The following is a 115,343-nucleotide window of genomic DNA, read 5'->3' as shown; positions in this document are numbered from 1 at the left end:
GGGAAGGCGTACGCCCGTCTCACCGCTCAGCCTGTTACGCAGCTCCAGCGCCGTCAGCGAATCGAATCCGAGCTCGCTGAACGCGCGCCCCAGGTCCACCGAAGCGGCGGACGCGTAACCCAGCGCGGCGGCGACCTGCCCCCGCACCAGATCCGTCAGCGCGCGCTCCCGCTCGCCCTCGGCGAGGCCGGCGAACCGCCCCTTCCACGAAGCGGCACCGGACGCCGTGCCCGTCCTGGCCACGCGGCGCTGCGGGCTCCGCACGAGGCGGCGCAGGAGCGCCGGCACCTGTCCGGTCCCGCCTCCCAGAGCGGCGAGGTTCAGGTGCACGGGCGCGAGCAGCGCGTCGTCCGAGGCGTGGGAGAGGGCGGTGGCGGCGTCGAAGAGGCGCAGCCCCTCCTCGGTCGTCAGCCCCCGCGAACCGGTCCGCTCAAGGCGCTCCCGCTCCACCGCGCCCAGCTCGCCGGCCATGCCGTCGGCGGAGGCCCACAGGCCCCAGGCCAGCGACGTCGCGGGCAGACCCGCCGCCCGGCGGTACTGGGCCAGAGCGTCCAGGTAGGCGTTGGCGGCGGCGTAGTTGCCCTGTCCCGCGTTGCCGACCAGGCCGGACGCGGAGGAGAAGAGCACGAACGCGGAGAGGTCGAGGCCCTCGGTCAGCTCGTGGAGGTTCCACGCGGCGACGGCCTTCGGGCGGAGGACGGTGTCGAGGCGCTCGGGGGTGAGGGCTTCGACGACGCCGTCGTCCAGGACACCGGCGGCGTGGACGACGGACGTGACCGGGTGCTCGGCCAGCAGGCCCGCCAGGGCCTCACGGTCCGCGACGTCGCAGGCGACGACCGCGACCTCGGCACCCAGACCGGCGAGCTCGTCACGCAGCTCGGCCGCACCCGGGGCCTCCAGGCCCCGACGGCTCGTCAGCACCAGGCCGCGAACGCCGTGTTCCGTCACGAGGTGACGGGCGAAGAGGCCACCGAGGCTGCCGGTCGCACCCGTGATCAGGACCGGACCGTCGCCCCAGGCCGGGGCCGCGTCGGTCACGGAAGCGGCCCGCGTCAGGCGTGGCGCGTGTGCCGTGCCCTCCCGCAGGGCGAGCTCCGGCTCATCGAGGTCGAGGACGGCGGACAGCGCCTCGTACGAGGCGTCCGTGCCGTCGACGTCGACGAGGACGAAACGGCCAGGGTTCTCGGACTGCGCCGAGCGCACCAGACCCCACACAGCGGCCTGAGCCGGATCGGAGACCACACCGCCATCACCGGCGGCAACAGCCCCGTGCGTCACCACGACCAGACGCGAGGAAGCGAAACGCTCCTCCTCCAGCCACGACCGCACCAGCGCCAGCGCACCCCGCGCGGCCTCGCCGACGCCCACCTGACCAGGCAGGAAGGCCAGCAGCGCATCCGCCGAGCCGACGGATTCCACGGCCTCCACATCGGCCCAGGCCGTCACACGGTCCGCCAGCACGGAGGGAACCACACCCACCGCTGCCGCCGGCATACGGTCGTTGCCCGCACCGGCGCCGGAAACCACCGGCCACTCCACCCGGTACAGCGACTCCACGGCCGCCGGACCCGCCGGCTCCGCCGTGGACACGGGACGCGACACCAGAGAGCCCACCGAGGCCACCGGCGCACCGGTGGTGTCGGCGAGGAGGAGCGACGCGGCACCGGACTCCGTGGTCGTCATCCGCACCCGGAGGCCGGACGCTCCCACGGCGTGGAGCACGACGTCGTTGAACGCGAACGGAAGCTCGGGACCCGACTCCGCCGCCTCTCCCCTGCCCAGCCCGATGAGGTGCAGGGCGGCGTCGAACAGCGCCGGGTGCAGACCGAACGCGTCGGCGCCGGACCCGTCGGGGAGCGTCACCTCCGCGTAGAGGTCGTCGCCCGCGCGCCAGGCGCTCCGCAGGCCCTGGAACACCGGGCCGTAGTGCAGCCCGCCGGCTGCGAGTCCCTCGTACAGGTCCTCCGTGTCGACCGGCTCGGCGCCGGCGGGCGGCCAGGCCGCCAGGGCGGCGAAGGCGTCGGCAGCGGCGGAGTCCGGGCCGTCGCCGGGGGCGAGCACACCGGACGCGTGACGCGTCCACGGCTCGTCCGGCAGGGCGTCCTCGGCGCGGGAGAAGACGCTCAGCGAGCGGCGACCCGAGTCGTCGGCCTCGTCCACGGAGACGCGCAGCTGAACGCCACCGCGCTCGGGAAGGACCAGCGGGACCTCGAGCGTCAGCTCGTCCAGCACACCAGAACCGACCTGGTCACCGGCGCGGACCGCCAGCTCGACGAAGGCCGTGCCCGGCAGCAGCACCACACCACCGACGGCGTGGTCCGCGAGCCACGGGTGCGTGCTCAGCGACAGCCGACCGGAGAACAAGTGACCGTCCGAGTCGGGCAGGGCCACCGCCGCACCCAGCAGCGGGTGATCGGTCGCGCCCAGACCGGCCGAGGCCATGTCCCCACTACGGGACCCGGTCGGCTGAAGCCAGTAGCGCTGACGCTGGAACGCGTACGTGGGCAGGTCGACGCGGCGGGCACCCAGCGGCGCGAAGAAGGCTTGCCAGTCGAGGGTTACGCCCCGCGTGTGCAGACGCCCCAGGGCGTCGACGACCATGCGCTCCTCGTCGCGGTCCTTGCGCAGGACCGGGACGAAGACACCGCTGTCGCCGTCGGCGAGACAGTCCGGACCCATCGCGGAGAGGACGGCGTCCGGACCGAGCTCCAGGAACGTACGAACACCCTGCGTCTCCAGAGAACCGACGATGTCGGCGAAGCGCACGGCATCGCGAACGTGGTCCACCCAGTAGGAGGGAGAGGTGACGTCGCCGGAGGCGACGACGACCGGAACAGCCGGCGAGGAGAAGGTCAGGCCTTCGACGACCTGACGGAAGTCCTCCAGCATCGGGTCCATCAGCGGCGAATGGAACGCGTGCGAGACACGAAGACGCTTCGTCTTCACACCATCGGCAGCCAGGGCCTCGGCGATCTCGACAACGGCAGCCTCGGCACCGGAGACGACGACCGAGAGCGGACCGTTGACGGCGGCGATGCCGACCTCGTCCTCACGGCCGGCGAGAAGCGGCAGCACCGTTTCTTCCGACGCCTGGACCGACACCATCGCGCCGCCCGCCGGCAGCGCCTGCATCAGACGACCCCGAGCCGCCACCAGCCGAGCAGCGTCGGCCAGCGACAGCACACCCGCCACATGAGCCGCAGCAATCTCGCCAACGGAGTGACCGGCGAGGAAGTCCGGACGCACACCCCACGACTCGACGAGACGGAACAGCGCCACCTCGACCGCGAACAACGCGGCCTGCGTGTACTCCGTCCGATCCAGCGCCTCGCCGTCCTCGTCGATCACCTCGACAAGCGGACGCTCCAGATGACCATCCAGCTCAGCGCACACAGCACCGAAGGCATCAGCAAAGGCCGGGAACGCATCCCGCAGTTCACGTCCCATCCCGATCCGCTGCGAGCCCTGACCCGTGAACAACACCGCCAGCTTCCCGCCGACAGCCTCGTCCCCACCGGCCAGCGCCTCCAGCCCCGCCAGCAGCTCCTCGCGGCTCGCGCCGCTCACCACCGCACGGTGCTCCATCCGTACACGCGAGGTCGCCAGCGTGAACGCCACGTCGCCCGTGGTCAGCTCGGGCCTCTCGGCGACGAACTCGCGCAGCCGCTCGGCCTGGTCCCGCAGCGCGTCGGCCGACTTCGCCGACAGCACCCACGGCACCACACCACCGTCGACCGACGGCGATACGGGCTCGGCAGCCTCAGCGCCCTCGAGCGCGGGCGCCTGCTCCAGGATCACGTGCGCGTTCGTGCCACTGAACCCGAACGACGACACACCCGCACGACGCGGCCTGTCGGCCTCCGGCCATGCCACGGCCTCGGTCAGCAGCTCGACCGCGCCCGCCGACCAGTCCACGTGCGGCGACGGCTCGTCCACGTGCAGCGTCTGCGGAAGCAGACCCTCCCGCATCGCCATGACCATCTTGATGATGCCCGCGACGCCCGAAGCGGCCTGCGTGTGACCGATGTTGGACTTCAGCGAGCCCAGCCACAGCGGCTGACCGTCGGCCGTCCGCTCCTGGCCGTACGTCGCCAGCAGCGCCTGCGCCTCGATCGGGTCGCCCAGTCGCGTACCCGTGCCGTGCGCCTCCACCGCGTCCACGTCCGCCGCCGACAGACCCGCCGAGGCGAGCGCGGCGCGGATGACGCGCTGCTGCGAGGGACCGTTCGGGGCGGTCAGGCCGTTGCTCGCACCGTCCTGGTTGACGGCGGAGCCCCGTACGACCGCCAGCACCTGGTGGCCGTTCTTCCGCGCGTCCGACAGGCGCTCGACGAGCAGGAGGCTGACGCCTTCGGCCCAGGCCGTGCCGTCCGCCGCGCCGGCGAAGGCCTTGCAGCGGCCGTCGGGGGCGAGGCCGCGCTGGCGGGCGAAGTCGATGAAGGTGTCGGGCTTCGCCATGACGGTGACACCGCCGGCGAGCGCCATCTCGCACTCGCCGTTACGCAGGGCCTGGATGGCGAGGTGGAGGGCGACCAGCGACGACGAGCAGGCCGTGTCGACCGTCACCGCCGGGCCTTCCAGCCCGAAGGTGTAGGCGATGCGGCCGGAGGCGATGCTGTTGGAGTTGCCGGTGACGAGGTAGCCCTCGACCTCGCCGGGCATGGCGGACGTGTTGGAGCCGTAGTCGTGGTAGCTGACGCCGGCGAAGACGCCGGACTTGCTGCCGCGCAGGGTGGCGGGGTCGATGCCGGCGCGTTCGAAGACCTCCCAGGCGGCTTCGAGGAGGAGCCGCTGCTGGGGGTCGGTGGCGAGGGCCTCGCGCGGGGAGATACCGAAGAAGGGGGCGTCGAAGTCGGCGACGTCGCGGAGGAAGCCGCCTTCCTTGGTGTAGCTGGTGCCCGGCCGGTTGGGGTCCGGGTCGTAGAGGGCGTCGAGGTCCCAGCCTCGGTCCGTCGGGAAGCCGGAGATGGCGTCGCCGCCCTCGGCGAGGAGCCGCCACAGTTCCTCGGGCGAGCTGATGCCGCCGGGGAAGCGGCAGGCCATGCCGACGATGGCGATGGGCTCGTCGGCGGCGGGGGCCGTGCCGTCCGCCGTGGCCCGGCCCGGGATCATGTGCTGGAGCCGGTCACCGAGCAGCTCGTCGCGGAGGAACTCCACGAGCGCGGTCGGGTTGGGGTAGTCGAAGACGAGGGTGGCGTGGAGGCGCAGCCCGGTGGCGCCGTTGAGGCGGTTGCGGAGTTCGACGGCGGTCAGCGAGTCGAAGCCGAGTTCCTTGAAGGCGCGGTCGCCGTCGATGGAGTCCGCGCCGGTGTGGCCGAGGACGGCCGCGACGTGGGTGCGGACGAGGTCGAGGAGGGTCTGTTCCTGTTCTGCGGGGGTGAGCCCGGCGAGGCGCTGGGCGAGGCCGGCGGCGGAGCCGGCGCCCTGCTGGACGACGCGGCGGCCGGTGCCCTGGACGAGGCCGCGCAGGAGCGCGGGGACGCCGTCGGCGTCGGCCCTGAGCCCGGCGATGTCCAGGTGCATGGAGACGAGCGCGGGGCGGGCGAGGGCGACGGCGGTGTCGAGGAGGCCCAGGCCCTCGGCGGTGGACATGCCGGTGACGCCGGAGCGGGTCATGCGCTCGCGGTCGACCTCGGCGAGGTCGCCGGTCATGCCGCTGGCCTCGGCCCACAGGCCCCAGGCCACCGAGGTGGCGGGGAGGCCGGCGCGGCGGCGGTGCTGGGCGAGGGCGTCGAGGTAGGCGTTGGCGGCCGCGTAGTTGGCCTGTCCGGCGGCGCCGAAGACGCCGGCGACGGACGAGAAGAGGACGAAGACGGCCAGGTCGAGGTCGCGGGTGAGGTCGTGGAGGTGCCAGGCGGCGTCGACCTTCGGGCGGAGCACGGCGTCGAGGCGCTCGTCGGTGAGGGCGCCGACGACGCCGTCGTCGAGGACGCCGGCGGTGTGCACGACGCCGGTGAGCGGGTGCTCGTCCGGTACGGAGGCCAGCAGCGCGGCCAGCGCCTCACGATCCGCCGCGTCGCAGGCGGCGACGGTGACGGTCGCGCCGAGGGCGGTGAGTTCGTCGCGGAGTTCGGCCGCTCCCGGGGCCTCGGGGCCGCGCCGGCTGGTGAGCAGCAGGTGGCGTACGCCGTGCTCGGTGACGAGGTGGCGGGCGAGGTGTCCGCCGAGGGTGCCGGTGGCGCCGGTGACGAGGACGGTGCCGTCCGGGTCGAGGGCGGTGGGGAGGGTGAGGGCGACCTTGCCGACGTTGCGGGCCTGGCTGAGGTAGCGGAAGGCGTCGGGGGCGCTGTGCACGTCCCAGGTGGTGACGGGCAGCGGGTGGAGCGCGCCGGACTCGAAGAGGCCGAGGAGGTCGGCGAGGATCTCCCGGATGCGGTCGGGGCCGGCTTCGATGATGTCGAAGTTCCGGTACTGGACGCCGGGGTGGGCGGCGGCGACCTCGTCGGGGTCGCGGACGTCGGTCTTGCCCATCTCGGCGAAGCGGCCGCCGTTGGGCATCAGGCGCAGGGAGGCGTCGACGAACTCGCGGGCGAGCGAGTCGAGGACGACGTCCACGCCGTGGCCGTCGGTGGTGTCGAGGAACTTCCGCTCGAAGTCGAGGGTGCGGGACGAGGCGATGTGGGCTTCGTCGAGTCCGGCGGCGCGGAGGGAGTCCCACTTGCCCTCGCTGGCGGTGCCGAACACCTCGGCGCCGGCGTGGCGGGCGAGCTGGACGGCGGCGGAGCCGACGCCGCCGGCGGCCGCGTGGACGAGGACGCGTTCCCCGGCGCGGAGCCGGCCGAGGTCGAAGAGGCCGAAGTAGGCGGTGAGGAAGGCGATGGAGACCGAGGCGGCCTCGGCGTAGGACCAGCCCCGCGGCATCCTGACGATGAGGCGCCGGTCGGCGACGGACAGGGGGCTGAAGGCGCCGGAGAGGAGGCCCATGACGCGGTCGCCGACGGCCAGGTCGGTGACGTCGGGGGCGGTCTCGACGACGACGCCGGAGCCTTCGAGGCCGAGGAAGCCGGACTTGCCGGGGTACATGCCCAGGGTGTTGAGGACGTCGCGGAAGTTGAGGCCGGCGGCGCGGACGGCGATGCGGACCTGGCCGGCCTCCAGCGGTGCGGCGGCCTCGGGGTGGGTGGTGAGGTGGAGGTTCTCCAGGGTGCCGCGGTCGACGATCTCCAGGCGCCAGGGGTCGGTGCCGGGCGGCGGGACGAGTCCGCCGTCGGCGGCCACGCGGCCGAGGCGGGGCACGAGGGCGGTGCCGGCGCGGAGGGCCAGCTGCGGCTCGTCGGCGGCGAGGGCCGTGGCGAGGGCGGCGGGCAGGGCGTCGTGGGAGGCCGTGTCGTCGTCGAGGTCGACGAGGAGGAAGCGGCCGGGGTTCTCGGTCTGCGCGGAGCGGACGAGGCCCCAGACGGCGGCGAGGCCGGGGTCGGCGAGGTCCTCGCCGTCGCGGGCGACGACCGCGCCGTGCGAGACGAGGACGAGGCGGGAGGCCTCGAAGCGCTCGTCGGCCAGCCAGTCCTGGACGACGGCCAGGACGCGGCGGGCCTCGGCGCGCGCCTGCTCGGGGTCGGTTCCGCCGGTGGCGCAGGGCAGCAGGACCGCGTCCGGCAGGGGCCGGCCGGTGTCGAGTGCGGCGGTGAGCGCGGCGAGGTCGGGGTGGGTGGCGGGGCCGTCCTGTCCGGTGCCGGCGAGGGCGGCGGCGAGGCGGGCGGTGCGGCCCGTCTCCGTATCGGCCTCTGCGTCGGTGGGCGCGTCCGTGAGCAGGGCGCAGGTGGGGATCGCGGGGTCCGTGACGGTGGGGGCCGGGGCCCAGTCGACGCGGAAGAGCGCGTCGAGGTAGGCACCGGTGCCGGAGGCGTTCAGCTGCTCGGGCGAGACCGGGCGCATGGCCAGGGAGGTGACGGTGGCGACGGGCGCGCCGGTGGCGTCGGCGATCTCCAGGGACATGGCGTCGGAGCCGGCGGGGGTGGCCTTGACGCGGAGGGTGGCGGCGCCGGTGGCGTGGAGGGAGATGCCGCTCCACACGAACGGCAGCCAGGGCCGGCCGGTGTCCTCGACGAAGCCGCCGAGGCCCACGGAGTGGAGGGCCGCGTCCAGCAGGGCCGGGTGGACGCCGAAGCGGGCGGCCTCGTCGGCGCCGTCCTCGGGGAGCGCGACCTCGGCGAACACGTCGTCGCCGCGCCGCCAGGCCGCCCGCAGGCCGCGGAAGAGGGGGCCGTAGGAGACGCCGTTGGCGGTGAAGCCGTCGTACAGGCCGGAGATGTCGACGGGTTCGGCACCGGCCGGGGGCCAGGCCTCGAGGTCGGCGGAGGCGGTGCTCGTGGAGGCGGTGCGGCCGGTGGTGGTGAGCACACCGGTGGCGTGCCGGGTCCACGGCTCGTCCTCGGGGGCGTCCTCGGGGCGGGAGTACAGGCCGAGGGCGCGGCGGCCCGTCTCGTCGGGGCCGGTCACGGAGACGCGCAGCTGGACGCCGTCGCGGCCGGGCATGACGAGGGGCGTCTCGAGGGTGAGTTCCTCGACGGTGTCGCAGCCGGCCTCGTCGCCGGCGCGGATGGCGAGCTCGAGCAGGGCGGTGCCGGGGACGACGACCGAGCCGAGCACGACGTGGTCGGCCAGCCAGGGGTGGGTCTGCACGGACAGGCGGGCCGTGAGGAGGTGCCCGTCGGGCAGCGCCACGACGGCGCCGAGGAGCGGGTGGTGGGCGGGGCCGAGGCCGAGCGCGCCCGCGTCGCCGGCGGAGCCGGTGGCCTGGAGCCAGAAGCCGTCGCGCTGGAAGGCGTAGGTGGGCAGGTCGACGCGGCGGCCGGGGCCACCGGCGACGTACGTGCTCCAGTCGGGGCCGTGGCCGCGGGTGTGGAGCTCGGCGAGGGCGGCGAGGAGGCCCTGGTCCTCGGGGCGGTCCTTGCGCAGGGCGGGCACGAGGACGGCGGTGTCGTCGTCCAGGCAGGCCTGGCCCATGGCGGAGAGGGTGCCGTCGGGGCCGAGCTCCAGGTAGGTGCGGACGCCCTCGTCGTGGAGGGTGCGCATGCCGTCGGCGAAGCGGACGGCCTCGCGGACGTGCCGCACCCAGTAGTCGGGGGAGGTCAGTTCCTCGGTGGTGGCGAGGGCGCCGGTGACGTTGGAGACGAGGGAGACGGCCGGGGCGTTGAAGGTGAGACCGGCGACGACCTTCCGGAAGTCCTCCAGCATCGGGTCCATCAGCGGCGAGTGGAAGGCGTGGGAGACCTGAAGGCGCTTGGTCTTCACACCGTCGGCGGCCAGCGTCTCGGCGATCTCCAGGACGGCGGTCTCGGCTCCGGAGACCACCACCGCCCGGGGGCCGTTGACGGCGGCGATGCCCACCTCGTGCTCGCGGCCCGCGAGGAGCGGCAGCACGGTCTCCTCGGTGGCCTGGACGGACACCATGGCACCACCGCTCGGGAGCGCCTGCATGAGGCGGCCGCGGGCGGCGACGAGGCGGGCGGCGTCGTCGAGCGACAGGACGCCCGCCACATGGGCGGCGGCGATCTCGCCGACGGAGTGGCCGGCGAGGAAGTCCGGGGTGACGCCCCACGACTCGACGAGGCGGTGGAGGGCGACCTCGAGCGCGAAGAGGGCGGCCTGGGTGTACGCGGTGCGGTGGACGAGCTCGCCGTCCAGCGCCTCGGCCAGCGGCCGCTCGAGGTGCGGGTCGAGGGCGGCGGCGACCGCGTCGAAGGCCTCGGCGAAGGCCGGGTGGGCGGCGTGGAGTTCGCGGCCCATGCCGGGGCGCTGCGCGCCCTGGCCGGTGAAGAGGAAGGCGAGGGGGCCCTCGGTGACGCGGCCGCGCACGGTTCCGGCGGCGGGCTCGCCCGCGGCGACGGCGGCGAGGCCGGCGAGGAGCCGGTCGCGGTCGGTGCCGGTGACCACGGCGCGGTGGTCGAGGGCGGCGCGCGTGGTGGCGAGGGCGTGGGCGACGTCCCGGGGGGCGAGGCCGGGCCGCTCGGCGAGGTGGGCGTGGAGGCGTTCGGCCTGGGCGCGCAGGGCGGTCTCGCTCTTCGCGGAGACGACCCAGGGCAGGAGGGCGTCCCCGGCCGGCTCGCCGGCGCCCTCGTCGGCGCTGTTGGCGTCGTCCTCGGGGGCCTGCTCGATGATGGTGTGGGCGTTGGTGCCGCTCACGCCGAAGGACGAGACGCCGGCGCGGCGCGGCTCGCCGGTCTCGGGCCAGGGCGTGGCCTCCGCCAGGAGTTCGACGGCGCCGGAGGTCCAGTCGACGTGCGGGGTGGGCTCGTCGATGTGGAGGGAGCGCGGGAGGACGCCCTCGCGCATCGCCATGACCATCTTGATGATGCCGGCGACGCCGGCGGCGGCCTGCGAGTGGCCGATGTTGGACTTGATGGAGCCGAGACGCAGCGGCCGGTCGGCCGGCCGGTTCTGACCGTACGTGGCGAGCAGCGCCTGCGCCTCGATCGGGTCGCCCAGCGTCGTACCCGTACCGTGCGCCTCGACGGCGTCGACCTGGCCGGCGGCGAGGCCGGCGGAGGCCAGGGCGGCGCGGATGACGCGCTGCTGGGACGGGCCGTTGGGGGCGGTGAGGCCGTTCGACGCACCGTCCTGGTTGACGGCGGAGCCGCGGACGACGGCCAGCACCTGGTGGCCGTTCTTGCGCGCGTCCGACAGCCGCTCGACGAGCAGCATGCCGACGCCCTCGGCCCAGCCGGTGCCGTCGGCCGCGGCGGCGAACGGCTTGCAGCGGCCGTCGGCCGACAGGCCGCGCTGGCGGCTGAACTCGACGAAGACGAGCGGGGACGCCATGACGGAGACGCCACCGGCGATGGCCATCGTGCAGTCGCCGTTGCGCAGCGCCTGGACGGCGAGGTGGAGGGCGACGAGCGAGGAGGAGCAGGCGGTGTCGACGGTGACGGCCGGGCCCTCGAGGCCGAGGGTGTAGGCGATGCGGCCGGAGAGGACCGCTCCGGAGCCGCCGGTGAGGAGGAGGCCCTCGAGCTCGTCGGGGGTCTCGACGACGTCGGAACCGTAGCCGGAGGTGGAGGCGCCCACGAAGACGCCGGCCCGGCTGCCCTTGAGGGAGGCCGGGTCGATGCCGGAGCGTTCGAGGAGCTCCCACGCGGCCTCCAGCAGCAGGCGCTGCTGGGGGTCGGTGGCGAGGGCCTCGCGGGGCGAGATGCCGAAGAAGCCGGCGTCGAAGCGGTCGGCGTCGTGGAGGAAGCCGCCGGACCGGGTGTAGGTGGTGCCGGCGTGCTCCGGGTCGGGGTCGTACAGGCCGTCCAGGTCCCAGCCGCGCTCCTCCGGGAAGCCGGAGATGGCGTCGGTGCCGTCGGCGACGAGCCGCCACAGCTCCTCGGGGGAGGTGACCCCGCCCGGGTAGCGGCAGCTCATGCCGACGATGGCGATCGGTTCCTGGTCCCCCGCCTCAAGTTCGCGAAGGCGCTGCCGGGTCTCGTGCAGGTCCGCCGTTACCCACTTGAGGTAATCCCGGAGCTTGTCTTCATTCATGATGCGACCTTGCCTGTGCGAATGGATTCACGACGTCTTGGCGCCGGGGCTCCGCCCCGTGCTCCGGCCCTGGTCCCCGGGCGCGCCGAAATATGCCTGGCCCGGCGGAATGTACGGCCGGGCCAGGCAGGGGATCAAGACATTCGGGCTGAATTGAGGGGTCGTAGGGGCTCGCCCTCTTCCCGCCCCGAGGGGGGAATAGGGGAGCCCCGTACGCGGACCTCGGCAGGGGCTAGGACCTGCCCAGTTCCTCGTTGATGAAGGCGAACAGCTCGTCGTCGGAGGCGCTTTGCAGCTGTTCACGCCGCGAGTCGGCGGCGGCATCGTCGTCCGCGCGGTTCACCCGGGCGAGGATCGTCTGGAGACGCGACGACACCATCGCCAGCGCGTCGTCGTCCTCGGAGAGGGAGAGCACGGCGAATTCCAGGGCGTCGAGCTGGGCGGTCACACCGCCCCGGCCGGCACCGGCTGTACCCCCGGCGAATTCCACGGCGAATTCCGTGTCGAGGAAAGCCGCGAGGTCCCTGGGCGTGGGGTGGTCGAAGACCAGGGTGGCGGGCAGCTGGAGCCCGGTGACCTCGCCGATGCGGTTGCGCAGGGCCACGGCCGTCAGCGAGTCGAAGCCGAGGTCCTTGAACGCCTCGCCGGCGCCCACCGCTTCGGCTCCCGCGTGCCCGAGCACGGCGGCGGTGTGCCCGCGCACGAGGTCGAGCAGGGCCCGGGTGCGCTCGGCGCCGGTCAGCCCGGCCAGCCGGTCGGCGATGCCGGAGGCCCCGTCGCCGGACGTCTCGTCGGTACCGGGGACGACGAGCAGCCGGCCGCCGCGCGTGCCGTCGTCCTCGACCGGCTCCGGCCAGATGCGGTGCCGGCGGAAGGCGTACGTGGGCAGGTCGACGCGCTGATGGGTGCCGCCGCCGAACACCGCGTTCCAGTCCGGCGTGACGCCGCGCACCTGGATCTCGGCGAGCGAGGTGAGGAAGCGGGCGAGGCCGCCGTCGTCCCGGCGGAGCGTTCCGGCGACCGCGACCGGGTCGTCGCCCTCGGCGCCGGCGGCGTCGGCGGTCTCGCGCAGCGGGACGGTGAGCACGGGGTGCGGGCTGACCTCGACGAACGTCCGGAAGCCCTGGCCGATCAGGGAGCGGGTCGCGGCCTCCAGCTCGACGGTCCGCCGCAGATTGCGGTACCAGTACGCGGCGTCCGTGACCGCACCGGACAGCCACTCCCCCGTCACGGTCGAGAAGAACGGGGTCCGGGGGGCCAGCGGGGTGACGGGGGCGAGCTCGGACAGCAGCCGCTCCTCGATCTCCTCGACGGCCGCCGAGTGCGACGCGTAGTCGACGGGGATACGACGAGCCCGGATGTCCTCGCCCTCGCAGTGCGCCATCAGCTCGTCGAGAGCCGACACCTCACCCGAAACGACCACCGACGACGGACCGTTGACCGCCGCGACGGACACACGACCGTCCCAGCGCGAGATCAGCTCCCGCACCTCGGCCACCGGCAGCGGCACCGACACCATGCCACCGCGACCCGCGATCTCCAGCAGCGCACGCGACCGCAGCGCCACCACGCGCGCACCGTCCTCCAGGGACAACGCACCGGACACCACGGCAGCCGCGATCTCACCCTGCGAATGACCCACCACGGCCGACGGCACGACACCGTACGAACGCCACAGGTCGGCCAGCGACACCATGACGGCGAACAGGACGGGCTGGACGACGTCCACGCGGTCGAGGCCGGGCGCGCCGTCGGCGCCCCGGAGCACGTCGGTGAGCGACCAGTCGGTGAAGGCCGCGAGGGCCTTCTCGCACTCGGCCATGCGGTCGGCGAAGGCCGGTGCGGTGTCGAGGAGTTCGAGGGCCATGCCGGCCCACTGGGAACCCTGGCCGGGGAAGACGAAGGCGGTCTTGCCCAGGCCGTGGGAGACGCCCTCGACGACGTTCGCCGCGGGCTCGCCCTCGGCGAGGGCCGCCAGGCCGGCCAGTAGTCCGTCGCGGTCGCCGCCGAGGACGACGGCCCGGTGGTCGAAGGCGGTACGGGTGGTGACCAGCGCGTGCGCGATGTCGACGGGAGCGACGTCGGGCCGGTCCTCGGCGTGTGCCTTGAGGCGGGCGGCCTGTTCGCGCAGGGCGCCGGCGTTCTTGGCGGAGAGCACCCACGGCACGACGGCGGGCGGCGCGCCGGACTCTGCCGGGGCCCCCTCGGGCTCTTCCGGCTCGGGCGCCTGCTCCACGATCACATGGGAGTTGGTGCCGCTGACGCCGAAAGAGGAGACGGCGGCGCGGCGCGGGCGCCCGGTCTCCGGCCACGCGCGGCGCGCGGTCAGCAGCTCGACGGCCCCGGCGGACCAGTCGACGTGCGGGGACGGCTCGTCGACGTGGAGGGTCTGCGGAAGGACGCCCTCGCGCATCGCCATGACCATCTTGATGACGCCCGCGACGCCGGCGGCGGCCTGGGTATGGCCGATGTTGGACTTCACGGAACCGAGGTAGAGCGGCCGGTCGTCGGCACGCTCCTGGCCGTACGTGGCGAGCAGCGCCTGCGCCTCGATCGGGTCGCCGAGCGTGGTGCCGGTGCCGTGCGCCTCGACGACGTCGACCTCGTCGGCCGTGACGCGGGCGTTGGCGAGCGCGGCACGGATGACGCGCTGCTGGGAGGGGCCGTTGGGGGCGGTGAGGCCGTTCGACGCGCCGTCCTGGTTGACGGCCGAGCCGCGGACGACCGCCAGCACCTGGTGACCGTTCTTCCGCGCGTCCGACAGCCGCTCCACGAGCAGCATGCCGACGCCCTCGCCCCAGCCCGTGCCGTCGGCCGCGGCGGCGAACGCCTTGCAGCGGCCGTCCGGGGACAGGCCGCGCTGGCGGGCGAAGTCGATGAACGCGTTCGGCGTCGCCATGATGGTGACGCCACCGGCGAGGGCGAGCGAGCATTCGCGGTTGCGCAGGGCCTGGACGGCCAGGTGGAGGGCGACCAGCGACGACGAGCAGGCCGTGTCGACCGTCACCGCCGGGCCCTCCAGCCCGAACGTGTACGACAGGCGGCCCGAGGCGACGCTGGCCGCGCTGCCCGTGCCGAGGTGGCCCTCCAGCTCCTCGGCGCCGGTCAGCAGCAGCGAGCCGTAGTCCTGGCCGTTGGAGCCGACGAACACGCCGGCCTGCTCGCCGTGGAGCGCCGACGGGTCGATGCCGGCGCGCTCGAACACCTCCCACGTCGTCTCCAGCAGCAGCCGCTGCTGGGGGTCCATGGCGAGGGCCTCGCGCGGCGAGATCCCGAAGAACGCCGGGTCGAACTCGGCCGCCCCGGCGAGGAACCCGCCGTCACGCGCGTAGCTTGTACCGGGCCGGTCGGGGTCCGGGTCGTACAGCCCCTCCAGGTCCCAGCCGCGGTCGTCGGGGAACGCGGAGATCGCGTCACCGCCGTCCGCGACCAGGCGCCAGAGGTCCTCCGGGGAGCGGACGCCGCCGGGGAAGCGGCAGGCCATGCCGACGATGGCGACCGGCTCCTGTCGCTCCTCCTCCAGGTCGAGCACCTGGCGGCGGGCCTGGCGCAGCTCGTTCGTGACCCACTTCAGGTGTTCGAGCAGCTTCTCTTCATTCGCCATGGGAAATCAGCCCTTTGGGACCGTGGGGAACAGTCGTCACATGTGCGGTCGGCAATTCAGGACTTTCCGAACTCGTTGTGGATGATGTCGAAGATGTCGTCGGCCGTGGCCGCCGCGAGGTCGTCGCCGTCCTCGCCGCCCTCCTCCGCCTTCTGCAGGTCGTTCCAGCGCGTCAGCAGGGACTGCAGGCGGGCGGTGACCTTCGCGCCGTCCGGGTCGCCGGGGCCCATGGTGGTGAGCAGCGTCTCCACCTTGTCGAGCTCGACGAGCAGCGGTGCGGCGTCCGCCCCGTCGGCCGGGACGTCCTCGTCGCCGAGGAGTTCGCGGCGCAGCAGGCCCGCGAGGGCGGCGGGGGTCGGATAGTCGAAGATCAGCGTCGCCGGCAGTCGGAGGCCCGTGGCGGTGCCGAGGCCGTTGCGGAGTTCGACCGCGGAGAGGGAGCTGAAGCCGAGGTCCTTGAACGCCCGGCCGTCCTCGACGGACGCCGTCGAGGCGTGTCCGAGCACCGCGGCCACCTGTCCGTGCACCAGGTCGAGCAGCGCCTGGTCGCGCTCCTCCCCCTGGAGCCCCGCCAGCCTCTCGCGCAGCGCCTGCGCCGGGTCGCCCTCCACCGCGGCCGAGGCGGCGACGGGAGCGGCGGCGGCCAGCGCCCGCACCTCGGCGAGGTCGCCGAGCAGGGGGCTGGGACGGGCGGCGGTGAACGGCGGGACGAAGCGGTCCCACCGCAGGTCGGCCACGGTCAGCCCGCTCTCGTCCGCGGCCACCGCGTACGCCAGCGCCGACATCGCGTGCTCCGGGTCCATCGCCGGCAGCCCGCCCTCGCGGAGCCGCTCGGCCAGCCCGTCGCTGTCGCTCATGCCGTCACCGGTCCACGGACCCCAGGCGATGGACGTCGCGGCCAGGCCGTCGGCGCGCCGCTGCTGGGCGAGCGCGTCCAGGTAGGCGTTGGCGGCGGCGTAGTTGGCCTGGCCGGCGTTGCCGACGGTGCCCGCGATGGACGAGAAGAGGACGAACAGCGACAGGTCCCGGTCCCGGGTGAGCTCGTGCAGATGGGCGGCGGCCTCCGCCTTGGGGCGCAGGACGGCCTCGTAGCGCTCGGGCGTCAGGGTCTCCAGGATGCCGTCGTCCAGCACACCGGCCGCGTGCACCACACCCGTCACCGGGTGGGTGTCCAGGAGCGCCGCGAGGGCGTCCCGGTCGGAGACGTCGCAGGCCGCGAGGGTGACGTCCGCGCCGAGCGCGGTCAGCTCGTCGCGCAGCCCGGCCGCGCCGGGCGCCTCGGCGCCCCGGCGGGACACGAGCACCAGCCCGCGCGTACCGCGCTCGACCAGCCAGCGGGAGATCCGGGCGCCCAGGGCGCCGGTGCCGCCGGTGACGAGCACCGTGCCGGGAGCCGACCAGTCCGCGGGCGCCTCCGCGCCCTCCGGGGCCCGTACGAGACGCCGCGCGAGCACCCCGGACGAACGCACCGCGAGCTGGTCCTCGCCGCCGGCGTCGGCCAGCAGACCGACCAGGCGCTCCAGGGCCCGCGCGTCCACGACCTCGGGCAGGTCGACCAGACCGCCCCACAGCCGCGGGTGCTCCAGGGCCACGACCCGGCCCGCGCCCCAGACCTGCGCCTGGGCGGGAACGGCCGGACGCTCGGCGGCGGACGCGGCGACGGCACCCGAGGTGACGGCCCACACCGGCGCCTCCAGATCCGCCGAGTCGCCCAGCGCCTGGACGAGCGCCGAGGTCAGGAGCGTGCCGTGCGCCTCGTCGAACGCGAGCAGGGACACGACACCCGCCGGCGGGGCGGACAGCCCCGCCGCGGACACCGACTCCCGCAGCCGCGCCGCCATCGCACCGCGCTCCCGGCAGCCCGCGTCGGCCTCGACCGGCACGACCCGCACGCCGGCATCGACCAGCGCGTCCCGTACGGACTCCGCCGGCGCGCCGTTCGCGGCGCCGGCCGCCGTCACCAGGAGCCAGTCCCCGGCCGGCAGGGCGGCCGTGGGCTCGGCGACGGGCTGCCAGCTCACCCGGTACCGCCAGCCGTCGACCGTCGCCCGCTCGCGCCGGCGGACCCGCCACGCGGAGAGCGCCGGCAGGACCTCGCTCAACGGCGCGTCGCCGTCGAGCCGCAGCGTCTCCAGCAGCTCGGGCAGGTCCTCCTGCTCGACGGCGTCCCAGAACCGGGCCTCCACCGCGTCGGCCACGGCGGCCGTACCGCCGGGCACCTCGGGAGAGGCGTCGTCGAGCCAGTAGTGACCGTGCTGGAACGCGTACGTCGGCAGCTCGACCCGGCGCGCGCCGAGCGGCGCGAAGTACGCCGCCCAGTCCGGAGTGACACCCCGGACGTGCAGCTGAGCGAGCGCCGCGAGCAGGGCACCGGGCTCGTCACGGTCCTTGCGGAGGGCCGGGACGAAGGCGGCGCTGTCTCCATCGGTGAGGCAGTCCGGGCCCATGGCGGACAGGACGGCGTCGGGACCGAGCTCCAGGAACGTACGGACGCCCTGGCTCTTCAGAGAACCGACGATGTCGGCGAAGCGGACGGCGTCGCGGACGTGGTCGACCCAGTAGGAGGGAGAGGTGACGTCGCCGGAGGCGACGACGACGGGGATGGACGGGGCGGAGAAGGTCAGGCCTTCGACGACCTGCCGGAAGTCCTCCAGCATCGGGTCCATCAGAGGCGAGTGGAAAGCGTGCGAGACACGAAGACGCTTCGTCTTGACGCCGTCGGCGGCCAGGACCTCGGCGATCTCCACGACAGCGGCTTCGGCACCGGAGACGACGACCGAGAGCGGACCGTTGACGGCGGCGATGCCGACCTCGTCCTCACGACCGGCCAGCAGCGGCAGGACCGTTTCCTCAGCGGCCTGGACGGACACCATCGCGCCACCAGCGGGGAGCGCCTGCATCAGACGACCCCGAGCCGTGACGAGACGCGCCGCATCAGCCAGCGACAGCACACCCGCCACATGAGCAGCGGCAATCTCGCCAACGGAGTGACCGGCGAGGAAGTCCGGACGCACACCCCACGACTCGACGAGACGGAACAGCGCCACCTCGACCGCAAAGAGAGCGGCCTGCGTGTACTCCGTCCGATCCAGCGCCTCGCCGTCCTCGTCGATCACCTCGACGAGCGGACGCTCCAGGTGGGCGTCCAGCTCGGCGCACACAGCACCGAAGGCATCGGCGAACACCGGGAACGCATCCCGCAGCTCACGGCCCATCCCGATCCGCTGCGAACCCTGACCCGTGAAGAGCACCGCCAGCGGTCCGTCCTCGACCCGGCCCTGGTGGACACCGGTCGCGGAGTCGCCCGCGGCGAGGGCCGTGAGGCCCGAGACGAGTTCGTCGCGGCCGCTACCGGTGACGACGGCACGTACGTCGAGGGCCGAACGCGAGGTGGCCAGCGAGAAGGCCACGTCCGCGACCGACTGGTCCTCGTGGGCCCGCAGGTGCGCCAGGAGACGCCCCGCCTGGGCACGGAGTGCGTCGGTGCCCTGGGCGGACACCGTCCAGGCAAGCGGCATGTCACTGTTCTCCGCGTCCACGGACACCTCGGTCTCGGCAGCCTCGGCCGGAGGCTCCTCGACCGGAGCCTGCTCGACGATCACGTGCGCGTTCGTGCCACTGAAGCCGAACGACGACACACCAGCGCGGCGAGGCCTGTCGGCCTCGGGCCACTCCACGGCCTCCGTCAGCAGCTCCACGGCACCCGCCGACCAGTCGACGTGCGGCGTGGGCTCGTCCACGTGCAGGGTCTGCGGAAGCACACCCTCACGCATCGCCATCACCATCTTGATGACGCCCGCGACGCCCGCCGCGGCCTGCGTGTGGCCGATGTTGGACTTGATCGAACCGAGGAGCAGCGGCCGGTCTGCCGGCCGGTCCTGGCCGTACGTGGCCAGCAGCGCCTGGGCCTCGATCGGGTCACCCAGCGTCGTACCCGTACCGTGCGCCTCCACCACGTCGACCTCGGAGGAGGTCAGGCGGGCGCTCTCCAGCGCCGCGCGGATGACGCGCTGCTGGGACGGGCCGTTGGGGGCGGTCAGACCGTTCGACGCACCGTCCTGGTTGGTGGCCGTGCCGCGCACGACGGCCAGGACGGGGTGCCCGGCCCGGCGGGCGTCCGAAAGGCGCTCGACGAGCAGGACGCCCGCGCCCTCGCCCCAGCCGGTGCCGTCGGCCGCGCCGGCGAACGGCTTGCAACGGCCGTCCGCCGACAGGCCGCGCTGGCGGCTGAAGTCGATGAAGGTGCCCGGCGTGGCCATGACGGTCACACCACCGGCCAGGGCCATCTCGCACTCACCGCTGCGCAGGGCCTGCACGGCCAGGTGCAGGGCGACCAGCGACGACGAGCACGCCGTGTCCACCGTCACCGCCGGGCCCTCCAGCCCGAAGGTGTAGGCGACGCGGCCCGAGACGACGCTGCTGGAGCTGCCGGTGCCGATGTAGCCCTCCAGCTCGTCGGGCACGGCACGCAGCCGGGACCCGTAGTCGTGGTAGGCGACGCCGGCGAAGACGCCGGTCCGGCTGCCCCGGAGGGTGGCCGGGTCGATGCCCGCCCGCTCGAAGACCTCCCACGAGGTCTCCAGCAGGAGCCGCTGCTGCGGGTCCATGGCCAGGGCCTCGCGCGGCGAGATCCCGAAGAACGCCGGGTCGAACCGGGCCGCGTCGTGCAGGAACCCGCCGCGGTTGGTGTACGAGGTCGCGGGGTGCTCGGGGTCCGGGTGGTAGACGGCGTCCAGGTCCCAGCCGCGGTCGGTCGGGAACTCGGAGATCGCGTCCCCGCCCGAGACGACGAGCTGCCACAGCTCCTCGGGGGTACGGGCACCACCGGGGTAGCGGCACGCCATCCCGACGATCGCGATGGGCTCGTCGTCGAGCACGGCCACGGCCCGGGCGTCCGCCGCCCGCCGCTCCGCGCCGAGGAGTTCGGTGCGGAGGTGGTCGACCAGCGCGGTGGCGGTCGGCCAGTCGTAGACGAGGGTGGCGGGCAGCCGCAGGCCGGTGGCCTTGCCCAGCCGGTTGCGGAGCTCGACGGCGGTCAGCGAGTCGAAGCCGAGGTCCTTGAAGGCCCGGCCCGTCGACACGGCCTCCGGCCCGGCGTAGCCGAGTACGGCGGCGATCTGCGTCCGGATCGCGTCCAGCAGGACGCGGTTCTGCTCGTTCTCCGGCAGCCCGGCCAGGCGCTCGCGCAGGGCGCCGGCGGTGGCGCTCTCCAGGGCCTCCGCGAGGTCACGCGCCTCGGGAAGCTCGGCGAAGAGCGCGCTGGGGCGCGCGGCGGTCACGATCGGCAGGAAGGTCTCCCACCGGATGTCCGCGACGGTCAGCACGGGATCGGCCGTGCCGTCCAGCGCGTGGTCCAGGGCCGCGTCGACCGTCTCGGGTGCGAGGGCGGGGATGCCCACGCGCCGGAGCCGCTCGTCGAGGCCGTCCGCCGTCCAAGGGCCCCAGGCGATGGCCGTGCCGGGCAGCCCGTCGGCGCGTCGCCGGCGGGCGAGCGCCTCCAGGTGTGCCGTGGCCGCGGCGTGCGTGGCCTGGCCCGCGGTGCCGATGGCACCGGCGAGAGCGGAGAAGAGGACGAAGGAACGGAGTTCCAGGTCGAGTTCGCGCGACACCTCGTCGAGGCGGCGGGCGACGTCCGCGGTCCCCGCGAGGACGGCGGCGTAGCGCGCCGGGGTCAGCGAATCGACGACGCCGTCGTCCGGCGTGCCGGTCGCGTGGACGACGTCCGTGACCCGGTGCTGCGTGAGCAGGGCGACGACGGCGGCGCGGTCGGACGTGTCGCAGTGGACGACGTCGACCTCGGTGCCGAGTTCCGCCAGTTCCGCGCGGAGCGCGGCCTCGGCGGCCATGGTGGCCTCGTCGGTGCCGTGCCGGCCCGCGAGGACGACGTGCGGGGCGCCCTTGGCGGCCAGGCGTCGGACGACGTGGACGGCAGGGCCGCCGGGGACGCCGAGTTCGCCGGTGACCAGCACAGTGCCGGCCGGGCTCCAGGACAGGCCGTCGGTCGAGGTCCCGGTCGTCGTCGCGCGGACGAGTCGGCGGGCGTGGACACCGGACGCGCGCAGCGCCACCTGATCCTCACCACCGGCCCCGGACAACACACCCAACAACCGCGCCGCGACACGCTCATCAGCCACCTCGGGCAGGTCGACCAGACCGCCCCACAGCTGCGGATACTCCAGCGCCGCCACACGACCCAGACCCCACACACCAGCCTGCGCCACATCAACCACACGCTCAGCGGCACCCACCGAAACAGCACCACAGGTCGCCGCCCACAACGGGACAGCAATCCCTACATCACCCAGCCCCTGGACAACAGCCGCTGACAAGAGCACGCCCGACGACGAGTCCAGACCGACGAACGACAACACACCACCGTCGACCGCACCCGCCTCGACACCAGCCTCCGCCAGAGCACCACCCACACGCCCCGCCAGAGCCTCACGCCCCACACACCCCTCATCAACCACCACGCACACCACACGCACACCAACACCCTCAAGCGCCGCCACCGCAGCACCCACCCACACATGCCCCGCAACCTCCGGAGACACCACCACCAACCACGTCCCCGAAGGAACCGCGGACGTCGTACCGGTGAGCGGCTTCCACATCTCCCGGTAGGTCACGTCGTCCAGTGCCGAAGCGGCACGGCGACGGGCCCGCCAGGCGGCGAGAGCAGGCAGTACGGCGCTCAGCGGCGCGTCGCCGTCGAGTCGCAGCGTGTCGGACAGAGCGGGCAGGTCCTCGCCGTCCACGGCCTCCCAGAACGCGGACTCGGCGGGGTCGGCCTGGGCAACGCCCGCCGACGACCGGTCCGTGGAGTCCTCCAGCCAGAAGCGCTGGTGCTGGAAGGCGTAGGTGGGCAGGTCGACCCGGCCCGCGTTGTGCGGCGCGAGGAAAGCCTGCCAGTCGACGGTCACACCACGGGTGTGGAGACGCCCCAGGGCGTCGACGACCGTGCGCTCCTCGTCACGGTCCTTACGGAGGACCGGGACGAAGACACCACTGTCGCCGTCAGCAAGGCAGTCCGGGCCCATGGCGGACAGAACGGCGTCCGGACCGAGCTCCAGGAACGTACGGACGCCCTTGCTCTCCAGAGAACCGACCGTGTCGGCGAAGCGCACGGCACCGCGGACGTGGTCCACCCAGTAGGAGGGAGAGGTCACGTCACCGGAGGCGACAACGACCGGGACGGCCGGCGAGGAGAAGGTCAGGCCTTCGACGACCTGGCGGAAGTCCTCCAGCATCGGGTCCATCAGCGGCGAGTGGAAAGCGTGCGAGACACGAAGACGCTTCGTCTTCACACCATCGGCGGCCAGCGCCTCAGCGATCTCGAGAACCGCTGCCTCGGCACCCGAGATGACCACGGACAGCGGCCCGTTGACCGCCGCGACACCGACCACGTCCTCACGACCGGCCAGCAGCGGCAGGACCGTTTCCTCGGCGGCCTGGACGGACACCATCGCGCCACCAGCGGGGAGCGCCTGCATCAGACGACCCCGAGCCGTGACGAGAAGCGCCGCATCAGCCAGAGACAGCACACCCGCCACATGAGCCGCAGCAATCTCACCCACAGAGTGACCGGCCAGGAAGTCCGGACGCACACCCCACGACTCGACGAGACGGAACAGCGCCACCTCGACCGCAAAGAGAGCGGCCTGCGTGTAAGCCGTCTGGCTCAGCGCCTCGCCGTCCTCGTCGATCACCTCGACAAGCGGACGCTCCAGATGACCATCCAGCTCAGCGCACACAGCACCGAGGACATCGGCGAACACCGGGAACGCGGCACGCAGCTCACGCCCCATCCCGATCCGCTGCGAACCCTGACCCGTGAACAACACCGCCAGCTTCCCGCCGACGACCTCGTCCCCACCGGCCAGCGCCGCCAGACCCGCCAGCAGTTCGTCGCGGCTCGCGCCGCTCACCACCGCACGGTGCTCCCACGTCGCCCGCGACACCACCAGCGACGACGCGACATCCGCCACCCGCAGCCCAGGCCGCGCGGCCACATACGAGCGCAGCCGCTCCGCCTGATCCCGCAGCGCGTCGGGCGTACGACCCGACAGCACCCACGGCACCACACCACCATCGACCGACGGCGACACGGGCTCGGCAGCCTCAGCGCCCTCGAGCGCGGGCGCCTGCTCCAGGATCACGTGAGCGTTCGTGCCACTGAAGCCGAACGACGACACACCCGCCCGGCGCGGACCGCCGGACTCGGGCCACTCCGTGTTCTCCGTGAGCAGCTCGACCGCGCCCGCGGCCCAGTCGACGTGCGGCGTGGGCTCGTCCACGTGCAGCGTCTGCGGGAGGACACCCTCCCGCATCGCCATGACCATCTTGATGATGCCGGCGACACCGGCGGCGGCCTGCGTGTGACCGATGTTCGACTTCACCGAGCCGAGGAGCAGCGGCCGGTCGGCCGGCCGGTCCTGGCCGTACGTGGCCAGCAGAGCCTGCGCCTCGATCGGGTCGCCCAGCGTCGTACCCGTACCGTGCGCCTCCACCACGTCCACGTCCGCCGCCGACACACCGGCGCTGGCGAGCGCCTGACGGATGACGCGCTGCTGCGCGGGGCCGTTCGGTGCCGTCAGGCCGTTGCTCGCGCCGTCCTGGTTGATGGCGGAGCCACGGACGACGGCCAGCACCTGGTGGCCGTTCCGCCGCGCGTCCGAGAGCCGCTCGACGAGGAGCATGCCGACGCCCTCGGCCCAGGCGGTGCCGTCCGCCGCGCCGGCGAAGGCCTTGCAGCGGCCGTCGGCCGACAGGCCGCGCTGGCGGCTGAAGTCCACGAAGGTGCCGGGCGTGGCCATGACGGTCACACCACCGGCGAGCGCCATCTCGCACTCACCGTTGCGCAGGGCCTGCACCGCCAGGTGGAGGGCGACCAGCGACGACGAGCACGCCGTGTCGACGGTCACCGCCGGGCCCTCCAGCCCGAAGGTGTAGGAGAGGCGGCCGGAGACGACTCCGCCGGAGGTGCCGGTGCCCAGGTAGCCGTCGACGTCCTCGGGGACGTCCACGACGCGCAGACCGTAGTCGTGGTAGATCACGCCGGCGTACACGCCTGTGCGGCTGCCGCGCAGGGACGTGGGGTCGATGCCGGCCCGCTCGATGGTCTCCCAGGAGGCTTCGAGCAGCAGGCGCTGCTGTGGGTCCATGGCGAGGGCCTCGCGCGGCGAGATCCCGAAGAAGGCCGGGTCGAACTCGGCCGCCTCGTGCAGGAACCCGCCCTGCCGGGTGTAGCTCGTTCCGGGGCGGCTCGCCTCCGGGTCGTAGAGGTCCTCCACGTCCCAGCCGCGGTCCACGGGGAACTCCGAGATGGCGTCCCCGCCGGCCGACAGGAGCTGCCACAGCTCCTCGGGCGAGGTGATCCCGCCCGGGAAGCGGCAGGCCATGCCGACGATGGCGATCGGCTCGTCGGCCCCGGCGGCGGCCGTGACCGGCAGCGGCGTGCCGTCGGCGGTCACGACGCCCGCACCGGTGTCCTCGTCGCCGACGAGTTCCGTCCGCAGGTGTTCGGCGAGCGCGACGGGGGTGGGGTAGTCGAAGACGAGCGTGGCGGGCAGGCGCAGGCCGGTGGCCGTGCCGAGCCGGTTGCGGAGCTCGACGGCCGTCAGGGAGTCGAAGCCCAGCTCCTTGAACGACTTGTCGCCGTCCATGGTGTCCGCGTCGGCGTGGCCGAGCACCGCGGCGACGTGCGTGCGCACGACGTCGAGGAGGACGGCGGCGCGGTCGGCGGCGGGCAGGGCGGCCAGGCGCTGCTGGAGCGTGGCGGCCGGGGCCGCGCCCGCGGCCTCGGCGGAGCGCCGGGCGGGGGCGCGGACGAGGCCGCGCAGCAGTGCGGGCACGCCGTCGGCCGCCGCGTCCGCCGCGAGGGCGGCGGTGTCCAGGTGCATGGGCACGTGGAGCGGCTCGGGGTGGCCGAGGGCGGTGTCGAGGAGGGACAGGCCCTCCGGGGCGGTGAGCGCGGCGGCGCCGGAGCGTGCCATGCGCAGCAGATCGGTCTCGTCCAGTTCGCCGGTCATGCCGCTGGCGTCGGCCCACAGGCCCCAGGCGAGGGAGGTCGCCGGGAGGCCGTGCGCGTGCCGGTGACGTGCCAGCGCGTCCAGGAAGCCGTTCGCCGCCGCGTAGTTCGCCTGGCCCGCGTTGCCGAAGACACCGGCGGCGGAGGAGAACAGCACGAACGCCGACAGGTCCAGGTGCCGGGTCAGCTCGTGGAGATTCCACGCCGCGTCGGCCTTCGGCCGCAGCACGGTGTCGACGCGCTCGGGCGTCATGGATTCGATGACGCCGTCGTCGAGGACACCGGCGACGTGGAAGACGCCGGTGAGCGGGTGCTCGTCCGGTACGGAGGCCAGCAGCTCGGCCACCGCCTCACGGTCCGCGGTGTCACAGGCGGCGAGGACGACGTCCGCGCCGAGCGCGGTCAGCTCCTCGCGCAGCTCGGCCGCGCCGGGCGCGTCGGCGCCCCGGCGGCTGGTGAGCAGCAGACGACGTACGCCGTGCTCGGTGACCAGGTGACGGGCGACGAGGGCGCCCAGCGTTCCCGTGGCACCGGTGACCAGCGCCGTCCCCTCGGGGGCGAGGCGGGCGGGAACGGTCAGGACGACCTTGCCGACGTTCTGGGCCTGGCCGAGGAAGCGGAACGCCTCGGGGGCGTTGCGCACGTCCCAGGCGGTGACGGGCAGCGGCTGGAGCGCGCCGGACTCGAAGAGGGCGAGGAGCTCGCCGTACATCTCCTGGATGCGGTCCGGGCCGGCGTCGACGACGTCGAACGCCCGGTAGGTGACGCCCGGGTGGGCGGCGGCGACCTCGTCCGCGTCACGGATGTCGGTCTTGCCCATCTCGACGTAGCGACCGCCCTGCGGCAGGAGGCGCAGGGAGGCGTCGACGAACTCGCGGGCGAGCGAGTCGAGGACGACGTCCATGCCGCGGCCGTCGGTGGCGGCCAGGAACTCCCGCTCGAAGTCGAGCGTGCGGGAGGAGGCGATGTGGGCGTCGTCGAGCCCCGCGGCCCGCAGCGCGTCCCACTTGGGCGTGCTGGCGGTGCCGTACACCTCGGCACCCAGGTGCTGGGCCAGCTGCACGGCGGCCATGCCGACACCACCGGCCGCCGCGTGGATGAGGATCCGCTCCCCGGCCCGCAGGCCGGCCAGGTCGGTCAGCGCGTAGTACGCCGTCAGGAAGACGATGGGCGCGGCCGCGGCCTGCGCGAACGTCCAGCCGTACGGCATCCGGGAGACGAGCCGCTCCTCGGCGACGACGAGCGGTCCGAAGCCGCCCGAGAGCATGCCCATGACCCGGTCGCCCACGGCGAGCCCGGTCACGCCGGGGCCGGTCTCGACGACGACACCCGCGCCTTCGAGGCCCAGCAGGCCCGCGTCGCCGGGGTACATGCCGAGGACGTTCAGCACGTCGCGGAAGTTGAGCCCGGTCGCGCGCACGGAGATGCGGACCTGGCCCGGCCCCAGCGGCTGCTCGGCCTCCGGGTGCGGGATGAAGTGCAGGTTCTCCAGCGTGCCCTTCTCGGTGAAGTCGAGACGCCAGATGTCGGTGCCCTCCACGACGGCCAGTTCACCGCCGGCGCCGGAGCGCGCGAGGCGAGGCGCGTGGAGGTTCCCGGCGCGCAGGGCGAGCTGCGGTTCGTCGGTGGCGAGCGCGGCGGCGAGGACGTCGTACGACGCCTGCTCGTCGTCCAGGTCGATCAGGACGAACCTGCCGGGGTTCTCCGTCTGCGCCGACCGGACCAGGCCCCAGACGGCGGCCTGTGCCGGGTCCACGGCACCCTCGCCGCCATGGACGGCGACGGCGTGACGCGTGAGGAGAACGAGGCGGGAGGCGGCGAAGCGCTCGTCGGCCAGCCAGGACTGGACGAGGTCCAGGGTCCGCAGCGCGGCCTGGCGGGCCTCGTCGGCCATGGCGTCGGAGACGGTCGCGGGTGCGAGCGACGCGAGGACCACGGACGGGACGTCACCCGACGCGGAGGACTCGGCGATCCCGGCGATCCCGGCGAGGTCCGCCGCGGTCACGAGGGAGTCGGACACGGCGGCCAGGCGGCCGGCCGGTACGGACTCCAGCGCGGCGATCGGACCCGTGACGGGTGCCGCGGCGGGCACGGTGGGCCACTCGACGTGGAACAGCGAGTCCACGTGCGAGGGCGTGGCGGCGCCCGCCAGGTCGCCGGCCGACACGGCGCGCAGGACGAGCGAGCCCACCGTGGCCACGGGCGCGCCCGTGGCGTCGGCCACGAACAGGGAGACCCCGTCCGCACCGGCGGGTGACAGCTTCACCCGCAGCATCGACGCGCCGACGGCGTGCAGGGACACGTCGTTCCACGCGAAGGGGAGCTCGGGGCCGGTCGGCTGCCCACCCTCGTCCGCCCCGTCGGCGCCTTCGAGGGCGACCGCGTGCAGGGCGGAGTCGAGCAGGGCCGGGTGGAGGCCGTACGCGTCGGCGTCCGCGTCCTCGGGGAGCGACACCTCGGCGTACACGTCGTCACCGAGGCGCCAGACCTTGCCGAGGCCCTGGAACACCGGACCGTACTGGAGCCCGCCGGTCGCGAGCCGCTCGTACAGGCCGTCCGTCGGGACCGGTTCGGCACCGGCCGGCGGCCACACGGAGAGATCGGCACCGGCGGCCGACGGGACGGAACCGGCCGGGGCGAGCATGCCCATGGCGTGCCGCGTCCACAGCTCGTCGGCACCCGCGGACTCCGCCCGCGAGTACACGTCGACGGAACGGCGGCCCGACTCGTCGGCCCCGCCCACCATGACGCGCAGGTGCACTCCCCCGCGCTCGGGCAGGACCAGCGGTGCGGCGAGCGTCAGCTCCTCCAGCGCACCGCAGCCCGCCTCGTCGCCGGCGCGGACCGCCAGCTCGACGAACGCCGTGCCCGGCAGCAGCACCACACCGGCGACCGCGTGGTCCGCGAGCCAGGGGTGGGTCTCCAGGGACAGCCGGGCCGTGCACAGCACGCCGTCCGGCAGCTGCACGGCGGCACCGAGCAGCGGGTGATCGGCGGCGCCCATGCCCAGCTCAGCGGCGTTGCCGCTCATGCGCGCGGCCTGCGGCCAGTAGTGCTGGTGCTGGAAGGCGTAGGTGGGCAGGTCGACGCGGCGGGGTGCGTAGGGGGCGAAGAAGGCCGCCCAGTCGACGGTCGCACCACGGGTGTGGAGCCGGGCCAGGGACGCCACGGCGGCCTGCTCCTCGTCGCGGTCCTTGCGCAGGACCGGGACGAAGACACCGCTGTCGCCGTCGGCGAGGCAGTCCGGGCCCATGGCGGACAGGACGGCGTCGGGGCCGAGCTCCAGGTAGGTGCGGACGCCCTTGCCCTCCAGAGAACCGACGATGTCGGCGAAGCGCACGGCGTCGCGGACGTGGTCGACCCAGTAGGAGGGAGAGGTGACGTCGCCGGAGGCGACGACGACCGGGAGGGCCGGGGCGGAGAAGGTCAGGCCTTCGACGACCTGCCGGAAGTCCTCCAGCATCGGGTCCATCAGCGGCGAGTGGAAAGCGTGCGAGACACGAAGACGCTTGGTCTTCACACCGTCGGCGGCCAGCGCCTCGGCGATCTCGACAACGGCAGCCTCGGCACCGGAGATGACAACGGACAGCGGCCCGTTGACAGCAGCGATACCGACCTCGGCCTCACGACCGGCCAGCAGCGGCAGGACCGTTTCCTCGGCGGCCTGGACGGACACCATCGCGCCGCCCGCCGGGAGCGCCTGCATCAGGCGGCCGCGAGCCGTGACGAGAAGCGCAGCATCGGCGAGCGAGAGAACACCCGCCACGTGGGCGGCCGCGATCTCACCGACCGAGTGACCGGCGAGGAAGTCCGGACGGACGCCCCAGGACTCGACGAGACGGAACAGCGCCACCTCGACCGCGAACAGCGCGGCCTGCGTGAACTCGGTCCGGTCCAGCGCCTCGCCGTCCTCGTCGATCACCTCGACGAGTGGACGGTCCAGGTGGACGTCGAGCTCGGCACAGACAGCAGCGAAGGCGTCAGCGAACGCCGGGAAAGCGGCCCGCAGTTCACGCCCCATCCCGATCCGCTGCGACCCCTGGCCCGTGAAGAGCACTGCGGTCTGGCCGTCGAGCACACGGCCCTTCGCGCCGGCCTGAGCGGACTCGCCCTGGGCAAGCCGCGCCAGCCCCGTCAGGAGTTCGTCGCGTCCGGCGCCCAGGACCACGGCGCGGTGGGACATCGCCGACCGCGATGCGGCCAGGGAGAACGCCACGTCGGAGAGCGGAAGTTCGGCACGGTCCGCCACGAGGGCGTGGAGCCGCTCGGCCTGCTCGCGGAGTGCGTCCTCGCTCTTCGCCGAGAGCACCCAGGGCAGGACGGCGCCGCCGGCGTCGACGGCCGGCGCGGGCCGGTCGTCCTCGATCGCGGGGGCCTGCTCCAGGATCACGTGCGCGTTCGTGCCGCTGATACCGAACGACGAGATACCCGCTCGGCGAGGCCTGTCGGCCTCGGGCCACTCGATGGCCTCGGTCAGGAGCTCGACGGCGCCCGCCGACCAGTCCACGTGCGGCGACGGGGCGTCGACGTGGAGGGTCTGCGGAAGCACGCCCTCGCGCATCGCCATGACCATCTTGATGATGCCGGCGACACCGGCCGCGGCCTGCGTGTGACCGATGTTGGACTTGATCGAACCGAGGTACAGCGGGCGGTCCTCGGAGTGCTCCTGGCCGTACGTGGCCAGCAGCGCCTGGGCCTCGATCGGGTCACCGAGCCGCGTACCCGTGCCGTGCGCCTCGACGACGTCGACGGCATCGGCGGAGAGCTGGGCACTGGCGAGCGCGGCACGGATGACGCGCTGCTGGGACGGACCATTGGGAGCGGTCAGGCCGTTCGACGCGCCGTCCTGGTTGATGGCCGAGCCACGGACGATCGCGAGGACCTGGTGGCCCTTGCGCCGTGCGTCCGAGAGCCGCTCGACGAGCAGCATGCCGACGCCCTCGGACCAGCCGGTGCCGTCGGCGGCAGCGGCGAACGGCTTGCAGCGGCCGTCCTCGGACAGGCCGCGCTGGCGGCTGAAGTCGATGAAGGTGCCCGGCGTGGCCATGACGGTCACACCACCGGCGAGCGCCATCTCGCACTCGCCACTGCGCAGGGCCTGCGCGGCCATGTGCAGGGCGACGAGGGACGACGAGCACGCCGTGTCGACGGTCACCGCGGGGCCTTCGAGCCCGAAGGTGTAGGCGACGCGGCCGGAGGCGATGCTGCCGCCCGTGCCCATGAAGCCCTCGACCGGGTCGGCGGCCCGGCCGACGACCTCCGCGTAGTCGTGATACATCACGCCGGCGAAAACACCCGTCCGGCTTCCACGAACGGATACCGGATCGATGCCGGCCCGCTCGAAGGCCTCCCACGACGTCTCCAGCAGCAGACGGTGCTGCGGGTCCATCGCGACGGCCTCACGCGGCGAAATACCGAAGAACGACGGATCGAACTCGCCGGCGCTGTGCAGGAAGCCACCACCGCGGGCGTAGAACGTCCCCACGCGATCCGGGTCCGGGTCGTACAGACCCGCGACGTCCCAGCCACGGTCCGACGGGAACACGGACACGCCGTCCCCCGCCTCCGCGACCAGACGCCACAGGTCCTCAGGAGAGGAGACCCCACCGGGGTACCGGCAGGCCATGCCCACGATCGCGATCGGCTCGTCGTCCACCACGGCGACCGCGGCGGAAACGGAGGACGTCGCCTCGTCGGCGTCGCCGAGCAGCTCGCCGCGCAGATAGCCCGCGAGAGCCACCGGGCTCGGGTAATCGAAGATCAACGTCGCGGGCAGCCGGAGCCCGGAAACCCCACCGAGCCGGTTCCGCAGCTCCAACGCCGTCAGCGAATCGAAGCCCAGCTCGCTGAAGGCGCGCCCGGCCTCAACACCGTCGACCGACCCATAACCCAGCACACCCGCCACATGCGACCGCACAAGGTCGAGGAGTGCCGTGTTCTGCTCGTCGGGGGTCAGGGCCGCGAGACGCTGCTGAAGGGTCTCGGCGGCGTTACCGGTCCCGGTGGACGCGGTACGACGGGCCGGGGTGCGGACGAGGCCGCGCAGCAGCGCCGGGACGCCCTCGGACCCGGCCTCGGAACGGAGACCGGCGGTGTCCAGGTGAATGGGCACCAGCAGCGCGTGAGCGCCGGACGAGACGGCGAGGGCCCTGTCGAAGAGGGTGAGTCCTTCCGTCGCCGTCAGGCCACGCGTGCCCGACCGGGACATACGGGCCAGGTCCTGACCGGCCAGCTCACCGGCCATGCCGTCGGCGTCGGCCCACAGACCCCACGCGAGGGAGGTCGCGGGCAGATCGGCCGCACGGCGGTACTGGGCGAGCGCGTCCAGGTAGGAGTTGGCGGCGGCGTAGTTGGCCTGGCCCGCGTTGCCGAAGACACCGGCGGCGGAGGAGAACAGCACGAACGCCGACAGGTCCAGGGACGCGGTCAGCTCGTGGAGGTTCCAGGCCGCCACGGCCTTCGGGCCCAGGACGGTGTCGAGACGCTCGGGGGTGAGGGATTCGACGACACAGTCGTCCAGAACACCGGCCGCGTGAACGACCGCGGTGACCGGGTACTCGGCCAGAAGCGCGGCAAGGGCGTCGCGATCGGCGACATCACACGCCGCGAACTCCACCTCGGCACCCAGACCGGCCAGCTCGTCACGCAGCTCAACCGCACCCGGAGCCTCAAGACCACGACGGCTCGTCAGCACCAGGCTACGAACGCCGTGCTCCGTCACGAGGTGGCGGGCTACGAGGCCGCCGAGGCTGCCCGTCGCACCCGTGATCAGAACCGGACCGTCACCCCAGACCGGGGCCGCGTCGGTCGTGGAAGCGGCCCGGGCCAGACGCGGCGCGTGTGCCGCACCCTCGCGGAGCGCAAGCTGCGGCTCATCAAGCTCCAGGACGGCAGACAGCGCCTGGTACGAAGCCTCGGTGCCGTCGACATCGACGAGGACGAAACGGCCCGGGTTCTCGGACTGCGCCGAGCGCACCAGACCCCACACAGCAGCCTGAGCCACATCGGAGACCACATCACCGGTACCGGTGGTGACAGCGCCCCGCGTCACCACGACCAGACGCGAGGAAGCGAAACGCTCCTCCTCCAACCACGACCGCACCAGACCCAGGGCCTGACCGGCGACGTCCCCGACACTCAACTGACCGGGCACGAAGGCGAACACCACATCCGCCGACTCCACCGACTCCACACCAGCGAACGACGCGAAACGATCCGCCAACCCAGCAGGCACCACACCCACAGCAGCAACCGCAGACCCGTCGTCGGCCTCGGCGGGAATCGCCACCGCCGGCCACTCGACCTGGAACAGCGACTCCGGACCTGCCGGACCCGCCGGCTCGCCCTTCGACAGGGCGCGCAGCACCAGCGAACCCACCGACGCCACCGGCGCACCCGCGCCATCGGCGACAGCCAGGGCCACAGCACCCGAACCGGCCGGGGAGACCCGTACCCGCAGCGTGGAGGCACCCACCGCGAACAGTGCGACGTCACCGAAGGCGAACGGAAGCTCGGGGCCGGACGCCTCGGCTCCGCTCTCGCGGAGACCGATGGCGTGCAGGGCGGAGTCCAGCAGCGCCGGGTGGAGACCGAACGCGGAGGCGTCCGCGTCCTCGGGGAGCGACACCTCGGCGAACACGTCCTCGCCGACACGCCAGGCCTTGCCCAGCCCCTGGAAGACCGGGCCATAGACCAGCCCGTCCTCGGCCAGCGACTCGTACAGGGCATCGGTCACCACGGACTCGGCGCCGGCAGGCGGCCATGCGGTGAAGTCGAAGTCGGCGACGAAAACGTCAGTGGTCAGCACACCGGTGGCGTGCCGCACCCACGGGGTCTCGTCGGAGGCGTGCTCGGGGCGCGAGTACACCGTGACCGAGCGGTCGCCGCTCTCCTCGGAGCCGCCGATCCACACCTGGACCTGCACTCCGCCGCGCTCCGGGAGCACCAGGGGAACGGCCAGCGTCAGATCCTTGAGCAGACCACAGCCGACCTGGTCGCCGGCGCGAACCGCCAGTTCCACGAAGGCTGTTCCCGGCAGCAGCACCGCGCCGGCGACCGCGTGGTCGGCCAGCCACGGGTGGGTCTCCACGGACAGGCGGCCCGTGAACAGGAAGCCACCCGAGTCCGGCAGCGGCACGGCCGCACCCAGCAGCGGGTGCTCGGCCAGCGCCAGACCGGCGGCGGCGACATCAGCGACGGCGAGGGCGGGCTTCGGCCAGTAGTGCTCGTGCTGGAAGGCGTACGTCGGCAGGTCGACGCGGCGAGCACCGAGCGGCGCGAAGAACGCCGACCAGTCGACGGTCACACCACGGGCGTGGAGACGACCCAGAGCATCGACAGCGGCACGCTCCTCGTCGCGGTCCTTGCGCAGGACCGGGAGGAAGGCGGCGTCAGCGGAGTCGGTGAGGCAGTCCGGGCCCATGGCGGACAGGACGGCGTCCGGACCGAGCTCCAGGAACGTACGAGCGCCCTGCGTCTCCAGAGAACGAACGATGTCGGCGAAGCGGACGGCATCGCGAACGTGGTCCACCCAGTAGGAGGGAGAGGTCACGTCGCCGGAGGCGACGACAACCGGAACAGCCGGCGAGGAGAAGGTCAGGCCTTCGACGACCTGCCGGAAGTCCTCCAGCATCGGGTCCATCAGAGGCGAGTGGAAGGCGTGCGAGACACGCAGCCGCTTCGTCTTCACCCCATCGGCGGCCAGCGCCTCGGCAATCTCGACAACGGCAGCCTCGGCACCGGAGATGACAACGGACACAGGACCGTTGACAGCAGCGATACCGACCTCGTCCTCACGACCGGCGAGAAGCGGCAGGACCGTTTCCTCAGCGGCCTGGACCGACACCATCGCGCCACCGGCCGGCAGCGCCTGCATCAGACGACCCCGAGCCGTGACGAGAGTCACCGCATCAGCCAGAGACAGCACACCCGCCACATGAGCAGCGGCGATCTCGCCCACCGAGTGACCGGCCAGGAAGTCCGGACGCACACCCCACGACTCGACAAGACGGAACAGCGCCACCTCGACCGCGAAGAGAGCAGCCTGCGTGTAAGCCGTCTGGCTCAGCGCCTCGCCGTCCTCGTCGATCACCTCGACAAGCGGACGCTCCAGGTGGGCGTCCAGCTCGGCGCACACAGCACCGAAGGCATCGGCGAACGCCGGGAACGCGGCACGCAGTTCACGCCCCATCCCGATCCGCTGCGAGCCCTGACCCGTGAAGAGCACCGCCAGCTTGCCCTTCACCGGGACACCCGACGCCGCCTCCTCCAGCGAGCCCAGAGCCGCCAGCAGCTCCTCACGGTCCCGGCCCGCGACCACCGCACGGTGCTCCAGCACCGCACGCGACGACGCCAGCGAGAACGCCACATCCGCCACCGCCAGCTCAGCACGGCCGGCCACGAACTCCCGCAGCCGCTCCGCCTGACCCCGCAACGCATCGGCCGACTTCGCCGACAGCACCCACGGCACCACACCACCATCGACCGACGGCGACACGGCCTCAGCAGCCTCAGCGCCCTCAAGCGCGGGCGCCTGCTCCACGATCACGTGCGCGTTCGTGCCACTGATACCGAACGACGACACACCTGCTCGACGCAGTTCGCCGTCCGCCGGCTCCGGCCACTCCACGGCCTCGGTCAGCAGCTCGACAGCGCCCGCCGACCAGTCCACGTGCGGCGAAGGGGCGTCGACGTGCAGGGTCTGCGGAAGGACGCCCTCGCGCATCGCCATGACCATCTTGATGACACCCGCGACACCCGCCGCAGCCTGCGTGTGGCCGATGTTCGACTTGATCGAGCCGAGCCACAGCGGGCGGCCCTCCGGCCGCTCCTGGCCGTACGTCGCCAGCAGCGCCTGCGCCTCGATCGGGTCGCCCAGTCGCGTACCCGTGCCGTGCGCCTCGACGACGTCGACCTGGGAGGGGGACAGACCGGCCCCGGCCAGGGCCTGGCGGATGACGCGCTGCTGCGACGGGCCGTTCGGCGCCGTCAAACCGTTCGACGCACCGTCCTGGTTGATCGCCGAACCACGCACGACCGCCAGCACCTGGTGGCCCTTGCGCCGCGCGTCGGACAGCCGCTCGACGAGCAGCATGCCGACACCCTCGGACCAGCCCGTACCGTCCGCCGCCGCCGCGAACGGCTTGCAGCGGCCGTCCTCCGACAGACCCCGCTGACGGCTGAAATCGATGAACGTACTGGGGGTGGCCATCACGGTCACACCACCGGCGAGCGCCATCTCGCACTCACCGCTGCGCAGCGCCTGCGCCGCCATGTGGAGGGCGACCAGCGACGACGAGCACGCCGTGTCCACCGTCACCGCGGGGCCTTCGAGCCCGAAGTGGTACGACACACGGCCGGAGGCGATGCTGCCGCCCGTGCCCATGAAGCCCTCGACCGGGTCGGCGGCCCGACCCACGACCTCCGCGTAGTCGTGATACATCACGCCCGCGAAAACACCGGTCCGGCTTCCACGAACCGAAATCGGATCAATACCGGCCCGCTCGAAAGCCTCCCACGAGGTCTCCAGCAGCAGACGGTGCTGCGGGTCCATCGCGACGGCCTCACGCGGCGAAATACCGAAGAACGACGGATCGAACTCGCCGGCATCGTGGAGGAAACCGCCTCCACGGGCGTAGAACGTTCCCGCACGATCCGGGTCCGGGTCGTACAGACCCGCGACATCCCAGCCACGATCCGACGGGAAGACGGAAACACCGTCTCCCGCCCCGGCGACCAGTCGCCACAAATCCTCGGGGGACGAAACCCCACCCGGATAACGGCACGCCATTCCGACAATCGCGATCGGCTCGTCATCCACGACCGCCATCACAGCGGATGCGGAGGACGTCACGTCATCGGCCTCACCCAGCAGCTCGCCGCGCAGATAACCCGCGAGAGCCACCGGGCTCGGGTAATCGAAGATCAACGTCGCGGGCAGCCGGAGCCCGGAAACCCCACCGAGCCGGTTCCGCAGCTCCAGCGCCGTCAGCGAATCGAAGCCCAGCTCGCTGAAGGCGCGGCCGGCCTCCACACCGTCGACCGACCCGTAACCCAGCACACCCGCCACATGCGAGCGCACAAGGTCGGTCAGGAAGGCGTCGCGTTCCTCGGCGGGAAGGTCTCGGAGGCGTGCCTCCAGGGAGCCGTCGGCCATCGTGGCGGGCGTGACGGCGGATACGGCGCGCCGGGACGGCGTGCGTACGAGGCCCCGCAGCAGGGCGGGCACGGCGTCACCGGCGAGGTTGCGTACGTTCAGGCCGATCGGTACGAGCACGGCGCTGTCGGTGCGGCCGGCCGCGTCGAACAGGGCGAGGCCCTCGGCGGCGGTCAGCGGCACATGGCCTTCCCGCTCCATACGGCGCAGGTCGGCGGCTCCGAGGGAGCCCGCCATGCCGTCCTCGTCGGCCCAGAAGCCCCAGGCCAGCGACAGCGCCGGCAGGCCGGCGGCACGGCGGTACTGGGCGAGCGCGTCCAGGTAGGCGTTCGCGGCCGCGTAGTTGGCCTGGCCTCCGCTGGCGAACGTACCGGCGGCGGAGGAGAAGAGCACGAACGCCGACAGGTCGAGGCCCTCGGTCAGCTCGTGGAGGTTCCAGGCGGCGTCGGCCTTCGGGCGCAGGACGGTGTCGAGACGCTCGGGCGTGAGGGATTCCACCACACCGTCGTCCAGAACACCGGCGGCGTGGATGACGGACGTCACCGGGTGCTCGGCCAGCAGGGCCGCCAGCGCCTCGCGGTCCGCGACGTCGCACGCCGCGACCGCGACCTCGGCGCCCAGGCCGGTCAGCTCGTCACGCAGCTCGGCCGCGCCCGGAGCCTCAAGGCCCCGACGGCTCGTCAGCACCAGGCTGCGGACGCCGTGTTCGGTCACCAGGTGACGAGCGACAAGGCCGCCCAGGCTGCCCATCGCGCCCGTGATCAGAACCGGGCCGTCGCCCCAGACCGCGCCATCGCCATTGCCATTGCCATTGCCGTCGCCGTCGGAGGCGGAAACGCTCGCCTTCGCCAGGCGCGGGGCGTGCGCGACGCCGTCCCGCAGGGCCAGCTCCGGCTCGTCCAGGTCCAGGACGGCGGCCAGCGCCTCGTACGAAGCGTCGGTCCCGTCGACGTCCACGAGCACGAAACGCCCGGGGTTCTCCGCCTGCGCCGAGCGCACCAGACCCCACACGGCGGCCTGCGCCACATCGGAGATCGCATCGCCGTCACCGGCGGCGACAGCCCCCCGCGTCACCACGACCAGCGGCGAGGAACCGAACCGCTCCTCCCCCAGCCACGACTGCACCAGCTCAAGAGCGTGGTGCGCCGCCTCCCGGGCGCCGGTCCCGCCCGGCAGGAACGCCAGCACGGAATCCGCCGACTCGACGGACTCCACACCGTCGCACGCCGTCACACGGTCCGCCAGCACGGGGGGAATCACGCCCACGGCCGCCGGCGAACGGTCGGTCGCGGCACCGGCTCCGGCGCCGGACACCACCGGCCACTCCACCCGGTACAGCGACTCCACGGCCGCCGGGCCCGCCAGCTCGCCCGGCGACACCGCGCGCAGCGCCAGCGAGTCCACCGAAGCCACCGGCGCACCCGCGCCGTCGGCGACAGCCAGGGCCACGGCACCACCGGCACCACCCGTACCGGCCGGGGACACCCGCACCCGCAGGGCCGAGGCGCCCGTCGCATGGACCGTCACCCCGCCCCAGGCGAAGGGCAGTTCGGCACTGTCGCTCGCGGGAGCGTCGATGCCGATGGCGTGCAGCGCGGCGTCGAGCAGCGCCGGGTGCAGCACGAAGCCCGTGACGTCGGCGGTCTCCGGCAGGGCCACCTCGGCGTACACGTCGTCGCCGAGGCGCCAGGCCTTGCCCAGGCCCCGGAACACGGTGCCGTACTCCAGCCCGCCGGCGGCGAGCCGCTCGTACAGGCCGTCGGTGTCGATCGCCCGGGCGCCGGCCGGCGGCCAGTCCGACAGGTCGGCGTCGGCGGCCGGGGCGGCGGAGCCCGCCGGGGCGAGCAGGCCCATGGCGTGGCGCGTCCACAGCTCGTCGGCCTCCACGGACTCCGTCCGCGAGTACAGGTCGACCGAACGGCGGCCGGTCCCGTCCGCCTCGCCCACCATCACGCGCAGCTGTACGGCTCCGCGCCGGGGCAGCACGAGCGGGGCGGCGAGGGTGAGCTCCTCGAGCGCGCCGGAGCCGACCTCGTCGCCGGCGCGGACCGCCAGCTCGACGAAGGCCGTGCCCGGCAGCAGCACCGCACCACCGACGGCGTGGTCCGCGAGCCACGGGTGGGTGCTCAGCGACAGCCGGCCCGTGAAGAGGTGCGCGTCCGATCCGGGCAGGCCCACGGCCGCGCCCAGCAGCGGGTGGCCGGTGGCGCCCAGACCGGCGGAGGCGACGTCGCCGACCAGGGACGTGTCGTCGTCCAGCCAGTAGCGCTCGTGTTGGAAGGCGTACGTGGGCAGGTCGACCCGGCGGGCACCGTACGGCGCGAAGAAGGCCGCCCAGTCGACGGTCACACCACGGGCGTGGAGACGACCCAGAGCATCGACAGCGGCGCGCTCGTCGTCACGGTCCTTCCTGAGGACCGGAACGAAGACACCGCTCCGCTCGCCGCTCAGGCAGTCCGGGCCCATGGCGGACAGAACGGCGTCCGGCCCGAGCTCCAGGAACGTACGGACGCCCTGGTTCTCCAGAGAACCGACGATGTCGGCGAAGCGGACGGCGTCACGAACGTGGTCCACCCAGTACGAGGGGGACGTCACATCGCCCGTGGCGACGACGACCGGGATGGACGGAGCCGAGAAGGTGAGCCCCTCGACGACCTGCCGGAAGTCCTCCAGCATCGGGTCCATCAGCGGCGAGTGGAACGCGTGCGAGACCCGCAGCCGCTTCGTCTTCACACCATCGGCGGCCAGCGCCTCGGCGATCTCGACAACGGCGGCTTCGGCACCGGAGATCACCACGGACAGCGGCCCATTGACCGCCGCGACACCGACCACGTCCTCACGACCGGCCAGCAGCGGCAGAACCGTTTCCTCGGCGGCCTGAACGGACACCATCGCGCCGCCCGCCGGCAGCGCCTGCATCAGACGACCGCGAGCCGCGACGAGACGCGCCGCATCAGCCAGAGACAGCACACCCGCCACATGAGCAGCAGCGATCTCACCGACCGAGTGACCCGCCAGGAAGTCCGGACGGATGCCCCACGACTCCACCAGACGGAACAGCGCCACCTCGACCGCGAACAACGCGGCCTGCGTGTACACCGTCTGGCCGAGCGCCTCGCCGTCCTCGTCGATCACCTCGACGAGCGGACGCCCCACACCCAGGTGACCGTCCAGCTCGGCGCACACCGCACCGAACGACTCGGCGAACACCGGGAACGCGCCCCGCAGTTCACGGCCCATCCCGATCCGCTGCGAGCCCTGACCCGTGAAGAGGACCGCCAGGCGTCCTTCGATCGCCGTGGTGCCGTTCTCGCCGCCGGCGACGGCCGTCAGGCCGCGCAGCAGTTCCTCATGGTCCGCCCCGGCCACCACCGCGCGGTGCTCCAGCGCCGCACGCGAGGTCGCCAGCGAGAACGCCACGTCCACCGGCGAGAGCTCGGACCGCTCGGCGACCACGGCGCGCAGCCGCTCCGCCTGGTCCCGCAGCGCACCGGCGGTACGGCCCGACAGCACCCACGGCACCACGCCGCCGCCGACGGACGGCGACACCGGCTCGTCCTCGACGGCGACAGGCGCCTGTTCCAGGATCACGTGCGCGTTCGTACCGCTGATGCCGAACGACGACACACCCGCTCGACGCGGCGTGCCCTCCGCCCGCTCCGGCCATGCCACGGCCTCGGTCAGCAGCTCGACCGCGCCCGCCGACCAGTCCACGTGCGGCGACGGCTCGTCCACGTGCAGGGTCTGCGGGAGCAGACCCTCCCGCATCGCCATGACCATCTTGATGATGCCGGCGACGCCGGCGGCGGCCTGCGTGTGCCCGAAGTTCGACTTGATCGAGCCGAGACGCAGCGGTCGGCCGTCCTCCGGCCGCTCCTGGCCGTACGTGGCGAGCAGCGCCTGGGCCTCGATCGGGTCGCCCAGTCGCGTACCCGTGCCGTGCGCCTCCACCGCGTCCACGTCCGCCGCCGAAAGGCCCGCCGAGGCGAGGGCCGCGCGGATGACGCGCTGCTGCGAGGGGCCGTTGGGGGCGGTCAGGCCGCTGCTGGCGCCGTCCTGGTTGATGGCGGAGCCGCGGACGACGGCCAGCACCTGGTGGCCGTTCTTGCGCGCGTCCGACAGCCGCTCGACGAGCAGCATGCCGACGCCCTCGGACCAGCCCGTACCGTCCGCCGCCGCCGCGAACGGCTTGCAGCGGCCGTCCTCCGACAGACCCCGCTGACGGCTGAACTCGATGAAGGTGTCCGGGGAGGACATGACGGTGACGCCGCCCGCGAGGGCCATCTCGCACTCGCCGTTGCGGAGCGCCTGGATGGCCATGTGGAGGGCGACCAGCGACGACGAGCACGCCGTGTCGACGGTCACCGCGGGGCCCTCGAGGCCGAAGGTGTAGGCGACGCGACCGGAGGCGATGCTGCCGGAGCTGCCGTTGCCCAGGTAGCCGTCGAGGCCGTCGGGCATGATGTGGAGGCGCGAGGCGTAGTCGTGGTACATGACGCCGGCGAAGACGCCGGTGCGGCTGCCCCGGGCTGCCGCGGGGTCGATGCCCGCGCGTTCGAAGGCCTCCCAGGTGGCCTCCAGCAGCAGGCGCTGCTGGGGGTCCATGGCGAGGGCCTCGCGGGGGGAGATGCCGAAGAAGGCCGGGTCGAAGTCGGCGGCTTCGTGCAGGAACCCGCCGTGGCGGGTGTAGCTCTTGCCCGGCTGGTCGGGGTCCGGGTCGTAGAGGTTCTCGATGTCCCAGCCGCGGTCGGTGGGGAAGCCGGAGACGGTCTCGCCGCCGGCGGAGATGAGCCGCCAGAGGTCCTCGGGGGAGCGCACTCCCCCCGGGTACCGGCAGGCCATGCCCACGATCGCGACCGGCTCGGCCTGCTCCTGCTCGATCTCCTTCAGACGCCTGCGGGCGTCGCGGAGATCCGCGGTAGCACGCTTGAGGTAATCGAGAAGCTTGCCTTCGTTCCCGTCCCCCACAATGTCACCTCATTAGAACCGGTCTGGGGCATGAATCGGGCCGAGGAATTCCGGGAGCAGTGCGGGGACCGCCGAAAACCCAGGCCGCTTGGCGGCCGGCCGCTTTTCCTTCACGGGCGCCGGTGCGTGGGTACGCGCGGGGGCCGTGAAATACCGAGTCGGCAGGTTGCCGTCAGGTTATGGAGGCGGCCATGGGGCGAACACCCCTAGCGGGCCCCTATCCGTGCCCGGCGGGCGGAAGCGGGGGCGGCCGGGGCTCCCCGGTGGGGTGGGGCGGTGGGTGCGGGGTCGGGTACCGTCGGGTCGAAGCTCGCCGACGGGGAAGACATGATCAAGGTATTGCTCGCCGATGACCAGCGGCTCGTCCGAGGGGCGCTGTCGGCCATGCTCGATCTGGAGACGGACATCGAGGTCGTCGCCGAGGTCGGGTCGGGCGAGGAGGCGGTGGCGGCCGCGCTGCGGGCCCGGCCGGACGTGGCGCTGCTCGATGTGCAGATGCCGGGCATGGACGGGCTGACGGCGGCGGCGGAGCTGCGGTCGGTGCTGCCGTCGTGCCGGGTCGTCATCTGTACGACGTTCGGGCGGCCGGGATATCTGACCCGGGCGCTGGCGGCCGGGGCCGCCGGGTTCATCGTGAAGGACGCGCCGCCGGAGCATCTGGTGGACGCGGTGCGCCGGGTGCACGCGGGGTTGCGGGTGGTCGATCCGGGGCTGGCGGCGGAGTCGCTCGCGAGCGGGACGAGTCCGCTGACCGACCGGGAGCGCGATGTGCTGCGGGCGGCGAGCGACGGGCGGACGGTGGCGGAGGTGGCGCGCCGGCTGCGGTTGTCCGAGGGGACGGTCCGCAACCACCTGTCGTCGGCGATGCGCAAGACGGGGGCGGGTACGCGGGCCGAGGCCGTGCTGGTCGCGGAGAACCAAGGCTGGCTCTGAACACAGGAGTCGCCTCGCTCCCGCACAAGAACCCACACTTGACGCGTACCTGACGCCCTGTCCGGACGTCCACCACGCTAACGATCCGTCAACTCTCGGGAAACATCCGGAACCAGACCATCCGAATCATTGATCGCCACGTACAGTGACGACCTCGGGAGTCTCTCGGCCACCGGCACCCCAACAGGACCGTCACCTTCCGCGCGGCGTGCGATGCGATACATTGCGCGGGGAACGGGTTTGGGAGTGCCAACCGCCACGCCAGGTAAAGAAACAGTCAACAAAACCCCAAGGGATATACCGGCGTTGGGCGAGCGCTCCCCAAGAACGTACGGGGGTGTCAGCGCATGATATTTGCAGAGCGCAACAGTGAGATGTCTCTACTGAGAGACCTCTTCGCGCAGTCCGAAAAGCGACGGGCACAGATTGTGCTCGTCGAGGGGGCGGTCGCGAGCGGAAAAACAGTCCTTCTCCACACCTTCGGCGAGGAGGCGGCCGAGTCCGGAGCGCTGGTGCTGACGGCCACGGGATCGCGGGCCGAGCGCACCCATCCCTTCGGCGTACTGGGCCAGTTGTTCCACGAGTTCCACGACCAGGAGCTCCAGAACTGGGCCGACGACCAGGTCACCGCCTTCCTCAGCCGGCCGGCCGGGGAGGACGCGCCGGACCCGGACCCGGTGGCGATGGAACGGACCACCGCGCAGCTCGCCCGCACGCTGTGCACGGCGCTGCTGAAGTCCGCCGCCGGCCGGCCCGTCGTCATCGGCATCGACGACGTGCAGTACGCCGACGCCCCCTCGCTCCAGGTCCTGCTCTACCTGCTGCGCCGGCTGAAGACCGACAAGCTCCTGGTGGTCCTCAACGAGTGGACCGTCTCACCGCTCGCCCACCCCACGTTCCGGGCGGAGCTGCTGCGCCAGCCCAATTGCCATCGCATACAGCTCCAGTCCCTCTCCGTTCCCGAGGTGGCCGAGGTCCTCACCGAGTACCTCACCCGTACCGCCGCCGATCTGCTGGCCCCCGCCTACCACGACGTGTGCGGCGGGAACCCCCTCCTGCTCCGCGGGCTCATCGAGGACGGCGTGCTGCGGCCCATGGGCGACCAGCAGGCCCTGCCCGCCCTCCCCAGCACCGATGAATCGTTCCGGCAGGCCGTCTTCGCCTGTCTCTACCGCTGGGACCAGAGCGCCATCGACGTCGCGCGCGGTCTGGCGGTGCTCGGCGGCTCGGCCGAGCCCCACCTCATCGGGCAGCTCATCGGCATGGAGTGCCCGCGCGTCCTGAAGATCGTCCACTCCCTCACCCGCTCCCAGCTCGTCCGCGACGGGCAGCTGCGCCACCCGGCCATCCGGGCCGCCGTCCTGGACACCCTGCCGCTCGACGACCAGGTGCCGATGCACCTGCGGGCCGCCCAGCTGCTGCACGACAGCGGCGCCGACGCCACCGACGTCGCCCGGCACCTCCTGGCCGCGGGCAGCGTTCCCGCCCCGTGGGCGGTGCACGTGCTGCAGGACGCGAGCACCCAGGCGCTGGCCGAGGCCGACGTCCAGCTCGCCCTCGGCTGCCTCGAGCTCGCGCAGCGCGGCTGCGCGGACCCGGCCCTGCGCGCCTCGCTCACCATGTCCCTGACCGAGCTGCTCTGGAGCCGCGACCCCTCGGCCGCCGCCCGCTACCTCACCCCCCTCAAGGAGGCCCTGCTCCAGGGCCTGCTGGAACGGAGCAACGCGCTCCCGGTGGCGCTCCACCTCTTCTGGCACAGCCGGTCGGACGAGGCGCACGACCTCATCGCCTGGTTCAAGGCCTCCCGCGACCCCGCGGACACGGACGAGCTGCCCGGGCTCTGCCCGCTGGAGAACATCCAGCACTGGCTCCACCTGGGCTCCTGCCCGTCGCGCGACGGGATCGTGGCCGTCGGCACCCTGGTGGGCGCGGGCGCCGGCCGGGGCCCGGTCGGCGGTCCGGCCGACCCCGACACCCCGGCGCCGCTCACCGCGCAGGGGGCCCTGGACTCCGCGGTCCACGAGGGCCTCCACGCCCGGGCCGTGGAGTGGGCGGAGAGCGCCCTGACCACGCTGCGGCTGTCCGGCGCCACCATCGGCGAGGTCCAGTTCGCGCTGTCCACGCTGCTTCACACCGGCCGGTCCGGCAAGGCCGCTGCGTACTGCGAGAAGTTCCTCACCGAGGCCCGCGCCCGGCAGGCCGCCACCTGGGAGGCGCTGCTCACGGCCTTCATGGCGGAGATCTCGCTGCGTCAGGGGGCGCTGCTGCGGGCGGTCGAGCAGGCCCAGGAGGCCCTGCGGCTGATCTCGGCGCGCGGCTGGGGGGCGGCCATCGGTCACCCGCTGTCCGTGCAGCTGCTGGCGCTGACCGCGCTGAGCCGGCACGACGAGGCGGCGCGGCTGCTGCGGCAGGCGGTGCCGGAGGGCATGTTCCACTGCCCGCCGGGGGTGCGCTACATGCGGGCCCGCGGTCACCACTACCTGGCGACGCAGCGGCCGGGCGACGCGTACGCGGACTTCCAGCGGTGCGGCGAGCTGATGCGGTCCTGGTCGCTGGACCTGCCGGAGATGGTGCCGTGGCGCAGCGACCTGGCCCAGGCGCAGCTGGGGCTGGGCCGTACGAAGGCGGCGCGGGAGCTGATCGTCGAGCAGCTGGCCATGCCGGGGGCGCACAACGCGCGGACGCGCGGGATCTCGCTGCGGGTGCTGGCGGCGGCCGGGGACGGCAAGCGCCGGACGGCGTTGCTGCGGGAGTCCGTGGACCTGCTCGGCGCGTCCGGCGATCAGGCCGAGCTGGCCCGGGCGCTGGCGGAGCTGAGCCGGGCCCACCACGACCTGGGCGAGTTCAGCCGGGCGCGGATGCTGGGCCACCAGGCGCTCCAGCTGGCGCAGGACTGCGGGTCGCAGCTGGCGTGCCGGGCGCTGCTGTCCACGGGGGACGCGGCGAAGAGCCTCCAGGACAGCGGTGCGGACGGGGTCGAGTCGCTCAGCGACGCGGAGCGGCGCGTGGCGGCGCTGGCCGCGGTCGGGCACACCAACCGGGAGATCGCCCGGGAGCTGTACATCACGGTGAGCACGGTCGAGCAGCACCTGACGCGGGTCTACCGGAAGCTCAATGTGAAGCAGCGGGCGGATCTGCCGCTGCGGCTCAAGGAGAGCGGGGACCGGGGCGCCCAGGAGCTGGCGGTGGCCGGCCGGGCGTGAGCGTCACGCCGGTCGCTCGGACAGGGGGCGGTAGGGGTTGCCGGGGCCTGGTGGCGGTGCGAGATTCGCAGCTCCAGGCCCCCCGCCATGGCAGGGGCCCCTCTTACGTCTCTACGGCAGGAAAAGAACCGTGACGACAACGACGACGAACGAGCGTCAGTGGCTGCGCAGTTTCCATCCGGCTCCCGGGGCCCCGGTGCGGCTGGTGTGCTTCCCGCACGCGGGCGGATCGGCCAGCTACTACTTCCCGGTGTCGGCGTCGCTGGCTCCGGAGGTGGAGGTCGTCGCGGTGCAGTACCCGGGCCGGCAGGACCGCAGGAACGAGCCCTGTGTCGACGACATCGGGCTGCTGGCCGACCGGATCGACGAGGCCCTGACGGCCGGCGGGTTCGGTACCGGCACGCCGTACGCCTTCTTCGGGCACAGCATGGGCGCGGTCCTGGCGTTCGAGGTGGCGCTGCGCCGGGAGCGGCGGGGCGAGCCCGGTCCGTTCCGGGTCTTCGCCTCGGGCCGCCGGGCGCCCGGCCGGTTCCGGGACGAGAAGGTCCACCAGGGTTCGGACGCGGCGGTCGTCGAGGAGATGCGGCTGCTGGGCGGTACGGATGCGCGGTGGCTGGAGGACGCGGAGCTGATGGCCATGGTGCTGCCGGCGCTGCGCGCCGACTACCGGGCGGTGGAGCGGTACCGCGCGGGCGCCGGGGAGCGGATCGGCGCCCCCGTCACCGTACTGACCGGCGACGCCGACCCGCGGACCAGCGCGGAGGAGGCGGCGGCCTGGAGCGAGCACACGCGGGCCGACTGCGCGGTGTCGACGTTCGCCGGCGGGCACTTCTTCCTGGAGCAGCACCAGCGAGCGGTGATCGACCTGGTCCGCCAGGGCCTCGCGACCCCCTAGCGGACCCCCCTAACCCGCGGTACGCCCCGGCTCGGGCACGAGCCGGCGGCCGTCACCGTCCGTGACGACGAATCCGCCGGTCGGGGGCGGGAAGTGACTGCCCAGCAGCAAGGCGTCCGTACCGGCGAGCGCGGCAAGGAGGTCGCGGCGGGTGCGGGCGGCGAGGGCGGGGTCGGTGTCCACGCAGCTGGTGATGCCCGGGTGGGCGAGCTGCACGGGATGGTGGACGCAGGCACCCGTGATCACGGCCGCGCGGCCGGCGCTGCGGAGTTCGACGGAGACCTGTCCGGGGGTGTGCCCCGGCGTGGGGAGCAGCCGGACGCCTGGGGCGACGGCGGTGGGTCCGTCGCCCACGTCGATGAGGTCGAGGAGTCCGGCGTCGCGGACGGAGTGGACTGAGTCGAGGAACATCTGCCGGCGGCTGTCGTCCATGTGGCCGGCGGCGGCCTCTCAGTGGTCCCATTCCGTGCGGGAGACGAGGTACCGGGCGTTACGGAACGTGGGCACCCAAGGGCCGTCGGCGGCGGCACGAGTGGTGTTCCAGCCGACGTGGTCGGTGTGCAGGTGCGTCAGCACGACCACGTCGACCGAATCGGGCTGAAAGCCGGCGTCGGTGAGCCGCTGAGGATAGTCGGTGTCGAGCTGGTTCCAGGCGGGGTTGGCGCGGGTCTTGCCGTTGCCGATGCCGGTGTCGACGACGACGCGCAGGCCGTCCGTCTCGAAGGCGAAGCTGTGGCTCGTCAGCCGGAGGGAACCGTCGGAGGCGGCGAAGTCCGGCCGGAGCCAGGGCCGCGCGGAGACGAGGTCGGAGTGGCGTCGGGCAGCAGCCAGGCGCCGGTCCCCGGCGGGAGCGCGATCTCGTCGACGCGGTGCACGACGAGATCGCCCACTGTCCAGGTCGGGTTCATCCGGGGTCCCCTCCACAGAGCTCGCACAATCGTTAACGCAAAAGATTAGCGTTAGTGTGGCGCCATGAGTCCCAGACCAGCGGCCCGCCCCGGAGGGCGCAGCGCCCGCGTCCAGGAGGCGGTACACCAGGCCGTCCGCGCGCTGTGGGCCGAGCAGGCCGCTCTCACCGTGCCGCTCGTCGCCGCGCGCGGGCGTCACGCCGTTCACCATCTACCGCCGCTGGGGCGACCTCCAGGAACTGCTCTCGAAGGTGGCCGTGGAACGACTACGCCCCGAGGGCGCCCCGGCGGACCACGGAAGCCTGCGCGCGGACCTGGACCACTGGGCCGCCGCCTTCCTGGAGGAGATGTCGTCCCCGCCCGGCCGCTCCTACGTCCGCGACGCCCTCGCGGGCGACCCGGACGGCTCCCCGCGCGGGGCAGTGCTCGGCGTACGCGCGCGAACAGGTGGAGGAGATCCTCGCCCGAGCGGCCCACCGAGGCGAACATGCACCGGACACCGAGACGGTCATGGACTACGTCGTGGCCCCGATGATGTACCGCGTCCTCTTCCGCCCGGGCCCACTCGACGCGGCGTACGCCCACGACCTGATCGCCACGGTCTTCCACCGGCTGATGCCCTTGCCGTGACGGCGGGCGGATCAGCGGGGACGCAGCTCGACCACTCGTGCGCCAGTCCTGGCGGACCGACCCGTTGAGGGGCGACGTGGATCGCCGCAAGCCTCGATCCTGCCGTGAAGGGGATGCAATCATGGAGAATCAGGTATCCCGCTGCGTCTGAACCGGCAAAGACATGCCGTCGGGAGTGAGCGGGAAGCCTGCCCATCCCACCCCGGGTCGCGTTCCCGAAGAGCACGAACGGTGATCATGGAAGAGTCCCGCCTCGAACGCCTCAGCTTCCTTGCCGTGTGTGCCGGAGCAGGCGGCCTCGCACTCGGCCTTGAGCAAGCCGGTTTCGACCCCGTGCTGCTTCTGGACAACCGCGCCGTGGCCTGCGAGACGCTGCGGTGGAACCGTCCCGGATGGAACGTCCTCGAAGCCGATCTTCTGGACTTCGACCCGGTGGAACACCAGGCGACGTATGACGTGGATCTCCTCGCTGCCGGCCTGCCCCGAGTGAAGGCGAGCGCCGCAGCGGCACGCGAGAACAGCATCGAGGAGATCCGAATACTCGAAGCGACGATCATGCTCATGCACGGCGTGCAGCCACGTGCCCTACTCATCGAGAATGTCCCCGATCTGGTCTCCAAACCCGCGTACGAGCCGATCCGCGCGTACGTCGCCGCCGAGCTCGATCACCTCGGGTACCGGCACCGTTGGTTCGTGCTCAACGCGATGGACCACGGCGTACCCCAGGACCGCAAGCAGGGGATCCTGATGGCGTTCAAGGAGGACTCCGTCGAGCGCTTCGTCACTCCGATGCCCGACACGAAGCCACCGATCACTGTAGGCGAGGCACTGGGTGCTTCCATGGCCGCACGTGGCTGGCCCTACGCGGCAGCATGGGCCGAACAGGCCGACCAGGTCGCTCCGACCCTGGTCGGCGGTTCCTGGAACCGCGGCGGGGCCGACCTGGGCCCGACCGGGTCGAAGCGTTCCTGGGCCCGTATGCGCGTTAACGGCGGCACCGTCGCCGACGAGCCTCCTGGGCCGGACTTTCCTTGGGACCCATCGCTCGGCGTCAGGGGCATGGTGCCGCTGACCGTCGATCAGGCGGCTCGGCTGCAAGGCTTTCCCGACGACTGGTACTTCGCCGGCCGTAAGACGGCCCGCTATCGCCAGATAGGGCATGCCTCGCCGCCTCCGGTGGGCCGAGCCCTCGGGCTCGCGGTCCAGGCCGCACTGGAGCGTCGGGCATAGTCGCCTGCAAGTCGGGGCAGCACTCGACCTCCCATTTCGGGGGTGACGCGCTCGCCCCGAGGTACTGTCGGGGTGGGGAGGACACTGTATGTCTCCTCTCCCCGCCCCGGCGTCACTCCCCGGTGCTCACGGAGTGAGCAAGTTGGAGAAGAAACCGATCGACGGGTCCTCCGGAGTACCGGCGAGGAGGGCCCGGTCGAGCAGGCCGTTGTTGTGCTCGCAGCTGGTCTCCGGGAGCATGACGCAAGCGTGACAGGCGGCCATGTTGGTGCCACCTGTACCGGAGATCTCGGTCTCGATGCAGAGCGGGTCGGCCGAGCACCATTCGGCACGGTGGACGGCCGAGCGCACCGCCTGGGCGAGGCGGTCGGTCTCGCCCTGGGCGACCAGGCCGCCGAGGCTACCGGCGGAATCACTGGTGGCCGTGTAGATCAGTACGCCGGCCATCTCGTCACCCGAGTAGATCCGCTCGCGGAGCGAGGCGGCCGGGTAGCCGGAGTCCAGGCTCCACTCATTGATCATCACGTGCGCGAGGGTGTGCAGCAGGACCATGCGCGGAGTGGCAGGAGAGGACGGGACTCGGCCCGGATCGGAAGCCCGCTCGGCGAGAACCCGCTGGTGCCGACGGCGCATGTGTTCCACGCGGGCGGCAACGGCGGGCAGTTCGGCCCAGGCGTCGACCCTCTCCTCGTCGAGTCGGAAGAAGACCCCTTCGCCGTGGACCTCCATGGCGGGCAGCCAGTCGGTGGGGGCGAGGGAGAGGGCCGCCTCGTGGCCCTCGGAAGAGGTCTCGGGGTCGATGACGCGCGTGAATGCCTTGAGGGCTCGGACCTCGCGAAGCTTCTTCACCAGCATCGGGGTGACCAGGCCCGGACCGGTCAGCGGCGCTGCGTCGCCGGTCGGGGGCTCGCAGACGAACTGCTCGGTGTGGTGGCCGGAGTCCTCGGGGTTGCCCACGCACAGACGCTCGTACTCCAGGTCGCGCAGGGCCCTGTAACGCTGCTCCTGGCCGGCGTCGGGACCGTCCTCTCCGGTGAGGTCCTCGGCCTCCATGGCGGTGAGCAGTTCCATGACCTTCTCGGGGCTCACAGGAGAAGGGGCCCCGTCGAGGATGTACTTCAGATGGATCTCGATCTCGGCGGGGGTGGTGCAGGAGCGGAGCGTGTCCCAATGCCCGGCCAGGGCCTGCACCCGGGTGTCGCTCCAGGGCGGGATGGAGAGGGCCGAGCGGAGCACCGGCTGCCACACCGAGGAGGAACCACGCTGGAGGGTTCGGGGCGGCTGGGAGCAGAAGAGGTCGGGGGCGCCCTTCAGCCAGGGGCGCTTGCCCTCGCAGCGAATGTTCAGGTCCCTGAGGGCGCCGCGCCGGAAGGAACCCTCCATGGACACCTCCGGCACTCCGCAGGAGCAGGAGAGCACAACCGAACGGAGCGAGGAAGTGCGGCCCGAGGAGCGCAGGCTCATCCGGCCGTTGCAGAATCCGGCCTCGCCCTCGCCTCGTCGGCCCCGGTGCAACCACTTCCAGTACGGGAAGTCGGCGATGTGCCCGTCCTCGCAGGCCACCACGAAACGGGAGGGCACCAGGGGCTCGGAGCACTCGGCACACTCGTTGCGTCCGGGCGGTGAGTTGAACTTCCGTACGTGGTCCAGTGCATGGCACTCGGGGCAGTGGTGCCACAACGGGAAGCGGCGCACCCGGATGCCGTCGCGGCTGTCGTCGCCGGAGGCGGGCGGCAGGCGGAACCGGCTCACGCCCAGTACTCGGGCGAGACGCGGCTCGTGGATCACCGGGGCCTCGTCGCGGCGCCACTGCTCCTCGGCCTCGTCGATGCCGGAGACGATGAACGACTCCTGCTCCACGGCGATCAGCGACCCCACGCCGTAGGTGGTGATGGCCTGGGCACGGCGGACCGCGCCACGGCGGGGCAGGGTGCGGGCCGGTCCGGCGTTGCCGTCGGCGCCACGCCGGCGGCGGGGAGGGGGCGGGGTCATCGGGATGCCTCCATGAACAGGGCGGATTCGGCGTCGACGTCGCGGAGGGACCACAGGGTCTCCCACGCCTCGACGTCCTCCGGAGCGTCGTTGTAGGGCTTGAGCAGCGAGGGGACACGGCGTCCGCGCTTCGGTTCGTAGTACAGGCCGCCGTGCGCCTCGGCCTCCCCGTACCACCAGTCGACGAACTCGTCGAAGGCGGCGGCCACGTGGGAGACCTCCTTGGCGACGCTCTCCTTCGGGGAGACCTTCTCGACCCGTTCGAGGATCTTCGGGCGGATCCTTTCCCTCAGCTCGTCCAGGAAGAGGTCGATGTTCCCGGCAGCCTCGTCGTCACGGGCGGCGGGGATCAGGATGCGGGCGAGGGCGACGATCACTGCATGCAGGCCGCGGTCACGGGCGCGGGCCGAGAAGGGGGTCACCGAGGTGGACTCGACCTCGCGGTAGAGGGCGGAGTGGAAGTGCTGGAAGTTCTCGTAATGCGAACGGTCACGGGATCGGCCGGCGTTGAGCATCACCGCCACCAGGCCGGGGTGGGCACGGCCCACGCGGCTGGTGGCCTGGATGTACTCGGCGGTGGTCTGCGGCTGGCCCATGACAGCCATCAGGCCGAGCCGGTCCACGTCCACTCCGACGGCGATCATGTTCGTGGCAAGGAGCACGTCCACCACATCGCGGCCGGGCAGCCGTCGCTCGATCTGCTTCAGGCGGGCCGGGATGTCACTGGCGTCGACCCGGCTGGTCAGCTCGGAGTGATTGCCTACGGAGCGGGGCTCGCAGGCGTCGCGGTCGGCCAGATGTTCCAGGTGGGCCACGACGTCGTCGTGGACCTGGAGTTCGGCGGCGGACAGCAGGCGCAGGCTGTTGAAGTAACCGACCAGCGTCCAGTACGCGTCGCGCACCTCCTGAGTGGTGTCGGCCCGCATCGCCTGGTGGAGCAGGGTGGCGTAGGTGCGGATCAGCAGGGTGGACTGGCTGGTGCCAGGGGCGAGCAGGCCCACATAGCGGCGGGACGCCTTGTCACCGGCGGGGGTCTCCACGGCGAACCAGGAGTCGCGGGCGTCCAGGCCCGCGGGCGGAAACTGACGCACCTCGCGGGAGAACAGGGCCCTGCCCTGGTCGGCGGCACGGCGGATGGTCGCGGTCGAGGCGATCACCTTGGGACGGTCGGCCAGCACATCGACGGCCGTCTCGTACAGGCCGGTCAGGGTGCCCAGCGGTCCGGAGATCAGGTGCAGCTCGTCCTGCACGATCAGCTCCGGGGGCGGGGTGGAGTCCTGGCGGTCCCGATTGAAGAGTGCGGCTGTCTGCGCGCGCCACGGCATCGAGGCGAACTTGTCCACGGTGGCGATCACCAGGGTGGGCCGGGCCCGGTACACGGTCTCGTCGACCAGGTGCACCGGCAGCCCGCCGGAGAACGCACAGGCCGGGTCGGGACAACGCACGTCCATCCGGACCGCTTCCTCGTCGACCGAGTAGTGGTGGGCGTCGAGGGCGGTCCCGCACCACGGGCAGGCGTGCAGCTGGACCGGGTTTTCGGTCTGGAGCACCTTCCCGGAGCGGGCGGCACCGAGCTGCCGAGAGGCGACCTCCAGGGTGTTCGGGGTGGCGGACCGCCCCACCCACATGCCGAGGGAGATCTCCTCGTGGCCCAGCTCGGCAGGGTTGCGGCGCCGCATCTGTTCCATTGCGCAGAGCAGAATCGCGGCACGTTCGAACTGCTGGAGGGTGAGCAGACGCAGTGTGTAGCGCATAAGGACGGTGACACCGCCGCCTGCCCCGCCGAGCCGCTTTCGGCGCAGGAAGGTGGTCAGCGCGATCAGCCCCAGGTACGCCTCGGTCTTGCCGCCACCGGTAGGGAACCACAACAGGTCCGACACGCCTCGGTCGGGGTGCTGCGGATCGTCCACCCCGGCCAGACACAACAGCACGAAGGCGATCTGGAACGGGCGCCAGCGCGCGGAGGCCGGGTCGGGCTCACCGCTCCGGCCGCACTTGACCCAGGCGCTCCGGGCCCGCTGGGTCGCCATCGCCCGGTTGGCCAGGCGGAACGCCCACATCAGGTCGGGCTTGTCACGCAGTAGCGCGATGCCCTCCCGGATCCGCGCCAGGGCCTCCTCGCAGGACTTGACCTGGGTCGATGCAGGCTCCTCGTAGGAGGTGCCGGCGAGCCCGGCGGCTTCGGCCCGCTTCCGGGCGATCCACCGCTCGTAGCCCGCGGCCAGCCCTTCCAGTGCGGCGATCACTTCGGTGTCGGGGGCCTCGGCGAGGCCCAGCATGGTGAGTGCACAGTCGTCGATCTCAGGGTTGGAGTCGGTGAGCAGCACCTCGTACGTGGGCACGAACTCGGTGCGTACCTCTGCCACACCCGCGCGCTCCACGTCGGTGAGGCCGACCGGGGGCGGGGCCCAGTCCCACACGGCCGCGGAGCCGTGGCCGGCGGCGAAGGTGGGGACATGCCGGTGCAGCAGTCGGCCGGTCTGCAGCTCCGGGTCCACGGCGGACAAAGCGGCGGGGCGCTCCACGAATGCGCTCGCCCCGTTGGCGGCACGGACTGTCAGCCCTGCCTGGAACAGGGCGAAGGCGTCCTGGAGCTCCCGCTCACCCACCTTTTGGATGTTGACCAGGGTCACCGTGACGGTGACCGTACCGGTCTCCGCCGACGGACGACGTACGTGCACCTCCAGTCGGGCCGTGCCGTCCACCAGGTCGCGTGAAGCACCGCGCCCCGGGTACGTCACATCGATCCTGGTGTCGGGCAGGTCCAGCTCCACACGACGCCAGCGTTCCCGTTGGTCGGAGGTGGTGCGGGCCTCGCTGCGACGGGCCGAGACCTTGCGGCCCTCGGCGTCCTCCGCCTCGTACACGGCAGCGCGCGCCGAAACGACGATCTCCCGGCACGCGGCGAGGTCGACGGCGAAGGTCAGGCCGACGGTGGACGGGCGCCGGGCGCCGGCGTTGGGGCGCTCCGCTGCCTGCCCGGACTCCTCAAGGTTGTCTGCTCCGGTCACGGGCTCCTCGTCCAGGCCCTCGTCCTCGGCGGCGTCCTCCTGGACGCGAAGGCGGGCCTCGGCGTCCGCCGGTCGCGGGAAGAGCACGCCCACGGGGTAGCGGGTGATCGGGGCATCCTGGTCGAGCACCTCGGCGCGATCCTCGGCGGATGCGTCGATGTCGGGCCCCAACAGCTCCCGACGGAGCCGGGCCACCAGGTCCTCACGGACCTCGTAGTGCGCGGCGTGCCGCCCTGCGTGGATGGTCATTCCTGCTCCTCCTCGATCCCGGCAGTACGCCGGAACCGCCCGATTCCGCTGATTCGCGGGGCGATCCACACCCCGCGCTCACCCAGGCCCGCGTTGACCCCGGCGGCAGTGCTGCCCGCGACGGACTCCAGGCAGTCGACCCGCAGGCCGGTGATTTCCCCGGGCCACTGGACCTTCCAGTTCGTACCGACCTTCAGGAGGGCGTACAAGTCGCTCCTGAAGACCTCGGATGCATCGCCGATCTCCCGCCCCTCGTGCAGCACCGCGTACCGTGGGCTCTGTTCGGGACCCATGGGGAGGGTGTCACGCAGCCGGAACGTCACCGCGTCCCCCGACCGCACCCGCTCCAGCAGGTACGACTGGGCGCCGCATGCGTCGTTCAGGGCGTCGGCCGGTTCCTGGGCGCAGACGTCGCCGGCTCGTACCTCGACGCCGTCGCGCCGCCACTTGTGGCGGGGGTTCGGGACACCCCGGTACCAGCGCCCGGTCGGTTTGTGCTTGAGGACCGTCACCGTGTCCGGTGCGGCGACGCGGTACAGATCCTCCTGGGCCCTGGTCATCGCCACGTAGAGGGCACGTGCCTCGGCGGGCACGTCGAGTTCGTCGTTGCAACGACGCAGCTCGGCCAGGCCCGGCGGGGTGAGAAGCACCACACGGTCGAACTCCAGCCCCTTGGAGCGGTGCACGGTGGACACGACGAGCGGTGCCGGTTCCGGGTCGGCCAGCTCGTCCGGGAAGCGGCGCTCCGCCACCAGTCCGCGCAGCCGCCCCACGTCGAGCGTGCCCCGACCGGTGCCGCGCGCCGCCGCTCGCAGGGCCCGCCACACCCGGTCCGGATCGGTGACCTCGAAGTGCCGCATCCCGCCGAGCAGTTCGCGCAGCCGCTGCTCGGTGAGCGTGGCGGCTTCGGTGCGACGCAGCAGCTCGGCGACCCAGGACGGCACCGGCCGGTCCTGGAGAGAGCGCCGCAGGGCGTGCGGTATGCCCTGGGTGTGCAGCAACTCCGAGACGAGCAGGGCTTGCCGGTTGTCACGGGTCAGGATCGCGCAGGTGCCGGGGTAGGACCGCAGCGAGTCCAGGGTGAACGAGTCGCTGAGCGAACCCATGTCGGGCACGCCGAGCAGTAGCTCGAGCAGCTCCCCGTGAAGCCGTTCGGCCACCGCGTCCGCTCCCTCGGCGGCGCTGCCGATGCCCTGCAGAGCCTGACCGAGGGGGAGCGCGATGCGCGCCTCGGGGGTGACGGCACGGAAGTTCCGCGTCAGTCGCAGCTCCACCAGGTCGTCGGAGTAGGAGGCGCGCACCCAGCGGAGGAAGAGGTCGGTTCGGTCGGCGTACTCCTCCGGGTCCTTGATCTGGAAGTCGTAGATCGCCTGGGCAGAGTCACCGACCAGGGTGAATCCGCAGGAGTCCTGCAGCTGGTCGAGCAGCGACTCCACCATCTCCCGGCGCACGCCCACCAGGTCCTGTACCTCGTCGACGATCACGTGTGCGGGCGGGCCGGACTCCAGGGACTCCAGCGCGCCCTTCTCGATCGCTTCGGTGGCCGCACGGATGCGCTCGTCGAAGGTGAGCGCCGACCACTCCCCCTCCGGACAGACCTGCACCAGCACGGAGTAGGCCCAGGAATCGAAGGTCTGCACCCGCACCCGCCGGGCGTGCCCGCCGTGCCGGGCGATCCGGTCCCGCAGCTCGCGGACGGCGGCCCGGGAGAAGCTGAGGACCAGCAGCTCGGAGGCTTCCACAGCCTCGTCCGGGTCGACGTGGCCGACGAGCGCGTCCATGCGGCGCACCAGCGTGTGGGTCTTGCCCGTGCCCGCTCCGGCGGTGACCAGCAGGCGGGCGTCCCAAGGATGGTCCACGACGGCCTGCTGCTCCGGCGTGAGGGCGCGTTCACCCTCGGAGGAGAAGGTCACTTCTTGCTCCACAGGTGCTCGAACTTCGTGAAGACGAGGGCGGTCTCGAAGTTCCGGATGGTGTCGCGGACGTTGAGGATCAGGCAGGTCTCCTTGCCGCCGTTGCGGGGGCCGCGAAGACCACGTCCGATCATCTGCTGGTACACGTTCGGACTGTAGACGGGCCGGGCGACGACCACCGCGCGGGTGGCCGGGGCATCGAAGCCCTGCGTGAGGACGCCGTAGTTGGTGAGCACCCGCACCCTTCCGTCCCGGAACTCCTGGACCCGGGCCCGGCGGTCACTGTCGGAGGTGGTGGAGTCCACCGAGGACGCGGAGATGCCCTGGTCCTTCAATTTGGCCGCCAGATACTTGGCGTGTTCCACCGAGGTGGCGAAGACCAGAACCGGCCAGTCCTCGGGCATCGCCGCGATCTCCTCGACGATGCGACGGCTGCGGTCGTGGTCGTCGGCGAGCCGCTGTTCAGCGGCCTTGGACAGCAGGCTGAGCTGCTCGGTGCTCTCCCGCTCCTGGCGGGACAGCTCGATGGTGCCGCCGGTCAGCTCCCGATGCTCGACCTGCGCCAGCACCCCCACCTCCTGGAGGTACCCGTAGGCGTCGTCGGAGGGGAAGACGCCCTCGTCCAGGCGACGCGCGCCGAACCGGTTGATCAGACGGCGGGTCTCCTCCTCGTTGTGGCCGCGGAACGGGGTGGCGGTGAGGCCGAGCAGGTGCCGTGCAGTCCGGTGCTGGGTCAGACCGAGCAGGCCGAGGATCTCGGTGTAGCGCGGGCCGGTCGCCATGTGTGCCTCGTCCACCACGACCAGCGCGGCCTCCCGCAGCCAGGCGTACCGGCCGGTGTCCAGGCACACCTGAAGCTTGGCATCGGTGGCCACGACGAGCTGCGGCCCGTTGGTGATCGGGGCCGCCTCGTTCGAGGCCCACAGTCGGTTGATCGTCAGTCGGGTTTGAGCGCCGGCCTTGCTCCAGACGAACTGCCAGCTCTGGACCGCCTGTTCGCACAGTTCCTCGGTCTGCGCGATCCAAAGGATCGGACCCTTGAGGTCACCGGCCTGCTTGACCCACCGGATGACGGCCTCGGCGGTGACGCGCGTCTTGCCGGCGCCTGTGGGCAGCGACAGCATCGCACGCTGCGGGGTCAGCCGTTCCAACATCTCGAAGATGTTCAGAGCGAGTCGTTCCTGGTAGTCGTGCAGGCGTGGGAAGTCGCGGGGGCCGTCCACCGTCAGGCTCTGATCGAGGCTCGGGGCCCGGTAGCCGGCGAAGGGCGCGGGCAGACCCAGATCGGCGACGAAGGAGACCGCCGCCGAACCACCGGTGTAGGACGACGGGGCGCTCGGGAAGCGCTCCTGGATGTCGCGGGCATGGGTCTTGAGCACGGTGTCGCCGTGCGCGTTGAACGCCATCTGCGCGATCCGACGCCCGGCGGGCTCCTGCCCACCCAGCTCCTGCCGCTCGGCCTCCATCAGTCCGGCGGGCAGCCGTTCGCGCAGGGCATCCGCGCCGATCAGCAGCTCCAGTTTGGCCGTCACGTCCTCCGCCTCGCGAATCGCCTTCAGCGCGGACCGCACCTTCTCGTCCTGCTCCTGGCGGTCCTGGGCGTCCAGGACCGCGCGACAACCGGCCTCGCCCATCCGCAGACCCAGTTCACGGTCCACGGCCCGGAGCACGCCGAGCCGGTCCGACAGGTCCACAACCTTGATCACGCTGCCCTGTCGGGCGCTCTCCAGGGACTTCGCCCGAGCGCCGTGCGGGGTGCGGATGACCTCCTCGAGCATGGAGCAGCGCAGCAGGGAGTACGTGTTGACGGACGACCCCATCTTCTGACGCAGCGTAGGGAACTCCTCGGACAGCGGGACCGCCTCCACGGTCGACTCGTGCCGGGTCTCACGGCTGACGACGTCGTCGTGACGCAGCATGCCCCACTGTTCGACCATGAGGTCGGCGGACTCCCGGCCCGGCATCAGCAGTGCCGGCACCCGCTCGGCCCGCAACGAGCGGTACTCGTCCGGGTTCGCGGCGACGGCGATCTCACTGTCCTCCCGGGTCGCCCAGGCGTCGCCGATCCGGCAGCGGGTCAGGGAGTCCTCGGGAAAGTCGATCCCCAGTCGGGTCAGCAGGGCGTAGGTGGAACCGACGAAGGCGTCGTCCTCGCTGCCCTGGAGCTTCTCCAGGAGCTGCTCCCACTGTTCGGGCCGGACCTTCTCCACACTGTCCGCGAGCTTCAGCTTGCGGGCCTTCTCGGCGCTGACGTCCTCGGCTACCGGGAGCACGTCGCGATAGGCCGCGAGCTGCGGACCCACGGCCTCCTTGAGCATCTTGACGCCCTGAGAGGTCCTGACCCGGCCGTGCCGGGAGAGCATCCAGCGGATCGGGGACGTCGCAGATCGACGGGTGGAGACCTGCGCCCCGATCTGGAGCGTCCAGTTCTCGATCAGGCCTTCCTCGGGGAGCACCTGCAGGAACGCGGCGCGAGCTTCTTCGGAGAGCCGGGGAAGGAGGTGCAGGGGTCCGCCGACAGCCGCCCCTTCGATCCTGGTACGGGCCAGGGTCGGTCGGCTCGCCCGATCGTCGAGCGTGCGACAGTAGACCGCGTGAATGGCCTGGCGGTACTCCTCGAACCAGGGCTCGTCCTCGGGCCGGCGCCCGGCAGTCGGACGGTCCCGCAGGCCGAGTTCGCGGAAGAAGCCCGCGTCGTCGGCGTGGAACCGCATGTCCACCGCGACCCCGGCATCGCTCTGTGCAGTGACGACAGCGCCGGGCAGCATGCAGTCCCGCAAGGCTCGGAACTGCTCGTCCGCCGTCCGCACCCTGAGCGTTTCCATCGGCGCGGGCACACGCTTGACCAACTCATGGCCCACCACGGAGGCCCCCGCCTGGTGGAACAGCTCCCAGAATCGGGTCCACTCGCGCGGGCCGTAGGAGTCGAAGCCCTCGTCGAGCACGCTCACGAAGCGCCCCCGGACGTCGGCCTCCCGAATGCCGAGCACCGTCAGGGCGGAGGACAGCGACGGATCGTCGGACAGGGCCCGGTCCACGTAGACCAAAGACTCCCGCAGGCCGTCCTCGTCAGTGCGTCGGAAGACCTTGCCCGGCACCGGGGCGACCATGCCGTGGTCCTCGGTGAGCACGATCCTGGCCCTACGGGCCTCTCCGGCACAGCCGGCATCCGACTCGATCATGTCGGCGACGATTCGGATCGCGGTCTCCGAAGCCTCCGCCGTGCCGTCGGACACGAGCGCCTCCAGCCACTCGCGGACATCTGCCCGCTGCTGCTTGGTTCGATCCAGAATGTGCCCGACCTTGCCGGAGCGCAGGGTCGTGGCCTCCACCGACGGGTGCAGCCACTCCTTGGGGCGGCCGGGGTACGCGTGCCACTGACGCAGCCAACGGTAGGTAGCGACCAGGTCCTTGGACAGGACCGGATGGATGCGCAACTCGCGAGGGTTCCGCAGCACGCCGTCCTGGTCGGGCAGCGACGGCCGCTGGGCCGCCGTGTTCCAGATCTGCTCCAGCAGATACCGGTCCGCCCAACTGATGGCCTCCCTGGAACGGCCGGGCAGGAGCGGCAGATACGCGGCGGGGTCCTCCGCAGGAGCCAGCTCGGGCAGGGACTCCACCACCAGACGGGACGCGACCTGGATCATCTCCACGTTGAAGGGTGAGGCGTCGAGCAGGTTCTGCCGGTCCTCGTTGGTCTTCCAGGCACCGTTGAGAATCCCGGTGAGCGACATCTCGTACTTGCTGGGGAAGTACGCCCAGAACTGGCCGCGCCGACGCTGGCCCGCAGGCGTGAGCAGGCCGTTCTCGTCGTGCTTGTAGGCAGGAACGGCCCAGGCGAGGTCTACGGTCAAGCGGTCGTGCAGCTCGCCCGCGTCGCGACGCGCGACATCGGTGGGCTCGTGAGTGAGGGTGAAGACCTGCCATCGCAAGCCGGTCGGCGGCTTGCCGGTGCGCTCCTCGTGGATCGTGCACGAGGTTCCGTCCCGCTCGGCGCGAAGCGTCCGACGCACGATCGGGCGGGGGCGACGGTCCTCCAGGACCACCCGGCCCACGTGCGGGGAGAACAGGTGGAAGCCGGACGGGAACTCGTCGCGGGTCTCGTGGCCGGCCGCACCCTGGTGGCCGTGCATGTCCTTGCCCAGCCGGTCGGCCGCACCGGGCAGCAGCGGCAGACGGACCACCGTGCTGGCCCAGCTCAACAGCTCGTCCAGCACCTGGTCCCGAAGGCGCTCGGCCGCCGCGTCCAACTCGCGGGCCATGCGCAGCACCGGTGCCTCGAAGTCGTCGCCCAGCTGCTCGCGTACGCCGTCCACGTTGCGGATCCGTTCGTACGACCAAGCCCGGTCGAATCCGAAGCTGCCGCTGCTGCTGAAGAATTCGGGAGTGTCGGTCACTACCAGGACCGACTTGACGCCCACGCCGAACCGACCGATCTGCCCGCCCCGCTTACGGGACATGCTCATGCGCAGGATGGTCTCCGCGCCCTCGGGGCTCACGGGATTTCCCTGGTTGGCGCAGTACAAGTGGGTGTCGGTGAGCACCACGTGAATCCGCCCGTCGGGCTCGTCGCGGATCTCGTCGGCGGCGTTCTGGACCAGCTCGAAGAGCTGACGGTCGCCGTAGCCGCCCTGGGTGATGCGGCGCTCAGCGTTGGCGTGCTCAGGGATCAGGCCCGGGTCGACACGGTAGGTCTCCAGGACACGAAGGGACTGGTCGACGACAGTGCGGATCACAGGGGGCTGCGGATCGGCCACTAATGGTTCCACTTCAAGGCAAAGGGACGGGTTGGACGAGGCTGCGGTCGGTGCTGTCAACAGGGGACCTGCACGGTGAACGTGACCGTGGCGACGCACTGACGGCCGATCGTGGGCCGGGCCTGGCGACGGGACTGCTTCTGGGCGTCGTCGGTGCCGACGATGACGTCCCGGTAGGAAGCGACCATGCCGTGGTCTATGCCGCCCATGAGACGAAGGAAGACCTCCTGCGCCTGAGGGTCGTCGGCAAGCCGGTCGTACAGCGCGACGACGGTGCGCATGCGGTCGAGCGGGGACTTCTTCGAGGACACCGAGGTACCTGCGCTTTCACTTTCGTGGAACGTTCACGAGGGAATGGTGCGAGGTGGTGCGGGGAGGAAACCGGGCCCATGGAGCTCCGGGGAAGATTCGACGCGCAGGCGAAGAAGGGGCTTCCTCCGATGTGCAAGGCGGTGCGGTGATACAGATTGCAGATTCCCGAGTCGCGCAGCGGGACCGCTGCCCCTTGCCCCCTGATCCGTCGCGGCGCACCGCAAGCAGAAAAGAAGATGCAACTATCCCCAAGGAAATGGGAGTTGCTCATGATGCGCCTGCAGCTTCCGCAGTCAAACTCAAGCACGATCATGCACCCGCACGCAAGCGGTTCACGGAACCCGCATCACCGCCAACACGCAGGAACTTCTGAATGGATTCTGGGGCAAATGGGACGGAATCCTAGGGTTCCTTTTCGAATCGCCGGACGACCAATCCAAGACAGGAGCCCGTCTTGTCAAAGAACTTTTGACAAGTGATCACCATGTCAACAGCAGTCGGGTACCGTGGCTCTCACCAGTGGACCGAGTGGAGGCAGGTGGGAAGTGAAGGCTGCTGAGGACTTCGGCCCCTGGCTGGCACGCCAGCTCAGGTACGCCGGGAAGAGCCAGACCGATCTGGCGGAGGAGCTGGGCCTGACCCGAGCCGCCGTCTCGGCCTGGATCGTGGGCCGCTCGGTCCCCCGGGACGAAACCATCCGACGCATCGCCGAGGTGCTCAAGACCGATCTGGAGACCATCCACACCCGCAGCGTCGATACCCAGGCGGGACTGCCTGTCTCCTGGTACCACCGACCGGCCCATGTCGACGGCGGCCGGGAATACGGCAACGCCGCAGCATTCGCGTTCGAGGCCGACGTCTCGGTGCTCGCCCGCGAGGCCACCCAGAACAGTCTCGACGCACGACTTGACTCCACCAGGCCCATCCGGGTCCGTTACACCCTGCACGAACTCACCGGCGAGGCCCTCGCCGGCTTCCGCGAGGCCATCGAATGGGATCGGCTGCTCCCGCACTACGAGGCGCTCACAGCCGACAGCGGCAAGCAGAGCAAAGTCTCTCGCACGATCGCGGCCGGACTGCGCGACATGTACCAGCGCGACCGCCTGCTGTTGCTCCGCGTGGACGACTACCACACCACGGGCCTGACCGGCGGGGACTACGACGACGGGCTCTTCGCCGCCGTCGTACGCCGACAGCTCGACAGCCACAAGAAGGACCCCGGCGCAGGCGGCTCCTACGGCCTCGGGAAGGCCACGCTCTGGGCCACCAGCCGACTCGGCCTCGTACTGATCAACTCCACCCTCTCCGAACCCCACGAGGGTCGCACCGAGCGCCGCCTGATCGGTCGGCTCGACCTTCCCTGGCGAGAGGTCGGCGGCAGGCAATTCGCGGGCCCGGCCTGGTTCGGACGTCCTGACCCCGACGCCGGGTCCACCGACGTGGCCCGCTCGTGGTGGGCCGACAAGGAGACAGTCGAGAAGCTCTACCTCGCCCGCGAGAATACTGCCCCTGGCACCTCCTTCCTCATCGTCGGTGCCCACGACGTCGCCAGCCTGGCGCCCGTCAGCGGCACCCTCGGCGAGGAGGAGGGCACCGAGGACGACGACTCCGTCCACCGCATGCACGCTCGACTCGTCGACGCCCTCGGCCGTAACTTCTGGGCTGCGATGACCGGCGGCGGCGATCATCAGCCACACCTGGAGGCATACGTCTGCGCCTATCGCAACGGCGAGAGGCTCATCGCCGACGAGCGCGTGGATCCGGCCGTCACCCAGCCCTCCCGCACCCGAGCCCTGCGCACCTTCCTGGAGGGCAACGCTGTCGACCGTCTCACCGCGCCAGGTCAGGTCGCCCGCGCCGTCGTGCAGTTGAGCGTGCCTCTGCACGGCGGTCAGGTGCGCGGCGGCGTGCCTCACGAGGCGATACTGCTGGTCACTCACGCCGAGGACGCCGATGGCCGCCCCAACCGGTTGGTCTCCATGCGGGGCAACCGCATGACCGTCAAGGACAGCACCGTCACCAATGTCCCGATAGGCACCAACCCTTTCCAGGCCATCCTCCTTGCCGGCAGAGCGGCGGGGCAGGACGCCCCCGGCGCCGAGGCCGCCGAGGAGTTCCTCCGTGCCTCGGAACCGCCCGAGCACAACAAGTGGGGCCAGACCGAGGAACTCCGCCTCACCTACTCGCCCTCCGCCCACCGACGCATCGCCGCCCTGACCACCGCTGCCAACAATTCGGTGCGCGACCTGGTCGCCGTACCCCGGGGCAAACGCCGCAGCGGCGGAGAAGCCAAGATCGCCGGCCGGCTCAAGGTGGGCGGGAGCGCGAAGAAGCCGCGCCCCACCAGGGCCGCGGCAGTGCCCGAGCTGGACAACGTGGATGCGCTGATCGACGCGACCGGAGCCTGGTCGGTCACCGTCGACCTGCGGGTGTCGGCGGGTGTCGACACGGACCGTCCGGTCACGCCGATCGCCAAGTTCGACGTACGCTCGGGACCCCGTCCCGCCGCGCCGTGGAAGGAACTCGTCGCCATCAGCGGCTGCGCGGTCGTCGACGGGGCCCTGCATCTGACCCCGGGCAACCGCAAGGTCGTCTTCCGGGGCATCACCGACGTGTCCCGCCATCCGGTCCGGGCTCAACTCTCCGGTCTCGTGGTCGAACTCCGCATCGGAAAGGGGGAGCAGGCGTGAAGGTCTACCCCTACCGACGGCTCACCGGCAACGTGTCCTGGCGCGTCGAGAGCGCCCAGCTCAAGGCCGAGGGCGAGCCCTGGGAGGACGTGGAGACCAAGTACGTCTCCTCCGTCGAGCGCGTCGTGGCCCTCGGCCCCGACGAGGACCGCCCCGACTGGGCTCAGGCCCGACTCCGCCTCTCCGCCGGCCTCCCGGCCAAGGCGGTGGCCCCGGCAGAGCCTTGGCAGGACGTCAAGGTCGTCGCCGTGCTCACCGAGCGCGCCACCAACTCCCGCACGGCCGTGGAATTGTCCCCGATCTCCGACGACGGCCGCGAACGAACCGGCGAGCTGTACATCCACCGCTGCGACCTCCTCGACCGCGCCTCGCTCGCCGTCCATGTCGTCGCCACGGTGGACGGCGTCCCGGGCCGGGTGATCGCCACCTCCGACGTGGAGTGGTTCGTCGACGTCATCGAGGCCGCGCCCTCGCTCGCCCGCGAACTCGGCGTCAAGATGACCGGCTTCACATCGGGAACGAACCGGCTCCAGCGCTTCAAGGACTCCCCCTGGCTGGTCGACACCACCGGACGGATCCCTGCCGTACGCGTCAACACCGACTTCGACGGACTCGGCGACCTGATCGGCTCGGAGGGCGGCAACGGAGCGGAGAAGGCTGTCCGGGAACTTCTCCTCGCCCAGATGTGCTCGGAGGTATGGACCGCCGTCTTCCACTCTGCCGTCGGCGACCTGGAGATCGAGGAGGACGGCACCCCGCTGTTCCCGCACGGCTGGCAGGGCGAGGTGCTCCGGGAGATGCTCCCCGACGTGTACCCGGACCGCGAGCCGGAGAGCGCCCTGCGCGAAATCCATGCGGCCCGCACCAGAGCCTCCGCCGCCGGCTGGGGAGAGCTCCAGCCGCGCATCCACTTCGCCGCCTCCCGGCGCGCAGGCGTCCCCCGGACGCTCTCTGCCACCATCCGCGACCTGGAACGCCTCACACAGGGGAACGACGCATGACCGAGCGGCCCAGCCACCTCCCGGAGCACCTCGCCCTGCTCCCGAACGCCGAGGTGGCAGAATTCCTCACCGAAGGACTGCTCACCGGCCGCGAGGACGTGCCGAGCATCAAACTCAACCAGGTCACCGAGCCGCTGCCGCACACCGACCGGCGTGGTGATCTCCGCCCCGTCCGGGAGCTGGCCGAGGATGCCATGGCCTACTGCTCGAGCAACGGGCTCAAGGCCACCCAGGCCGACGCCTGGCTTGCTCCCCGCCTGCATGCGGCTCTCCGTCTCACCCGCCGCGAAGCGGCCGACGCCGGCATCTGGAACTACCTCGCCCTCGGGGTCGCCCCGGACTACGTGGTCTGGCGGCACCTGCCGGAATCGAAGAACGGCAAGGTCGCCAAGGTGGCCGCCGAGCGATTCCGGGGCCAGTACCACAAGCAAGCCTTCGCGCGCCTCTGGTGGGCCGCCGAGCTCTTCCGTGACGGCCCGGACTACGAGCCCGTCGTCACCGCATGCGGCAACCAGGACATTCTCAACACCGCCCTGCGCATGTCCGTGATCAACCACCGGCCCACCGCACAGGCGATCGTCCGACTGGTCGAGAAGGGCGTGGTCACCAGTGGTCGTGAAGTGAACGCCCTGGCCGGAGCCGTCAATGCCTCCGCCGCGACGCTGATGTACGACGTGATCGCTCCCGACGCCGAGCGTGAGTCCCGTCCGCTGCTCGACTGGATCGACGAGGCCGAGACCGCCCGCCAGGTTTCACGGCAGAACCTCCCGACCGGTCCCGACGAGGAACCGGCGCCGGAACTCTCCGTGAGCACGCTGGTGGACTACTTCACCGACCTCTTCGCGGGCGCGCCGGTCCGGGGGCGGGGCGACTTGGAGGCGGTCGAGAGGGAGGACTGATCCTCGGGCTTCGGGCAGTCGGGACCGCAACCGTCCGGAGCCCCGCACCCTATCTTGCGGAGTGTGGCGTAATCCTCGCTCTTGGGGTCGAGCGTGGACCACTTCTCCCGCAGCCCTTCTTCCTGGGGAGACGGCAGAGCAAGTGCAGCCGCAAGCACGTGCATCCCGAACAGCGGGGGCACGGCATTGCCCACCTGCTGCGACCGATCACCTCCCGACCAGGGGTAGTTGGGGGGGAAGGTCTGAAGGATGCCGGCCTCGGGGATGGTCAGGCGGTCCGGGTCGTGCGGGGCGCCGTTCAGGTGCTGAACCGCATTGCGAGAAACTTTCCCGGTGACGGTGAACGAGGGCTGTCGGTCCGTGCGGATACCACGGTTCTCCGGCTTACCACCACTGCCGTAGTTCGACCTGATCTGGAAGCGAGACTTCCTGCTGAGCACTTTCCCCATGTGGACCCAGGGGTCGGGCACCTTCCGCGTCGTCCCGATGGGCAGCTCGGTTTGGCCGGCGGCATCCCGTGCCACTGCCTTCTTGTCCTCGGGGCCACCCTGCTTCGGGTTGTGCGGGTTGAAGGTGTAATGCGTGGCCGGGGGAAGGGGAGGAACACCGTGCTTGGCCAGGCGCGCGATCAGGATCGTACGGCGACGCGTCTGGGGGACGCCGTACGCCTCGGTGCGCAGGGTCTCAACCTCGGCGACCTCGTATTTCACGCGCGCCCCACCTTTGCGGGGCAGACCTTCCCTCAAGGCATTCCGGTAGACCTCCCAGAGGCCCTTGACCTGGGGCACCTGTTCCAGAACGATCACGTCGAACGGTCGTTCCTCCCGGCTCGGGCAGCCAAGAGCCTTGATCGCGTAACGGAGCGGTTCCAGGACGAGAGCTGTTCTGGAGTCGCCGCCCAACTCCTCCAACCGCTCGTCGAACTTCTTGTCGCTCTCACCCTCCATCAGTGCATGGACGAGCTCCTCGACCTTGCTCAGGGCCTCTCGCCCCGCGCCGTTGCCGGCCACCGAATAGGTCTGGCACGGTGGCCCACCGGCCAGCACATTCAGGTCCGAAGGCAGTTCCTCGAACTTCTCCCGACGCACAGCACTGACATCCGCATGCCACGTCGGGAGCCCTGCCCTGTACCGTGTCTCACAGGCGTTCTTGTCCCACTCGATCCCGAGCGAGGGAATACCGAGCATGTGTGCGGCTACGTCAAGACCGCCCGGACCGGCAAAGAGGTCCAAAACGTAAGGCTTCTCGAGGAAGCTGGAGTCTGCGTCCGAGCTGGTCATGTGGCGAAAGTTTAGCCTGCGGCGATCGGTGCGACGCACAGAGTCGCCCCGGCCCCTGCACCGCCTCACCACCATGAGGGATTCCGCAGGGCCAGCACTGATCGACTGCGACGTGGTCGCATTGGCAGGCCACTGCAACGGTGCCGCAAGCGGAGCCGATGACAGTCGGACACTCATTGCTCACATGCCGCAATCAGGCGTGGCCCGACCCGGAAGCACCTGGCCCCTCTCCATGCTCCCCACAACCGCGACGGCCACGCCCGCCTGCCCGCGGGTCGCCCGCGATGCGTCGATACCGTCCGCATCGCCTTCGCCACGGCCGAGAAAACAACGATGCACTGCCGGACCGACCGCCCCGGGAGCGCCATATCCGGCTCGAGTACCGACTGCGACAGCTACGGTCCCTCACCCTGGCAGCTGCTTCACCCACCGCGTCGACCCGCAGGCATAGCTGCGGCCATCTTACGGCCGCCCTTAAAGGAATACGAAGAAAGCCCGCCTTCGCATCACTGCGAAAACGGGCTCCCACCTGCAATTATGCAAGTCGGGACGGCGGGATTTGAACCCACGACCCCTTGACCCCCAGTCAAGTGCGCTACCAAACTGCGCCACGTCCCGGTGCTTGTCCGGCCCGGGCTTCCGCCCTTGCCGACCGCGCATGAGAACAATACCGCACCGCGGACGGTGGTCGCGCACACCTTTCGCGTCGTCGGGGCGGGCGGCGGTCCACCCCCTCGGCCTCGCGGTTCCGGCCTCCTCCCGCCCCTCGGCCCCGCGTCGGCCCGTGGGGCGGTGTTGACCCGGGGGCCGTGGGGCGTGCGACCATCGGCCCCGGCCGTAGCCGGAGCCCCTCGCGGCTCCCACAACTCCCCTGACGCAGGAGGACAGTTGGATACGAACGCGCGGAGAGTCTCGCGGCGCGGATTCCTGCAGACGGCGGCCGGGACCGCCGTCGTGGTCGGGGCGGGGGTCGCGCTGCCCCTCGATGCCGCGGTGGCGGCCGGGCGGCGGGGAGTGCTGTCGTTCACCGGGGCCACCAACGGCGCCGGGTCGCTCTCGCCCGCCGGGGACCGGCTGGTCGCCGAGGTGCAGAACGTGCTGTGGTCCGTCCCCCGCGAGGGCGGCGAGGCGGTCGCGATCACGCCCGTGGACCTGGAGCCGACCCGGCCCGTCCACTCCCCCGACGGCCGGCGGCTCGCCGTCTGCGCGTACCGGGGCGGTGGCTTCCATCTGTGGACCCTGCGGACGGACGGGTCGGGGCTGCGGCAGCTGACCGACGGTCCCTGGGACGACCGGGGGCCGGCATGGTCGCCGGACGGCGGCCGGATCGCCTTCGCCTCCGAGCGGGACGGCGACCCGGTGGCGGGGAGTCCGTACCGCGTGTGGGTGATCGACGTCCGGAGCGGCGCACTCACACGGGTGACGGGGCTCCCGGGCCAGCAGGGGCCCGGGCAGGACGGGGCGTGGGAGGACTTCGACCCGGTCTGGTCGCCCGACGGCAAGCGGCTGCTGTTCGTACGGGGCCGGGTCGTGGCGGGGGCGCTCCAGGCCCGCGCGATCGTGTCCGTGCCGGCCGACGGGCGGGGGCCGGTGCGCGCCGAGCACACGGAGGCGGCCGCCGCGCAGGTGATGACCCCGGCGGTGTCGCCCGGCGGGCGGCTGGCGTATCTGCGGGTCACGCCCGCGCCGGCCGCCTCCTCCACCCTCGTCGTGGACGGGGTGGCCGTGCCGGTCGACGGGGACGTGGCGCCCGTGCCGCCCCGGTGGGTCTCGCACGACGAGCTGTTGCTGACCGTGAGCGGGCAGTTCCGCATCGTGCGGCCCGGGCCGGCGGCCAAGGGGGCGCGGCCGGCCCCGGAGGCGCCCGCCGACTCGCTGCCGCACCCGTCGGCGGCGCCCGCGCCCACGCCGCCGGCGGCGGCCGTTCACGTCACCACCATCCCCTTCACCGCGAAGCTGCCCGTCGACCGGCCGCGCTACGACGTGAAGCGCTACGACTTCGGGGGCGGCGGTGTGCGGCCGGTGCGCGCGCTGCATCTGCCGGCGCTCTCCCCCGACGCGCGCCGGGTGGCGTTCGCCGCGCTCAACTCGCTGTGGGTCGCGGACGTGGCCGGTGGCCGGGCGCCCCTCCAGGTGGTCAAGGGCGGTCCCACCCGGTACGTGCTCGCCCCGTCCTGGTCTCCCGACGGGCGGGCCCTTCTCTACGCGGACGACCGCGACGGGCTGCTGGCCGTACGCCGGCACGACCTGACCTCGGGCGAGGAGAGCGTGCTGGCCGACGGCGGGCGCGTCTTCCCCGCCCTGTCGCCGGACGGGGGCCGCCTCGCCTGCCTGGACCTGTCCGGGAACCTCGTGGTCCGGGATCTGGCGGCCGGTGCGGAGAAGATCCTGGCGGCGCCGCTCGGCGCGGGCGGGCTGCCGGGGCGGCCGAGCTGGTCGCCGGACGGCCGGTTCGTGGCCCTGTGCGACCGCAACCGGCTGAACCAGCGGTTCCGGGAGGGGTACAACCTCATCCGCGTCGTCGACGCGGCCACCGGTGCCGCCCGGCTCCACGCGATCGCCCCGCACGTCTCGCTCTCCGACCGCTACGACTCCGGGCCCGTCTGGTCCCCCGACGGCCGCTCGATGGCGGTGATCAGCGAATCCGCGCTGTGGCTGCTGCCCGTGCGGGCCGACGGGACGCCCGACGGCGCGCCGCGCCGGCTGACGGACGAGGCGGCCGACCACCCCTCCTGGTCCGCCGACGGGCGCCACCTGCTCTACCTCTCCGCGGGGCGGCTGCGGCTGCTCGACGTGCCGGGCGGCTCGGCACGCACGGTCCCCGTCGCCCTCGACCACCGGCGGCCCACCCCCGCCGACGCCGTCGTGCACGCGGGCCGGCTCTGGGACGGCACCGGCACGACGGTGCGCGAGGACGTCGACCTGGTCGTGCGCGAGGGCCGGATCGCCGCCGTGGAGCCGCACCGGGCCCGGCGGGCGGCGCGGCGACGGATCGACGCCTCGGGGCAGACCGTGGTGCCCGGCCTGTGGGACGCCCACACCCACCCCTGGCAGAGCACGTACGGCGGCCGGCAGACGGCGCTGCAGCTGGCGTACGGGATCACCACGGCCGTGTCGCTCGGCGGCTTCGCCTACGAGCAGGCCCGCCTCCGGGAGGCCGTGAACGCCGGTGCCCTGGCGGGGCCGCGGCTGCTCACGACCGGCGAGCTGCTCGACGGTTCGCGCGTGGCCTACAGCATGGGCCGGGCGCACGGCAGCCGCGAGGCGCTGCGCCGGTCGCTGACCCGTGCCGCGGCGCTGGACTGGGACTTCGTCAAGACGTATGTGCGCGCGCCGGGTTGGGTGATGGAGGAGGCGGCCCGCTTCGCGCACGAACGCCTCGGGGTGCGCGCCGGCAGCCACCTGTGCTCGCCCGGCGTGCAGCTGGGCCAGGACCTGACGACCCATCTCCAGGCCACGCAGCGACTGGAGTTCGGGCACGCCGTGTCGGCCACGGGTCGTTCCGCCCAGGACCTGGTGGAGATCTACACCGGCACCGACTTCCGTCTGGTGGCCACGATCTTCACCTCGACGCCGCTGCTGGGCGCCGACCCCGCCCTGGCCGAGGACCCCCGGGTCACCCGGATGATGCCCCCGTGGGACGTGACGGTGGTCCGGCAGACCGCCGCCGCGGCGCCGACCGACGACCAACTCACCGCGCTGAGCCGGGAGATCGACGTCTACCGGCGGGTGCTGGCCGGCGGCGGGATCGTCGCCCTGGGCACGGACGCCCCGCTGGTGCCGGTCGGCCTCTCGCTGCACCTGGGGCTGCGGGCGCTGCACCGGTACGGGCTGTCGCCGGCCCAGGCGCTGAGCACGGCGACCGTGCTGGCCGCGCGGGCGTACGGCGCGGACCGCGACCTGGGCACGCTGGAGGCGGGCAAGCTGGCCGACGCCACGGTGATCGACGGCGATCCGTTCAGCGACTTCGACACGCTGGTGCGGACGACGTCGGTGCTGCGCGGCGGCGTCCCGTACGAGCAGCGCGACCTCGTGGGCGCGTACGAAGGGGCCGTCGTGCCCGCTCCGCGCCGGGGCGCGCGGAACGAGGACTGGCTGGAGGTGGGGCGGCAACTACGCCGGGACTCCTGCTGCGACATCGACCACCTGCTGGACCACCTGGGCCGGCCGTAGGGGCGGGGGCCCGCGTCCCCGGTGCGCGGGCCCCGCCGTCGCCGCTCCCGTCCGCCAGCCCCCCGACTGGCGACCGGCGACTACTTGGTGATCTCGTACGGGTCGCCGTAGACCTTCCACTTCAGCGGCGGCTGGAGGTCGAAGTTGCCGTTGTTCAGGAAGACGCGCTGCGCGGTGTCGACGCGGCTGGTGTCGCTGTGCGCCTCCTCGCCCCGCATCGCCTTCTTGCGGGCGTCGAGGAAGGCGTTGAGGTAGGTCTTCTCGTCACCGCCCTGGGCCGGGGGCTTGGCCTTGGCCAGGGCGGCCTTGCGGATGCCGCCGAAGCTGTTCTTCCCGCTGCCGGGGCCGTGCATGACGATGGCGTCGTAGTAGGCGAACTGGCCGAGCGCGCGCAGGCCGTCGGCCTTGGCCTGCTTGACGGCGGGGTCGAAGTAGACCCGGTCCCGCTCGCTCTCCTGGGCGTCCTGGAAGGCCTTGTCCCGCGCCGCCTGCCGCCAGGCGTCCTCGAACGGCTTGCCGAGACCGGCGTGCGAGTCGGTGCCGTTGACCTTGCGCAGCGCGGGGAGGAACGTCGCCAGCGGGTTGCCGGGCACGCGCTGGGTGTAGTGCTCGACGAGCTCCAGCATGTCGCCGGTGCCGGAGCAGAAGCCGATGATGCCGGCGGTGTAGCCGCGGCCGTCCTTGATGTCCTCGATGTACTGGAACTGGGCGCGCCAGTCGAGCGAGGAGTTCTCCGCGCTCGACACCAGCCGCATGGCGATGTCCTTCTTGTAGGGGTCGTCCAGGCCGGGCGCGGCCGCGGCGGCGTGCGGGGCCGCTATCGCCGGGGCGGCCGGGGCCGCGGGGGCCGCCTGGCCGGTTCCGGCGAGGGCGAGGGAGGCGGGGAGGGTGACGGCGAGGGCCGCCAGGGCGAGGCGCGCGGACTTCTTCGAGGGGCGTGCGGACATGCGTGACTCCGTTCGTTCCCGAGCGTCGGCTGGTTGTTAGGAAACTTTCCTAACCGCCAAAGGGAATTGAAGCGGCACGTCCGCTTCCTGACAAGGAGTCATCGCACACACGTACACCGAACAGGTCAATGTCCGGCCAGGGCCGAACGGGCCGGAGCACCACCGGCCCGCCGCATGGGACGCCCCCGGACGCGCCCGGACGCGCCGTCGGACGCGCCCCCGAGCGCGCCCTACGCCTGGAGGATGACCTCGGCCTCCTCGCTGCCCTCGGCCGGCGGCCGGGGCTCGCCCTGCCCGGGGTCCGCCGGGGTGGCGGAGGACGCCGCCGCGATCGCCCGCCACCACGGGTCGAACGGCAGACCCGTGACAGGCTCGAACGGCTGGCCGGGCCGGGGCGTGACGGCCCGCGCGCCCAGCCGCTCGGCGGCGGCGACCGTCCCCTCGGCCGGCTCCTCCCACGGGTGCGGGGCGAGGTTGAACGTGCCCCAGTGGATGGGCAGCAGGGCCCCCCGCGCGGCGTCGCCGCCCTGCAGGTCGGCATGGGCCCGCAGGCCCTCCTCGGGCGTCATGTGGATGTCGGGCCACATCTCGGAGTACGCCCCGATCTGGATCATCGTGGCGTCGAAGGGGCCGTGCCGCTCGCCGATGTCCGCGAAGCCGGGGAAATAGCCGGTGTCGCCGCTGTGGAAGATCCGGTGCCGCTCCCCCGCGACCACCCAGGACGCCCACAGGGTGTGCTGGGTGTTGCGCAGCGCCCGGCCGCAGAAGTGCCGGGCGGGGGTGGCGGTGAGGGTGAGGCCGGCCACCTCGGCCGACTCGTGCCAGTCGAGCTCGGTGATACGTTCCGCCGGGACGCCCCAGTGCTCCAGGTGGGCGCCCACGCCCAGCGGGACGACGAAGGCCGCGCCGGTGCGGGCCAGCGCCCGGATCGTCGGCATGTCGAGGTGGTCGTAGTGGTCGTGGGAGATGATCACGGCGTCCAGCGGGCCCGTCTCGGCCAGCGGCACCGGCACCGGGTGGAGCCGGCGGGGGCCCAGGTGGGCGAAGGGCGAGCAGCGCTCGGCCCAGACCGGGTCGAAGAGCACCCGCGCGCCGTCGATCTCGGCGAGCACGGTGGAGTGGCCCATCCACGTCAGCCGCAGCCCGGACGCCGGGGGCGCGGCGAGGTCGGCGACGGTGGTGGGGTGCACGGGCACGGCGTGGGCCGGGGCCCGGCGCAGCCGCTCCTCCTTGCGGAAGTACGTGGGGAGGAATGTCAGCATCGAGGCGGAGGGCGTCCGCCGGGCGCCCTCCGGGTTCACGAAGGCGCCGTTCGCGAAGTGCGGCGACCGCCTGATGCGCGCCATCCGCTCGCCGGCCGGGTCCGCACCGAACGCGGCGGGGCGCAGCGAGTCGAGGGGGGAGCGGGTCGGGCGGGTGCCGGTCACGGCGCCTCCAGGGGTAAGTCGGCAGGTCACCCCATTATCTGTCCGTGAGGATCAGCATGATCAGGGGCCTCCGCCAGGCGGCCCGCGCCCCGTCACTCCTGAGCGGGACGCGTACGGCCGGCCGGGCCCACCCCCGTACTCCAAGGGCCCGGACGGCCGTGCGCACGACCGGGGGTCACCTTCGCAGGCTCACCGGCTCCGGCGCATCCGAATTTCCCCGGCGCGGCGCGGGGCGCGGACGTCAGTGGGCGTCGGTGGACGTCACATGCCGCTCACGCGCAGCGTCACGTTCAGCCGCCCCTTCAGACCCAGGCCGAGCGGCGCGGTGTCCGGATGGACGCGGGGCACCCCGTGGTAGGCGAGGCGGGCGGGGCCGCCGAAGACGAGGAGGTCGCCGCTGCGCAGCTCGACGTCGGTCCAGGGGCGGGTGCGCCCGCCGGTGTGGCCCAGCCGGAAGACGCAGGCGTCGCCGAGGCTGAGGGAGACGACGGGCGCGGGCGACTTCTCGTCGCCGTCGCGGTGGAGGCCCATCCGCGCGGTGGCGTCGTAGAAGTTCACGAGCGCGATGTCGTACGCCTCCGGGCCGGCCGGGTGCCCGTAGGCGGTGCGCACGGCGTCCTTGGCGAGCACGTCGAGCCAGCCCGGGAAGGGCTTGACGGGGGCGCCGTCGCCGTCGACGACCGTGCGGGCGTAGCCATAGGGGTACCAGTGCCAGCCCAGACAAACGGTACGCACCGACATCTGCCCTCCGCTGGGCATCCGCACGGTACGCAGGCCCGCGGGCGGCCGGGCCCAGGCGCGGCAGGCCCGCAGCAGGCGGTGCTGGGCGGCCTCGTCCAGCCAGCCGGGTATGTGCACCGCGCCGGGGGCGATCTCCACCGGGGGCCGGGGGAAGAGCTCGTCCATGGGCCCAGCCTAGGTCGTGGCCGGTGGGGCCGGCCGGTCAGCCCTTGCGGCCGACGCCGCCGTAGAAGACGGTGTTGCTGAGCTCCTCGGGGCCGGGCACCGGGCCGTCCGGACGCCACAGCGGTACGCGGACCAGGCCGGGTTCCAGGAGCCGGAAGTCGCCGAAGAGCGGTTCGACGTCGGCCCGGCCGCGCAGGTTGAGGCTGGCGGTCGCCTTCCGGTAGACGTCGAGCACCCCGTCCCGGGCCGCGGTGTCGGTGCGGCCCTCGGCGTACCCCTCGTACGGTTCCCCGGTGGCGTGGGAGAGGACGAGCATGCTGCCCGCCGGCAGCGCGTCGCCCAGGGTGGCGACGATGCCCGCCGGGTCCTCGTCGTCCGTGACGAAGTGGAGGACGGCGACGAGCAGCAGGGCCACGGGCTCGCCGAAGTCGATGAGTTCGCGGACGACCGGATCGCCGAGGATGGTCTCGGGCCGCCGGACGTCGGCGAGCGCGAAGCCCGCGCCGCCCGCGTTCGTCAGCTTCGCTCCCGCGTGGGTGGCGACGATGGGGTCGTTGTCGACGTAGGCGACGCGGACGGCGGGGTCGATCTCCCGTGCCACCTCATGGGTGTTGGGCGAGGTGGGGATGCCGGTGCCGATGTCGATGATCTGGCGGATGCCGCCGCGCACCGCCTCCCGCACGGCCCGCCGGAGGAAGGCGCGGTTGGCGCGCGCGGACAGGCGCACCTGCGGGTGGACCTCGATGACGCGCTCGGCGGCGATCCGGTCGACCTCGTAGTTGTCCCAGCCGTCGAGGTAGTAGTCGTACATACGGGCCGGGTGCGGCCTGCTGGTGTCGATCTCCCCGGCCGGGAAGCCCTGCTCGCCGGTGCTGATGCCGGGCATGCCCTGCTCGATCACGCCGTGTTCCCTTCGGTACGCATGCGGGTGCCCCCCGGCCGCGCGGCGGCGGCCGGGCGGATGGAGCTAGTCGGCGGTCGCGCGCGGTCCCGCCAGCAGGAAGTCCGCCTCACCGGCCTTGGCGCCGCGGATGAAGGTCTCCATCTCGTGACGCGTGTAGATCAGCGCGGGGCCCTCGGGGTCGGTCGACTGTCTGAGGGCCACGCGGCCGTCGCGCAGCCGCATGACCTCGACGCAACTGCCCCCGTTGCCGCCGCTCCACGGCTTGCTCCAGCCCTCGGTACCGAGGTCGGTCGCGGGCATGCCGTTGTATATGTGATCCAGATCCATGGTTCAGATCTCCTTACGAATGCCACCCAGGATTGCCTTGGTGGTGTGTGCCGGCGCGGCCTGCGCGCACATCCGGTCCAGCGCTTCCAGGAAGGACGAGACGTCGTCGCGCTGGTCGAAGTACGAGGCTCCGACGAGGTTCTCGGCGTACGCGATGTCCGGCAGCTCCTGGATGGGGAACCGGAAGATATGGAAGGGTCCGTACATCGCCGGGTGCGGCCCGGCGGCGAACGGCATGAACTGCAGTCGGACGTTCGGCATGTCGGTGGCGTCGATGAGCCGGTCGATCTGGGCGCGCATCACGTCCGGGCCGCCGATGGGCCGGCGCAGCACGGTCTCGTCCATGACGACCCACAGCAGGGGCGCCTTGCGGCGGGTGAGCAGCTGCTGCCGCTCCCTGCGGACGGTGACGGCGCGCTCGACGTCGGCCTCGCGGGCGTGCGGCATCCCGGCGCGGAGGACCGCCCGGGCGTAGTCCTCGGTCTGCAACAGGCCGGGGATGTAGTGCGGTTCGTAGGCGCGGATGAGGTTGGCCTCCTGCTCCAGGCTCACGAACGCGCTGAACCACTCGGGCAGGACGTCGCGGAAGCGGTGCCACCAGCCGGGGCGGTTGGCCTCGCGGGTCAGGGCGAGGAAGCCCTCGACCTCCTCGGCGTCGAGCACCCCGTAGACGCGGAGCAGCTTCTCCACATACGGGATCTTCAGCCCGACCTCGGCCTTCTCCATCCTGCGGACGGTGGCGTGGGTGACGTCCAGGGCGCGGCCGGCCTCCTCGTAGGAGAGCCCGGCCTTCTCCCTCAGGTCGTGCAACCGCTTGCCGAGCACGACCCTCAGGACCGTCGGGGCTCCCGCCGGCCGCGAGTCCGCCACTGTCCACCCCCTCCAACTGCCGTCATATGCCAGCAGTGTGCCACGCGGTCTGTTGGCCCAACAGACTGTCCTTGCGATTCTGCAATTTACAGATTGAACCTTGCCACAGACGATCGACATCGCACATAGTTGCGGAGTGCTCCCCTCCCACGACGCACCTTCGACAGCGTTCCGCGGCGGCTGTCTCACGACCCGGCTGCAGGACGCCTTTCACTTCCCGGCCCTCAACACCTCCGTGGCGGTGGCGCGACAACGAGTGCTCGCGCGGCTGCGGGAATGGGGAATCGATGAAGTCGCCTGCGACGACGCGCAATTGGTGGTGTCTGAGCTGGTCACCAACGCGGTGCGGCACACGGACAGCGACAAGGTGAGCTGCCGGCTGCGGATCGCCGCCACGGCGCTGCGCATCGAGGTCGCCGACCAGGGGTGCGCGCCCACGGAGCCGGTCGCGCGGTGCAGCACGGCGGACGAGGAGAGCGGGCGCGGCCTGCTGCTGGTCGGGGCGCTGTCCCAGGCCTGGGGAGTACGCCCGGCCGTGGGCGGGCGGGGCCGCGTGGTCTGGGCGGACGTGCCGCACCGGCAGCACACGCACTGAGGGGGCACGCGGGCCGGCGGCGGGAGGCGCCGCCGGCCGGGGCCTCAGCGGCCCCCGGAGGTCACAGCGGCAGCAGGTCGGGGCGCTTGGGCTCGACGTTGTCGCCCGAGGACTCGCCGCGCAGACGGCGGCCGATCCACGGCACGAGGTGCTCACGGGCCCAGTGGATGTTGTCCCGGCGCACCTCGGCGGCCGAGCGGTGGTCCTCCTCGGGCCATTCCTGGTCCGGGTCGGCCGGCACCTCGAGGCCGAGGACCTGGGCGGCGCGCAGGGCGACGCGGGTGTGGCCGTCGGCGGAGAGGTGGAGACGGTCCTCGCTCCAGGCCCGGCGGTCCTGCACCGAGCGCAGCGACCACAGGTCGAGGACGGGGCAGTCGTGGCGGTCGGCGATGGCCCGTACGTGGGCGGTGTACGTCGCGATCTTGCCGCGCAGGTGGCGCAGGACCGGCATGCCGCGGGTGTCGAAGCCGGTGCACAGCAGGACCGTGCCGACGGAGGCCCGCAGTTCGGCGACGGCCGCCTCGTAGCGCTGGGCCACGTCGTCGGGGTCGCTGCCGGGGCGCAGGATGTCGTTGCCGCCGGCGCAGAAGGTGACGAGGTCGGGGCCGAGCTCCTTGGCCCTGGGGACCTGCTCCTCGACGATCTGGTCCAGGAGACGGCCGCGGACGGCGAGGTTGGCGTACCGGAAGGAGTGCTCGGCCCGCTGGTCGGAGAGGAGTACGGCGAGTCGGTCGGCCCAGCCGACGAAGGTGCCGTCGGGACCCGGGTCCCCGACGCCCTCGGTGAAGCTGTCCCCGACCGCCGCGTACGACCCGACCGCGCCGATCGCGCGCTTGCTGAGGGAATTCGAATCGTCTGCCACGTCAGTACATCTTTCACCTCGACAAGTGACCTACGCCACCGTAACCAGGGGTTGACGTGCCGTGATGTATCCCACCCGAAAAAATCACGGCAGCCGGAATACGATGTGGCGTCACCCGTCCAGACCCGTCGAGACGTATCGACACCGGACTTCCAGGAGCGCTTGTGACGCAGACGCCGCACGTCCCGTCCACCGAACCCGAGCTCGCGGGAGTGCGCAACTTCCGTGATCTGGGCGGCCTGCCGGCCGCCGACGGACGGCGTGTGCGGCCCGGTGTCCTCTTCCGCAGCGGCCACCTCGCCCACGCCACCGAGACCGACGCCGCCTTCCTCGGTTCCCTGGGCCTCCACACGATCTTCGACTTCCGCAACGCGGCCGACATCCGGCTGGAGGGCCCGGACGTGGCGCTCACCGGGGTGCGCAACCTCAACATCCCGCTGTCCGACCCCGCCGACGGCAGCGAGTTCTGGCGGATGGTCCGCGACGGCGACCTCGCCACCCTGCGGTCGGTGCTGGGCGACGGCCGCGCGGCGGGCCGCATGGCCGCCTCGTACCGCACGATGATCACCACCCGCACCGCGGAGCACGGCCGGGTCCTCCACACCCTGGCCGACGACAGCGTGCCGGCCCTGATGCACTGCGCGGCGGGCAAGGACCGGGCCGGGCTGTCGATCGCGGTGACCCTGCTGGCGCTCGGCACCGGCCGGGACGCCATCGAGGCCGACTACCTGGAGTCCAACGCGCCGCACCGGCGCTACGTCGTCCGGCGCGGCGAGGGCGCCGACACCGACGGGGCCGCCGCGCCGGAGGTCCGGGAGCTGCTGTCGCCGCTGTTCGAGGCGCGGAGCACGTACCTCGCGGCGGCGTTCGCGGCGATCGACGAGACGTGGGGCGGCACGGAGGCCTACCTCTCCGAGGGGCTCGGGCTGACGGCCGCCACCCGGGACCGGCTGCGGCGGCGGTTCCTCACCGACTGAGCCCCGGTCCACGGGGCCGCCCCGGCGGGCGGCCCCTCCCCCGGCTCCCGCCCGGCTCCCGCCCGGTTCACCTCAGCGGTTGCCCACCGCCTGCTTCACCAGCGTCCGGCCGAAGTCCCACAGCAGGCCGCCGCCGTCGTGGGCGTCGTCCATGACGGCGGTGAAGGCCGTGACGAAGCGGTCCACCTCGGGCTCCCCGATGATCAGCGGCGGGATCAGCTTGATGACCTCCAGGTGGTCGCCCGAGACCTGGGTGAGGATGCGGTGCCGGTGCAGCAGCGGCACCACGACCATCTGGGCGAACAGGCCCTTGCGGGCCGCCTGGAGCATCGTCCAGCGGCTCCGCAGGCCCAGCGACCTGGGCCGGCCGAACTCGATGCCGATCATCAGCCCCCGGCCGCGCACCTCGTGCAGCAGCTCGTACTTCCCCACCAGCGCCGCGAGGCGCGAGCGCAGCAGGTCGCCGGTGGCGCGCGCCCGGGCGACGATCCCCTCGTCCTCCATGACGGCGAGCACCGCCAGTCCGGCCGCCATGGCCTGGGCGTTGGAGCCGAAGCTGGCGGAGTGAACGAGGACCCGGTCCATGGAGGAGTAGACCTTCTTGAAGATCCAGTCCTTGCCGAGGGTGGCGCCCACCGGGACATAGCCGCCGGACAGCGCCTTGGCCACGCAGACCAGGTCCGGCTCCACGCCCGCCTCGTGCTGGTAGGCGAAGAACTCGCCCGTCCGCCCGATGCCGGTCTGCACCTCGTCCACGATCAGCAGGGCCTTGTACCGGTGGAGCAACTCCCGCGCCGCGCGCAGGAAGCCGGGCGGGGCCTCGTGCACGCCCTTGCCCTGGACGGGCTCCACGATGAAGCCCGCCACGTCCCCGCGCGCCAGCTCCCGCTCCAGCCGGTCGAGGTCGCCGAGCGGGACGGCGGTGTCCGGCAGCAGGGGCGCGAAGCCGTCGCGGAAGCCGTCCTCGCCGTTGACCGACAGCGAGCCGGTGGTCAGCCCGTGGAAGGCGTGCTCGCAGTACAGGATCCTGGGCTTGCCGGTGGCGTACCGGGCGAACTTCAGCGCCGTCTCCACGGCCTCGGTGCCGCTGTTGCCGAAGAACACCCGGTCCAGGTGCGGGGCGTGGGCCAGCAGCCGCTCGGCCAGCAGCCCGGGCAGCGGGGGGCAGTCGAAGCGGGTGAGGTCGGCGAGGGAGGCGTCGAGGACGTCGTGGAGCGCCTTGCGGACGACCGGGTGGTGCCGGCCCAGGGCCATCACCCCGAAGCCCGCGAGCATGTCGAGGTAGTCCTGCCCTTCGGAGTCCCAGAAGTAGGCGCCCTCGGCCCGCTCGTAGACCCGGTCGAAGCCGATGGTGCGCAGCATGCGCGGCAGCTGGTGGTTGAGGTGCCGGGTGTGGAGGTCGTACCGCTCGCCGCCGCGCTCGGCCAGCAGCCGGGCCAGGTCGAAGCCCTCGGTGTCGTCGGCGGTCATGCGGTGCTCTCCTCCTTGACGGCATCGGCCGTCCCGTCGGCCCCGGACGGGGTGCGGGTACGGGTACGGGTCAGCGCCGCGCTGATCCGCCCGGCGATCTCGGCGGGCGTCAGCCCGAGGTCGGCGAGCACCTCGGACCGCTTGGCGTGCGGCAGGAACTGCTCGGGGATGCCGAAGGTCCGTACGGGAAGGTCGGCGCCCGCGTCGCGCAGCGCCTGGGCGACGGCCCAGCCGACGCCGCCGGTACGGCTGTTGTCCTCGACGACCGCGACCATGCGGTGCCGCTCGGCGAGGCCGGGCAGGGCCTCGTCGACGGGCTTGACCCAGCGCGGGTCGACGACCGTGCAGGTGGTGCCGCGGGCCCGCAGCAGCTCGGCGGCGTCCAGCGCCACCGGTGCCATGGCCCCGACGGCGACGAGCAGCACGTCGGCGCCGGCGCCGTCCGTCCCGGCCTCGTCCGCTCCGGTGTCGTTCCGGGCCAGGACGTCCATGCCGCCGATCCGGCCGACGGCCGGGATGTCCTCGCCCACGTCGGCCTTGGGGAAGCGGACGACGGTGGGCGCGTCCTTCACCTCGACGGCCTCGCGCAGCTGGGCGCGCAGCTGGGCGGCGTCGCGCGGGGCGGCGATCCGCAGGCCGGGCACGACCTGGAGGATCGACATGTCCCACATGCCGTTGTGGCTCGGCCCGTCGGTGCCGGTGACACCGGCCCGGTCCAGGACGAAGGTGACGCCGCACCGGTGCAGGGCCACGTCCATCAGGACCTGGTCGAAGGCGCGGTTGAGGAAGGTGGCGTAGACGGCGAATACCGGGTGGAGGCCGCCGGTGGCCAGGCCGGCCGCCGACACCGCGCCGTGCTGCTCGGCGATGCCGACGTCCCAGACCCGGTCGGGGTAGGCCTCGGCGAACTTCGTCAGGCCCACCGGGTGCAGCATCGCGGCCGTGATGGCGACGACGTCGGGGCGTTCGGCGCCGATGCGGAGCATCTCGTCGCCGAACACCGAGGTCCACGAGGTGCCCCGGGAGGGCGTGAGCGGCTCGCAGGTCAGCGGGTTCATCACGCCGACGGAGTGGAAGCGGTCCGCCTCGTCCTCCAGGGCCGGCCGGTAGCCGCGGCCCTTCTCGGTGCGGCAGTGGACCAGGACCGGGCCGTGGAAGCGCTTGGCCCGGCGCACCGCGGACTCGACGGCCGCGATGTCGTGGCCGTCTATGGGGCCGAGGTACTTCAGCCCCAGGTCCTCGAACATGCCCTGGGGCGCGAAGGCGTCCTTGAAGCCCTTCTTCGCGCCGTGCAGCGACTCGTAGAGCGGCCGGCCGACCAGCGGGACGCGCAGGACGGCGTCCTTGCCCCAGGACAGGGCGCGCTCGTAGCCGTCGGTGGTGCGCAGCGTGGCGAGGTGGTCGGCGAGGCCGCCGATGGTGGGCGCGTAGGAGCGTTCGTTGTCGTTGACGACGATGATCAGCCGGCGGTCCTTGGCGGCCGCGATGTTGTTGAGCGCCTCCCAGGCCATGCCGCCGGTGAGCGCGCCGTCGCCGATGACGGCGACGACGTGGCGGTTCCAGCGGCCGAGGACCTCATTGGCCTTGGCCAGGCCGTCGGCCCAGCCCAGGACGGTGGAGGCGTGGCTGTTCTCGATGACGTCGTGCTCGGACTCGGCCCGGGAGGGATAGCCCGAGAGGCCGCCCTTGCCGCGCAGCTTGGAGAAGTCCTGGCGGCCGGTCAGCAGCTTGTGGACGTACGACTGGTGCCCGGTGTCCCAGAGGATGCGGTCCGCGGGCGAGTCGAAGGCGCGGTGCAGGGCGATGGTCAGCTCCACCACGCCGAGGTTCGGTCCGAGGTGGCCACCGGTCCTGGCCACGGCGTGGACCAGGAAGTGGCGGATCTCCTCGGCGAGGTCGGTGAGGTCCTCTCCGTCGAGTGCCTTCAGATCGCGCGGACCGCGGATGTTCTCCAGCAACGACACGCCGGCCCCCTCCTCTTCTGTCGGCCTGGTGCGCCAGGCTCGTTCGGTCGCCGCCGGTCAGAGAACGGTGACGGCGGGGCTCCCGGGGAGGGCGCCGTCCTTCTCCATCCGCTCGGCGAGCTTCATCGCCTCGTCGATGAGGGTCTCCACGATCCTCGACTCGGGGACGGTCTTGATGACCTCGCCCTTGACGAAGATCTGGCCCTTGCCGTTGCCGGACGCCACCCCCAGGTCGGCCTCGCGGGCCTCGCCGGGACCGTTGACGACGCAGCCCATCACCGCCACCCTCAGCGGCACCTCCATCCCCTCCAGGCCCGCGGTGACCTCCTCGGCCAGCTTGTAGACGTCGACCTGGGCACGGCCGCAGGACGGACAGGAGACGATCTCCAGCCGGCGCCGGCGCAGGCCGAGGGACTCCAGGATCTGGATGCCGACCTTGATCTCCTCCGCCGGCGGGGCGGACAGCGACACCCGGATGGTGTCGCCGATGCCCTCGGAGAGCAGGGCGCCGAAGGCGACGGCCGACTTGATGGTGCCCTGGAAGGCCGGACCGGCCTCGGTGACGCCCAGGTGCAGCGGGTAGTCGCACGCGGCGGCCAGCCGTCGGTAGGCGTCGACCATGACGACCGGGTCGTTGTGCTTGACCGAGATCTTGATGTCGCGGAAGCCGTGCTCCTCGAAGAGCGACGCCTCCCACAGGGCCGACTCGACCAGCGCCTCCGGAGTGGCCCTGCCGTACTTCTCCAGCAGCCGCCGGTCGAGGGAGCCCGCGTTCACACCGATGCGGATGGGGACGCCCGCCGCCGACGCCGCCTTCGCGATCTCCTTCACCTTGTCGTCGAACTGCCGGATGTTGCCCGGGTTGACGCGGACGGCGGCACAGCCCGCGTCGATGGCCGCGAAGACGTACTTCGGCTGGAAGTGGATGTCCGCGATCACCGGGATCCGGGACTTCTTCGCGATGACCGGCAGGGCGTCGGCGTCGTCCTGCGAGGGGCAGGCGACGCGGACGATCTGGCAGCCGGACGCCGTCAGCTCGGCGATCTGCTGAAGGGTCGCGCCGACGTCCGCGGTGACCGTGGTGGTCATCGACTGCACCGAGACCGGGGCGTCGCCACCGACGGCCACGGACCCGACCTGGATGCGCCGCGAGGGGCGGCGCACCGCGAGCGGCCGGACCGGCGGCCCGGGCAGCCCCAGGGAGACGGGCTCCGTGGTGGCCATGACGGTCAGCCCCGGTTCCCGGAGACGGTCTCGCGGGCCGCGCGCAGCGACTCCTTGAGCGAGCCCATGGTGGCCAGCACGGCGGTGGGTTCGTAGCCGCAGTGGGCCATGCAGTTGGCGCACCGGGGGTCCTTGCCCCGCCCGTACTTCTCCCAGTCGGTCTCCTCGATCAGCTGCCGGTACGTGGGCACGTAGCCGTCGCTCATCAGGTAGCAGGGGCGCTGCCAGCCGAAGAGGGAGTAGTTGGGGATGGCCCACGCGGTGCACGGGAAGTCGGCCTTGCCCTCCAGGAAGTCGAGGAAGAGGGGGCTGTGGTTGAGCCGCCAGCGCCGCCGGTTGCCGCCGGCGAAGGCCTTCCGGAACAGCTCCCGGGTCTGCTCGACGCCGAGGAAGTGCTCCTGGTCCGGGGCCTTCTCGTAGGCGTAGGCGGGCGAGATCATCATCTCGTCGACCCGCAGGTCGTCGTTGAGGAAGTTGAGCACCTCGATGATGGTCTGCGGGGTGTCGGTGTTGAAGAACGTGGAGTTGGTGGTCACCCGGAATCCACGGCGCTGGGCCTCCTTGATGGCCTCCACCGCCTCGTCGAAGACGCCCTCCTTCGCCACGGACTCGTCGTGCCGCTCGCGCAGCCCGTCGATGTGCACGGCGAACGCGAAATAGGGAGAGGGGGTGAACTTCTCCAGCTTCTTCCGCAGCAGCACGGCGTTGGTGCAGAGGAAGACGTATTTCTTCCGGGCCACCAGCTGCCGGACGATCTCGTCGATCTGTGGATGCATCAGGGGCTCGCCGCCGGCGATGGAGACCATGGGCGCCCCCGATTCCAGCACCGCGCCGACCGCCTGGGCAACGGGCATGCGCTGTTTCAGCACACCGGCCGGGTGCTGGATCTTCCCGCATCCCTCGCACTTGAGGTTGCAGGCGAAAAGCGGCTCCAGCTCGACGATCAGCGGGAACTTCTCCCGCTTCCGCAGCTTCTGTTCAAAGAGATAGGTCCCGACCCGGATGGTCTGGCGGAGCGGCATGGCCATCTGGCTCACCTCCTGGGGAGCAGCAAAGAACGGTGCCATTCGAAAAAGGCCGGCAGGACGGTGCGCAGTACGCGGAAGGCCGATATTCCACCCCGCAACGTCCCGATTCGTACGAGTTCATGTTCTGGAGCGTCCACGACCACTCTTACGGCCGCAACGGGGCGTGAACCGGCGCGTACGGCGCTTCGGAGCGTGGCGGCGGATTCCATGTCCACCGCGAGCGCGCCCGCGGCGTGCAGGGCGCCCCGTTCCGCGCCGCGCACGACGTGGTCCGAGCCCACCAGCGGCCCGGTGTGGATGACGCGCCGGGGCACGGCCCGGGCGAGCTCCTTGGCGAGGAGTTCGACGCCGACGCAGTCCGTGCGTCCGGCGGCGTCGCGGGTCTCGTCGGCGACGACCAGGTCGCCGGGGTGCATCCCGGGCGCCAGGCCGGCGCAGAAGCCGGTGGCGATCACGGCGGCCTCGCGCAGGCCGGGGTCCTCGGCCAGGGCACGCGTCACGGCACGGTCCGCCGCCTGCGGCCCCATGCCGGTGCGCAGGACGGTCACGGGCCCGGCCGCGCCGCCCGGGCCGCCGCGCAGGGCGAGGCGCTCGATGCCCAGCGCGCAGGCGATCAGCAGCGGCGCGGGCGGGTGCGTGACCGTGCCGGGCTCCATCAGCCCTCCAGCCGTTCGGCGGCGAGGGGGTCGCCGTGGAGGTAGCGGCCGAGGGCGGTGAGCGGGAAGACCTGGCGGTAGAGGTGGTAGTTGATGGAGAAGTCCCACGGGAAGCCGGTGCCCGTGAAGTACGGCTCGTCCCAGGAGCCGTCCTCGCGCTGGGTCTCCGCCAGATGGGTGACGCCGCGCAGCACGGCCTCGCTGTCGCGCTCCCCCGCCGCCAGCAGGGCCAGCAGGGCCCACGCCGTCTGCGAGGGGGTGGAGGCGCCGCGCCCGATCCACTCGGCGTCGCGGTACGAGCGCAGGTCCTCGCCCCAGCCGCCGTCCGGGTTCTGGACGTCGTGCAGCCAGCGCACGGCCCGGCGTACGGCCGGGTGGGAGGCGGGGATGCCGGCCGCCGCCAGCGCGGGGAGGACGGAGCCGGTGCCGTAGACGTAGTTGACGCCCCAGCGGCCGAACCAGGCGCCGCACTCCTCCTGCTCGCCCAGCAGCCAGGTGATGCCGCGCCGGGTGCGCGGGTCGTGCTGCCGGCCGAGGGCGGCCAGCATCTCGACGACGTGCGCGGTGACGTCGGCCGAGGGCGGGTCGATCACCTCGCCGAAGTCGCAGAACGGCAGCCGGTTGGGGAACGGGCTGGTGTTGTCGGCGTCGAAGGCGCCCCAGGCGCCGTCGCGCGACTGCATGCCGGCCGTCCAGTGCGCGGCGCGCCGTACGGCCGTTGCGACCCGCTCGGGGTCGGGATGGGACACGCGCCGGAGGGCGAGGACCACCTCGGCGGTGTCGTCGATGTCGGGGTAGGTGTCGTTGTGGAACTCGAAGGCCCAGCCGCCCGGGGCCAGCCCGGGGCGCCGCACGGCCCAGTCGCCGGAGCGCAGGATCTGCTCGTCGAGCATCCAGTCGGCGGCCCTGACCAGCGCCGGGTGGTCGGCGGGCAGCCCGGCGTCGGCGAGCGCGATGGTGGCCAGGCAGGTGTCCCACACCGGGGACTGGCAGGCCTCGATCATGCGGACGGGCTCGCCGTCGGGGCCCTCGGACCAGACGGCGAAACGGTCCAGCGAGGCCAGGCCCGCGCTCAGCACCGGGTGGTGGAGGTCGTAGCCGAGGAGGTGGAGAGCGATGATCGAGTAGACGGCCGGGGGCTGGATGCCGCCCCAGCAGCCGTCGCTCTCCTGACGCTCGATGATCCAGCGGGCCGCGGAGTTCATCGCCGCGCGGCGCAGCCTGGCCACCGGGAAGCGGTGGTAGAGGTGCAGCGCCTTGTCGAGGCGCTGGAAGAGGCCGTCCCAGGTGGTGGCCGGGGCGAGGGGGCGCGGCGGGTTGGGGCGGCGGGGGTCGGTGTGCAGCTCGTCGAGGGCGAACGGCGAGGGGCGGACGGGCCGCAGGGCCGAGACGATGGTGAGCGGCACGATGGTCTGCCGGGCCCACTGGCCGAAGTCGTAGAGGTTCAGGGGGAACCGCTTCGGCAGATACATGAGCTCCGGCGGCAGCTCGGGGAGGTCCTCCCACTTCCACCAGCCGAAGAGGGCCAGCCAGATGCGGGTGAAGACGCGGGTGGCGGCGATGCCGCCCTGCTCGCGGACCCAGGCGGAGGCGGCGGCCATGTGGGGCGCTTCGGGGGGGTCACCGGCGAGGCGCAGGGCGACGTAGGCCTCGACGGTGGCGGAGAGTTCGGCGGGGCCGTTGTGGAAGGTGGCCCAGGTGCCGTCGGGGCGCTGCCGGGAGCGGATGAAGCGGGCGGCCGCCGCGGTGGTCCGCTCGTCGCCCACGCCCAGGAACTGACGCAGCAGCAGGTCCTCGGCGTCCATGGTGACGTTGGTCTCCAGGTCGCCCTTCCACCAGCCCTGGGGGTCCTGGCGGGCGAGGAGGTGCTCGATGGCGCGCTCGGTGGCCCGCTCCACGGCTTCGCGTGCCTTCGGCGGCTCGGTGACCGCCGGCGTATCGGGTGGAACGGTCGTGCTCTGGCCGGCCTCGGCCACGCGGGGCGGTAGCGCCCCGGTGCCGTCGGTCGTCGCTGTCATGGCTTCCCCTAATGCAGTGAGTTCCTTCTCTGCCGTACTGCTGTGCTGCCGCTACTGCTGCTACTGCTGTACTTGGGGGGTTCCGTCGGCCGGTGCCGAGCAGGGCACCGGCCGGCGACCGCGAGGGGTGGTGGCTGGTCGGGTCGGTCGGCGATCAACTCTTCCGTACGACGACGAAGTCCGCGAGCGCGGTCAGCTGCGCCCGGACCTCGGCCGGCATGTCGACCCCGGCCAGGGCCTGGACGGCGGTGGCGTGCTGGCGGCGGGCCTCCTGGGAGGTCCACTCGCGGCCGCCCGCCTCCTCGATGAGGGCCGCCCGGCTGGCGAACTCCTCCTCGGTGAAGTCGGCGAGCTGGGCGTCGCTCAGCTTGGCGTCCTCGGCGAGGATCCGGGCGAGCCGCTCGGAGGCGGGGCCGCCCGCCGCCAGGGCGGCGACGACCGGGAGGGACTTCTTGCGCTGGCGCAGGTCGCTCCAGGTCTGCTTGCCGGTGGTCTCCGGGTCGCCCCAGATGCCCAGCAGGTCGTCGACGGCCTGGAAGGCGAGGCCGAGGTGGTAGCCGTAGGCCTCCAGGGTGTCGGCCGTGCGGTCGTCGGCGCCGCCGAGGACGGCGCCGATGGAGACGGCGCAGGCCAGCAGGGCGCCGGTCTTGTTGCCCTCCATCTCCATGCACTCCTCGACGGTCACCCGCTCGCGGTGCTCGTAGGAGATGTCCTGGGCCTGGCCGTCGATGAGCTTGCGGGTGGCGGTGGTCAGCCGCCGGGTGGCGCGGCCCGCCTCCACGGTGCCGAGCTCCAGGAGCACCTCGTTGGCGAGCGCGAAGAGCGCGTCGCCGACGAGGATGGCCTGGGCGGGGCTGTACGCCTTCCAGACGGTGTCGCGGTGACGGCGCTGCTCGTCGCCGTCCATCAGGTCGTCGTGCAGCAGCGAGAAGTTGTGCACGAGCTCGACGGCGACGGCGCCGGGGACGCCCACCTCGGGGGCGGCACCGGCCGCCTCGGCCGAGAGCAGGGCGAGCGCGGGCCGGATGGCCTTGCCGCTGTCGCCGTGCGCCGGCCGGCCTTCGATGTCGATCCAGCCGAAGTGGTAGGCGGCGACGGTGTCCATGGGTGCCGCGAGCCGGTTGACGGCGGCACGCAGCACCGGCGTGGCAAGCGTCCGTCCGCGCTCCAGCAGGGCGCGAACGCCCGCGGTGTCGACAGCTGGGATCGCCGATGTCACGGTCTCTCCTCTGGTGGTCGTGCTCACGCGCGCCCCGGTCACGGGGACGCGCGCCTTGAGGGCTCGCTGGTTCATACCGCCGCCTCCCGCAGGGGGTTCCGGTGCGGCCGGCCGAGCTCGGAGAGTGCCGCGCCGGCGGCGTTCAGACCGCTCCGCACCGCGCCCTCCATGGTCGCGGGCCAGCCGGTGGCGGTCCACGCACCGGCCAGGTGGAGGCCGGGCGCGTTCGTGGGGGCGCCCGGCCGCAGCCGGCCGACGCCCGGGGTGGGGGCGAACGTCGCCGTGCGCTCCCGGGTGACGAAGAAGTCCCGGACGACCGCGCCCCGGGCGGCCGGGAGCAGGCGCTCCAGCTCGGGCAGATAGCGCTCGCGCAGCTCGGCGACGGGGCGGTCGATGTCGTCCTGGGCGGCCGACTGGGAGACGGCCAGGTACTGGGCGCGGTCGTCGCGGGCGGCGAGCCCGGAGGAGTCGGTGCGGTCGAAGACCCACTGCACCGGGCTGCCGAGCGCCGCGAAGAAGGGCTGCCGCAGCACCTTGCGGTCGTAGACGACGTGGAGATTGAGGATGGGCGCGGTGTCGATGGCGAGCAGCCGGTCGGCGTCGTGGAGGGCGCCGTCGGGCAGCAGGGCGTGGGTCTCGCGCTGGGGGGCGGCGAGCACCACGACATCGGCGTCGATCCGCTCGGCCGCGCCGCTGCCCGGCTCCGCGTGCACCTGCCAGCCGCCCTGGTCACCGCGGTCGACGCGCGTGGCGCGGGTGCGCAGCGCGACCCGTACGCCGGCCCGGTCGAGGGCGGCGCGGGCCCGGGTGTCGTGGAGCTCGCCGAGCGGCACATGGGCCCAGCCGATGTCGGCGGCGCCGGGCTCGGAGAGCAGCCCGGTCTTGAAGACCATGGCGGCCAGGCCCAGCGAGGAGCGGTCGGCCGTGGCGTTGAGGGTGGCCACGCCGACCAGGTCCCACAGCGCCTCGACGGTACGGGCGGACTGGCCGTTGCGGCGCAGCCAGCCGGCGAAGTCCTGGCCGTCGAGGGCCGGGTCCATCGGGTCGAGCCGGCGGAGGGCCAGCGCGGCGCGGCCGACGGCCGCCCGCTCGGCGAGCGAGAGGTGCGGGTAGGTGGCGAGGCTGGCCGCCAGGTGCAGGGGCACGGGCAGGGCGGTACGGCGCAGCCGGCCCAGGCGGGGCCGCCCCGAGGGGTGGCCGACGTCCAGGACGGGCACGTCGAGCCGGTCCTGCAGGGGGGCCAGGTGGGCCGCGTCGACGCGGTCGAGGAACCACTGGTAGGCGGTGCAGCAGCGGAGGTAGACGTGCTGGCCGTTGTCGACGGTGAGGTCGCCGCGGCGGAAGGAGAAGGCGAGGCCGCCCAGGCGCGGCCGGCCCTCCAGGAGGGTGACGGCCAGGCCCGCGTCGGCGAGCTCCAGGGCGGCCGTGATGCCGGCGAGGCCGCCCCCGATCACCACCGCGGCCGCCCCGTCGGGGCGGCCTGCCTCGTCTGCGCGGAGCCGGTCGGGCCGGGTCGTGATCTCCTGTGTCATGCGCCCACCCCCTCGGCTGCTGTCAGGGACGCGACCGGGGTTCGGAGGGTTGCGCACCGCTTGCCGGTGCCGGAACGGTGCATCAGGCGCGCCCCCTGGCCATCTGGCGGACGGTGCGCGCGTCGTACCCGGAGAGCCCGCGGACGGCGACGAAGGCCTTCTCCCGGCCGGGCAGGGAGACCCTGCCGCGCAGGACGGCGGAGGGCTCCTCGGCGATACGATCCAGCAGCCTGCGGTAGATGCCGGACATGGCGGCGACGCAGGCGCCGCTGCGCCGGTCGAGCATGGGCAGCAGCTTCATGCCCTCGGCGAACAGCGCGCGGGCGCGCCGGACCTCGAAGTGCACCAGGCCGGTGAAGTCGGACCCGGCCGGCGGCCGCACCGAGTGGAAGCCGGCCGAGCAGCCGAACTTGGCGAGGTCGTCGGAGGGCAGGTAGGTGCGGCCGTTGGCCGCGTCCTCACGGACGTCGCGCAGGATGTTGGTGAGCTGCAGCGCCAGGCCGAGGGTGTCGGCGTACTCGGGAGCGCGCGCGGCGTCCCGGGCGCCGGGCACGGTGCCGAACACGCCGAGCGAGAGCCGCCCGATGGCGCCCGCCACACAGCGGCAGTACCGGGCGAGGTCGTCCCACGTCTCGTAGGTCTCGCCGCGCACGTCCATCTGGACCCCGTCGATGAGCTCGTCGAGCCCGCCGATGGGGATCGGGAAGCGGCGCACGGCATGGGCGAGCGCGACGGCCACCGGGTCGGTGTCGTCCTCGTCGATGTCGCCGGAGCGGATCCGCTCCAGTGTCGTACGCGCCTCTTCCAGCCGCAGCCGCTTGGACTCGGGGTCCAGCGGCCCGTCGCCGATGTCGTCGACGCGCCGCGAGAAGGCGTACAGCGCCGACATGGCCCGCCGCTTGGCGGTGGGCAGCAGTCTGATGCCGTAGCTGAAGTTGCCGGCCTGCTGTCCGGTGACGGCCTCGCAGTAGCTGTACGCGGCGAGTACCGGCGCGGACGCGTGTGGCGTTCCGGTCACGGTCCCGCTCACCCCTCTCTTCGCAGTGTCGCCCCCACCTCGCGCAGCACGCTGAGCTTGGTGGCCTTGGGCGGTCCGGGGAGAACGTCGTATCCCGCGGCGGCGACCGCGCGGAGCGCGGCCCTCCCCCCGCCCACGAATCCCGCGAGCAACAGCCTCAGCCTGCCGTGGACGCTACCCACCAGGGGGGTCCCTTCATTCAGCAGGTGCCGGGCGCGTTCCGCCTCGTACGCGACCAGCGCGCGCACCGATGCGCCGCTGGTGGGGAGCGCCAGGTCGGTCTCGGTGACCCGGAAGCGCGCCATGTCGTCGGCGGGAAGGTAGATGCGGTCGCGTCGCAGGTCCTCGGCGACGTCCTGCAGGTGTTCCACGATCTGCAACGCCGTGCAGATCGCGTCCGAGCGGCGGATCCGCTCGGGGCTCGCTGTGCCGGTGATGCCCAGGACGAGGCGGCCGACGGGGTTCGCGGACAGCTCGCAGTAGGCGAGCAGATCGTCGTACGTACCGTAGCGGCTCACCAGCTGGTCCTGGCGATTGGCCTCGATGAGCCCGAGGAAGGGCTCGGGGGTCAGACCGCACCGGCGGACGGTCGGACGCAGGCGGACGAGCAGCGGGTGGCGGGGGCCGCCGGTGGTGGCGAAGACGCGGCGCAGGTCGGCCTCGAAGGCGTCGAGCATGGCGAGGCGGTCGCCGGTCTGCTCGCGGTCCAGGCCCAGCAGCTCGGCGTCCCGGCCGCCCGGGGCGAGGTCGCCGTCGCCGATGTCGTCGACGAGGCGGGCGTAGCCGTAGACGGCCATGAGGTCGTCACGCCAGCCACGTGGCACGAAGAAGGGCGCCACGGGGAAGTTCTCGTGCGCGGCCTTGTCGAGCACGGCGCGCGTGTGCGCGTCCGTCCCCGCGGTCATCGCGGGCTGCCAGGACCGGGGACGGCGTACGCGTCTCGGATCTGGAGAGGCCCCGCAGCCCATACAGCCATTGCCCTCACATCTCCCGTTCTACACTGCCGACCCAGAACATCCTATTTCGGACACGCCGCTGGCCTGTCCCGCCATGGGGCTCCCCCTCGAGCCTCCCTCCGCGACGTTCCCCCGGTGGTCGAGAGACCCGGTTTTTCGCCACGCCTCGCCACAAACGGCCGCAAAAGAGCACGCTACAGCGTACGCCGCACAAGTGCCCGACGTCCGCCGGGGTAGGTGCTTGATCCATACAATGCCACGCGGGACGTGAATCAGCCCTGACAATAAGGCAGTTGATCGTCACGGATAGGTCAAGGCCCCCACCGGCTCGGGCCGGCGGAGGCCGGTGGGACACGGCGTGTCCGCGGGGCGCCCCGGGCGGATCGACGGATCTAGCGGGCCGTCTCCTTCTCGTAGGCCCGCACGACCTCGTCGGTCGGGCCGTCCATGAGCAGCTCGCCGCGCTCCAGCCAGAGCACCCGGTCGCAGGTGTCCCGGATGGACCTGTTGTTGTGGCTGACCAGGAAGACCGTGCCGGCCTCCTTGCGCAGCTCGCGGATGCGGGCCTCGGAGCGCTTCTGGAACGAGCGGTCGCCGGTGGCCAGCGCCTCGTCGATCATCAGCACGTCGTGGTCCTTGGCCGCCGCGATGGAGAACCGCAGGCGGGCCGCCATGCCGGAGGAGTAGGTGCGCATGGGCAGGGTGATGAAGTCGCCCTTCTCGTTGATGCCCGAGAAGTCGACGATCCCCTGGTAGCGCTCGCGGATCTGCTCGCGCGACATGCCCATGGCCAGACCGCCGAGCATCACGTTCTTCTCGCCCGTGAGGTCGTTCATCATGGCCGCGTTCACACCCAGCAGCGAGGGCTGCCCGTCGGTGTAGATCCTGCCCCGCTCGGTGGGCAGCAGCCCGGCGACGGCCTTGAGCAGGGTCGACTTGCCGGAGCCGTTGGAGCCGATCAGGCCGATGGCCTGGCCCCGGTACGCGGTGAAGCTCACACCCTTGACGGCGTGCACCTCGCGCACCCCGGCACCCGGCTTGCGCTTGATGATGCGGTTCAGGGCCGCGGTGGCGCTGCCCCGGCCGGTGTTCCCGCCGTAGACGCGGTAGACGATGTGGACGTCGTCCGCGATCACGGTGGGCACCCGTCCGGACGCCTCGGTGCCCGCTTGCTGCTCAGCCACGGCCGTACTGCTCCTCAGCCTTCCAGAAGTACACGAAGCCGCCGAAGCCGATCACCAGGGCCCAGCCGACCGCCAGCGCCCACACGTGCGGCGGCAGGTGGATCCGGCTGTGGTCGTCGATCAGCGACCAGCGCATGAGGTCGATGTAGACGGCGGCCGGGTTGGCGCTCAGCACGTCGATCACCCACGCCGGGGCGTGGGTCTTCTGCAGCGCCTCGGTCAGGTTGTACATCACACCGGACGCGTACATCCAGGTGCGCGTGATGAACGGCAGCAGCTGCGCCAGGTCGGGGGTCTTGCTGCCCATGCGGGCCAGCATCATCGCCAGGCCGGTGTTGAAGAGGAACTGCAGCACCAGCACCGGGACGATCAGGACCCAGGACAGCTTCGGCAGGTGGCCGAAACCGATCAGGAAGACGAAGAGCACGCCCATCGACAGCAGCAGCTGCTGGAGCTGCTGGAGCGCGAACGAGATCGGCAGGGCCGCCCGGGGGAAGTGGAGGGCCCGCACCAGCCCCAGGTTGCCCGCGATCGAGCGCACGCCCGCCATGGCCGAGCTCTGGGTGAAGGTGAAGACGAAGACGCCCGTGATCAGGAAGGGGACGTAGGTGCTGATCCCCATGCCCTTGCTCTGCTGCATCAGCAGACCGAAGATCAGGAAGTAGACGGAGGCGTTCAGCAGGGGCGTGGCCACCTGCCAGACCTGGCCCAGCTTGGCCTGGCTGTACTGGGCCGTCATCTTCGCCCGGGAGAAGGCGATGATGAAGTGCCGCCGGTCCCACAGCTGCCGGGCGTAGTCCGGCAGACTGGGCCGGGCCCCGCTCACCGCGAGGCCGTACTTCCTGGCCAGCTCGCCGGCGGAGAGACCGTCGTCGGGTGACGGCGGGGCACTCAGGGCGACCGCACTGTCGTGCGTTGTCTCGCTCACAGTTGACACTTTCGTCCTCAAGGTGCGCTGCCGGGGCGGGGCCCCGGACCGCGCCCGATGCTCTTAAGACACGAGCTTGTCAGATCACGGGCGGGCGACCCAGTCGGGTCAGGCGCCAAACGGTACGCCACTTCATCGGCCGGCGCGGACCGCAGGGAGTCGTCCAACCCTCCTTGAAGCCGCCCAGCCACGCGCGCAGCGCGGGCGGGGACGGACGCCTGGCCAGCGTCAGCAGCAGCCAGACCCCGAGGTAGACGGGGACCAGCGGGGCGGGCAGGTTGCGCCGGGCCAGCCAGACCCGGTTGCGGGCCACCATCCGGTGGTAGACCGCGTGCCGGCTGGGGGCGGTGGTCGGGTGGTGGAGGACCATGTCCGCCCGGTAGTCGATCATCCAGCCCGCGTCGAGGGCCCGCCAGGCGAGGTCGGTCTCCTCGTGGGCGTAGAAGAACTCGTCCGGCAGCCCGCCGACCTCGGCGACGACCCGGGTGCGCAGCGCGTTGGCGCCACCGAGGAAGGTGGTCACCCGCGAGGAGCGCATCGGGTCCGAGGCGCGCAGCCGGGGCACGTGGCGACGCTGGGTGACACCGGTGTCCGGGTCGGCGATGCGGAAGCTGATGATCCCGAGCTTCCGGTCGGCGGCGAACGCCTCCCGGCACAGCTGGGCCGTGTCCTGGTTCGGCAGCAGCCCGTCGTCGTCCAGGAAGAGCAGGACGTCGACGTCGCGGCCGGCCGGGCCGAAGGCCTCGATGCCGACGTTGCGCCCGGCCGGGATGCCCACGTTCTCGGGCAGCTCGACGGTGCGCACCGCGAGGCCCGGGACGTTCAGCTCGGGCAGCGGGGAACCGTTGCCGACGACGACGACCTCGATGGGGTCGCCGGTCTGCTTGGCCACCGACTCCAGCAGGGCACGCAGCTCGTCGGGGCGGTTGCCCATGGTCAGGACGACGGCGCCGACCTTCATGGTGTTCTCGCTCCTCATTTCAGCCTGCTCGACGCCAGGATGGACACGAGGTGCAGCAGGGTCTGCAGCACCGCGATGCCCGCCAGTACGGCGGTGCCCAGGCGGGTGAAGAACAGGTCCCCCCGCGTCGCGTCCACGATCGCGAGGAGCAGGATCAGCAGGGACGCCTCGATCCCCAGGATCAGCCGGTGGAACTTCAGCGCGGCCGCGGCCTTGCGGGCCAGCGCCATGCCGGAGGAGCGCGGCTCGGAGGCGGACTCCTTGACCGGCGGCAGCCCGGCCTGGTGGCGGGCGACGCCGACGAGGTCGGTCTCGGCCTTGATCAGGACGGCGCCGAGCGCGGCGAGCGTGCCCAGGAAGGCCCACAGCCAGTCGATCCGGCCGCCGCCCCACAGGTCGGCGGCGCGCAGGCCGAGGCCCAGCAGGACCGCCGCGTCGCACAGATAGGCGCCCACCCGGTCCAGGTAGACCCCGGAGTTCGAGTACTGCTTCTTCCAGCGGGCGATCTCACCGTCGACGCAGTCCAGCAGCAGGTAGAGCTGGACCATGACCACGCCGAGCACGGCGCCCGGGATCCCCGGCACCAGCAGGGCCGGGGCCGCGAGGACGCCCGCGACGGTCATCAGGTAGGTGAGCTGGTTGGGCGTGACCCTGGTGTTCACCAGGTGCCGGTCCACCCGCAGCGAGATCTCCCGCATGTAGAGGCGGCCGGCCCAGTGCTCACCGCTCCGCCGGTCCTTCACCCCCGCGGGGTGGACGACCGGACGGAGTTCAGCGACTGACGGCTTGTGCATAGTCGGCGTATGCGTCCCTGATCTGGTCGGTGGAGAGGTCGAGGTGCTCCAGGATGGTGTACCGCCCGGGGCGGGTCTGCGGCGCGAACTCGACGGCCCGGACGAACTCGTCGTCACTGAAGCCGATCTCGCCCGGCAGCACGGGCAGCCCGTGCCGGCGCAGGACCTCGACCATCAGCGCGGACTCCTCGTGGGCCCCGCGCAGGTGCATCGCGAAGGCGGCGCCGAGGCCGCACTGCTCGCCGTGGCTGGCGGCTCGCTTGGGGTAGAGCAGGTCGAAGGCGTGGTTGATCTCGTGGCAGGCGCCGGACGCCGGGCGGCTGTCGCCGGCCACCGACATCGAGATGCCGGTGAGCACCAGGCCCTCGGCCAGCACCTGGAGGAAACCGTCGTCGCCCACGCCACCGGGGTGGCGCAGCACCGCCTCGCCGGCCTGGCGGGCGATGGCGGCGGCCAGGCCGTCGATGTCCTCGCCGCGCTCGCGGTGGGCGAGCTCCCAGTCCGCGACGGCGGAGATGTTGGAGATCGCGTCACCGATGCCGGAGCGCACGAAGCGCACCGGGGCCTCACGGATCACGTCGAGGTCGATGACCACGGCGATGGGGTTGGGCACGCCGTACGAGCCGCGGCCCGCGTCGTTGTCCAGGGTGGCGACGGGCGAGCACAGGCCGTCGTGCGAGAGGTTCGTCGCGACGGCGACCAGCGGCAGGCCGATGCGCGCCGCGGCGAACTTCGCGCAGTCGATGATCTTGCCACCGCCGAGCCCCACGACCGCGTCGTAGTGCCCGGACTTCATCGCGTCGGCGAGCTTGATCGCGTCGTCCAGCGTGCCGCCGCCCACCTCGTACCACGAGGCGCCGGGCAGCACCGGGGCGAGCCGCTCGCGCAGCACCGCCCCGGAGCCGCCGCTGATGGCGACGGCCAGCTTGCCGGAGCTGGAGATCCGCTGGTCGGCGAGGACACTCGCCAGATCGTCCAGGGCTCCGGCACGGATGTCGACGACGACCGGCGAGGGGATGAGCCTCGTCAGTACTGGCACGCGATCTCCCGGCCCTTGGCGAGGTCGTCGTGGTTGTCGATCTCGACCCACTTCACATCGCCGATGGGGGCCACGTCGACCTTGAAGCCGCGGTTGACCAGCTCCTGGTAGCCGTCCTCGTAGTAGAGGTCGGGGTCGCGCTCGAAGGTGACCTTGAGGGCGTCGGCCAGGTCGGCGGCGGCCTCGCCCTCGATCAGGGTGACGCCGATGTACTCGCCGGTCGCCTCGGACGGGTCCATCAGCTTGGTGATGCGCTGGACGCCCTTGTCGGGGTCCACGACGACCTTCATCTCCTCGTCGGCGAGCTGCTTCACCGTGTCGAGGGCGAGGATGATCTTCTGGCCGTTGCCGCGGGCGGCGAGCAGGGTCTTCTCGACGGAGACCGGGTGCACGGTGTCACCGTTGGCGAGGATCACGCCGTCCTTGAGGGCGTCCCGGCCGCACCACAGGGAGTAGGCGTTGTTCCACTCCTCGGCCTTGTCGTTGTCGATCAGGGTGAGGCTCAGGCCGTACTTGGCCTCCAGGGCCTCCTTGCGGGCGTACACCGCCTCCTTGCGGTAGCCCACGATGATCGCGACCTCGGTCAGACCGATCTCGGCGAAGTTGGCCAGGGTGAGGTCGAGGATGGTGGTGTCACCATCCACCGGCACCAGGGCCTTGGGCAGAGTGTCGGTGTAGGGGCGCAGACGCCGTCCGGCGCCGGCGGCCAGCACGAGGCCGATCATGCGGGTTCTCCTGTTTCGTCGTGTACTGCGGGAGCCCCGGAGGACACCCAGAACCGGATGCTCTCCGTGAGCACCACGAGGGCGATGGCGGTCGCGAGGACCGTCAGCGCGATGGTGAAGCCTTGACCGTGCCAGAGGGCGGCGGCGGCCGTGACCACCAGCACGCGTCCCTCGTGTCCGCCGATCGCCCGCACCAGCCGGCGCGGGGGGGCTCCGGTGCCGCCGCGGATGCGGTACACCGTGTCGTAGTGATGGTAGGCGACCGCGGCCACCAGGCCGAAAGCCGCGGGAAGGGCGCCGGGGGCGTCCGAGCGGGCGGCCAGGACCAGCACCGTGCCGTACTCGGCGGCGCGGAAGACGGGCGGAATCAGCCAGTCCAGGGGGCCCTTGAGGGGCCGTGCGACCGCCCCGCCCGAGAAGATCGCGTACGCGGCGGCGCCCAGCACCGGCAGCCAGGGTGAGGTGTGCCACCACAGGGTGACCATGAGCACTCCGGCACCGGCGAGGGCCAGCACCGGCGCGGTGGCGGCGCCCGCGCCCCGCCGGCCGGCCGCCCGGGCGACGACCTCGGCCACGGGGCCGGAGTCGGCCAGGTCGGCCAGGGCCTCGGCGGCGCGGTCGGTGCGCTTCGCCTTGCGGGTCACCGAGCGCAGGACGCGTCCCGCGGTGGTGTAGCAGGCGGCGAAGCCGCAGCCGATCAGCAGGACGACGAAGACGGTGCGCGGGGTGGTGAGCGCCGTCAGGACCGCCGTGAGGGCCCAGCGCTCGCCGATGGGCAGCACGATCATGCGCCGGGCCCAGACCGTCCAGCCGACGCTGTCCAGCCGGCCGGAGAGCGCTGCGGTGGGGCTGGTGTTGGCGGTGGCGTCGTGGTTGGCCTCGTTGAAGGCGAAGTCGACCACGTGCCGGCAGGTCTGCAGGACCATGGCGCCCAGCGCGAGGGCCCAGACGTCGTCGCCGCCGCGGGCGGCGCCGAGGGCGAGGCCCGCGTAGTAGGCGTACTCCTTGGCCCGGTCGAAGGTCGCGTCCAGCCAGGCGCCGAGCGTCGAGTACTGCAACGAGTAGCGGGCGAGCTGCCCGTCGGTGCAGTCCAGCACGAACGACGCGATGAGCAGGGCGCCCGCGGCGACGAACCCGCCCCGGGTGCCGGTGGCCGCGCAGCCGGCCGCGATCAGCGCGGTCAGCAGCGAGGCGGTCGTCACCTGGTTGGGGGTGAGGCCGCGGCGGGCGCACCAGCGGGCGATGTAGCGCGAGTACGGGCTGATGAAGAAGGTGGTGAAGAACCCGTCGCGGGACTTCACGGCGGTGCGCAGCCGCACGGCCTCGTCGTCGACGGCCTCGACCTCGGCCAGTGTCCTGGCCCGGGCCGCCTCGTCCTCGGGCACGGCGGCGACGAGCACGCCCAGCTCGGGACGGTGGACGGCGACGCCGGCGGCGGCCATCCGCTCGGCCAGCCCGTCGGGGTCCGCGGGGGTCGCGGCGGCGGCCGCGAGCGCCTCGCGGGCCTCCGGGAGGGCGCAGACGGCGCCCTCGACGGCGGCGGCGGGGAAACGGGGGTCGGTCAGCGCGAGCCGCAGGGCGTGGACATGGCCCACGAAGCGGGGGTCGACGACGGCGACCCGCTCGCCGCCCGGGAGGGCGGCCAGCTCACCGGCGAGGCCGGCGGCCGGGACCGTACGGACGTCGAAGCCCAGCGACCGCAGGTCGTCCCCGAGGGAGGAGCCGGCGGGCGGCGGACCGGTGAGGATGGCGGTCGACAGACGAACTCACTCCTTGCGGCCGGCGGGCCGCCTCGGGGCTGCGGGCGCGGCGGTCTGGGGGCACCCCCAGCGGCGGCCGGGGGAGGGCGGGGCGCGCCGGGGCCCCGGCTGCGGGGCGGCGTGCGGCACGTCGGCAGAGGCTATCGGATCAACGGAAGCCGTCGTTCACCGCACGTGCACCCGCGGGTCCCGCCCCTGACAGGACGCGTGGGCGGCGCCCGTGGTTCCCGGCCGGAACCCGTCCGGTCCGGGTGCGGTACATGTCCGGTACGCGTCCGGGCGGAGGCCGGACGGGAGGAAACGTTTCCGGTCGTCCGGCTGGAATAGGGTGCCGTGCATGACGTGGCTGATCACAGGCGGAGCGGGGTACATCGGGGCGCACGTGGCGCAGGCGATGACGGAGGCGGGCGAGCGGGTGGCCGTCCTGGACGATCTGTCCTCGGGCGTCGCCGACCGACTGCCGCCGGAGGTCCCGCTGGTGCGGGGCTCGGTGCTGGACCGCGCGGTGCTGGACCGCGCCCTCGCCGACCTCGGGGTGACGGGTGTGGTGCACCTCGCGGCGAAGAAGCAGGTCGGGGAGTCGGTGGAGAAGCCGCTCCTCTACTACCGGGAGAACCTCCACGGACTGACCGTGCTGCTGGAGGCCGTGGTGGCCGCCGGTGTGGGCAGCTTCGTCTTCTCGTCCTCCGCCGCCGTCTACGGCATGCCCGACGTCGACCTCGTCACCGAGGAGACGCCCTGCCTGCCGATCAACCCGTACGGCGAGACCAAGCTGGCCGGCGAGTGGCTCGTCCGGGCGACCGGGGCCGCGCACGGCCTCTCCACCGCCTGCCTGCGCTACTTCAACGTGGCGGGCGCGGTGCGGCCGGAGCTGGCGGACACCGGGATCTTCAACATCATCCCGATGATGTTCGACCGGATCACCCGGGGCGAGCGGCCGAGGATCTTCGGCACCGACTACGACACCCCCGACGGCACCTGCGTCCGTGACTACATCCACATCGAGGACCTGGCCACCGCACACCTGGCCGCCGCCCGCCGGCTGGCCGAGCGGCCGGGCGCGGGGGACCTGACGCTCAACGTCGGCACCGGGCACGGGGTGTCCGTGCGCGAGATGGCGGACCTGATCGGCGAGATCACCGGCCGGCCGGAGCTGACGGCCGAGACCGGGCCGCGCCGTCCGGGTGATCCGGCGCGTGTCGTCGCCTCCGGCGAGCGCATCGCCGAGGAGCTCGGCTGGCGGGCCCGCCACGACGTGCGGAGCATGGTCGCCTCGGCCTGGGAGGGCTGGTGCCTCCACCATCCCGGGGCCCGTCGCGGCTGATCCCGGGCGGCCCCACCACGACGTTCCGCGAACTCCACATCACCGCAGGTCAGAGGCAATGACAACGGTGTTCAGTGCCGCGTTGCCGGATACCCCCCACCCGTAGTTCACTGGGCGTCGGCCGGCACCCCGCCGGCCGCACGGGCGACGCGTTCGGAGGCGGCATTCATGGGAGCGGGGCACGACCACGGCCACTCGCACGGGGGACCCCCGGCGGAACTGAGCGGCACCGCGGCCGCCGCCTACAAGGGGCGGCTGCGGATAGCGCTGGGGATCACCCTGACGGTTCTCGTCGCGGAGATCACCGGCAGTGTGCTGACCGGATCGCTGGCACTGCTGGCGGACGCCGGCCACATGGCCACCGACGCGGTGGGGGTCTCCATGGCGCTGGTGGCGATCCACTTCGCCAACCGGCCCCCCAGCGAGCGGCGCACCTACGGCTACGCCCGCGCCGAGATCCTGGCGGCGCTGCTGAACTGCCTGCTCCTGCTGGGCGTGGGCGGCTTCATCCTGGTCGAGGCCGTCCAGCGGCTGACCAATCCCACCGAGGTGCCGGGCGGCACGACGGTGGTCTTCGGTCTGATCGGCGTGGTCGCCAACCTGATCTCGCTGGCGCTGCTGATGCGCGGCCAGAAGGAGAGCCTGAACGTCCGCGGGGCGTTCCTGGAGGTCCTCTCGGACGCGCTGGGCTCCCTGGCGGTGGTCGTCTCCGCCGTTGTGATCATGCTCACGGGGTGGACGCGCGCCGACGCGGTCGCCTCGCTGGCGATCGGCCTGATGATCGTGCCGCGCACGGTGAAGCTGCTCCGCGAGGCGCTGGACGTGCTGCTGGAGGCCGCGCCGAAGGACGTCGACATGGCCGAGGTGCGGGCGCACATCATGGCGCTGCCGGGCGTGGAGGACCTCCACGACCTGCATGTGTGGACCATCACATCGGGCCTGCCGGTGATCTCCGCGCACGTGGTGGTGGACCCGGCGCGGCTGGACCCGTCCGGGCAGGAGAAGATGCTGCACGACCTGCGGGGCTGCCTGGGCGAGCACTTCGCCGTGGAGCACTGCACCTTCCAGCTGGAGCCGAGCGGGCACGCCGAGCACGAGGCGCGGCTCTGCCACTGACGGCGGCGGCCCCGCCCGGCCGTCCCCGTACGGCCCGGACCGTCACCCCGGGACGTATCCGTCCCTGCCGCGGTCGCTCCGTACGGCAGACTTGAGGGTCGAAGACCGACAACGAGGATGGTCAATGCCGATCACACCAGCCGCGGGCCGCCCCACCGGCCCCGCCCCGGTCCCCGCCGACGACACCGCTGAGCCGATCATGCTGGAGCTGGTCGACGAGAACGGCAGAACCATCGGGACCGCCGAGAAGGTCTCCGCCCACCTCTCCCCCGGGCGGCTGCACCGCGCCTTCTCGGTCTTCCTCTTCGACGAGGCCGGCCGGCTGCTGCTGCAGCGCCGGGCCCTGGGGAAGTACCACTCCCCCGGCGTCTGGTCGAACACCTGCTGCGGCCACCCGTACCCCGGCGAGCCCCCCTTCGTCGCCGCGGCCCGCCGCACGGGCGAGGAGCTGGGCCTGGCGCCCGCGCTGATGCGCGAGGCCGGGACGGTGCGCTACAACCACCCCGACCCGGCCTCGGGCCTGGTCGAGCAGGAGTACAACCACCTTTTCGTGGGAACCGTGCGGGACGAGCCGCGCCCGGACCCGGAGGAGATCGCCGACACGGCGTTCGTGACGCCGGACGAGCTGGCGAAGCTGCTGGGGGACCACACCTTCTCGGCCTGGTTCGGCACGGTGCTGGACGCCGCCCGGCCCGCGATCCGCGAGGTCACCGGGGACGCGGCGGGCTGGTAGCCGGGGGCCGCAGCGGCAGGGCGGCCCAGACCACCTTGCCGCCGCCCACCGTGTGCTCGACGTCGCAGCGGCCTCCGGCCTCCTCCACGGTGGCCTGGACCAGCAGGAGGCCGCGGCCGCCCGTGCGCGGCTCGTCGTCGGGGCACTCAGCCTCCAGGGGGCGGGGCCGGTAGGGGTGGCTGTCCTCGACGGCGACGCGCACCCACTCGGGGCCGATGGAGATCTCCAGCCCCACCTCGGGCGAGAGCAGCGCGGCGTGCTGGACGGCGTTGGTGACGAGCTCGGAGACGATGAGCAGCAGCCCTTGCAGCAGGTCCTCGCGCAGCGGGACGCGCTGGCGGCGCATCAGGTCGCGGACGGCGTGCCTGCTGCGGGGCACGGAGCTGTCGAGGGCCGGGGTGGTGTACCGCCAGGTGCCGTCGTACCGGTCGGGCCTTCGGGGCCCGGGCGCGTGCCCCGGCTCGGGTGGGACGCCCCCGAGAGTCTCCATGTCCGACACCCACCCCTCGCCGTGGCTCGACCGCACGCGTCGAGTGTTGGGAACGTCACGGTCCGCACCGGGGCGCTGACAGGAAATCGCTGGCTATCGACGCCTTTTGACCGGGTGCGTATGCCGGGGTCACACCCACGACTGATCCTGGCATCCTCCGTCGCCCGTCCCTGAGCGATCCGGATTCCTGGCTTCCGAAGCTGGTCACCGCGGTCGCCGCCCGGGCCCCCGGTTAGCATCCGGCGCATGGAACCCGCACTGCGTCTGGACGTCGACGGCGCGACCGCCACCGTCCGCATCTCCCACCCCGCCAAGCGCAACGCCATGACCACGGACATGTGGCGGCGGCTGCCCGAGCTGCTGCGGCGGTGCGCGGCCGACCCGGCCGTCCGGGTACTGGTGCTCACCGGCGAGGGCGGCACCTTCTGCGCGGGCGCGGACATCTCCTCGCTGACCGCCGACGGCGGCGAGGGGTCCAGGGACCTGGCGGTGGCGGCCGAGGAGGCCCTGGCCGCGTTCCCCAAGCCGACGATCGCGGCCGTGCGCGGCCACTGCGTGGGCGGCGGCTGCCAGCTCGCGGCCGCCTGCGACCTGCGGTTCGCCGCCGAGGGCGCGACCTTCGGCATCACCCCGGCCCGGCTGGGCATCGTCTACGCCGCCTCCTCCACCCGCCGGCTGGTCGACCTGGTCGGCCCGGCGACGGCCAAGTACCTGCTGTTCTCCGCGGAACTCATCGACGCCGAGCGGGCGCTGCGCACCGGCCTGGTGGACGAGGTGTGGCCGGAGGCGGAGCTGGACGGGCGGGTGGCGGAGTTCGCCCGCGTCCTGGCCTCGCGCTCGCAGCTGACCCAGGCGGCGGCCAAGGAGTTCGCGGGCCGGACGGCGGACGCGGACCGCGTGGCGCACTGGGCCACCGAGGCCCGCGGCAGCGGCGACGCCACCGAAGGCGTCAGCGCGTTCCTGGAGCGCCGGGAGCCGCGCTTCGCCTGGACGGTGTGACCCGCGCCCGTCCCCGGCTTCAGGGCTTCCCGTACGTACTGACCGGTCGGTAGCCTTCGGGGCATGGAGACTCTGCCCGAACGCGCCGTCCGGCGCTGCGCCCACCGCGTCAACTCCGTGCACTCGATGGTCTATTTCTCGCCCGACGTCCGCCGGGAGCTGGGCGCCCTCGGCGTGGAGCACCACCGGGCGGTCTATCTCGCCTCGCGCTCGGCCGCGTTCGGCCGGGTCGGCCCGGGCGTGGTCACCGCCACGTTCCACAGCTTCAGCCACGACCTCGTGGCCGAGCACCTGCCGAGCGTCTGGGACATCGCCGCGCCCGAGGAGGTCCTCGCCGCCCGGCTGCGGGCCGCCGACACCGCGCTGCGCCGCCTCCTCGGCGAGGAGACCGTCGCCTCCCCGGAGATGGCCGAGGCCGCCGAGCTGGCTCTGCGCGCCGCCGAGGGCTGCGGGCGCGCCGTCCGCCCGCTGTACTCCGCCCACGCCGACCTGCCCGTGCCCGACGCGCCGCACCTCGCCCTGTGGCACGCCACCACCCTGCTGCGCGAGCACCGGGGCGACGGGCACCTGATGGCCCTCACCCGGGCCGGGCTCGACCCGCTGGAGGCGCTCGTCAGCGAGACGGCCGCCGGACGCGGCATGTCCCTGGAGTGGCTGGCGCGCACCCGCGGCTGGAGCGTCGAGGAGCTGACGGCGGCCCAGGACCGGCTGCGGGCCCGCGGACTGCTGGACACGGACGCGCGGCTGACGGAGGCCGGCGCCGCCCTGCGCGAGGAGCTGGAGGCGGAGACCGACCGGCTCGACACGGCCCCCTACGCTCACCTGGGCGCCGCGGGCACGGCCCGGCTGACGGAGCTGGCGCACTCCTTCGTCGTCACCGCCGTGGCCGCCGGCGCCTTCCCCGCCGACCTGCGCGGCTGACCGGCGGCACGGCCGGTCGCGATCCCGCCCGGCCCGGGGCACCTGCCACAATGCAGGTTCCCGGGCCGTGCGGCGCGGGAGGAAAGCGGAGCGTGATCGTGACGACGTCGACGTCGATCGAAGCCAGGATCGCCGAGGAACTCGGCGTACGGGAGCGGCAGGTGCGGGCCGCCGTCGAACTGCTGGACGGCGGGTCGACCGTGCCCTTCGTCGCCCGCTACCGCAAGGAGGCCACCGGCGCCCTCGACGACGCGCAGCTGCGCACCCTCGAGGAGCGGCTGCGGTACCTGCGGGAGCTGGAGGAGCGGCGGACGGCGGTCCTGGAGTCCGTCCGCTCGCAGGGCAAGCTGGACGAGGCGCTGGAGGCGCGGATCCGCGAGGCCGACTCCAAGGCCCGGCTGGAGGACATCTACCTCCCCTTCAAGCCCAAGCGCCGCACCAAGGCGCAGATCGCGCGCGAGGCGGGGCTGGAGCCGCTGGCCGACGGCCTGCTGCGCGACCCCGGCACCGAGCCGTCGGCGGCGGCCGCCGCCTTCGTCGACCCGGACAAGGGCGTCGCCGACGCCTCCGCCGCGCTGGAGGGCGCCCGGGCGATCCTCACCGAGCGCTTCGGCGAGGACGCCGACCTCATCGGCGAGCTGCGCGAGCGCATGTGGACGCGCGGCCGGGTGGCGGCGAAGGTGCGCGCGGGCAAGGAGGAGGACGGCGCGAAGTTCGCCGACTACTTCTCCTTCTCCGAGCCCTTCACCGCGCTGCCCTCGCACCGCGTGCTGGCCATGCTGCGCGGTGAGAAGGAGGAGGTCCTCGACCTCACCCTGGAGCCGGACGTCCCCGGGGAGACGACCGAGGGCCCCAGTGCGTACGAGCAGATGATCGCGCGCCGTTTCGGGATCGCCGACCGGGGCCGCCCGGGCGACAAGTGGCTGGGCGACACGGTCCGCTGGGCCTGGCGCACCCGCGTCCTGGTGCACCTCGGCATCGACCTGCGGCTGCGGCTTCGGCAGGCCGCCGAGGACGAGGCGGTCCGCGTCTTCGCCGCGAACCTGCGCGACCTGCTGCTGGCCGCCCCCGCCGGCACCCGCGCCACGATGGGCCTCGACCCCGGCTTCCGTACGGGCGTCAAGGTGGCCGTGGTGGACGCCACCGGCAAGGTCGCCGCCACCGAGACCATCTACCCCCACGTCCCGCAGAACAAGTGGGACGCCTCGCTGGCCACGCTGGCCCGCCTGGCCCGTGAGCACGGCGTGGAGCTCGTCGCGATCGGCAACGGCACCGCCTCCCGCGAGACCGACAAGCTGGCCACGGACCTGATCACCCGTCACCCCGAGCTGAAGCTCACGAAGGTGATGGTCTCCGAGGCCGGCGCCTCGGTCTACTCCGCCTCCGCCTTCGCCTCGCAGGAGCTGCCGGAGCTCGACGTCTCGCTGCGGGGCGCGGTGTCCATCGCCCGCCGCCTCCAGGACCCGCTCGCCGAGCTGGTCAAGATCGACCCCAAGTCGATCGGCGTCGGCCAGTACCAGCACGACCTGTCCGAGGTGAAGCTGTCGCGCTCGCTGGACGCGGTCGTCGAGGACTGCGTCAACGGCGTCGGCGTGGACGTCAACACCGCCTCCGCGCCCCTGCTCTCCCGTGTCTCGGGCATCAGCGCGGGCCTCGCGGACAACATCGTCGCCCACCGGGACTCGAACGGCCCCTTCCGCTCCCGCAAGGGCCTCAAGGACGTCGCCCGGCTCGGCCCGAAGGCCTACGAGCAGTGCGCCGGCTTCCTGCGCATCCGGGGCGGCGACGACCCGCTGGACGCCTCCAGCGTCCACCCCGAGGCGTACCCCGTGGTGCGGGCGATGGTGAAGGCCACGGGCGGCGAGGTCGCCTCCCTCGTCGGCAACACCGCCACCCTGCGCGCGCTGCGGCCCGAGGACTTCGTGGACGACACCTTCGGTCTGCCCACCGTCACCGACATCCTGCGCGAGCTGGAGAAGCCGGGCCGCGACCCCCGCCCGGCGTTCCGGACGGCCACCTTCAAGGAGGGCGTCGAGAAGATCGGCGATCTGCGCACGGGGATGCTGCTGGAGGGCGTCGTCACCAATGTGGCCGCCTTCGGCGCCTTCGTGGACGTGGGCGTCCACCAGGACGGCCTGGTGCACGTGTCGGCGATGTCGAAGACGTTCGTCAAGGACCCGCGCGACGTGGTCAAGCCCGGCGACATCGTGCGGGTGAAGGTCCTCGACGTGGACATCCCGCGCAAACGGATCTCGCTGACCCTGCGGCTGGACGACGAGGCCTCGTCGCCGTCCGGCCAGGGCCGGGGCGAGAAGGCGGGCGCGCCCCGCGAGCGCGGCCCGCGCCGCGGTGGTGGCACCCCGCGCCCCCGCCGTGAGGCGGGCGGCTCGGCGGCTCCCGCCGACGGCGCGATGGCGGACGCGCTCCGCCGGGCCGGGCTGCTGGGCGGCCCGAAGGGACGCTAGAGCCTGTACGGGGAGCCGGTGCGGACCCTGATCCGCACCGGCTCCCCGACGTCGCCTCAGCGCTCGGTCAGCCGGCCGTCCGCCATCTCGACGCGGCGCGTCGTGTGCACCGCCTCCAGCATCCGGCGGTCGTGCGTCACCAGCAGCAGCGTGCCCTCGTAGGACGCCAGCGCCGACTCCAGCTGCTCGATGGCCGGCAGGTCGAGGTGGTTCGTCGGCTCGTCCAGGACCAGCAGGTTCACGCCCCGGGCCTGGAGGAGGGCCAGCGCCGCCCGGGTCCGCTCGCCCGGCGACAGGGTGACGGCGGGGCGCAGCACGTGCGCGGCCTTGAGGCCGAACTTGGCCAGCAGGGTGCGGACGTCCGCCGGGGGCATCTCCGGGACGGCCGCGCCGAACGCGTCCAGCAGGGATTCGCCGCCGAAGAACAGCGCCCGGGCCTGGTCCACCTCGCCGACCACGACGCCGGGCCCCAGCGCCGCGCTGCCCTCGTCCAGCGGCAGCCGGCCGAGCAGGGCGGCGAGGAGCGTGGACTTCCCGGAGCCGTTGGCGCCCGTGACGGCCACCCGGTCCGCCCAGTCGATCTGGAGGTCGGCGGGGCCGAGGGTGAAGCCGCCGCGCCGCACCACCGCGCCGCGGAGGGTCGCCACGACCGCGCCCGAGCGCGGCGCCGCGGCGATCTCCATGCGCAGCTCCCACTCCTTGCGGGGCTCCTCGACGACCTCCAGCCGCTCGATGAGGCGCTCGGTCTGGCGGGCCTTGGCGGCCTGCTTCTCGGTGCTCTCGGCGCGGAGCTTGCGGCCGATCTTGTCGTTGTCGGTGGACTTGCGGCGGGCGTTGCGGACGCCCTTCTCCATCCAGTTGCGCTGGGTGCGGGCGCGGGCCTCCAGCCCGGCGCGGGTGTCGGCGTACTCGTCGTAGGCCTCGCGGGCGTGGCGGCGCGCGGTGGCGCGTTCCTCCAGGTACGAGGCGTAGCCGCCGCCGTAGAGGTTGACCTGCTGCTGGGCGAGGTCGAGCTCCAGGACCCGGTCGACGGTACGGGCCAGGAACTCGCGGTCGTGGCTGACGAGGACCGTGCCGGCGCGCAGGCCGGTGACGAACTCCTCCAGCCGGGCCAGACCGTCCAGGTCGAGGTCGTTGGTGGGCTCGTCCAGCAGGAAGACGTCGTAGCGGCTGAGCAGCAGCGAGGCGAGGCCGGCGCGGGCGGCCTGGCCGCCGGAGAGGCCGGTCATGGGCCGGTCCAGGCCGACGGTCAGCCCCAGCGAGCCGGCCACCTCCTCGGCGCGCTCGTCCAGGTCGGCGCCGCCGAGGTCGAGCCAGCGCTCCAGGGCGACCGCGTAGGCGTCGTCGGCGCCCGGGGCACCCTCGACGAGGGCCTCGGTGGCGGTGTCCAGGGCGGTCTGCGCGGCGGCCACGCCGGTGCGGCGGGCCAGGAAGGCCCGGACGGTCTCGCCCGGGCGGCGCTCGGGCTCCTGCGGCAGGTGGCCGACGGTCGCGGTGGGCGGGCTGAGCCGGATCGCGCCCTCCTCGGGCGTGGCGAGCCCGGCGAGGAGGCGGAGCAGGGTGGACTTGCCCGCGCCGTTGGCTCCGACGAGACCGATGACCTCACCGGGCGCGACGACGAGGTCGAGCCCGGAGAAGAGGGTGCGGTCGCCGTGCCCGGCGGCGAGGTCCTTGACGACGAGGGTGGCACTCATGAGACCACCGACTCTAACGGTCGGCCCGCCGGCGACCGAATCGCTTTTCGCCCGCCGATCACGCGCCCACGGGCGCGACCAGCACGTCGCCGTAGGTGCGGGCCACGACGAAGGCCACCCGCGGGCCGAGGGGCACCCGGTGCGCGCCGGGCTCCAGCCGCCCGTCGAACAGCTCCAGCATCCGGGCGCCGCGCAGCCGCCCCGGCCGGTAGCCCGTCACCCTGACCCGGCAGGCGGCGGCCGTCTCGACGCGGGCCTCGCCCGCCACGGCGGTCAGCCCGGCCAGCCGGTTCCCGCCGTCCGGCGTGTGCCGCAACGCCTGCTCCAGCCGTGCGACGAGGAGCGCGGCGGCCGGGACGGGCGTCTCGACGAACACCGCCGTGTGGCCCGCTGCCGCGAACGCGGCCCGGACCGCGGCCCGTTCGTCCTCGCCGACCGTGCGGTCGAAGGCGACCGCCCCGTAGGTGCGCAGCTCGTCGGCGTGGGCCCCGGCGGCGTCGCGGGTGATCTCGGCGCCGATGCCGGCCGCCCGCAACCCGGCGGCGGTCCGGGCGAGGAGGGCCACCCGGGGGCCGACGAGCAGCACGCGCGGCGATCCGTGCGGCGCGGGGCCGTCGGCCAGCAGCCGTTCGACGGCGGCGCGGTAGGCGCCGGCACGGAAGCGGAAGGGCCCGATTCCCGGGTAGCCGTCGCGCTCGGGGTCCACGTCCTCGCCGGTCTGCCAGGCGAAGTCCCGCCATACGTAGTCCGCACCGTCCTCACCATCCGCCCCGCCCGCCCCGGTACGTTCGACGACGGCCGTGACCACTCCGCACTCCAGCCGGGCGCACTCGGGACAGGCGTAGAGGACGTAACGCCCGCCGTGCAGCGGGGGATCGCCCGGCGTACCGTCCTCCAGCAAGAGGGCCCGGGCGTGCGCGGTGATCGGGGAGGGGACCAGGTCCGCCGCCAGCGGCGAGACCGTCTCCGTCGCGGCCAGCAGCTCCAGCAGGGGCCGTCCGTCCACCACGAAGTCCGTCGCCTCCCGGCGCGTTGTCACCGGCGCGCCTGTCGTCTCCCCGCCGGCGCGATCCGCCGGCGCCAGCGCGAGGGACGCGTACTGCTCTGCCATGAAGCCTCTATTCCCCCAGGTACGCCACTTCGAGCCCGGTGACGGTGTTTTCGCCTGTACCGTCACCCCCATGGCAAGCGATGTGATCGTGGTCGGGGCCGGTGTCATCGGCCTGACCAGCGCGGTCGTGCTGGCGGAACGCGGGCGCGGCGTCAAGGTGTTGACCCGCTCGCCGTCCGCGGAGACCACGTCGGCGGTGGCCGGCGGGCTGTGGTGGCCGTACCGGATACAGCCCCAGGAGGCCACCGGGCGCTGGGCGCTGCGCTCGCTGGCGGTCATGGCGGGGCTGGCCGGGCAGCCGGAGACGGGTGTGCGGATGACCGCCGGGACGCACGCGGGGGTGACGCCCGCCGAGCTGGGGCCGTGGTCGGCGCGGGTGCCGGGGCTGCGGGCCGCCCGGGACGAGGAGTTGCCGCGCGGCTACGACCGGGGGGTGCGCACCCGGCTGCCGTTGCTCGACATGGGCGCACATCTCGCCTATCTCCACCGCCGGTTGGCGGCGGCGGGCGGCACGGTGACCGTGGGCGCGGTGCGCTCGCTGGCGGAGGCCGGCGAGGGGGCCGCCGCGGTGGTGAACTGCACGGGCCTGGGCGCCCGGGACCTGGTGCCCGATCCGTCGGTCCATCCGGTGCGGGGGCAGCTGGTCGTGGTGGAGAACCCGGGCGTCGACGAGTGGTTCACCTCCGCCGACGACCACAAGGCCGACACCCTCTATGTGTTCCCCCAGCCGTACGGGGTGGTGCTGGGCGGTACGGCCCGCGAGCACGTGTGGGACCGCACGCCGTCGCCCTGCACCGCGCAGGCGATCATCAGCCGCTGCTCGCGGGTGTTCCCGCGGCTGGCCCAGGCCAGGGTCATCGGGCACCGGGTGGGGCTGCGGCCGGGCCGGCCGCGGGTCCGGCTGGAGGCCGAGCGGCTGCCGTCGGGCGCCCGTCTGGTGCACAACTACGGGCACGGCGGGGCCGGGATCACGGTGTCGTGGGGGTGCGCGCTGGAGGCGGCGGATCTGATCGAGGCCTGAGGCCACGGCGCGGGACGCCCCGTCCGGGGGCGCCCCGCGCGGGGCGGGGTGTCAGGGCAGCCGGGAGGGCGCGGGGGCGCGCAGTCCGGGCCGGGGCGCGCCCGAGAGCGCGGGAGCGTGGCCGCCGCGCAGGGCGCGGGCGACGGCGCGGGCGCCGCCGACGACCGGGAGGCCCGCCTCGCTGCCGGCGAGGTCCACGGTCAACCGGGGCGTGGTGGAGGCGGGTTCGACCAGGCGGGCGTCCGTGCCGGCGACGATGAGGGCCAGCCGGTGGCCGACCGGGACGACGTGGTCGGTGGCGGCGAGGGAGAGGGTGATGGTGTACGGCCGGCCGGGCGTCAGCGGCTCGCCGTGGGAGAGGTCCGCGTGGTGGCCGAGGTCGGCCCAGCCGCGGCTGACGACGGTGTGGCCGACGTCCGCCGGAACGGCCTCGGTACGCAGGAAGCAGCCGGTGTCGCCGGAGGTGCCCGCGCCCCAGCAGGTGCGGTCGGCCAGGGTGCGGACGCCCTCGCCGGACGCGGCGTAGTCGCGGATGGTGGCCGGCCCGAGGTCGGCGAGGACGGCGGTCAGGTGGGCCGAGGTGGTGGACGGGGTGACCGTCAGCCGGACGGAGGAGGAGCCGGACAGGCGCAGCGCGGTGCCCAGCGGCGGGGTGGTGAAGCCGGTCTTGGCGGGGGTGGCCTCGTCGACGCGGGCGGCCCAGTCGCTCTCGTCCAGCCGGGGGTCGTCGGTGAAGGTCTCGGTGGCGCCGGCGGGCGCCGGGCGGGTGCCGAGGACGCCGACGCCGGGCGTGCGGCCGGGGGCGGGGCGCAGGGTGACGGGGGCGGTGCCGCGGGGCGGCCGGACGCGGTCGGTGCTCCACACGTCGGGGGCGCGCTCGACGTCGGCCATGGGCTCGCGCTCGACGCCGTTGTCGTAGCCGAGCAGATAGTGGTCGAACCAGCGGTGGAGGGTGGGCACCCAGGTCTCGCGGCGGAAGTCGAAGGGGTCGACGTGCCCGGCCGACGAGAGCCAGAGCTTGCGTTCGACGCCCCGGTCGGCGAGGGCGTCCCACCACTGCCCGAAGTGCTTGGTGCGGACGTTGAGGTCCTGGAGGCCGTGGACGGCGAAGACGCTGGCACGGACCTTGCGGACGTCCTTCAGGTAGTCGCGCTCGGCCCACAGCGGCGTCCAGTCGCCGTTGCGCGGGGCGCCCTCGACCAGCGCGCGCTGGACGGCCTGGCAGCGGCCGCGCGCGGCGGGGCTCGAGACGCGGTCGGCGAGCCCGTCGGGGCCGCTGCCGAAGAGGGCCGCGCCCTGGGCGAAGTAGTAGTCGTACCAGCTGCTGATGGCGCCGATGGGGACGATCGTCCGCAGGTTGGGCACCCCGGTGGCGGCCACGCCGTTGGCGATGGTGCCGTCGTAGCTCTTGCCGATCATTCCGACGTCGCCGGTGGACCAGTCGGCGCGGGCGGCGGCGCGGCCGGTGCGCGAGGCGTAGCCGCGGGCGCGGCCGGCGAGCCAGTCGACGACGGCCTTGGCGGACTGGATGTCGGAGCGGCCGCCGATGTCGACGCAGCCGTCGGAACGGTTGGTTCCGGCGAGGTCGACCAGGGCGACGGCATAGCCGCGCGGTACGAAGAAGTTGTCGTAGTACAAGGGGAATTGAACGGGTCTCCCCTGGGCGTCATAGGTTTTCCTCTGGCTCTCGTTGCCGCGCCCGCAGCAGGAGTAGTACGGGCTCGCGTCCATGATGACGGGGACCTTGACGCCCTGTTCGGCGGCCTCGCGGGGACGGATGACGTCGACGGCGACCCGGTCGGCGCGGCCGTCGCCGTCACCGTCGATCCCGGTGTCCACCCAGACGGATTCGCGCACCGCCCGGTCGTAGGAGTAGACGGGCCGGGACTCGTCCGGCGGTTTCCCGCCGTTCGCGGCGGCCGCGGCGAAGGCGCCGGGCGCGGCCGGCAGGAGGAGCGCGGCCAGTGCGATCAGGGCCGCGGGGACGGCGGTTGCCCAGCTTCGGGGGGAGTTCCGCGTGTGTATCGGCACGGCCGGAAGGTAGCGCCGATGACCGCTGGGCAGAAGGGGCGCGGCGTGCGGCGGTGGCCGGGAGGGGACTCGTGACACCCACGTGTCGATCACATGTCGGATCGCACCATGGACATGACCCGGCCCTCGATGAGTACATAGGCTCCCAGTGATCGTTCGCCCCCTACGAGTTGGAGTGACTCGTGCGTCACAGACTCATCGTTCCGAGCGCGGCCGCCGCCTGCCTGCTGCTGGCCGTCCCGGCCTCGGCCGCCGACGCCACGCCCGGCGCGCCGGGTGTCGGAGACTCCTACTACCCCGCGTCCGGGAACGGCGGCTACGACGTCTCCCACTACGACCTGCGGCTGAAGTACGAGCCGAAGTCCGACCGGCTGGACGGCACGGCGACGCTGACCGCCACCACCACCCAGGCGCTGTCCCGCTTCAACCTCGACTTCGCGCTCAAGGTGAGCGAGGTCCTGGTCAACGGCAGGCCCACGCCGTTCACGAAGACGGGCGACCACGAGCTGGAGATCACCCCCGCGGCCCCGCTGGAGAAGGGCCGGGAGATCACCGTCGTCGTCCGCTACAGCGACATCCCCTCGCAGGTGAAGATCGCGGGCTACTCGGCCTGGCAGCGCACCCCGGACGGCGCGGTCGTGGCCAACGAGCCGGAGTCGGCGGTCTGGTGGTTCCCCAGCAACGACCACCCGCGCGACAAGGCCACCTACGACATCTCGGTGGCGGTGCCGGACGGGCTGCAGACGGTCAGCAACGGTGAGCTGAAGTCTCAGGCCTCCAAGCTCGGCTGGACGCGCTACAACTGGCGCGCCACCAAGCCGCAGGCCAGCTACCTGAGCACGCTGGCCATCGGCAAGTTCGACATCACCACCGACAAGACGGCCGACGGGCTGCCGGTCCTCAACGCCTACAGCAAGGACCTGGGCGACAACCTCGCCTCGGCCAAGGCCAGCGTCGGCCGCACGACCGAGATCATCGACTGGGAGAGCAAGGTCTTCGGGCCGTACCCCTTCAACGCCGTCGGTGGCTACGTGCCCAACGTCAGGACGAGCTACGCGCTGGAGACCCAGACCCGGCCGTACTACAGCCCGTCCGGCTTCGCCAACGGCGCGAACACGTCCCTGGTCGTGCACGAGCTGGCGCACCAGTGGTTCGGTGACAGCGTCTCGGTGAAGAACTGGCGCGACATCTGGGTCAACGAGGGCTTCGCCACCTACGCCCAGTGGCTGTGGTCGGAGAAGGAGGGCGAGGGCACGGCCCAGGAGCTCGCCGACTACGTCTACAACCTCATCCCGGCCGACAACGACTTCTGGAAGGTCAAGCCCTCCGACCCGGGCGCCGACAACCAGTTCCACTCGGCGGTCTACCAGCGCGGCGCGATCGCCCTCCAGGCGCTGCGCAACACGGTCGGCGACAAGACGTTCTTCGCGCTGCTGAAGGACTGGACCACCCAGAACCGGTTCGGCAACGGCTCGGTCGAGGACTTCGCGAAGTTCGCCGAGAAGGCGTCGGGCAAGCCGCTCCAGAAGCTGTTCGACACCTGGCTGAACACCGCGTCCAAGCCGAGCGCCGCGGCCGCCGCCCGGGACGGCATCGGCCGGCCCGCCACCCCGGCGGGCAAGGCCGGCAAGGCGGGCAAGGCCGGCGCGTCCCTCAAGGCCGCCGAGCCCAAGTCCTGGAAGAAGATCCAGGAGGCCCAGCGGGCCCACCGGCACTGATCCCTCCGCTCGAAGCCCCGCGGGGGGGGGGGGGGGGGGGGGGGGGGGAGGTGGGGGGGGTGGGGGGGGGGGGGGGGGGGGGGGGGGGGGGGGGGGGGGGGTGGAGTGGGGGGGGGGGGGTGGGGGGGGGGTA

At 72.7% G+C, this 115,343-nt stretch carries 55 protein-coding genes, 1 tRNA gene and 2 pseudogenes (1 of these 58 running past the window's edge); 19 read left to right on the top strand and 39 right to left on the bottom strand.

Going from position 1 to position 115,343, the window contains the following annotated elements; all coding sequences use genetic code 11:
• From AC07BS_RS04320 to AC07BS_RS04310, 3 genes are all read right to left on the bottom strand, one after another.
• Positions 1 to 11,466: the 5' portion of an SDR family NAD(P)-dependent oxidoreductase gene (locus tag AC07BS_RS04320; protein WP_478930328.1), read on the bottom strand. Its footprint begins 5,481 nt before the window's first position; 11,466 of the gene's 16,947 nt are visible here — the first part of the coding sequence; it begins with the start codon at positions 11,464 to 11,466; the stop codon falls past the left edge of the window.
• Positions 11,467 to 11,695: 229 nt separating this feature from the next.
• Positions 11,696 to 15,067 (bottom strand): type I polyketide synthase, encoded by a 3,372-nt coding sequence (locus AC07BS_RS04315; protein WP_478930133.1) that lies wholly within the window; start codon positions 15,065 to 15,067, stop codon positions 11,696 to 11,698.
• Between the two features lie 56 nt (positions 15,068 to 15,123).
• On the bottom strand, positions 15,124 to 41,220 hold the full coding sequence (locus AC07BS_RS04310) for a type I polyketide synthase (RefSeq protein ID WP_478930131.1): 26,097 nt from the start codon (positions 41,218 to 41,220) through the stop codon (positions 15,124 to 15,126).
• A 327-nt stretch (positions 41,221 to 41,547) separates the two neighbouring features.
• Between AC07BS_RS04310 and AC07BS_RS04305 the strand changes: the two genes are divergently transcribed.
• The 3 genes from AC07BS_RS04305 (at position 41,548) to AC07BS_RS04295 (ending at position 46,251) form a co-directional block, all read left to right on the top strand.
• Positions 41,548 to 42,153, top strand: coding sequence for a response regulator (locus tag AC07BS_RS04305; protein WP_478640032.1), 606 nt, complete (start codon positions 41,548 to 41,550; stop codon positions 42,151 to 42,153).
• Between the two features lie 347 nt (positions 42,154 to 42,500).
• The gene (locus AC07BS_RS04300) at positions 42,501 to 45,356 is read left to right on the top strand and encodes a helix-turn-helix transcriptional regulator (RefSeq protein WP_478930128.1); all 2,856 of its coding nucleotides are present in this window, start codon (positions 42,501 to 42,503) and stop codon (positions 45,354 to 45,356) included.
• Between the two features lie 130 nt (positions 45,357 to 45,486).
• Positions 45,487 to 46,251, top strand: a complete 765-nt coding sequence (locus tag AC07BS_RS04295; protein WP_478640038.1) for a thioesterase II family protein — start codon at positions 45,487 to 45,489, stop codon at positions 46,249 to 46,251.
• A gap of 9 nt (positions 46,252 to 46,260) precedes the next feature.
• On the opposite strand, the pseudogene AC07BS_RS04290 reads toward AC07BS_RS04295, so the two are convergent.
• Positions 46,261 to 47,159 (bottom strand): annotated as a pseudogene (locus tag AC07BS_RS04290) (MBL fold metallo-hydrolase).
• 64 nt (positions 47,160 to 47,223) lie between these two features.
• Here AC07BS_RS04290 and AC07BS_RS04285 point away from each other — a divergent pair.
• Positions 47,224 to 47,789 (top strand): annotated as a pseudogene (locus AC07BS_RS04285) (TetR/AcrR family transcriptional regulator).
• 237 nt (positions 47,790 to 48,026) lie between these two features.
• Positions 48,027 to 49,019 (top strand): DNA cytosine methyltransferase, encoded by a 993-nt coding sequence (locus AC07BS_RS04280; RefSeq protein WP_478930327.1) that lies wholly within the window; start codon positions 48,027 to 48,029, stop codon positions 49,017 to 49,019.
• A gap of 126 nt (positions 49,020 to 49,145) precedes the next feature.
• Here the strand turns inward: AC07BS_RS04280 and drmB are convergent, their stop codons facing one another.
• From drmB to AC07BS_RS04255, 5 genes are read right to left on the bottom strand one after another with little or no spacing between them, the layout of a single operon-like run.
• The gene (drmB, locus tag AC07BS_RS04275; RefSeq protein WP_478930126.1) at positions 49,146 to 51,011 is read right to left on the bottom strand and encodes a DrmB family protein; all 1,866 of its coding nucleotides are present in this window, start codon (positions 51,009 to 51,011) and stop codon (positions 49,146 to 49,148) included.
• A complete protein-coding gene (locus AC07BS_RS04270) occupies positions 51,008 to 54,271 on the bottom strand; it encodes a helicase-related protein (protein WP_478930124.1) in 3,264 nt (1,087 codons plus the stop codon). The genes drmB and AC07BS_RS04270 overlap by 4 nt, the downstream gene beginning before the upstream one ends.
• Positions 54,268 to 56,184 (bottom strand): UvrD-helicase domain-containing protein, encoded by a 1,917-nt coding sequence (locus AC07BS_RS04265; RefSeq protein WP_478930122.1) that lies wholly within the window; start codon positions 56,182 to 56,184, stop codon positions 54,268 to 54,270. The genes AC07BS_RS04270 and AC07BS_RS04265 overlap by 4 nt, the downstream gene beginning before the upstream one ends.
• Positions 56,181 to 60,941, bottom strand: coding sequence for a sacsin N-terminal ATP-binding-like domain-containing protein (locus AC07BS_RS04260; protein WP_478930121.1), 4,761 nt, complete (start codon positions 60,939 to 60,941; stop codon positions 56,181 to 56,183). The genes AC07BS_RS04265 and AC07BS_RS04260 overlap by 4 nt, the downstream gene beginning before the upstream one ends.
• Before the next feature lie 56 nt (positions 60,942 to 60,997).
• A complete protein-coding gene (locus AC07BS_RS04255) occupies positions 60,998 to 61,252 on the bottom strand; it encodes a hypothetical protein (RefSeq protein WP_478930119.1) in 255 nt (84 codons plus the stop codon).
• Positions 61,253 to 61,798: 546 nt separating this feature from the next.
• Between AC07BS_RS04255 and AC07BS_RS04250 the strand changes: the two genes are divergently transcribed.
• Genes AC07BS_RS04250 through AC07BS_RS04240 form a run of 3 tightly spaced genes read left to right on the top strand, consistent with a single transcriptional unit; the run spans position 61,799 to position 65,843 of the window.
• Positions 61,799 to 63,943: a helix-turn-helix transcriptional regulator gene (locus AC07BS_RS04250; RefSeq protein ID WP_478930117.1), complete on the top strand. Its 2,145-nt coding sequence runs from the start codon at positions 61,799 to 61,801 to the stop codon at positions 63,941 to 63,943.
• Positions 63,940 to 64,944, top strand: a complete 1,005-nt coding sequence (locus AC07BS_RS04245) for a hypothetical protein (RefSeq protein ID WP_478930116.1) — start codon at positions 63,940 to 63,942, stop codon at positions 64,942 to 64,944. The genes AC07BS_RS04250 and AC07BS_RS04245 overlap by 4 nt, the downstream gene beginning before the upstream one ends.
• Entirely contained in the window at positions 64,941 to 65,843 is a 903-nt protein-coding gene (locus AC07BS_RS04240; protein WP_478930114.1) for a DUF6339 family protein, read from the top strand. The genes AC07BS_RS04245 and AC07BS_RS04240 overlap by 4 nt, the downstream gene beginning before the upstream one ends.
• On the opposite strand, the gene AC07BS_RS04235 is transcribed toward AC07BS_RS04240, so the two are convergent.
• Both AC07BS_RS04235 and AC07BS_RS04230 read right to left on the bottom strand, forming a co-directional pair.
• The gene (locus AC07BS_RS04235) at positions 65,768 to 67,123 is read right to left on the bottom strand and encodes a DNA cytosine methyltransferase (protein ID WP_478930112.1); all 1,356 of its coding nucleotides are present in this window, start codon (positions 67,121 to 67,123) and stop codon (positions 65,768 to 65,770) included. The genes AC07BS_RS04240 and AC07BS_RS04235 overlap by 76 nt on opposite strands.
• A 544-nt stretch (positions 67,124 to 67,667) precedes the next feature.
• Positions 67,668 to 67,741, bottom strand: a tRNA-Pro gene (locus tag AC07BS_RS04230).
• A 270-nt stretch (positions 67,742 to 68,011) separates the two neighbouring features.
• On the opposite strand from AC07BS_RS04230, the gene AC07BS_RS04225 reads away from it, so the two are divergent.
• Complete coding sequence (locus tag AC07BS_RS04225) at positions 68,012 to 71,296, top strand: amidohydrolase family protein (RefSeq protein ID WP_478930110.1); 3,285 nt, start codon at positions 68,012 to 68,014, stop codon at positions 71,294 to 71,296.
• An 80-nt stretch (positions 71,297 to 71,376) separates the two neighbouring features.
• Here AC07BS_RS04225 and AC07BS_RS04220 read toward each other — a convergent pair whose 3' ends face one another.
• From AC07BS_RS04220 to AC07BS_RS04195, 6 genes are all read right to left on the bottom strand, one after another.
• Entirely contained in the window at positions 71,377 to 72,243 is an 867-nt protein-coding gene (locus tag AC07BS_RS04220) for a chitosanase (protein ID WP_478640042.1), read from the bottom strand.
• A gap of 230 nt (positions 72,244 to 72,473) precedes the next feature.
• The gene (locus AC07BS_RS04215) at positions 72,474 to 73,670 is read right to left on the bottom strand and encodes an MBL fold metallo-hydrolase (protein WP_478930108.1); all 1,197 of its coding nucleotides are present in this window, start codon (positions 73,668 to 73,670) and stop codon (positions 72,474 to 72,476) included.
• Positions 73,671 to 73,931: 261 nt separating this feature from the next.
• The gene (locus AC07BS_RS04210) at positions 73,932 to 74,576 is read right to left on the bottom strand and encodes an alpha-ketoglutarate-dependent dioxygenase AlkB family protein (protein WP_478930107.1); all 645 of its coding nucleotides are present in this window, start codon (positions 74,574 to 74,576) and stop codon (positions 73,932 to 73,934) included.
• Between the two features lie 37 nt (positions 74,577 to 74,613).
• Positions 74,614 to 75,462 (bottom strand): SAM-dependent methyltransferase, encoded by an 849-nt coding sequence (locus AC07BS_RS04205; protein ID WP_478930325.1) that lies wholly within the window; start codon positions 75,460 to 75,462, stop codon positions 74,614 to 74,616.
• Positions 75,463 to 75,543: 81 nt separating this feature from the next.
• Positions 75,544 to 75,807, bottom strand: coding sequence for a DUF397 domain-containing protein (locus AC07BS_RS04200; RefSeq protein ID WP_478640051.1), 264 nt, complete (start codon positions 75,805 to 75,807; stop codon positions 75,544 to 75,546).
• Between the two features lie 3 nt (positions 75,808 to 75,810).
• Positions 75,811 to 76,677: a helix-turn-helix domain-containing protein gene (locus AC07BS_RS04195; protein ID WP_478640053.1), complete on the bottom strand. Its 867-nt coding sequence runs from the start codon at positions 76,675 to 76,677 to the stop codon at positions 75,811 to 75,813.
• 100 nt (positions 76,678 to 76,777) lie between these two features.
• On the opposite strand from AC07BS_RS04195, the gene AC07BS_RS04190 reads away from it, so the two are divergent.
• Entirely contained in the window at positions 76,778 to 77,272 is a 495-nt protein-coding gene (locus tag AC07BS_RS04190) for an ATP-binding protein (RefSeq protein ID WP_478930104.1), read from the top strand.
• 61 nt (positions 77,273 to 77,333) lie between these two features.
• Here AC07BS_RS04190 and AC07BS_RS04185 read toward each other — a convergent pair whose 3' ends face one another.
• Positions 77,334 to 78,134: an SGNH/GDSL hydrolase family protein gene (locus AC07BS_RS04185; protein ID WP_478640057.1), complete on the bottom strand. Its 801-nt coding sequence runs from the start codon at positions 78,132 to 78,134 to the stop codon at positions 77,334 to 77,336.
• Between the two features lie 164 nt (positions 78,135 to 78,298).
• Here AC07BS_RS04185 and AC07BS_RS04180 point away from each other — a divergent pair, with 164 nt between their 5' ends.
• Positions 78,299 to 79,111 carry a tyrosine-protein phosphatase gene (locus AC07BS_RS04180; RefSeq protein WP_478640060.1) on the top strand — a complete coding sequence of 271 codons (813 nt, stop codon included), beginning with the start codon at positions 78,299 to 78,301 and terminating at the stop codon, positions 79,109 to 79,111.
• Positions 79,112 to 79,183: 72 nt separating this feature from the next.
• Here the strand turns inward: AC07BS_RS04180 and AC07BS_RS04175 are convergent, their stop codons facing one another.
• From AC07BS_RS04175 to AC07BS_RS04095, 17 genes are all read right to left on the bottom strand, one after another.
• On the bottom strand, positions 79,184 to 80,581 hold the full coding sequence (locus AC07BS_RS04175) for an aspartate aminotransferase family protein (RefSeq protein ID WP_478640063.1): 1,398 nt from the start codon (positions 80,579 to 80,581) through the stop codon (positions 79,184 to 79,186).
• Complete coding sequence (dxs, locus tag AC07BS_RS04170; RefSeq protein WP_478930101.1) at positions 80,578 to 82,545, bottom strand: 1-deoxy-D-xylulose-5-phosphate synthase; 1,968 nt, start codon at positions 82,543 to 82,545, stop codon at positions 80,578 to 80,580. The genes AC07BS_RS04175 and dxs overlap by 4 nt, the downstream gene beginning before the upstream one ends.
• A 57-nt stretch (positions 82,546 to 82,602) precedes the next feature.
• Positions 82,603 to 83,769 (bottom strand): flavodoxin-dependent (E)-4-hydroxy-3-methylbut-2-enyl-diphosphate synthase, encoded by a 1,167-nt coding sequence (gene ispG / locus AC07BS_RS04165; RefSeq protein WP_478640068.1) that lies wholly within the window; start codon positions 83,767 to 83,769, stop codon positions 82,603 to 82,605.
• Between the two features lie 5 nt (positions 83,770 to 83,774).
• Positions 83,775 to 84,797, bottom strand: a complete 1,023-nt coding sequence (hpnH, locus tag AC07BS_RS04160; RefSeq protein WP_478640071.1) for an adenosyl-hopene transferase HpnH — start codon at positions 84,795 to 84,797, stop codon at positions 83,775 to 83,777.
• A gap of 5 nt (positions 84,798 to 84,802) precedes the next feature.
• On the bottom strand, positions 84,803 to 85,453 hold the full coding sequence (locus AC07BS_RS04155; RefSeq protein WP_478930099.1) for a phosphorylase family protein: 651 nt from the start codon (positions 85,451 to 85,453) through the stop codon (positions 84,803 to 84,805).
• Positions 85,453 to 87,471 (bottom strand): squalene--hopene cyclase, encoded by a 2,019-nt coding sequence (gene shc / locus AC07BS_RS04150; protein WP_478930097.1) that lies wholly within the window; start codon positions 87,469 to 87,471, stop codon positions 85,453 to 85,455. The genes AC07BS_RS04155 and shc overlap by 1 nt, the downstream gene beginning before the upstream one ends.
• A gap of 154 nt (positions 87,472 to 87,625) precedes the next feature.
• Positions 87,626 to 88,765 (bottom strand): polyprenyl synthetase family protein, encoded by a 1,140-nt coding sequence (locus AC07BS_RS04145; RefSeq protein ID WP_478640078.1) that lies wholly within the window; start codon positions 88,763 to 88,765, stop codon positions 87,626 to 87,628.
• Positions 88,762 to 90,222, bottom strand: coding sequence for a hydroxysqualene dehydroxylase HpnE (hpnE, locus tag AC07BS_RS04140; protein ID WP_478640080.1), 1,461 nt, complete (start codon positions 90,220 to 90,222; stop codon positions 88,762 to 88,764). Before hpnE ends, AC07BS_RS04145 begins: the two co-directional genes overlap by 4 nt.
• Positions 90,223 to 90,304: 82 nt before the next feature.
• Positions 90,305 to 91,252, bottom strand: coding sequence for a presqualene diphosphate synthase HpnD (gene hpnD, locus AC07BS_RS04135; RefSeq protein ID WP_478640083.1), 948 nt, complete (start codon positions 91,250 to 91,252; stop codon positions 90,305 to 90,307).
• The gene (gene hpnC, locus AC07BS_RS04130; protein WP_478640085.1) at positions 91,249 to 92,145 is read right to left on the bottom strand and encodes a squalene synthase HpnC; all 897 of its coding nucleotides are present in this window, start codon (positions 92,143 to 92,145) and stop codon (positions 91,249 to 91,251) included. Before hpnC ends, hpnD begins: the two co-directional genes overlap by 4 nt.
• Positions 92,146 to 92,588: 443 nt before the next feature.
• Positions 92,589 to 93,380: an ABC transporter ATP-binding protein gene (locus tag AC07BS_RS04125; RefSeq protein WP_478640088.1), complete on the bottom strand. Its 792-nt coding sequence runs from the start codon at positions 93,378 to 93,380 to the stop codon at positions 92,589 to 92,591.
• Entirely contained in the window at positions 93,373 to 94,308 is a 936-nt protein-coding gene (locus tag AC07BS_RS04120; protein ID WP_478640090.1) for an ABC transporter permease, read from the bottom strand. The genes AC07BS_RS04125 and AC07BS_RS04120 overlap by 8 nt, the downstream gene beginning before the upstream one ends.
• Before the next feature lie 79 nt (positions 94,309 to 94,387).
• Complete coding sequence (locus tag AC07BS_RS04115; protein ID WP_478640093.1) at positions 94,388 to 95,287, bottom strand: glycosyltransferase family 2 protein; 900 nt, start codon at positions 95,285 to 95,287, stop codon at positions 94,388 to 94,390.
• A complete protein-coding gene (locus tag AC07BS_RS04110; protein ID WP_478640095.1) occupies positions 95,284 to 96,063 on the bottom strand; it encodes a CDP-alcohol phosphatidyltransferase family protein in 780 nt (259 codons plus the stop codon). Before AC07BS_RS04110 ends, AC07BS_RS04115 begins: the two co-directional genes overlap by 4 nt.
• Positions 96,041 to 97,102, bottom strand: a complete 1,062-nt coding sequence (locus AC07BS_RS04105) for an iron-containing alcohol dehydrogenase family protein (protein WP_478640098.1) — start codon at positions 97,100 to 97,102, stop codon at positions 96,041 to 96,043. The genes AC07BS_RS04110 and AC07BS_RS04105 overlap by 23 nt, the downstream gene beginning before the upstream one ends.
• Positions 97,090 to 97,827 carry a phosphocholine cytidylyltransferase family protein gene (locus AC07BS_RS04100; protein ID WP_362252409.1) on the bottom strand — a complete coding sequence of 246 codons (738 nt, stop codon included), beginning with the start codon at positions 97,825 to 97,827 and terminating at the stop codon, positions 97,090 to 97,092. The genes AC07BS_RS04105 and AC07BS_RS04100 overlap by 13 nt, the downstream gene beginning before the upstream one ends.
• Positions 97,824 to 99,587 carry a DUF5941 domain-containing protein gene (locus tag AC07BS_RS04095; RefSeq protein WP_478930323.1) on the bottom strand — a complete coding sequence of 588 codons (1,764 nt, stop codon included), beginning with the start codon at positions 99,585 to 99,587 and terminating at the stop codon, positions 97,824 to 97,826. The genes AC07BS_RS04100 and AC07BS_RS04095 overlap by 4 nt, the downstream gene beginning before the upstream one ends.
• A 337-nt stretch (positions 99,588 to 99,924) precedes the next feature.
• Here AC07BS_RS04095 and galE point away from each other — a divergent pair, with 337 nt between their 5' ends.
• From galE to idi, 3 genes are all read left to right on the top strand, one after another.
• On the top strand, positions 99,925 to 100,911 hold the full coding sequence (galE, locus tag AC07BS_RS04090) for a UDP-glucose 4-epimerase GalE (RefSeq protein WP_478640102.1): 987 nt from the start codon (positions 99,925 to 99,927) through the stop codon (positions 100,909 to 100,911).
• A gap of 168 nt (positions 100,912 to 101,079) precedes the next feature.
• Positions 101,080 to 102,027 (top strand): cation diffusion facilitator family transporter, encoded by a 948-nt coding sequence (locus AC07BS_RS04085; RefSeq protein ID WP_478640105.1) that lies wholly within the window; start codon positions 101,080 to 101,082, stop codon positions 102,025 to 102,027.
• A 124-nt stretch (positions 102,028 to 102,151) separates the two neighbouring features.
• Positions 102,152 to 102,760, top strand: a complete 609-nt coding sequence (idi, locus tag AC07BS_RS04080) for an isopentenyl-diphosphate Delta-isomerase (RefSeq protein ID WP_478640108.1) — start codon at positions 102,152 to 102,154, stop codon at positions 102,758 to 102,760.
• Here the strand turns inward: idi and AC07BS_RS04075 are convergent.
• Entirely contained in the window at positions 102,735 to 103,250 is a 516-nt protein-coding gene (locus tag AC07BS_RS04075) for an ATP-binding protein (RefSeq protein ID WP_478640111.1), read from the bottom strand. The genes idi and AC07BS_RS04075 overlap by 26 nt on opposite strands.
• A gap of 246 nt (positions 103,251 to 103,496) precedes the next feature.
• Here AC07BS_RS04075 and AC07BS_RS04070 point away from each other — a divergent pair, with 246 nt between their 5' ends.
• The 3 genes from AC07BS_RS04070 to AC07BS_RS04060 all read left to right on the top strand — a co-directional run bounded on the left by AC07BS_RS04070 (position 103,497) and on the right by AC07BS_RS04060 (position 107,635).
• Positions 103,497 to 104,249, top strand: coding sequence for an enoyl-CoA hydratase/isomerase family protein (locus AC07BS_RS04070; RefSeq protein ID WP_478640114.1), 753 nt, complete (start codon positions 103,497 to 103,499; stop codon positions 104,247 to 104,249).
• 63 nt (positions 104,250 to 104,312) lie between these two features.
• Complete coding sequence (locus tag AC07BS_RS04065; protein WP_478930091.1) at positions 104,313 to 105,170, top strand: SCO6745 family protein; 858 nt, start codon at positions 104,313 to 104,315, stop codon at positions 105,168 to 105,170.
• Between the two features lie 50 nt (positions 105,171 to 105,220).
• On the top strand, positions 105,221 to 107,635 hold the full coding sequence (locus AC07BS_RS04060; RefSeq protein ID WP_478930089.1) for a Tex family protein: 2,415 nt from the start codon (positions 105,221 to 105,223) through the stop codon (positions 107,633 to 107,635).
• 56 nt (positions 107,636 to 107,691) lie between these two features.
• Here the strand turns inward: AC07BS_RS04060 and AC07BS_RS04055 are convergent, their stop codons facing one another.
• Positions 107,692 to 109,329 (bottom strand): ABC-F family ATP-binding cassette domain-containing protein, encoded by a 1,638-nt coding sequence (locus tag AC07BS_RS04055; RefSeq protein ID WP_478640120.1) that lies wholly within the window; start codon positions 109,327 to 109,329, stop codon positions 107,692 to 107,694.
• A gap of 58 nt (positions 109,330 to 109,387) precedes the next feature.
• Positions 109,388 to 110,440, bottom strand: coding sequence for an oxidoreductase (locus AC07BS_RS04050; protein WP_478640123.1), 1,053 nt, complete (start codon positions 110,438 to 110,440; stop codon positions 109,388 to 109,390).
• Positions 110,441 to 110,510: 70 nt separating this feature from the next.
• Here AC07BS_RS04050 and AC07BS_RS04045 point away from each other — a divergent pair, with 70 nt between their 5' ends.
• Positions 110,511 to 111,461, top strand: coding sequence for an FAD-dependent oxidoreductase (locus AC07BS_RS04045; RefSeq protein ID WP_478640125.1), 951 nt, complete (start codon positions 110,511 to 110,513; stop codon positions 111,459 to 111,461).
• A 51-nt stretch (positions 111,462 to 111,512) separates the two neighbouring features.
• On the opposite strand, the gene AC07BS_RS04040 is transcribed toward AC07BS_RS04045, so the two are convergent.
• Positions 111,513 to 113,492: a Xaa-Pro dipeptidyl-peptidase gene (locus AC07BS_RS04040; protein ID WP_478930087.1), complete on the bottom strand. Its 1,980-nt coding sequence runs from the start codon at positions 113,490 to 113,492 to the stop codon at positions 111,513 to 111,515.
• A 182-nt stretch (positions 113,493 to 113,674) separates the two neighbouring features.
• Between AC07BS_RS04040 and AC07BS_RS04035 the strand changes: the two genes are divergently transcribed.
• Positions 113,675 to 115,210, top strand: coding sequence for a M1 family metallopeptidase (locus AC07BS_RS04035; RefSeq protein WP_478640129.1), 1,536 nt, complete (start codon positions 113,675 to 113,677; stop codon positions 115,208 to 115,210).
• The last annotated feature ends 133 nt before the right edge of the window (positions 115,211 to 115,343 follow it).

It is taken from the genome of Streptomyces sp. NPDC044063 (genome assembly GCF_056434285.1).
This window is presented reverse-complemented; position numbering and strand designations above follow the sequence as displayed.

Coding starts and splice junctions, on each gene's coding strand:
- AC07BS_RS04050 (WP_478640123.1), bottom strand. CDS start 110,440: ATGGCAGAGCAGTACGCGTCCCTCGCGCTGGCGCCGGCGGATCGCGCC.
- AC07BS_RS04300 (WP_478930128.1), top strand. CDS start 42,501: ATGATATTTGCAGAGCGCAACAGTGAGATGTCTCTACTGAGAGACCTC.
- AC07BS_RS04045 (WP_478640125.1), top strand. CDS start 110,511: ATGGCAAGCGATGTGATCGTGGTCGGGGCCGGTGTCATCGGCCTGACC.
- AC07BS_RS04200 (WP_478640051.1), bottom strand. CDS start 75,807: ATGGATCTGGATCACATATACAACGGCATGCCCGCGACCGACCTCGGT.
- AC07BS_RS04155 (WP_478930099.1), bottom strand. CDS start 85,453: ATGGAGCCCGGCACGGTCACGCACCCGCCCGCGCCGCTGCTGATCGCC.
- hpnC (WP_478640085.1), bottom strand. CDS start 92,145: ATGACCGCGGGGACGGACGCGCACACGCGCGCCGTGCTCGACAAGGCC.
- AC07BS_RS04210 (WP_478930107.1), bottom strand. CDS start 74,576: ATGGACGAGCTCTTCCCCCGGCCCCCGGTGGAGATCGCCCCCGGCGCG.
- AC07BS_RS04175 (WP_478640063.1), bottom strand. CDS start 80,581: ATGACCGCCGACGACACCGAGGGCTTCGACCTGGCCCGGCTGCTGGCC.
- hpnH (WP_478640071.1), bottom strand. CDS start 84,797: ATGGCCATGCCGCTCCGCCAGACCATCCGGGTCGGGACCTATCTCTTT.
- AC07BS_RS04315 (WP_478930133.1), bottom strand. CDS start 15,067: ATGGCGAATGAAGAGAAGCTGCTCGAACACCTGAAGTGGGTCACGAAC.
- AC07BS_RS04075 (WP_478640111.1), bottom strand. CDS start 103,250: ATGGAGACTCTCGGGGGCGTCCCACCCGAGCCGGGGCACGCGCCCGGG.
- galE (WP_478640102.1), top strand. CDS start 99,925: ATGACGTGGCTGATCACAGGCGGAGCGGGGTACATCGGGGCGCACGTG.
- AC07BS_RS04055 (WP_478640120.1), bottom strand. CDS start 109,329: ATGAGTGCCACCCTCGTCGTCAAGGACCTCGCCGCCGGGCACGGCGAC.
- idi (WP_478640108.1), top strand. CDS start 102,152: ATGCCGATCACACCAGCCGCGGGCCGCCCCACCGGCCCCGCCCCGGTC.
- AC07BS_RS04235 (WP_478930112.1), bottom strand. CDS start 67,123: ATGACCAGCTCGGACGCAGACTCCAGCTTCCTCGAGAAGCCTTACGTT.
- AC07BS_RS04205 (WP_478930325.1), bottom strand. CDS start 75,462: ATGCCCGGCATCAGCACCGGCGAGCAGGGCTTCCCGGCCGGGGAGATC.
- AC07BS_RS04145 (WP_478640078.1), bottom strand. CDS start 88,765: ATGAACCAGCGAGCCCTCAAGGCGCGCGTCCCCGTGACCGGGGCGCGC.
- AC07BS_RS04270 (WP_478930124.1), bottom strand. CDS start 54,271: ATGACCATCCACGCAGGGCGGCACGCCGCGCACTACGAGGTCCGTGAG.
- AC07BS_RS04065 (WP_478930091.1), top strand. CDS start 104,313: ATGGAGACTCTGCCCGAACGCGCCGTCCGGCGCTGCGCCCACCGCGTC.
- AC07BS_RS04240 (WP_478930114.1), top strand. CDS start 64,941: ATGACCGAGCGGCCCAGCCACCTCCCGGAGCACCTCGCCCTGCTCCCG.
- drmB (WP_478930126.1), bottom strand. CDS start 51,011: ATGACCCCGCCCCCTCCCCGCCGCCGGCGTGGCGCCGACGGCAACGCC.
- AC07BS_RS04110 (WP_478640095.1), bottom strand. CDS start 96,063: ATGCACAAGCCGTCAGTCGCTGAACTCCGTCCGGTCGTCCACCCCGCG.
- AC07BS_RS04220 (WP_478640042.1), bottom strand. CDS start 72,243: ATGTCCGCACGCCCCTCGAAGAAGTCCGCGCGCCTCGCCCTGGCGGCC.
- AC07BS_RS04085 (WP_478640105.1), top strand. CDS start 101,080: ATGGGAGCGGGGCACGACCACGGCCACTCGCACGGGGGACCCCCGGCG.
- AC07BS_RS04070 (WP_478640114.1), top strand. CDS start 103,497: ATGGAACCCGCACTGCGTCTGGACGTCGACGGCGCGACCGCCACCGTC.
- AC07BS_RS04060 (WP_478930089.1), top strand. CDS start 105,221: ATGCAGGTTCCCGGGCCGTGCGGCGCGGGAGGAAAGCGGAGCGTGATC.
- AC07BS_RS04305 (WP_478640032.1), top strand. CDS start 41,548: ATGATCAAGGTATTGCTCGCCGATGACCAGCGGCTCGTCCGAGGGGCG.
- AC07BS_RS04280 (WP_478930327.1), top strand. CDS start 48,027: ATGGAAGAGTCCCGCCTCGAACGCCTCAGCTTCCTTGCCGTGTGTGCC.
- ispG (WP_478640068.1), bottom strand. CDS start 83,769: ATGGCCACCACGGAGCCCGTCTCCCTGGGGCTGCCCGGGCCGCCGGTC.
- AC07BS_RS04115 (WP_478640093.1), bottom strand. CDS start 95,287: ATGAGGAGCGAGAACACCATGAAGGTCGGCGCCGTCGTCCTGACCATG.
- shc (WP_478930097.1), bottom strand. CDS start 87,471: ATGACAGCGACGACCGACGGCACCGGGGCGCTACCGCCCCGCGTGGCC.
- hpnE (WP_478640080.1), bottom strand. CDS start 90,222: ATGACACAGGAGATCACGACCCGGCCCGACCGGCTCCGCGCAGACGAG.
- AC07BS_RS04100 (WP_362252409.1), bottom strand. CDS start 97,827: ATGATCGGCCTCGTGCTGGCCGCCGGCGCCGGACGGCGTCTGCGCCCC.